Consider the following 113,975-nt stretch of genomic DNA (forward strand, 5'->3'; position numbering starts at 1 on the left):
TCCGGCGGCGCACCGACTCCCGGGGCTCCGCGTCCCGGCAACAACCCGTTCTCTTCTGCGCAGGGGATGGGTCAGCGCCCCGCCGGACCCCGTCCGGGCAATAACCCCTTCGCATCCGCTCAGGGCATGGGCCAGCGCCCGACCCCGGGCAACATCCCGCGTCCGCAGGCTCCGCGTCCCGGCGCACCGCGTCCGGGTGCCCCGCGTCCCGGTTCGCCGCGTCCCGGCGCTCCTCGTGGCGGTCAGGGCGGTCGTCCGGGTGCTCCGTTCCAGCAGCGCTCCGGCGGTCCCGGTCGTCCCGGCGGCGGCGGACCCGGCGGTGCCGGTGGTCCCGGCGCGCGTCCCGGCGGCGGTTTCGCCGGTCGTCCCGGCGGGGGCGGCGGCCGAGGCCGTGGTCCCGGTGGCGGCACCGCAGGTGCCTTCGGTAAGGGCGGCGGAAAGAGCAAGCAGCGCAAGTCGCGGCGGGCGAAGCGGCAAGAGTTCGAGATGCGGAGTGCTCCGGTCGTCGGTGGCGTCAACGTCACCCGCGGCAACGGAGAGACCATCCGCATGCGCCGCGGCGCGTCGATCGCGGACTTCGCCGACAAGATCGAGACGCTGACCGGTTACACGGTCCAGCCGGGAACCCTCGTCACCATCCTCTTCAACCTCGGCGAGATGGCCACGGCCACCGAGTCCCTGGATGAGGCGACCTTCGAGGTCCTGGGTGCCGAGCTCGGCTACAAGATCCAGATGGTCTCGCCCGAGGACGAGGACAAGGAGCTCCTCGAGGGCTTCGGTCTCGACCTCGAGGCCGAGCTGGAGGCGGAGAGCGAGGACGACCTCGAGATCCGTCCGCCGGTGGTCACCGTCATGGGTCACGTCGACCACGGTAAGACGCGACTGCTCGACGCGATCCGTCAGACCAACGTCATCGAGGGTGAAGCCGGTGGCATCACCCAGCACATCGGTGCCTACCAGGTCTGGACCGAGCACGAGAACATCGAGCGCGCCATCACCTTCATCGACACCCCGGGTCACGAGGCGTTCACCGCCATGCGTGCCCGTGGTGCGCAGGTCACCGACCTCGCGATCCTCGTGGTCGCAGCCGACGACGGCATCATGCCGCAGACGGTCGAGGCGCTGAACCACGCGCAGGCGGCGAACGTGCCGATCGTGGTCGCGGTGAACAAGGTCGACAAGCCCGACGCCAACCCCTCCAAGGTGCGTCAGCAGCTGACCGAGTACGGCCTGGTCGCCGAGGAGTTCGGTGGCGATGTCATGTTCGTCGACGTGTCCGCACGTGCCGGTACCGGTATCCAGGAACTCCTGGACGCTGTGCTGCTCACCGCAGACGCCGGTCTCGACCTGACCGCCAACCCGAACAAGGCCGCTCGTGGTGTCGCCATCGAGGCGAAGCTCGACAAGGGCCGCGGTTCGGTCGCCACGGTGCTCATCCAGTCCGGAACGCTCCGGGTCGGCGATGCGATCGTCGCAGGCACGGCGTACGGCCGTGTGCGTGCCATGGCGGACGAGAACGGCGAGCAGGTCCTCGAGGCCTACCCGTCGCGTCCGGTGCAGGTGCAGGGTCTGAACTCCGTGCCGCGTGCCGGTGATGTCTTCATCGTGACCGAGGAAGACCGCATGGCTCGCCAGATCGCTGAGAAGCGTGAAGCGGTCGAGCGCAACGCCCAGCTGGCCAAGGCCCGCAAGCGCATCTCGCTCGAAGACTTCACCCGTGCTCTCGAAGAGGGCAAGGTCGAGTCGCTCAACCTCATCATCAAGGGTGACGTCTCCGGTGCCGTCGAGGCGCTCGAGGAGTCGTTGCTCAAGATCGAGGTCGACGACTCGGTGCAGCTGCGCATCATCCACCGCGGTGTCGGTGCGATCACCGAGTCCGACGTGAACCTGGCGACGATCGACAACGCGATCATCGTGGGCTTCAACGTCCGCCCCGACACGAAGGCGCGCGAGCGTGCCTCCCGTGAGGGCGTGGACATCCGCTTCTACTCCGTCATCTACAACGCGATCGACGAGATCGAGAGCTCGCTCAAGGGCATGCTCAAGCCGGAGTTCGAAGAGGTCCAGTCGGGTGTGGCCGAGATCCGCGAGGTGTTCCGCTCCTCCAAGTTCGGTAACATCGCCGGTGTCATCGTGCGCTCGGGAACGATCACCCGCAACGCCAAGGCTCGCGTCATCCGCGACGGCGTCGTGGTCGCCGACGGCCTCGCCATCGAGTCGCTGCGCCGGTTCAAGGACGACGTCACCGAAGTCCGTACGGACTACGAGGCCGGTATCGGCCTCGGCAAGTACAACGACATCCAGATCGGTGATGAGATCGAGACGACCGAGCTCGTCGAGAAGCCTCGCGGCTGATCGATTCGAACAACCTCTCGGGCGTCCTTCGCCCCGCTCTCTTCGGGGCGCGGGGCGGGGGACGCCCTGAGGTTTCCGTACAGGGAGAGAACAATGGCAGGCGAACGACAGGCTCGGCTCGCGGATCGCATCCGCGTGATCCTCGCTGAACGACTGGAGAAGGGGCTGCGTGACCCGCGCCTCGGCTTCGTCACGATCACCGACGTCCGCGTGAGCGGAGACCTTCAGCACGCGTCGGTGTTCTACACGGTGCTCGGCACGGAGGAAGAGCGCATCTCCAGCGGTGCCGCGCTCACCTCGGCCACCGGAATGCTGCGCAGCGAGGTCGGGCGGCAGCTCAGCACCAGGCTCGTGCCGACGCTCGAGTTCATCCCCGACGCGCTTCCGGAGAACGCGGATCACATCGGTGCGCTGCTCCGCGAAGCCCAGCAGCGGGATGCGGACGTCGCGAAGCTCGCGTCCTCGGCATCGCATGCCGGCGACGCCGACCCGTACCGCACGGACGACGACGCGGAGTGATCGCCGTTTGATACGCTCAGCTTCGCGGGACCAGATCCCGCGAAGCTGGGGGGCGGCATCGTGGGTCGGAGCATGGCGCGGGGGCGATTCGTCGCGCCCGCGGTGGTGGGAATCATCCTCGAGGAGCTTCTCGAACGGGATATCGCATGCGCACCGCATGTGCTCGCCGGTCTCGCCGTCGATCTCGACGCGCATGCCCCCACGGTCCGCGAAGTCGTCGAGAGTCTGACGCCCGAGCAAAGACACGGACACCGTCCGTTGCCGTCACCGCTCCCGTTGGTCCCGTCGATCGCCCGCAGGTTCGAGACCGTGGAACTCGAATCGCGTGACCGGCAATTGCTCCTCGCACTCTCGGTGTCGCTGGAGAATGATCTCGAACCTCTGCTCGCGTTCGACGGGAGATCCGCATCAGAGGTCGCGGCCGCTCCGGTGGGCGACCGCCTCCGCGTGCATGCCGGTCGTGTTCGTTTCGTCGATGCCCGCCTGTCGATCTGGATCAGAGCCACATCCTCGGCCGCGACCACGGCGGTCGTCCACGAGCGGTTGAGCACTGTCTTCCGCGCGCGCGGCGACCAGGTGCGCGCGAACTGGCATCATGCGCGGGCGTCCCTCGAAGGCGACCCTGCGGCTGCTCCCGAGCTCATCGACATCGCCGGGCAACTCAGTGACGCGGGCCATCCCGAGCGCGCATTGCTGCTCGCGCGCGAGGCTTCGGACCACGCCACCGCAAGCGACCGAGACGACGCGCGTCTGGTCGCAGGCACGTCGGCGCTCGCAGCCGGCTTCGTGTCCGAGGCCTCGGCATGGTTGAACGCGCTGTACTCCGAGACTTCCGACCCCCGGCGTTCGCGAGGCCTCGGCGCACTCCTCGTCGCCCAGACGCTCGCGCAAGGGGCGGTGCCCGAGATCGATCCGAGTTCGCTGCGTCCGGAGACGGATGACCCGGAGGACTGGCGACATTGGACGCGCGCGAGCGCACTCGTGGCAGTGATGTGCGCTGAGCGAGGTGACCGGCGGGGGATGCGGGTGTGGCTCGATGCGCTCCGCGAGGGGGCAGCTCGCACCGGTGCGGAGCGCGAACTGCGGGATCCGGCGATCGCCCTCAGCTGGCTCATCGCCGGAGACCGTGACGTCGATGAGGTCGCGGGGTCCGGTCCGGTGAGCGGGGGGTTGCTGAGTGCCCTGCGCGCAGCGTTGCACGGTGACATCGATCGAGCGCGACGTCTCCTCGCCAAAGACGACTCAGCGATCGGCTCCGCGCCGGACCCTCTGGTTCCCGGCTACGAGCACAGCCCGATCATCCAGGCGTACCGCCGGGTCGTCGACGTCCTGCTGCTCGCGTGGCGAGGCGACATCGGCCTCGCGCGGGAACGACTGATCCAGGCCGCGCTCGTGCTGCCGGTCGCCTTGCCGTTCGCGGGATTGGGCGTTGTCCTCGCGCGCCGTCTCGATCTCGCCGTGCTCGGCGAACTCGGTCCGTTCTCGCTTTCACTCACGGCAGCCCTGCCAAACGGGGCACGGATCGATGTGCTCGTCGATCGGGGCATCCAGTCGCTTCTCGCCGGCGCTTTCCACGATGCCGCCGCCACGCTTCGACTCTGGGCCGAGCTCGGGTCACCGCGGACCGCGATGTCGGTGCCGGCGCTCGACGAACTCGCTCTCACGGTGGAGGCGCGCCCGATGACGGTCGGCTCGATCGAGCCGCCGGAGATCGCGCTCGCGCAGCGGCTGCGCGTGCGCATTGCGACGGCCGGGGACGCTCGGTGGCGTTCGGAGCGTGATGCCGTGACGGAGGCCGCACGCACGCTCGCCTCTCCGTTCACGCGAGCCAGAGTGGAGACCATGCTCGGAACTCAACACGCGATCCACGATGATCATGCCGCGGCCAGGGTGCACCTCCACCGTGCCGAGCGTCTTTTCGAGGTCTCGGGAGCGACCGCGTGGGCGCGGTCCATCCGCGACCGCATCGACCGGCTCGACGCCAGGGAGGGGAGCATCGTTCCGACGGCCGATCCGCTCTCCGCGTGTCGCGCCGCATGGTCGCTCGCGCTCACCGCACGGGAGCTCGAGGTGGCGATGCTCGCCGTCGGCGGATCCCCGAACAGGGACATCGCCGAGATGCTGAACGTGTCGGTCCGCACGGTCGAAGTGCACCTCGGGCGGATCTTCACGAAGTTCGACGTCCGCAGCCGCGTCGAGCTCACGGTGCTCGCACACCGCACCGATCATCACCTCTGAAGCGTCGTCAGCGAGGCAGGGAGAGGGCTTCGCCGTCGGCCTCGGCGAGCCCGTCGGCGATGAGCGAGTCGATCGCGCGATCGCGCTGAGGCGAGTCCGGCCAGTCGGGCAGGACGGCGACCAGCGGCACCGGGTCGGGGGCCGCCTGCCGCAGAAGGCGCAGCACGAGGCCGCGGGCCTGACGGTCCGATCCCTCGTACGATGCCTGGCGTCGTCGGTCATCCCCGGTGTCGGGGCGGCCCGCGACGAGCCAGGCGCAGGTCGCGGAGAGAGGACACTGCTCGCAGCGCGGAGCTCGAGCCGTGCAGACCGTGGCGCCCAGTTCCATCGCCGCGGCGTTGAAGACCACGGACTCGGGCACCGAAGCCGGGAGCAGGGATTCCATCAGTGCGAGGTCACGACGAGATGGCGGCGCGGGGTGGGCTCGGCCGTCGATCGCCCTCGCCAGAACGCGACGCGTGTTCGTGTCGACCACGGGGTGCCGGTCTCCGTAGGAGAACACGGCGACCGCTCGGGCGGTGTAGTCGCCGATGCCGGAGAGCGCGAGGAGCGCGTCGACATCGCGGGGAACGATGCCATCGTGCCGCTCCGTGATCTCCACCGCGGCACGCTGCAGCCAGAGCGCCCGTCGCGGATAGCCCAGGTTCGCCCACTGCTGCACGACGTCCGCCGTGGATGCCGCGGCCATCGCCTCCGGGGTCGGCCACCGCGCCAGCCACGCCTCGAGGTGGGGGATGACCCGCGAGACGGGGGTCTGCTGCAGCATGAACTCGCTCACGAGGACGCCCCAGGCGCCGAACTCGTCATGAAACGCGGATCGGCGCCACGGCAGGTCACGCGCTGCGTCCCGATACCAGTCCGACAGGCGCGACACGATGTCGGGCAGGGCCTGCGATCCGGGCATCCCCTCAGCCTACGGGAGCGCGCAGCCGTGCCCGGAACGACGCCGTCGACCGAGGCTCGCGAACGGTCGACCGCTGTGGCCTCGGTAGGCTGGGGGGATGGTCTCGCCCGGCATCCTCCTCGTCGACAAGCCCGCTGGGCTGACCAGTCACGACGTCGTCGCGCGCACCCGTCGTGCGTTCGGAACGAGGAAGGTCGGTCACGCGGGAACGCTCGATCCGATGGCGACCGGGCTGCTGGTCATCGGGATCGAGGGAGCGACCAGGCTCCTTACCTACATCCTGGGCGCGGACAAGACCTACACGGCGACGATCCGACTGGGCCAGACCACCGGCACCGATGACGCGGAAGGCGAGATCCTCACGACCGCCGCTGCGGAGGCGTGGGACGCTGTGACGGACGATGCGGTCGCCGCGGGGATCGCTGCCCTCACCGGAGAGATCTCGCAAGTGCCCAGCGCCGTCTCCGCCATCAAGGTCGACGGGCGTCGAGCCTACGATCGCGTCCGTGCCGGGGAAGAGGTCGTCCTGGCAGCCCGAGAAGTCGTCGTCTCCCGGTTCGACCTCATCGCGAGCCGGCCGAGCGACGGAGCGCTCGATCTCGATGTGATCGTCGACTGCTCGTCCGGCACCTACATCCGCTCGCTCGCTCGCGACCTCGGGGAGGCCCTCGGCGTCGGCGGGCACCTCACCGCGCTGCGGCGCACGCGGGTCGGCCCGTTCGAGGTGAGCGACGCCGTCGATGTCGACGCCCTCGAGGGGGCGTCCACTCTCACCGCGGCGCAGGCGGCCCGACGCATCCTCCCGGTTCTGGACATGACGGCCGAGGAAGCGCGCGACCTGCGGCACGGCAAGCGTCTCACCGGCCACGCCGCGCGCCTGGACGGACCGATCGCAGCCGCCATCGACGAGGACGGGGTCCTCGTCGGCATCGTCGAGAAGCGGGGAACCGACCTGAAGAGTGCGATGAACATGCCGGAGGCCGTGCGATGATCCTGTGGTTCACGATCGCCCAGGTCATCGTGGCCATCGCCGCGGGTGTCTTCTGCCTCATCGCGGGGCTCATCGGGCGCCGGCCGAGCGACTTCAGCGTCGGTGCACTCGCCTTGGTCGAGATCCTCCTGGTCGTCCAGGTGATCGTCGCGATCGTCGCACCGCTCGCCGGCAACCCGCCGACGGGAGACCTGCTCGAGTACTGGGTCTACCTCGTGTCGGCCGCACTGCTTCCCGTAGGAGCCGTGCTGTGGGCGCTCATGGAGCGCAGCCGGTGGAGCACCGTGATCCTCGGGGTCGCGGCGTTCGCCATCGCGATCATGCTGTGGCGCATGCAGGTCATCTGGTCCGTCCAGATCGCATGAGCTGAGACCTCGGGCAGAGTCCGGCCGCCTCCCGCGGCTCTAGGATGGAATGCGCTATGAGCTCCACCGCACCCCCCACTCGGATGACCGGCATCGGTCGCGTCCTCGTGATCGTCTACGCCGTGATGGCGCTGGCCGCCACCGGACGCAGCTTCGTGCAGATCGTCCGCCGCTTCGACGAGGCACCTCTCGCGTACTCGCTGTCCGCACTCGCCGCCGTCGTGTACATCCTCGCGACCCTCGCGCTCGTCCTCGCACGACGTCGCGGCTGGTACACGGTGGCCTGGATCGCGATCGTCTTCGAACTGACCGGGGTGCTCGTGGTGGGTCTGCTCAGCGTCCTGATGCCGGCGCTGTTCCAACATGAGACGGTGTGGTCGCTGTTCGGGCGCGGATACCTCTTCGTCCCGTTGGTGCTCCCGATCTTCGGCGTCTGGTGGTTGCGCACGCACCGACCTGTCGACGCCCCGCGATCGGTCGAGGTCCACGCGTGATCGTGTTCCGCAGTCCGGAGGAGATCCCGGACGGGTTCGGACCGAGTGCGGTCGCCATTGGAAAGTTCGACGGCGTCCATGCCGGTCACCGAGCGGTGATCGCCCGGCTGAACGAAGCCGCTGCAGCCCGTGGCAGCCGCGCCGTCGTGGTCACGTTCGACCGCAACCCCCTGGCGATCCTTCGTCCGGACCGATGCCCGGAGAACGTCGTCACGGTCGAGCGCAAACTCGAACTGCTCGGCGAGATGGGCATCGACGCGACTCTGGTGCTCACCTTCGACGAGGAACTCGCCGCCCGCAGCGCTCATGACTTCGTCACCGACATCCTCGTCGGTGCGCTCGAAGTCTCCACGGTCCTCGTCGGCGAGGACTTCCGGTTCGGGAACAGGGGAGCGGGCACGCCGGACCTCCTGCGCGAGCTCGGGCCTGAGCACGGCTTCTCCGTCGAGGTCGTCGACGACGTGTACCTCCCCGGCTCCGCGCGGCGCGTGTCGTCGAGCTGGATCCGAGAGCTGCTGATGGAGGGCGATGTCGCGACGGCGACGACCGTGCTCGGCCGCTACCCGGATGTGCGGGGCGAGGTCGTCCACGGCCTCAAGCGCGGGCGAGAGCTCGGGTTCCCGACCGCGAACCTCTCCACGATCGTCGATGCTTTCGTCCCGGCCGACGGCGTGTACGCGGGATGGCTCGTGGATCATGACACCGGTATCCGGCACCCCTCCGCGATCTCCGTCGGGACCAACCCCACTTTCGATGATGTCCTCGTGCGCCAGGTGGAGGCGCACGTGCTCGGCGAGACCGGGCTGGATCTCTACGGACACGATGTCAGCGTCGAGTTCGTCGAGCGACTGCGCGGAATGGTGGCGTTCGAGGGGATCGAGAAGCTCATGGAGCAGATGGCCGCCGACGTCACTGATGCCGCCCGCGCGCTCGACGTGGCTTCCTGATCGTCCGAAATATCCGCGACGCGAGCACCATGACATAGAATGGGAAACGGCTCCCGCCGATTCTCACGCTTCTCGCGTGCCTCGACGGGAAGAAGATCCACTGTTCGTACGGTCCTGGCTCACGCCACACGCGGACAACGAGAACGGCTGGCGGCTTCCTGGGGAAGCCGGAGCCTTCACGCTCAGGAGGAGCATGCCGACCACGGCAACCGCCGCCACGCGGCGAAAGAAGACGTCCCGTCGTGACGACGAGGCACCCCTCATCCCGATCCTCGCGCGCAAGGTGCGTGAGATCGAGGCCAAGTCTCAGCGGGGGAAGCTCGGTCCGACGAACCGGGTGAAGTTCCAGGTGATCGCCTTCCTCGTGCGCGAAGAACGTGCGCGGGTGAAGGCCGACGCTGAGATCGGGGATCCCGCGCGCGCCGAGCTGCTCAAACGGCTCGACGGTGTCGCCACGATCCTCGCGAAGACCGCTGCGCGCGACACGTCGCTCATCCAGTTGCTGGAAGCCGACCAGGCGACGTCGCCGGTGGCCAAGCGCATGCGCCGCGACTGGCTGCTCGAATCCGGTGCCGAGCTCGCTCCCGAAGACCTGATCATCGCCGATGCGGCCCCCGTGCAGGTCTCCGTCGTGCCCGCGGCGATCGCGGAGCGACAGGTCACCCCGCCCTCGGTGGAGGCACGTCAGCTGGCAAACCCGTTCCTCGCCCCCGACCTGACGCCGCGTGCGGCGGCGACCCCGCGTCGTCGTCTCGACGGCTGGGAGCTCATGGGCCCGCTGTACAAGGCCTTCGAGACGGGTGCGGGCGGATCCGCCGCATCGATGGATCTCCCGCCTGCGCCGGAGTTCGACCACATCTCGCCCAAGGGCCTCGAGGTCATGGTGCACCAGTCCCGATTCCTCGAGGCGGTCAAGGCGGGGCACCGCAGCTTCCTGCTCGCTGATGAGCCGGGCCTCGGCAAGACGGCGCAGTCGGTGCTCGCCGCGTCCGTCGCGGGTGCGTATCCGCTGCTGGTCGTCGTGCCCAACGTCGTGAAGATGAACTGGGCGCGCGAGGTCGAACGCTGGACGCCGCAGCGCCGTGCGACGGTGATCCAGGGAGACGGCGACGACATCGATGCGTTCGCCGACGTGTTCATCGTGAACTACGAGATCCTCGACCGGCACATGTCGTGGCTCGCCTCCATCGGTCTGCGCGGCATGGTCGTCGACGAGGCGCACTTCATCAAGAACCTGTCCTCGCAGCGGTCGCAGAACGTCCTGTCGCTGGCCGCCCAGGTGCGCGAGCGCACCCCGGGGCACGATCCGCTCATGCTGGCCCTCACCGGAACCCCGCTGATCAACGACGTCGAGGACTTCGACGCGATCTGGCGGTTCCTGGGCTGGACGACCGGCGAGAAGCCGGGCGCCGAGCTCATGGAGAAGCTGGATGCGACCGGGTTCACTCCGGCCGACAAGGCGTTCTACCCCGAGGCGCGGGACGCCGTCATCTCGATGGGCATCGTACGCCGCAAGAAGAAGGACGTCGCCGCCGATCTCCCGGACAAGCTGATCGCCGACCTGCCCGTGCAGCTCGACGACGAGTTCGGACGCGGCATCCGTCAGGCCGAGCGCGAGCTGGGGGATCGGCTCGCCGCACGCTACCGCCGCATCATCGAGGCGCGGGGCGATCGCGGACTGGTCCCCGGGGAGATCGACGAGGACATCGTGCGTCTCGTCGCTCAGAACGAACTCGAGGAGTCGAAGGCCGCCGGCACCGGGGGAGACAACGTCTTCACGATGGTCAGGCGCATCGGCCAGGCCAAGGCGCCCCTCGCAGCGGACTACGCGGCGCAGCTTCAGCGCTCGGTCGGCAAGGTGGTCTTCTTCGCCAAGCACATCGACGTGATGGATCAGGCGGAGGCGCACTTCGCCGCCGCGGGCATCCGGGCGGTGTCGATCCGGGGCGACCAGTCGTCGACCACGCGACAGCAGGCGATCGACGACTTCAACGGTGACCCCTCCGTGGGCATCGCGGTCTGCTCGCTCACTGCGGCCGGTGTCGGGCTCAACCTGCAAGCGGCCTCGAACGTCGTGCTCGCCGAGTTGTCCTGGACCGCCGCCGAGCAGACGCAGGCGATCGACCGCGTGCACCGCATCGGGCAGGACGAGCCGGTCACCGCCTGGCGAATCATCGCGGCGCACACGATCGACACCAAGATCGCGGAGCTGATCGACCAGAAGCAGGGCCTCGCTGCGCGGGCGCTCGACGGCGAGGCCGTGGAGGAGTCGGCCGCGGAGCCGGTGCAGCTGGCAGCACTCATGCACCTGCTGCGGCAGGCGCTCAGTGCGGCGTAGGCGTCAAGAACGGCTGTTCTTAACGCCACTTCGGCGCTGAATATCGGGCATCTCCGGGAAGTCCGTCGATATCCTCGATCGTCCACGTCAAGATCGGGGATTTTCGTCGACGTCGAATGGCGCGCGAGTGCGCGGGGGCACTAGTGTCGATCGAAGGCAGCGTCGCCTGTTCCCCCATCACCCGAACGTCTGAAGGCACCAGCATGAAGATCGGCATCCTGACGAGCGGCGGCGACTGCCCCGGCCTCAACGCGGTCATCCGCGGCATCGTGCTCAAGGGCACCACCACGTACGACCTGGAGTTCGTCGGCATCCGGGACGGGTGGCGTGGCCTCGTCGACGGCGACTTCATGCCGCTCACGCGCCACGAGGTGAAGGGGCTCTCGAAGGTCGGTGGGACCATCCTCGGCACCAGCCGCACGAACCCCTACGAGGGGGAGCGCGGAGGCGCCGAGAACATCGCCAAGACCCTGTACGGCCACAAGATCGACGGCATCGTGGCGATCGGCGGCGAGGGGACGCTCGCCGCTGCGGACCGTCTCGCGAAAGACGGGATCAAGGTCATCGGCGTCCCCAAGACGATCGACAACGACCTGCAGGCCACCGACTACTCCTTCGGTTTCGACACGGCGGTGAACATCGCCACCGACGCGATGGACCGCCTCCGCACGACCGGCGATTCCCACCAGCGCTGCATGGTCGCCGAGGTCATGGGCCGCCACGTCGGCTGGATCGCCCTGCACGCGGGCATGGCCGCCGGTGCGCACGTCATCTGCATCCCCGAGGTTCCGATGTCGATCGACGACATCACCGAGCTGGTGACCAGTGCCCACGATCGTGGTCGCGCACCTCTGGTGGTCGTCTCCGAGGGATTCAAGCTCCTCGGCATGGAAGAGGCCTACAGCGACAAGGGGCTCGACGCTTTCAACCGTCCCCGGCTCGGCGGCATCGGCGACATGCTCGCTCCGGAGATCGAGCGCATCACCGGCATCGAGACCCGGGCGACGATCCTCGGTCACATCCAGCGTGGTGGATCTCCGTCGGCGTTCGATCGGGTGCTCGCGACGCGACTCGGTCTGCACGCGGCGGATGCGCTCGTCGACGGCGCCTGGGGGCAGATGGTCGCCATGCAGGGTACCGACATCGTGCGGGTGCCCTTCGCCGATGCTCTCGGCGAGCTGAACACGGTGCCGCGCTACCGCTACGACGAGGCCGCTGCACTCTTCGGCTGAGGACGCGGAGCGGGGGAGCGCCCCCGTGCGGGGCGCCCCACCACGGCGGTTCAGTCCTCGGCGAGACCGAGGGTGTCGAGCAGCCAGGCGAGTTCGAACGCGCGCTCCCTCCAGGAGTTGTAGCGTCCGCTCACGCCGCCGTGTCCCGCGACCATCTCGCACTTGAGGAGGACGTCCGAGGCGCCGGCCTCTCGCAGACGTGCCACCCATTTCGCGGGTTCCACATACAGGACACGCGTGTCGTTGAGGGAGGTCACGGCGAGGATCCGCGGATACTCGACGCCGTCTCTCACGTTCTCGTAGGGCGAGTACGACTTCATGTAGTCGTAGACGTCCGCGCCGTGCAAGGGGTCGCCCCACTCGTCCCACTCGATCACGGTGAGCGGCAGGGACGGATCCAGGATCGTCGTCAGGGCGTCCACGAACGGCACACCGGCGAGGATGCCTGCAAAGAGCTCGGGAGCGAGATTGGCGACCGCTCCCATCAGCAGACCACCCGCGCTCCCGCCCTCGGCGACCAGGCGCTTCGGTGTCGTCACGCCCGTCGCGACCAGGTGCTCGGCGCAGGCGACGAAGTCCGTGAAGGTGTTGCGCTTGTGCAGGAGCTTGCCGTCCTCGTACCACTGACGGCCCATCTCCCCACCACCGCGCACGTGGGCGACGGCGAAGATCGCCCCGCGGTCGAGTTCGGACAACCGGGCGACCGAGAAGCCGGGGTCGATCGAGTGCTCGTACGATCCGTATCCGTACAGGTGCAGCGGCCGCGCGTCCGTGCCGGGTTCGCCGAACGAGCGCTTCCACACGAGCGAGATGGGCACACGCACGCCGTCGGGGGCCGTCGCCCATTCACGCCGCTGGCCGTACCCCGCGGGGTCATAGCCGCCCAGGACGGAGACCTGCTTGCGCAGGATCAGGTCGCGATTCGAGAGATCGAGGTCGTACACCGTCCCCGGGGTGACGAACGACGTGTATCCGAGGCGCAGGAACGGCGAGTGCCATTCCGGGTTGCCGCTGACGCCCGCGGAGTAGAGCGGTTCGTCGAAGGGGATCTCGTCGAGGGTGTTCGTGGGGTAGTCGAGCAGACCGACGCGCTCGAGTCCTTCGCGTCGGTACTCGACGGTGGCGAAGTCACGGAACGCGTCCATGCCGAGCAGACGTCTTCCTGCCTCGTGCGCGACGACCGGGAGCCGCTCTCCCTGGGGATCGGAGGCCGCGACGGAGACCAGCTCGAAGTCCAGGGCGCCGTCGTTGTGGAGGATGAACAGCCGGTCCTCGCCGTCCACCACCGCATGATCGATCGAATACTCCACCCCTTCGCGGCGCGGCCAGACCAATCGCGGTTCGGCGGTGAGATCGCCGGTCAGATCGACCAGGTACTCCTCGCTCGTGATGCTGGAGCCGACGCCGATCACGAGGTACCGCCGGCTTCGTGTGATCCCCGCACCGAGCCAGAACTTCTCATCGGGTTCGTGGAACAGCCGGACGTCGTCCGTGACGGGTGTGCCCAGGCGATGCAGCCACAGGGTGTCGGGCCGCCATGCGTCGTCCCGGGTCGTGTAGAGGACTCCGGTGCCGTCCGGCGTGAAGAAGGCACCGCCCGTGTTTGGGATCTCGTCGTCGAGGGTCGCTCCGGTCGTCAGATCGCGCACGTGCACCGTGTAGAGCTCGTCGCCCTCGAAATCGGTCGACCACAACAGCTTCGTGGCGTCGTCGGAGGTGTCGAACGCGCCGAGCGAGAAGAACTCATGCCCTTCGGCCTCGATGTTCCCGTCGAGAAGGACCACTTCACCCGGAACAGGGACGCCCGGCTCGAGCACGGGCGGAGTCCACTCGCCGGCGTCGGCAGCAGCGCGGCAGTGGATACCGTACTGCGCTCCCTCCTCGGTCCGGCTGTAGTACCACCAGTCGCCTCGGCGGGTGGGTACCGAGAGATCGGTCTCCTGCACGCGGGCCTTGATCTCCTCGAACAGCTTCGTCCGAAGCGCGGCGAGGTGGGCGGTCTGCGCATCCGTGTAGGCGTTCTCGGCCTCGAGGTGTGCGATGACCTCCTCGGAGTCCTTCGCCCGCATCCACTCATACGGGTCGTCGAACGTGTCGCCATGATGAGTGCGGAGGGTGGAACGGCGGGCAGCGAGCGGGGCGTCAGTCACCGTTCCACGCTATCCCAGGTCGAGTTGACCGGCGCGGGGGAGGGTGGGAGGATTTACCGGGGCCGGTTAACGGAAGTCAAACCCACGGTGAACTCTTCGTTCAGCACGTCGATACCGTCGACAACTCCTTCTTCCTCAACGACCGAAAGCGAACGGTGGAAACCGCAGCCCTCATCGTCGTGCTCGTCATCGCGCTGGCACTCTTCTTCGACTTCACCAACGGTTTTCACGACACCGCGAATGCCATGGCGACGCCGATCGCCACCGGCGCGCTGAAGCCCAAGACCGCCGTCCTCCTCGCCGCCGTCCTGAACCTCATCGGGGCGTTCCTGTCCACAGAGGTCTCGAAGACCATCTCCGGCGGCATCATCCGGGAGGACGCGATCCTCTCCGCGGGGGCTGACCTCTTCCTCTCGCTGATCTTCGCCGGCCTGATCGGCGCGATCACGTGGAACATGCTCACGTGGCTCCTCGGACTGCCCTCGAGCTCGTCCCATGCGCTCTTCGGCGGGCTCATCGGCGCGACGATCGTCGGCGCGGGCGTGGGCGGCATCGACTTCGGCATGGTGCTCTCGAAGATCGTGCTTCCGGCGCTGATCGCACCCGTCACCGCCGGCCTGATCGCTTTCGCCGCGACGAAGATCGCGTACTCGATCACCCGTCGCTACGACGGAAAGCCGGATGGCCGTGACGGGTTCCGGTGGGGGCAGATCTTCACGTCCTCCCTGGTCGCGCTCGCACACGGCACCAACGACGCGCAGAAGACCATGGGCGTCATCACTCTCGCGATGATCACGATCGGCTGGCAGTCGGGGGCGCATCACGAGCCCGAGCTCTGGGTGATCGTCGCGTGTGCCTTCACGATCGCACTCGGCACGTACCTGGGCGGTTGGCGCATCATCCGCACGCTCGGCAAGGGACTCACCGATGTGAAACCCGCGCAGGGATTCGCCGCCGAGAGCTCGACCGCGGCCACCATCCTCGCCTCCAGCGCCCTCGGCTTCGCGCTCTCCACGACGCAGGTCGCCTCGGGGTCCGTGATCGGCTCGGGACTCGGACGCCGCGGCTCCACGGTCCGCTGGCGGACCGCCGGTCGGATCGGCGTGGGCTGGATCCTCACACTGCCCGCAGCCGGCGGTGTCGGCGCGCTGGCCGCGCTCCTGGTGGTCTGGCTCGGCAACTGGGGCGTCGCGATCGACGCGGTCCTCGCACTCGCGATCATCCTCGGGCTCTTCATGCGCTCGCGCCGCAACGCCGTGACGCCCGCGAACGCCATGAGCGACGTCGCTGAGTCGGGACGCGCGGTCGAGCTCCCCGACACGCCACCGCCCACGCGACGCCAGCAGCGCATCGCCGAGGCGAAGGCGGAGGCGAAGGCTCGTGCGGAAGCGCGCGACAAGGCGAAGGCGCAGGCCAGGAAGGACGCGGCTGACAAGGCAAAGAAGAAGGCTCAGGCGAAGTCCGACGGCAAGGCGGCGAAGGCCGGGGCCGTGTCGAAGAGTGCGGATGCGACGCGGAAGGAGGAGTCCGAATGAACATCGTGATCGACTGGCTCGCGTTCCTCCAGGTGTTCCTGGCGGCGCTGATCGGTGCGGCTGCGATCGTCACCTTCTACGCGCTCGGTCTCCGGCTGCTGGTGCGCAGCGGGCGTGCTCCGGTCGTGAGCCCCGCGGAGTTCACCGACGCGATCACCGTGATCACCGAGAAGGAGCTCCGTCGCGCCGAGAAGCAGGCGGCGAAGGCGGCGAAGAAGAGCCCACTCACCGAGGGGCAGAAGACGACGGCTCTCATCGGCGCCTATGCGTGCTTCGCGCTCTGCGCTGCGGCTGTCGTCGCCGGCATCCTCATGCTCGTCATCGGACACTGATTCGCACGGCGCACCCTCAGATCACCGCAGCAGACCCTCCACCAGGTCGTCGATGATGTCATCGGTCGGTGACTCCGGGTCGATCGGTGTGGTCAGTCGGTCGAGCAGGATCCCGTCGATCGCGTAGTGGAACAGCGCGATCTCGCGCCGTCCCCCCGGGAGGCCCGCCCTCGTATTGAAGGCGACGTCCTCCTCGAGCCCTGCGCGTTGCCAGGCGCCGAGCACCGCGGCCACTTCGGGGCGGCGGCTGCTCTCGAGCCGCAGTTCGAAGAGCGCGAGCGTCACTTCCCGGTCATCGGTGAGTCGGCGGACGATGTCGCGCACGTAGTCGGCGAACAGCGCGCGGCCCGGTTCGCCCGCGGAGCGGCGCTCCAGCTCTTCCGGTGTGGGGGAGAGCCGCTCACCGATGCGTTCGACCAGTCCGGCCACCAGCGCATCGCGGCTGCGGAAGTAGTTCGACGTGGTGCCGGTCGGCACACCGGCCGCGACATCGACGGAACGGTGGGTCAGCCCACGGGAGCCCTCGCGAGCGAGCACGGTGAGCCCCGCATCCGCGATCGCCTGTCTTCTGCCTTCGTTCCGCGCCACCACCGCATCCTATCTGATCACTACACCTGCAGTACTGACCAGACGCCTAGGCTGAGGGCATGTCCGCAGCAATCGGTGACGCGTACACCTTCGGCCGGCACGCTCCGGCGTCGCATGTCCTGATCCACGTCAGCGATCCGCACTTCCTCGCCGGGGGAGCATCGCTGGGCGGGCGGTATGACGTCGAGGCGAACTTCGCGCGCACGCTGGAGGCGATCCGTGCGGTGCACCCGCACCCGACGGCGATCGTCGTGACCGGGGACCTCGCCGATCTGGGGGAGCCGGACGCCTATCGTCGTCTGCGCGCGTCCGTCGAACCGGTTGCCGAGGAGCTCGGCGCGCCGATCGTCTGGGTGGCGGGAAACCATGATGAGCGTCCCGCCCTGCGCGCAGGACTCCTGGACCTCGAGCCGACCGAAGAGCCCGTCACCGGGGTCTGGGACCTCGGCGGGCTGCGTCTCGTCGCCCTCGACACCAGCGTCCCCGGCTGGCACCACGGCGATCTCGATACCGGTCAACTGTCCTGGCTCGCGGATCAGCTCGCCCGGCCTGCGCCGCACGGCACGTTGCTCGCGATGCATCATCCGCCGCTCCCGAGCCATCTGCCGCTCTTCGACATCCTTGAACTGCGCCATCAGGACGAACTCGCCGACGTCATCCGCGGCAGCGATGTCCGTGGCATCCTCGCCGGACATCTGCACTATTCGTCACACGGGATGTTCGCCGGGGTTCCGGTCAGCGTCGCGTCGGCCACCTGCTACACGATGAACGTGGCACGTCCGGCGGCCGAGGTGAACGGCATGGACGCCGCGCAGGCATTCCAGATGGTCCACGTGTATCCCGACACGATCACCCACACCGTCGTCCCGGTGACCGACGCGGTGACCGGCGACTACTTCTCGGAGGCCTGGGTGGAGCGGATGTCGAAGCTCTCACCGGAAGGGCGACTCGAGGCCTTCTCCCGCAAACCCGGGCGCTGAGCGGCGTAGACTGGGCACATCCCCCACTCTTCTCACCCGCCACGACCCACGAGGATGTGACATGGCTTCTGCCGCGCCTACCCTGACCCGCACCGAGACCGATTCGCTCGGGAGCATGGAGATTCCCGTCGACGCGTACTGGGGGATCCACACCGCCCGCGCCGACGCGAACTTCCCGATCACGAAGCGGCCGATCTCGGTGTACCCCGATCTCGTGGTCGGCCTGGCGATGGTCAAGCAGGCGAGCGCCCGCGCGAATCGTGAGATCGGTGTGCTCGACGCCGAGCGTGCCGACCTGATCGATCGTGCTGCGCAGCGTGTGATCGACGGCGAGTTCCACGAGCAGTTCACGGTGGGCGTCATCCAGGGCGGTGCCGGCACCTCGACCAACATGAACGCGAACGAGGTCATCACCAACATCGCGCTCGAACTCGCCGGCCGGGAGAAGGGTGACTACGCGTTCCTCTCACCGATCGACCACACGAACCGCAGCCAGTCCACCAACGACGTCTACCCGACGGCCGTGAAGATCGGTCTTTCGCTGACGTTGCGGTCCCTGCTCGAGGAGCTGGATCTGCTCCGACTGTCCTTCCTTGGCAAGTCGCGGGAGTTCCACGACGTCCTGAAGGTCGGTCGTACCCAGCTGCAGGATGCCGTGCCGATGACGCTCGGCCAGGAGTTCAACGGCTTCGCCACGACGCTCGGTTACGATCACACCCGCCTGACCGAGAACGCGTCTCTGATGTTCGAGATCAACATGGGGGCGACCGCGATCGGCACCGGCATCACGACGCATCGGGGTTACGCCCCGTCCGTGCTGAAGCACCTGCGGGAGATCACCGGGCTCGACCTGCGCACCGCGGGAGACCTCGTCGAGGCCACCAGTGACACCGGTTCGTTCATGTCGTTCTCCTCGACGCTCAAGCGCAACGCGATGAAGCTCTCGAAGATCTGCAACGACCTGCGTCTCCTGTCGTCGGGACCGCAGGCCGGGCTGGGCGAGATCAACCTTCCCGCGATGCAGGCGGGGTCCAGCATCATGCCGGGCAAGGTGAACCCCGTGATCCCGGAGGTCGTGAACCAGGTGGCCTTCGCCGTCGCCGGTGCCGACATGACGGTCACGATGGCGGCGGAGGCCGGGCAGCTGCAGCTGAACGCCTTCGAGCCGGTGATCGCGCACTCGATCTTCCAGTCCATCACCTGGATGCGCCAGGCGATGTGGACCCTGCGTGTCAACTGCGTCGACGGCATCACCGCGAACCGCGACCGCCTCGGGGCGATGGTCGGCGCGTCGGTCGGCGTCATCACCGCGCTGACGCCGTTCATCGGTTACGCGGCCGCAGCGGCGCTCGCGAAGACCGCGCTGCTGACAAATCGGAATGTCGCCGATCTCGTCGTCGAGGCGGGCTTGATGTCGCGTGACGAGGTCGTCAAGCAGCTGTCGCCGGCACGCCTGTCGGGACTGGAGACGGTCACCGCTGCGATCCCGGTCGTCGCGCCGGAGGATCTGATCGAGATCTGAGAGGGCGGGAACGCACGAGGGGACGGACGCCACGGCGTCCGTCCCCTCATGTGTCCGATCCGTTTCAGTCCGTGATGCGGCAGTGGGTCGTGAGTTCGCCGATGCCGTCGATGCCCACGGTCACGGTCGAGTGATCGCGGAGGAAGATCTGCGGGTCGCGTGAGTACCCGGCGCCTCCGGGGCTGCCCGTCGAGATGAGGGTTCCGGGCAGCAGCGTGAGGGACTGCGACAGGTGGGCGATCAGCTTCGCGACGGAGCGCACCATCTGTCCGGTGCTCGCGTCCTGCACGGTGTGCCCGTCCACGACGGTCCAGATGTGGAGGTCCTGCGGATCGGGGATCTCGTCCGCGGTCACCGCGAAGGGCCCGGTCGGTGTGAACCCGTCGAAGGACTTGCATCGGGACCACTGGGCTTCGGAGAACTGGATGTTCCGCGCGGTGATGTCGTTGACCACGGTGTAACCCCAGACGTGCGTGAGGGCGTCCTGCTCGCTGACGTCTTTCGCGGGGGTGCCGATGAGGACGCCGAGCTCTGCCTCGTAGTCCACGGCCTCACTGAGGTCACGCGGCCAGGAGGTCGTCTGATCGTGGCCGGTGAGCGAGTTCGGCCACAGGGTGAACACGGTGGGCGCGGCGTCGGTCTTCAGGCCGAGCTCGCTCGAGTGGGCGGCATAGTTCAGCCCCACGGCGAGGACGGCCGGGGGTGCGAGCACCGCGGAATCGAACGACCAGTCACCGAGCGGATGACGGACGGCGGCGCCTGCGGCCAGCGCCACGCGCAGAGCCTCGAGAAGAGCATCCCCACCTTCGATGAGCTGCTGCAGCGTGGCAGGGGCGTCGGTCAGGAGATCAGAGACGAGGATGGCGTCCGAGTCCTGGACCACGGCGAGAACCGCGCGAGGGGAGTCAGGACGGCGCAGATGAGCGAACCGCATGCTCCTACGCTACCGGGTGGCGGCCGGTCCGCGGATGGAGGACACAGCCATACCGAGGCTGTCTCTCTTGTGCCCCGTAGGCTTTGGCTATGAGTTTCGGAGGACCACCCCCGCCGCAGCAGCCGTCGCCCTACACGCCTCCGCCGGCCACGGCAGCGTTTCGGCAGTCGGGCTACGCGTCGGTGCTCGCCCAGCCGACGCCGTACACGCCGCCGGCCCCGGTCGCACCCTCGCCCGCGGAGTCGCTTCCGGCGCTGCCGGTACCGACGCGCAAGGGGCGGACGATCTCGCTGTGGTTGTTCGGCTTCCTGGGCTTCCTGCTCCTGGCTCTGATCGGCTACTTCGGCTGGGCACTGGGCGCATTCGCCTCGGTGGTCGGCCTGGTCCTCGCGCTGATCCCTCTGACCATCGTGTTCCTCGGTGTGCGCATGATCGACCGCTGGGAGCCCGAACCCAAGCGACTGATCTTCTTCGCGATCGCCTGGGGAGCCGTGGCCGCGGTCGGGCTCACGCTTCTCGTCGACGTCGGCCTGACGATCCTGATCGGTCCCACCTCCGAAGCCTTCACCGCGGTGGTGCAGGCCCCGATCGTCGAGGAGTTCTGGAAGGGAGTCGGCGTCTTCCTGATCTTCCTTCTGGCCCGCCGGGCCTTCGATGGTCCGGTCGACGGCGTCGTGTACGGGGCGCTCGTGGGAGCCGGTTTCGCGTTCACCGAGAACATCCAGTACTTCGCGATCAGCCTGATCGAGGGCGGTGGCGAGCAGCTGACCGTGACGTTCGCGGTGCGCGCCATCCTCTCGCCCTTCGCGCACGCGATGTTCACCGCCGTCACGGGTTTCGCGATCGGCCTCGTGGCGCGTCGACACGGCTCGGCGGGCTCGGCGCTGGGCGCCGGACTGCTGGGAGGGCTCGGGGCCGTGCTGCTGCACGGACTGTGGAACGGCTCAGCGACGTTCGCCGACTTCTTCGGTCTCTACTTCACACTCCAGGTGCCGCTCTTCATCGGCTTCATCCTCGGGATCATCGCGCTGCGCCGCGAGGAGGCGCGCCTCACCCGGGCCCGCCTCGCCGAGTATGCGAGCGCGGGGTGGTTCACCCCGGAAGAGGTCACGATGCTCGCCACGTCGAGCGGTCGCAAGGCTGGCCTCGCCTGGGCACGCGGACTCCGAGGCGACCGGAGGCCACTCATGCGCGAATTCATCAAGGACGCGACGGCACTGGCCGCTGTCCGCCAGCGTGCGATCACCGGGCGCGATCCCCTCGCGGTGGATGACGAGCGCGCGTTGCTGATCCGTACGCGCGCAGCCAGGGCGGCGTTGCTGGCGTACTGAGTCGGACGCTGACGGACCCCGTGGCAAGACTCAGCGCCCGGTGCTGCGGCGATGCCTGCGAGTCTCCCGGGCGCTGAGTTGATCTGTAAACAGGGTGCACCGGCTCTCGCCGAGTGTCAAGAGGGTTTTGTGTCGACGCCTGGTCTCGCTGTTCGCTGTGAGCAAGTGCGATCGCGTTGACCTCGTCCACGATGCTCGGTTTGATGGAAGCATGACTGATCGCACAAAGCCAGAGTTCGACGCTCCCACCGGTCCCGCTCCTGCGGAACTCGTCATCCGCGACATCATCGAAGGAGACGGCGCGGAGGCCAAGCGCGGCGACACCGTGACCGTCCACTACGCCGGTGTCGAGTACGAGTCCGGTGAAGAGTTCGACTCCTCCTGGGGTCGTGGTGAGACCATCCAGTTCCCTCTCGCCGCGCTCGTCCAGGGGTGGCAGGAAGGAATCCCCGGCATGAAGGTCGGCGGTCGTCGAGAGCTCATCGTCCCTCCGCACCTCGCCTACGGTCCGGCCGGTGGCGGACACTTCCTCTCGGGGAAGACGTTGATCTTCATCATCGATCTGATCGCGGTCTGACCCCGTCGACGTTCCTGCGAGACGCTCCTCTTCGTCTGAAGAGGAGCGTCTCGTGCTGTGCGGGCACGAGATCTTCATTCGTGGGAATACATTCGAGTGAATGTAAGTTGTCACGAGGGTCGCGTCACTGCGGCCCCTGTCCGACGCCGCAACCGCGGCCGATGTCTCCGAAGGAGAAACCATGACCAGCATCGACATTCCCGGCTACCGTCCCGGCACCTGGGTGCTCGACCCTTCGCACAGCGAGGTGACGTTCAGCGTCCGCCACATGATGATCTCCAAGGTGAGGGGCACGTTCGGCGTCAAGAACGCGACGCTGATCGCTCCCGAGAACCCGCTCGAGGCCAAGGTCGAGGCGACCGTCGACGTGACCTCCGTCGACACGAACGACGAGGGCCGTGACGCGCACCTCCGTTCGGCAGACTTCTTCGACACCGAGAACTTCCCGACCATGGAGTTCGTCTCCACGGGGACCCGCGTCAAGGGTGACGAGCTCGTCGTCGATGGCGACCTCACGATCCGCGGCGTCACCAAGCCGGTCAGCTTCGAGCTCGACTTCGGTGGCTTCGGCACCGACCCGTACGGCAACTACAAGGCGGGTGCCTCTGCGAAGGCCGTGATCAACCGCGAGGACTTCGGCCTCACCTGGAACGCGGCACTCGAGACCGGCGGCGTGCTCGTGGGCAAGGACATCACGATCAACCTGGACCTTCAGGGCGCCCTGCAGCAGGACTGATCGCGCTGCGCGCAGCATCCAGGACCCCGGGCCCTCAGGGCTCGGGGTCTTCTGCGTCGTAGTCGAGGAAACGCCGATTCCGGCGGGAGAGCATCGCGACCAGGGCGATCACCAGGACGCCGCCCAACAGGGGAGGGAACCAGAGCGTCGTCAGGGTCGCGAGGGTTCCGGCGTAGAGGGCGCCCACCCGTGGTCCGCCGGCGACGACGACCACGAAGAGACCCTGCAGTCGGCCACGCATGGCGTCCGGGACGGCCGCCTGCATCATCGTGTTGCGGTAGATGGAGCTGACATTGTCTGATGCCCCGGAGAGGGCGAGTGCCGCGCAGGCGGCGATGATCAATCCGACGTTCGGTGCGTCCTCCGACGCGGAATCCGAGAGGGCTCCGATCAGCAGGACCAGACCGAACAGCAGGATCGATGCCCCGTATGCCTCGACCGCCCGAGCGATCCCGCGGCCGTGCCAGCGATATTGGACGACGCGTCCGGAGAAGAGGCTCGAGGCGAAGGTGCCGACGGCGACGGCCGCGGTCAGGATTCCGGTGGTGATGGCGCCTCCACCGAGGAGGACCGTGCCCAGCGCCGGGAAGAGCACGAGGGGCTGACCGAAGGTCATGGCGATGATGTCGATGATGTACTGCATCCGGATGTTGCCGGCCCTGCGGAGGAATCGCCACCCGTCGACGAGGGATGCCAAGCCTGGTCGCACGACATCCCCTTCTGGGCGCAGCACCGGGAGGGTCCACAGCCCGAGGAACATCGAGAGCATGAGCACGACGTCGATCGTGTAGGTCCAGCCGTAGCCGGTGAGCGCCACCAGGAGCCCGGCGAGTGCGGGGCCCGCCATCACGGTGAGCCCGAACGCGACGCCGTTCAATGCGGATGCCGCGGCGAGCTGCGTGCGGGGGATGAGTCGAGGGACGATGGCTGTGCGGGTGGCCATCCCGACGGAGTTCGCCGCTGAGTTGATCATGCTCAACGCATAGAGCCACCAGATGGTCTCACTGCCCGTCCAGGTGAGGGCGGCGAGGAGCGCGGTCGAGACGAACGTGATCGTGGCCGCGATCAGCGCCACCCGCCGCCGGTCGAATGCGTCCGCGAGCATCCCGCCGTACAGTCCGGCGAGGATCATCGGCACGAGTCCGGCGACCGCGATCATCGACACCGCGAAGGTGCTCCCGGTCAGTACGAACACGTGCAGCATCACCGTGACGATCGTCAGCTGCCCGCCGATACCGGCCAGGGTCGAACCGATCCACATCCGCGCGAAGGCGGGACTGGTCTTCAGCGGGGTGAGGTCGATCAGATGACCGCGGCGCGCGCTCACCGGTGGATCTTCTTCTGCACCGTTCGAGCCTAGTTGCATCGGGGTGCGCGGTATCCGCCCGTGTCACACGGGGGAGCGCTCGGCTGGTAGACTCTTCAGGTTGCCGTTCGATCGGCCGCGGATAAAGAGAGCCCACGTATCAGGCGTCGGGCGCCGCGCAACAAGCAGAGAGGGGATCGAATCTATGGCACTGGAAGCAGACGTCAAGAAGGCGATCATCGAAGAGTACGCGACGCACCCCGGTGACACCGGATCCCCCGAGGTGCAGGCGGCGATGCTGACGCAGCGCATCAAGGACCTCACCGAGCACCTGAAGGAGCACAAGCACGACCACCACTCGCGTCGTGGCCTCTTCCTGCTCGTTGGTCAGCGCCGTCGTCTGCTCGGCTACCTCCAGAGCGTCGACATCGAGCGCTACCGCTCGCTGATCGCGCGCCTGGGTCTTCGCCGATAAGGCAGATTCCGCCAGCGTTCAATCGCGCAGAACATTCTTGAGAAGGCCGCCCCACGGTGTGGGGCGGCCTTCGTCATGTGTGGTGGGTCACGCAGTCGCGGAGGCAGGCGACAGATGGGCGCTCCCGCTCAGACTCGCGCGCCGACGAGGTCGGCATGGTGGATCGCTGCGACGTCCGGGTGGGCGCGCAGGCGTGACTTCAGCGCGTTCTCGCCGTAGAGCGCGTGAATCGGGTTGTCCGGGTCGTCCGTCACCCCGTTCGCCTCCGCCGCGAGTTCCTCACTGAGCTCGATCAACGGCAGACGCTTGTCGAGCGCGGGGTTGAAGAAGAACGGGATCGAGATGCGGTCATCCGGTGCCTGCGGAGAGACGACCCGATGGTTCGTCGCCTTGAGGTATCCGCCGGTCGCATACTCGAGCAGCTCCCCGATGTTCACGACGAAGGCCCCGGACACCGGGGGAGCGTCCACCCAGACGCCGTCGCGTTCGACCTGCAGTCCCCCCTTGCCGGGTTCGACCCACAGCAGCGTGAGCACACCGGAGTCCTTGTGCGCCCCGACACCCTGCTGCGGCTCCGGCTCATGGGTGCCCGGGTAGCGCACGATCTTGATGAGGGTCGACGGCTCCCCGAAGTGCTCGTCGAAGTACGTCTCGTCGGCACCGAGCGCCAGCGCCCAGGCGCGCAACAGTGTGCGCGAGACCTCCGAGAGGGCTTCGTGCCACTCAGCCACGACCTCCTCCAACTCCGGTTGTGCAGCCGGCCAGAGGTTCGGCCCGATCAGGCGGTTGAACGCGGGGCCGTCGTCCAGAGGCTCTCGCTCGGGCCCGATGTCGATCTGCTCACGCCAATCGACCTCGCCCCGGGTGCGCTCGCCGCCGATGCGGGTGTAGCCACGGAAGTGCGGACTGTTCACGTTCTCGATCGCGAGCTTGTCCTCCTCGGGGAGGGCGAAGAAGTCGCGCGCAGCGCGGTGCAGACGTGATTCCAGCTCCGGGGAGATGCCCGTGCCGGTGAGATAGAAGAAGCCGACGTCGTGCGTCGCCGTCCGGAGGCTCTCACAGAAGCGTGCCGCGGCCTCGGGGCCTTGATCGAGCTGGGACAGGTCGAGGATCGGGAGCGAGAGTTCAGCCATGGACCGAGGGTACGTCGGCCGTCCAGGAGTGAGGGCGACTGTTGCGTCGCGTTACCGCGCACGTTCGTCCAGCCCGACGCATCCTGTTCCGATATCGCGTCGAGGGGATGCTAGAGTCCTGGAGGTAAGGGATGCCTTACCTCAGTCATCGCAAGAGAGTTCTCCCGTGCTCGCCACATTTCTCATCGGCCTCCGTGAAGGTCTGGAAGCCGCGCTGGTCGTCGGCATCCTCGTCGCCTATCTCCGTCGCCTCGGCCGCCAGGATGCGCTCCCGAAGATGTGGGCCGGAGTGGGACTCGCGATCGCCCTCGCCCTCGGCATCGGCGCCGTGCTCACTTTCGGTGCCTACGAGCTCACGTTCGAGGCGCAGGAGCTGATCGGCGGCGGGCTCTCGCTCCTGGCCGTGGGCATGGTCACGTGGATGATCTTCTGGATGCAGCGCGCCGGACGCACGATGAAGGCGACGCTGGAGGGTGGTCTCGATCGTGCGCTCACCACCGGCGGGCTCTGGGCGCTGGTCGCGATCGGTTTCGTCTCCGTCGCTCGTGAAGGTATCGAGACGACTCTCCTGCTGTGGTCGATGGTGCAGGCCTTCGGCGACGCTCCCTCCGCTCTGCTCGGTGCGCTGCTCGGCCTCGCCGCCGCCGTCATCGTCGGCTGGCTCATCTCCCGCGGAGCCGTGAAGCTCGACCTGCGCCGCTTCTTCGCGTGGACCGGTGGTTTCCTGGTCATCGTCGCGGCCGGCGTGCTCGCTTACGCGCTGATGGATCTGCAGGAGGCGGGTGCCCTCCCCGGGCCGTTCACCGCCGCTGCACCGCTCGACCCCGTGACGGGCGCGGTCACCGTCGGCGGAGCGGGGTTCCCGTTCGGCTGGGCCTTCGACGTGTCGGCCGTCATCGCGCCGAGTGGTCCGCTGGCCGCGTTGCTGCAGGCCACGGTCGGCTTCATGCCCGCGATGACGTGGGTCCAGGTCATCGCGTGGACCCTCTACATCCTGGTCGTCGGATCACTGTACGTGCGGGGCCTGCGGTCTCCGCGTCCGGTGCGGTCACACGACGCGCCGCAGCCCGAGTCCGGGCCGCCACCCACTTCTCTCACACAACAAGGAGCAGCATGACCACCTCTCACCGTGTCCTGTGGACCCTGGCGGCCGCGGGTGCCGCAGTGCTCGTCCTGAGCGGGTGCGTCGCGAAGAGCGACGTCGCCGCGGATGCCGCGTTCGCCGTATCCTCGACCGCTACCGACTGCGCCGTGTCGGCGGCCACGGCCAAGAGCGGGACGCTCACCTTCGACGTCAAGAACGACACCGATCAGGTCTCCGAGTTCTACCTCCTGGCCGAAGACGGTCTCCGCATCGTCGGCGAGGTCGAGAACATCGCCCCCGCGGCATCCCGCACCCTCACGGTCGTGGCACAGCCGGGAGAGTACTTCACTCTCTGCAAGCCGGGCATGATCGGTGACGGAGTCGGCAAGGCGGCCTTCACCGTCACGGGCGATAGGGTGGCCGTCGAAGGACCCGACGCCGAGCAGAAGCAGCAGGCGGTCGACCTCTACGCTGCGTTCGTGAAGGACCAGGTCGGCCAGCTCGTCCCGGCCGTCGAGGACTTCGTCACCGCGTACGAATCCGGCGATGACGCCGCTGCACGGGAGCTCTTCCCGCAGACCCGTGCGTTCTACGAGCGCATCGAACCGGTCGCCGAGGCACTGGGCGACCTCGACCCGCGCATCGATTACCGTGAGGTCGACGCGGTCGCCGAGGGGTTGGACTGGACAGGCTTCCACCGCATCGAGAAGGACTTGTGGGTGCCGGCGCAGGACGCCCTGAATGCCGACGGCGAGACGTCGGCCTGGCAGGACTGGGCGCCGTCGACGCCCCAGGAGCGCGCCGACTACGGTGACCTGCTTCTCGCCGACGTCCAGGAGCTGTACGAGTACGTGCACTCGGACGACTTCACGACGGCTCTCGACGACCAGGGCATCGGCGGGATCTCCAACGGCGCCATCGCGTTGCTCGACGAGGTCGCGACGGGAAAGATCTCCGGCGAGGAGGACTGGTGGTCCGGGACCGACCTCTACGACTTCGCGGCGAACGTCGAGGGGTCCAAGATGGCTTTCTCTCTCGTGAAGGACTTCGCCGTCGCGCAGGGCGAAGACGGGAAGGCGCTCGTCGGCGAGATCGAAGCGGGTTACGCGTCCCTCGATGATTCGCTCGCCGCACACGGTTCGCTGATGGACGGGTTCGTCGGATACTCCGAGCTGACGGAAGCCGACAAGCGGGAGTTCACCGATCTGATCAACGCCCTCGCCGAGCCGCTCTCGCAGCTCACCAGCACGGTTCTCGACTGATCAGCCGCGTGCCGAACCGACCGGATACCATCACGGACGTGAACGAACCTGAAGAGGGCGACGCACCCGACGAGGCGGCGACGCGCGATGCATCCGCCTCCGGTGGATTGAGCCGACGAGGGCTCCTCGGTCTGGCGATCGGCGGAAGTGTGGCGGGGCTCGCCGTCGGAGCGGGCGCCGGGCTCGCCGGAGGTGTGGCGCTGGGGCGCGCGCGAGCGGCGGAGGACGCGCACTCGGCGTACGGCTTCTTCGGCGAGCACCAGGCCGGCATCACCACCCCGGTGCAGGATCACCTCCACTTCGCGAGCTTCGACATGATGCCGCGCACGGACCGGGAGGACCTGATCTCGCTGCTGCAGGATTGGTCGTATGCGGCCTCGCGGATGGCGCAGGGCCTCGAGGTCAGCGCGACGGGTGCCGTCGGAGGGCCGGCCGAAGCGCCTCCGGACGACACGGGTGAGGCCCTGGGCCTTCCTGCCTCGGGACTCACCCTCACCTTCGGTTTCGGCCCGGGACTGTTCGAGAACGAGGAAGGCGACCGCTACGGCATAGCTGCGCAGCGGCCGTCGGGGCTGGAGCGCTTGCCGGCGTTCCTCGGGGACGACCTCGACCCGCAGGCATCCCACGGAGACCTGTGCATCCAGGCGTGTGCGGATGATCCGCAGGTGGCCGTGCACGCGATCCGCAACCTCAGCCGCATCGCGTTCGGACGCGCGCGCTTGCGCTGGTCGCAGCTGGGCTTCGGCAAGACGTCACGCACCACGACGACGCAGGCGACGCCGCGCAACCTGTTCGGTTTCAAAGACGGTACGGCGAACATCCTCGCCGATGATGCCGCCGCGCTCAGGGATCATGTCTGGGTCTCGACCCAGGATGAGCCCACGTGGCTCGCCGGCGGTTCGTACCTCGTCGCCCGCAAGATCGCGATGCTGATCGAGACCTGGGACCGGGTGCGCCTGTCCGAGCAGGATGCGATCATCGGGCGGGACAAGGGGGAGGGGGCTCCTCTCTCCGGGGGTGACGAGTTCACCGCGCCCGACTTCCAGGGCACCGCGATCGATGAGAACAGTCACGTGAGCCTCGCGCATCCCGAGCACAACGACGGCGTCCGGATCCTTCGTCGTGGATACAACTACGTCGATGGCAACAACGATCTCGGACGACTCGACGCCGGGCTGTTCTTCCTCTCCTACCAGCGCGACCCGGCGCAGTTCGTTTCCCTGCAGCGGCGACTCTCGACCGATCGGATGAACGAGTACATCCGGCACGTCGGTTCAGGGATCTGGGCGGTTCCCGCCGGGGTGGAGCCGGGGTCGTACATCGGAGCCGACCTCTTCGCCTGAACTCAGGGTATCGGGAGGGCATCCTCGAGGATCGCGACCACCGAGGCCGCCATCGCGTCGGCACCGGCATGGTCGTTCGCGCTGATCGTCACGACCGCGTCGTCGAGGAAGATCAGGAGCTGACCGTACGCTCCGTGCAGCCGCCACGCAGGGCCGGGGCCGCCCCATCCCGCGAGCCCATAGCGGTCGTATCCGGGGTTCTCGCCGGCGACGACGGCATCCTCATGCATCGCGTCGATCCACTCCGGCGACACCAGCCGTCTGCCTCGCCACTGCCCGCGGTCTCGGATCAGCAGCCCGATGCGCGCCATCTCGTTCGTACGGAGGGGGAGACCGCCGCCGGCTTCGATGCGTCCGTTCGGGCAGCGTGCCCAGGCGACGTCGGTGATGCCGAGCGGAGCGAAGAGCCGCGCATCCAGATACTCGCCCACATCGCCCACTCGCGCCGCGAGAGCCGTCATCGCGGTGTAGGTGCTCGCGTTGGAGTACTGGAAGACGCGCCCGCGTGATGGGCGTCGGAGGAACTCGCGCGCCAGGTCGGGCCAATCCGTCATCAGGGTCTCCGACCAGGGGAGATCGATCCCGCTCGACATCGTCAGGAGATGGCGCAGCGTCACCTCGTCGACCCCGTCACCGTGCGCGAAGTCGGGAAGAGAGGCGACCACCGGTTCGTCGACGTCGACCAGCCCCTCGTCGGCGGCGAGGGCAGTGCCCAGGACGCAGACGCCCTTCGCGACGGAGTGCACGTCTTCCCGGACGTCGGCGGTCCACCGGTGCTCGGCCTCGGCGTCGCCGATGCGCACGTGCAGTCCGTGTGCGCCGAAGCCGGAGAGCGTGGCTGCCTCCACGATGCTGTCGCGCACGGCGTGCGCCACGCTCATGGCCGTCACGAGGTCGGACGCGGACGCCGCGAGCCGGTGGGATCGTTGCGACGCCCTTCCCGTCGAGTGAGCTCGGGGTCGGCGAAGAGCCACCCCGGACGCGGTTCGATCAGCGGGCGGAAGACCCAGCGCACCGGCCGGGTCGCGAGCAGAAGTGCGACGAGCACCGAGAGTGCGGTGACCAGAGGCAGCCAGAGCCAGGTGGGTTCGAGGTCTCGGAGGACGCCTGTCTCGCGGAACGGATAGAGCACGAAGGAGTGCAGCAGGTAGACGTACATCGTGTACTGACCGAAGGACGTCCACCAATACGAACCGCGGGGGATCAGGAGGAAGAACGCCGCGCACAGCACGACGGCCAGCAGCATCAGGGCGATCCGGATCCCGCCCGCCCACCACTGGTCGCCGCCCAGATCGGAGTAGGCGTCCTCGTAGAACAGCCAGTGTCGAAGGTCGATGGCCTGCCAGAGGGGCAGCCAGTTCCAGGCCGCCCAGCCCGTTGCGGCGAGGACGGCGACCGCGGCAGCGCGGATCCACCACGGGCGGAAGTCGAGCAACCGCAGTCGATCGACGATGTCATGCTCGCGGAGCCACCAGCCGAGCGCGAAGAACGGGAGGAGTCCGAGCGTGCGGGACAGGGAGAAGGTGCTGTCGACGTTCGGGAGATAGCCCGAGCCGATCGAGATCAGGACGGTCCACAGCAACGGCCAGCGCAGCAGCGCGAGGTAGGGGAGGATCAGGCGGAAGATGCCGAGGGCGAGGAGGAACCAGAGCGTCCAGCTCGGCTTCGTGAAGTTGGGCGATGCCTCGCCTTCCACGGCCCACTTGGTGAGGGTCCAGAGCGTCTCGAAGATCACGTAGGGGAGGATGATGTCCGTGATCACCCGGGCCATCTGCGTCTTGGTGGGGGAGCCGGACTTGGAGAAGTACCCGGAGATGATCGCGAACGCCGGCATGTGGAACGCGTACAGCGCGAGATAGAGGGCGAACGCGATGTCGGAGTCGTAGGTGAGGCGTTGTATCGCGTGTCCGAGGACGACGAGCACGATGCACAAGTACCGTGCGTTGTCCCAGAACGGCACGCGCCGTCTTCGTCGCGGGATCGAACCTGTGGTGGGCCCTGTGAGGTCGGCGCCGGTACTGCTCATCGTCCGAGATTACAGCCCGGGAATAAAGTTGCTGTGAGCGCGTTGACACAGTTACATTCAAGTGAATAGAACCGGATGCGAGTCATCCGGTTCGGAGAACACGGAGCAATCATGAGCGAGCAGTCAGGCGCGCAGGCGATGCAGTTCGGCATCATGTCGGTCAGCGACATCACCCGCGACCCCCTCACCGGCATCACCCCCAGCGAGCAGGAGCGCATCAAGGCGACGACGGCCATCGCCGTCCACGCGGAAGAGGTCGGACTCGACGTCTTCGCCATCGGCGAGCACCACAACCCGCCGTTCTGGTCCTCCAGCCCCACGACCTTCCTGGCGGCACTGGCCGCGCAGACCGAGCGCCTCATCGTCTCCACGTCGACGACGCTCATCACCACGAACGACCCCGTGCGCATCGCCGAGGAGTACGCGATGCTCCAGCACGTGTCCGACGGCCGCATGGACCTCATGCTCGGCCGCGGCAACACCGGACCGGTGTATCCCTGGTTCGGGCAGGACATCCGTCAGGGACTCCCGCTCGCGATCGAGAACTACGCGCTGCTGCACAAGCTGTGGCGTGAGGACGTGGTCGACTGGGAGGGGAAGTTCCGCACTCCGTTGCAGGGCTTCACCTCGACGCCTCGTCCGCTCGACGGCATCCCGCCGTTCGTCTGGCACGGGTCCATCCGCACCCCGGAGATCGCGGAGCAGGCCGCCTACTACGGTGACGGCTTCTTCGCGAACAACATCTTCTGGCCGAAGGAGCACTACCAGCGCCTGATCGAGCTGTACCGGCAGCGCTTTGAGCACTACGGCCACGGGACCAGGGAGCAGGCCATCGTGGGTCTGGGCGGACAGGTGTTCATGGCTGCGAACTCGCAGGACGCGGTCAACCGGTTCCGTCCATACTTCGACAACGCGCCGGTCTACGGCCACGGGCCGAGCATGGAGGACTTCACCGAGATGACTCCGCTCACCGTCGGCTCCCCGCAACAGGTCATCGACCGCTACGCCGCCATGCGGGAGCACTACGGCGACTACCAGCGACAGCTGTTCCTGATCGATCACGCGGGCCTGCCGCTGAAGACGGTGCTGGAGCAGCTTGACATCCTCGGCTCCGAGGTCGTGCCCGTGCTCCGCAAGGAACTCGCGAACGACCGTCCTGCCGCAGTACCCGACGCGCCGACCCACGCGGCACGCGTCAAGGCCGAGTTCGGCGACGGGCCGACCCGTCAGGCCCGTCCCGGCGCCAACCGCGGCGACAACCTGACCGGCGACTCGCCGTATCAGGACTCTCCTGCCCCCGCCGGCGCGGCATTCGGGCTCGGCCGGAAGGAGGCGTGAGATGACCACGCGTCGTATCGCCGTCGTCTCCGCCGGCCTGTCGAACCCGTCCTCCACGCGGATGCTCGCCGACCGGCTCGCGACCGAGACCGTCAAGGCGCTCGCCGAGCAGGACATCCAGGCGAGTGTCGACGTCATCGAGCTTCGTGACTACGCACACGACATCACCAACAACATGCTGACCGGCTTCGCGCCGCCTGCGCTCGAGACCGCGATCAACACCGTGGTCTCGGCCGACGCTCTCATCGCGGTGACGCCGATCTTCTCGACGAGCTACTCGGGGCTCTTCAAGTCGTTCATCGATGTGCTCGACCCGGATTCCCTCCGGGGCAAGCCCGTGCTGATCGGTGCGAACGCCGGCACCGCGCGACACTCTCTCGCGATCGACTACGCCATCCGGCCGCTGTTCGCCTACCTCCACGCCGATGCCGTCTCGACCGGGGTGTTCGCCGCGTCGAGCGATTGGGGTGGTTCCGGCGACGATGTGGCTCCGCTCGGCAAGCGTGTGGAGCGAGGAGCCAGAGAGCTCGCAGAGGCGATCGTCCGTCGGGAGGAGACGACGGTCGAGGACCCGTACGACCCCGCCACGTACCTGGGCGAGGGGCGCTCGTTCGGGCACATGCTGGGCGGGCTGGCCGGCGAGTGAGCCGGATCACGACTCGCCCCTGACGGGTGACGGTCAGGCGGTCGGTCCGGTCCGCCGCTTCCAGTCGTACTCGGTCTCCGGGCGTCCGCGCGTCCCGTAGCGCGCCGCCCGCGTGAGCACGCCCTCCGCCACGAGGTGCTCGAGGTACCGACGCGCGGCGACCCGGGACATCCCGAGCCGTTCGGCGGCCTCCCGTGCCGACAGCGGGCCGGAGGTCCGCAGCACGGCGCTGATCTTCTCGAGCGACGCGACGGACAGGCCCTTCGGCACGGCGACCGCGCCCGTGGCACGGCCGAGGAGGGCGTCGATCTCCGCCTGGGTCGCTTCGCCTGCGGTCGTCGTGGCCTGCTCCCGATGGGCGCGGTACCCGTCCATCCGCTCCTGGAACACGGCGAACGGGAACGGCTTGATCAGGTAGTGGTAGACGCCGAGGGCCGCCATCTGACGGACGGTCTCGGCGTCGCGCACCCCGGTGATCGCGATGACGTCGGTGGCTTCCGCCCGAGCACGCAGCGTCCGCAGCACATCGATCCCCGACCCGTCCGGCATGGTGATGTCGAGCAGGACGAGGTCGAAGGCAGCGGCGCCGGGCCGATCGAGCACCGCGTTCAAGGCTGCGCGGGCGCTGCTGCACTCTCCGGCGACGATGAACCCGTCGAGGCGGGCCAGGTAGTCGCGGTGGAGTTCGAGCGTGAGGGCATCGTCGTCGACGAGCAGCGTGCGGATCATGGGCGTGACCTCCGCGGCCCGGTCGCTGCGGGCAGGACGACGCGGAACGTCGTCGGTCCGTCACTGATCGAGACCGTGCCGCCTGCTCCAGTGACCACGGACCGCACGAGTGCCAAGCCGACGCCGCGTCCCTGGGCGTCCGCGGGCTTGGTCGAGTAGCCCTGTTCGAAGATCCGGTCCTGCTGGGCTCGCGGGATACCCGGGCCGCTGTCGGAGACCTCGAGCACCACCTCACCTTCCTCCCCGGAGCGCAGGGACACCCGCACCCAGCGATCCTCGGACTCTGCGGCCGCATCCATCGCGTTGTCCACGAGGTTGCCGAGCACGGAGACGGCGTCGACCGGCGAGAGCGGGGTACGCGGAGTCTCCGGCTCGATGTGCACGCGCCAGTCGATGCCACGCTCTTTGGCCTGCGATGCTTTCCCGAGGAGCAGCGCACCGACGGCCGGGTCACCGTGACGCCGCGCCGTGACCTGATCGACGAGAGATTGACTCTGGCGAGACGTCTCGGTCAGGATCTCGATGGCTTCGGCGCTGCGACCCAGCTCGAGCAAGGCGACGGCGGCATGCATCCGGTTCCCGTGTTCATGGGTCTGGGCGCGGAGGGCATCGCCGAGCGTACGGATCGACTCGTACGAAGAGACCGCATCGCGCAACTGCCCCGGCGGAAGGTCTCCCGTGATGCGCCGCGTCGCCCGCCGCGCGATCACGGCCCCGGCCGCGCCGAGTGCGATCAGCCCGGCGGTGATGCCGAGGGTGAGGGGCAGCCGGCGGATCAGGGTATCGCTGATGGTCTCGGTCGTGACGCCGGCCGAGACCCACCCGATCACCTCTCCGTCTGCGGCGGTCACGGGCACGATCGTCCGCACGGACGGTCCGAGCGTGCCGGTGAAGACCTCTGTGAGGCTGCGGGCGGCGGTGGGGATCGTTCCGAGGTAGCGTTTGCCGATCTGTGCCGGATCGGGGTGCGTGATCCGGATGCCGTCGGGCGTCATGATCGTGATGAAGTCGAGGTCCGCGCGCGCGATCACGTCCAGCGTGTAGGGCTCGAGCACGTCGGTGGCTGCCTCGGCGTCCGTGCCGGCGAGCCCGGCAACGACCACCGGCGAGACCGCCAGAGCCTCCGCGGTGGCAGCCGTGACCCGCTCCGCCTCGGTCCGGAGCGCCCGTTGGGCCTCCACGACGAGGAAACCGGCCACCAGCACGCCGATCACGACGGTCGCGCCGAGCAGCACGAAGAACACGCGAGAGGCGGTGCTGCGCCCGGGGGAGGTGCGCGTCATCGCGTGCCTCCGATCGTCGATGGTCCGTGCCGAGACCAATACGACCACAAATCGTGCTGCGCCGCGAAGTCGGCGACTCTGGGACCCGATCGGCGGCACCGCAGCCGCCACCGGACGACGACGTCGACGATCAAGGAGGACGCATGGCGCTCACGACAGGATTCGCACTCCCGAAGTTCAACTGGCGACGGGGGAAGCACGCGTGGGACAGGCATACGTGGCTCTACGTGTCCGTCCTGATCGCCGTGGTGCTCGGTGCCGTGGTGGGTCTGGTCTGGCCGGAGATCGGCCAGGGGTTCGAAGCTCTCGGCAAGGGCTTCGTCGCGCTGATCAAGATGATGATCGCGCCGATCATCTTCTGCACGATCGTCGTCGGGGTCGGCTCCATCGCCAAGGCCGCGACCGTGGGCAAGATCGGCGGGCTGGCACTGCTCTACTTCATGGTGATGTCGACGTTCGCACTCGCGATCGGACTGCTCGTGGGCAACATCATCCACCCCGGCGCCGGACTGGACATGGCCTCCGCGACCTATGACGCGGCCGACACGGAGGCGAAGACGACGCAGGAGTTCATCCTGGGTATCATCCCGACCACGTTCTTCTCGGCCTTCACCGGTGAGAGTGTGCTGCAGGTGCTGTTCATCGCGCTCCTCGTCGGCTTCGCGCTGCAGGGGCTCGGTGAGCGCGGGGCACCCATCATGGAGGCGGTCAAGCAACTCCAGAAGCTCGTGTTCCGCATTCTCGGGATGATCCTGTGGCTGGCCCCGATCGGGGCGTTCGGTGCGATCGCGGCGGTGGTGGGCAAGACCGGGATCGCAGCGATCTGGAGCTTGGGCATCCTGATGGGTGCGTTCTACATCACGTGCATCCTGTTCATCGTCGTGGTCTTGGGAGCGCTGCTCTGGACGGTGGCTCGGGTGAACATCTTCTCGCTCATGAAGTACCTGGGACGGGAGTACCTCCTGATCGTCGGTACCTCTTCCTCGGAGTCCGCGCTCCCGCGTCTGATCGCGAAGATGGAGTTCGTCGGCGTCTCCAAGCCGGTGGTCGGCATCACGGTTCCGACGGGATACTCGTTCAATCTCGACGGCACGGCGATCTACCTGACCATGGCATCGCTGTTCATCGCCACCGGGATGGGGCAGCCGATGTCGATCGGCGAGCAGATCGGACTGCTGGTGTTCATGATCATCGCGAGCAAGGGCGCAGCCGGGGTCACCGGCGCGGGGCTCGCGACGCTCGCCGGTGGTCTGCAGGCCTATCGTCCCGATCTCGTCGACGGTGTCGGGGTGATCGTCGGCATCGACCGGTTCATGTCCGAGGGCCGTGCCCTCACGAACTTCACCGGCAACGCCGTGGCTACGCTCCTGATCGGCACCTGGACGAAGCAGATCGACCGGGCGCGCGTGCGCCGGGTCCTCGGCGGCGAGCTGCCGTTCGACGAGTCGCTGCTCGATGGGGTGGACGCGCACGCGACATCGGGCGGGTCGCAAGGGGCCGATGTCCAGGACCTGCGCGAGGCGGCTCTCACGGAGATGGCGGCGAAGGAGGAGCGGGCTCGGATGCGGGCCGGAAGCGCCTGACCGAAAGAAAGAGAGAGGGATGCGGGAGTCCGAGGAACGGACTCCCGCATCCGCGCGGTCAACCGCTCTTGCGTCGGAACTCGCGCCGGGTCTGCGGGGCGTGCGCGCTGTGGACGGCGGAATCGCCGTCGAGGTGTGCCTCGCCCTGCCGCTGGTGCGCGTTCTTCTTCTCGAGCGCTTCCTTGAACTTGCGCTTCATCTCCTCAGACGAGGAGGCGCCTTCTTCGGTGCTCATGACCTGAGCCTAGAGCACCCGGTGCAACGGGTCACCCTCTCTCGATCGCGCACCCGGCGAGCAGCGGGCCCGAGTCGGTCGCCGGATCGACCGACTCGGGAACCGGAGATCGGATAGCCGGTGACCCGTCGACCAGCATCCGGTGAACATCCGGTGCCGAGTGCCGTCTTCCGACGATGCGGCCTTCGAGTGCCGTCATTCTGGGGATGTGAGAGTAGCGATCGTCACAGAATCCTTCCTTCCGCACATGAACGGCGTCACCGGCTCCGTCCTCCAGATCCTGCGCCACCTCGAGCAGAGAGGTCACCAAGCACATGTCGTGGCTCCGGCCGCCGTCGGCGTCCCCGAACAGGTCGACGGCGCCCCGATCGAGGCGATCCCGAGTCTCGGACTGCCCGGCTACCCCGACGTCAGGGTGGGAACGTCGGGTGCGCAACGCATCGCTTCCTCCTTGCGACGCTTCGCGCCCGACGTCGTCCATCTCGCCTCCCCGTTCGCTCTCGGCTGGCGGGGCGTGCTCGCCGCCGAGCGGCTCGACGTCGCGAGCGTCGCCGCGTATCAGACGGACGTGGCCGCCTACACCGAGAGGTACCGGATGGCGGCGACCACGGGGATCGCTCAGACGCACATCGCACGACTGCACCGGCGGGCGACGATGACCCTCGCGCCCTCCGCCGATGCGGCGCAGCAGCTCGCCGCACTCGGTGTGGACCGTGTCCGCGGCTGGGGGAGAGGGGTCGATGCCGAGCGCTTCCAACCCACGCGACGCGACCCCGCGCTCCGTGCGACTTGGGGCGCCGACGTCGTGATCGGCTACGTCGGTCGGCTCGCCCCCGAGAAACAGGTCGAGGACCTCGTCGTCCTCCGCGACATCCCGGGCGCCCGGCTCGTGATCGTCGGGGACGGGCCCAGCAGAGCGCAGCTCGAGACCGTGCTCCCGGATGCCCTTTTCCTCGGACACCTCGACGGTGACGCGCTCGCCGCAGCGATCGCGTCGTTCGACCTGTTCGTGCACCCGGGGGAGAGCGAGACCTTCGGACAGACACTCCAAGAGGCCCATGCCAGCGGTGTCCCCGTCATCGCCACCGGGCGTGGCGGACCCCTGGACCTGGTGCGCATGGGCATCGACGGGTGGCTGTACCGCCCGGGGGACCTCGACGACCTCCGTGCGCGCGTGGCCGATCTCGCCGGCGACACCCGCAAACGCCGGGCCTTCGGGGAAGCCGGACGCGACGCCGTGCAGAGCCGCAGCTGGACCGGCGTGTGCGACCGGCTCCTCGAGTACTTCGACGAGGCGCAGGCGCTGCACCACGCGGATTCCCGCGCCCGCGCGCGCAGGCGCGTGCGACCGGAGCCGCCCGCGCCGGTCACCGATCGGAAGTGGCACCGCTATGTCGCGCTCGGCGACTCACTCACGGAGGGACTGTGCGATCCGGCCCCCGACGGGACCCTCCGTGGCTGGGCCGATCGCCTCGCCCTGCTGCTCGCCGCCCGGGGCGACCTGCACTACGCGAACCTCGCCGTCCGCTCCCAGCGAGTGCACGACGTCGCCGGCGTCCAGCTGACCAGGGCCCTCGAGCTTCGCCCGGACCTCGTGTCGATCTTGATCGGAGCCAACGACCTCGTGAAGCGCCGTGTCGATGTCTCCGCGCTCGCCGCAGAGCTCGAGGTCGCGGTGCGGCGGTTGCGGGCGATCGGTGCCGACGTGCTCCTCGTGACGCCGTTCCTCCCCGGTCGCCGTGCGGCGTGGATCTACACCCGCAGGTTCTCCGCCTACGCGACGGCTCTGACCGGGATCGCTGCGCGCACCGGGGCCATGCTGATCGACACGGATCTGCACCCTCAGCTGGCCGAACACCCGAACTGGGGCGAAGACCTGGTTCATCTGAGCAGCCGGGGGCATCGCTTCCTCGCGTATCGGGCGGGTGAGCTCCTCGGGGTGCCGGACGCCGACGCTCTCGGAGCGCTCGATGCCGCACTGCACGAGCACGAGCCCCTCGGCGTGGGGGCGTGGTGGCGGCGTCACGCACTGCCCTGGGTCTGGCGTCGTCTGCACGGTCGCGTTGCGGGCGACGGGCGGACGGCGAAGCACGATGACTACGTCCGCCTCGGAGGATCGTCGGCTCCCCGATCCGCGTTCGTCGGCTGAGTCCCCTCAGGACGGGGGGGTCAGCGTCGACCCATGCCGTGATATTGCCAGCCGGCGGCGCGCCACGCCGCCGCGTCGAGACAGTTGCGTCCATCGATGACGATCCGCCCGCGGACCAGTCCGCCCGCGTGCTCGGGCGAGAGCTCACGCCGGTACTCGTCCCATTCGGTCACGATCACCACGGCATCGGCGTCGCGCAGCGCGTCGTCGCGCTCGCGGGCATATCCCAGTTGCGGGTGCGCGGCGATGGCGTTGTCGATCGCCGCAGGGTCGGTCACGACGACGTCTGCGCCGAGACCTCGCAGGCGCACGGCGACATCCAGAGCCGGAGAATCACGGATGTCATCGCTGAATGGTTTGAACGCCGCTCCGAGGACCGCGATCCGGCGCCCGAACACGAGTCCGCCGAGTGCATCCACCACCAGGCGCACGGCCCGGTCGCGGCGTCGCAGGTTGATCATGTCCACTTCGCGCAGGAAGCCGACCGCTTCGCCGCGACCGAGCTCATCTGCGCGCGCGGCGAAGGCGCGGATGTCCTTGGGCAGGCACCCGCCACCGAAGCCGATACCTGCGCCGAGGTAGCGTCGCCCGATACGGCTGTCCAGCCCGAGGGCATCGGCGAGCAGCGTTATGTCCGCCTCGGAGGCTTCGGCGATCTCCGCCATCGCGTTGATGAAGGAGATCTTGGTGGCGAGGAAGGCGTTCGACGCCCCCTTGACCAGCTCGGCCGTGGCGAGGTCGGTGACCAGGAAGGGTGTTCCGGCGTCGACGGCCGCGGCGTACGCCTCGCGCAGGGTGGCGACGGCGCGCGTCCCGTCACCATCCTGTTCCGCACCGACCACGAGACGATCCGGGGTCAGGGTGTCGTGCACCGCCCACCCTTCGCGGAGGAATTCAGGGTTCCAGACCAGGGTCGCTCCCGACGCGGCGATGAGCGGTGCCAGTCGCCCGGCGGTCCCGACGGGCACGGTCGACTTGCCCGCGACGACGTCCCCGCGGCGCAAGTGGGGGAGCAGCGCGTCGATCGCCGCATCGACGTAGCGGAGATCCGCGGCGTGACCTCCGGGAATCTGAGGCGTTCCGACCGCGAGGAAGTGGACGTCCGCGCCCGCGGCATCCGCCATCCGGCTGCTGAATCGCAGGTGTCCGGAAGCGAGGCCTTCTTCGAGCATCTCCGGGAGTCGAGGCTCGAAGAACGGTGCCTTCCCCGCGATGAGGGCGGCGATCTTCTCCTCGTCGACGTCGATACCCGTGACATCGTGTCCGAGGGAGGCCATCGCTGCGGCATGCACGGCACCGAGGTACCCGCAGCCGATCACTGACATGCGCATGATCTCAGCAGAGCGGATCCTCGTCGCGCCGCGGGATCCTGCGGATGAACAGCATCTGACCGTCACGTGTCGGATCCGCGAAGCTCGGAGCGACACCAGCATTCGAGGTGTGCGCTGGTAGGGTGGATGAGGTTGACGTGTGTCAACTGCACAACTTCACACCGACTCATGGAGCGATCGGCGGAGAAGCTGGTCCCCTGTGGTGGGTTCCTCGGCACGTGTCGGGTGGCTTTCTACTGGTGGCCAGCGCAGGCGAGATTCGCGGGAGTGCCCGCGCGCCCGAACCCTTCCGTTCCGCTCCTTTGAACACGCTCGCGCGTCACATGGACTCGCGAGTCTAAACAAAGAAGGAGAGACCTCTTGGAAGGTCCTGAAATCACCGCCACCGAGGCCGTTCTCGACAACGGCCGCTTCGGCACCCGCACCATCCGCTTCGAGACCGGCCGCCTCGCGCAGCAGGCTCAGGGCGCAGTCGCCGCGTACCTCGACGGCGAGACCATGCTCCTCTCGGCCACCAGCGCAGGCAAGCACCCGCGCGAGGGCTTCGACTTCTTCCCGTTGACGGTCGACGTCGAGGAGCGCTCCTACGCCGCAGGCAAGATCCCCGGCTCGTTCTTCCGTCGTGAGGGTCGTCCCTCCACCGAGGCGATCCTCGTCTGCCGTCTGATCGACCGTCCGCTGCGTCCGTCGTTCGTCGACGGCCTGCGCAACGAGGTCCAGATCGTCATCACCGTCCTTTCGATCGCACCGGGCGAGTTCTACGACGCTCTCGCGATCAACGCGGCATCGGCGTCGACCCAGATCTCGGGTCTGCCGTTCTCGGGCCCCGTCGCCGGTGTGCGCCTCGCGTTCATCCCCGGCAACGGCCAGCGCGCGGACCAGTGGGTCGCGTTCCCGACTGCCGAGCAGGTCTCGGAGGCCGTGTTCGACCTGATCGTCGCCGGCCGCGTGGTCACCAAGGCCGATGGCACGGAAGACGTCGCCATCATGATGGTCGAGGCCGAGGCCACCGAGGACAGCTGGAACCTGATCAAGGCCGGCGCCACGAAGCCGAACGAGGAGATCGTCGCCCAGGGCCTCGAGGCTTCGAAGCCCTTCATCGCCCAGCTCGTCAAGGCTCAGGCCGAGCTCGCCGCCACCGCGTCGAAGGAGCCGGGCGTGTACCCGGTCTTCCCCGCGTACAGCGACGAGGTCTACAGCTTCGTCTCCGAGCGCGTTTTCGCCGAGCTCAGCGACGTCTACCAGATCGCCGACAAGGTCGAGCGTCAGACCGCTGACGACGCGATCAAGGACCGCGTCAAGGCCGAGCTCATCGAGGCCACCGAGGCGGGTTCGCTGCCGGCCGCGGCTCCGCTGGAGTTCTCCGCCGCGTACAAGTCCGTCACGAAGAAGATCGTCCGTGGACGCATCCTCACCGAGGGCGCTCGCATCGACGGCCGTGGCCTGGCGGACATCCGTCCGCTCGACGCCGAGGTGCAGGTCATCCCGCGCGTGCACGGCTCCGCGATCTTCCAGCGCGGCGAGACCCAGATCATGGGTGTCACCACGCTGAACATGCTCAAGATGGAGCAGCAGATCGACTCGCTGTCGCCCACGACGAGCAAGCGGTACATGCACCACTACAACTTCCCGCCCTACTCGACCGGTGAGACCGGCCGTGTCGGTTCGCCGAAGCGTCGCGAGATCGGGCACGGCTTCCTGGCCGAGCGCGCCCTCGTGCCGGTGCTGCCGAGCCGCGAGGAGTTCCCGTACGCGATCCGTCAGGTGTCCGAGGCGCTGAGCTCCAACGGCTCCACCTCGATGGGCTCCGTGTGCGCGTCGACCCTGTCGCTGCTGAACGCGGGTGTGCCGCTGCGCGCCCCCGTCGCCGGTATCGCGATGGGTCTCGTCTCCGATGAGGTCGACGGCGAGACCCGCTACGCGGCACTGACCGACATCCTCGGCGCCGAAGACGCTCTCGGCGACATGGACTTCAAGGTCGCCGGTACCAGCGAGTTCGTCACGGCGATCCAGCTCGACACGAAGCTCGACGGCATCCCGTCGTCGGTGCTCGCCGGTGCGCTCACCCAGGCCCGCGAGGCTCGTCTGACGATCCTCAACGTCCTGAACGCGGCGATCGACGCTCCGGACGAGATGGCGCCCACGGCTCCGCGCGTCATCAGCGTGCAGATCCCTGTCGACAAGATCGGTGAGCTGATCGGCCCGAAGGGCAAGACGATCAACGCGATCCAGGACGAGACGGGCGCGCAGATCTCCATCGAGGAGGACGGCACCGTCTACATCGGCGCGACCGACGGCCCCTCGGCCGAGGCCGCCCGTGCTCAGGTCAACGCGATCGCGAACCCCACCAACCCGGAGGTCGGAGAGCAGTTCCTCGGCACCGTCGTGAAGATCGCCACGTTCGGTGCGTTCATCTCGCTGCTGCCGGGCAAGGACGGCCTCCTGCACGTCACCGAGGTGCGCAAGCTCGCCGGTGGCAAGCGGGTCGAGAACGTCGATGACGTCCTGTCGGTCGGTCAGAAGATCCTCGTGAAGATCACGAAGATCGATGACCGCGGCAAGCTCTCGCTCGAGCCCGTGCTCGACGACGCTCCGGCCGCCGAGGCAGCTCCTGTCGAGGCCGCTGCCGCGGAGTAGGCCCAGAGCTCGAACAGGAACCCGGGTCCGTCCGCGCTGGACGGGCGCGGGTTCCGTCGTCTCCGGTGTGACCAAATCGTTATCGGGCGTTTCCCCGACGTTCCCCGGATTGGTCAGGACGTTGTGTGAATTCGCCTACCCTCGGAAGTACGCACCGGGGGGTGCAGATCCAGCAGGTACGCAGGTCGGGACGCACCGATCGACGCGGGGGTGAGAGAGTATGCGGTTGTTCGGCGTAGGCGCAGGAGCGTCAGCGGAACGCGACCACGCGGCCGCAGCCGAGCATCCCTCCGCGCCCATTCCCATCGTCGGTCCGGGGATAGGGGAATCCATCCGGGTGCCACTCGGCGAGACCGGCTTCGAGACCTTCCCGCTGATGCTCGGCGCTGCAGAGTTTGGCTGGAACGTCGACCTCGAGACCAGCCACGGCATCCTCGATCGCTACGTCGAGTTCGGTGGCAATGCGATCCACACCGCGGACGGATTCTCCGGTGGTCGGAGCGAGCACATCATCGGCCAGTGGCTGCGTTCGCGCGGACAGAGCGAGCGTGCCGTCCTGAGTGTGCGCGTCGGCGCTCATGCCGACAACCCCGGGCTCGGCTCCGTGAACCTCGTGCGCGCGGTCGAGGGCTCGCTCACCAGACTCGGTGTCGAGCGGATCGACGTGCTGTACCTCGACGCCACGCTCGACGCGACGACCAACCTCGAAGACACCCTGGCGACCGTCGAATGGCTGTCGGACGCGGGCAAGGTCGGCGCGCTCGGCGCCTACGGGCTCGCGCCGGAGCGGCTGGTCGAGGCGCGCATCCTCGCCTCTGCCGGCTACCCGCGGGTGCAGGTCATCGACGCACCGTACAACCTGGTCCGGCGTCTGCCGTTCGAAGGCGATCTGCGCCTCGTGGCCGGCGCGCAGAACCTGGCGGTCACGCCGTCCCATGCGCTCGAGCACGGGTTCTTGTCCGGTCGGCACCGCAACAAGGCGCTCACCTCGCGCGGCGTGCGCGGCGAGCAGTTGCGTGGGCACCTGAATCGACGAGGCATCAAGGTGTTGCGCGCGCTCGATCAGGTCGCCGAAGAGCTCGGCGTGCCCGTGGCGGCGGTGTCGATCGCCTGGCTTCTCGCGCAGCGCACCGTCGCTGCGCCGATCGTGAACGCTTTCGCGACGGATCATGTCGATGAGCTCATGCAGGGCGCCGGCGTCTCGCTGTCACGGAGCCACCTCGCCGAGCTCACGCGGGCCGGCAACTGAGTATCGTCCGCCGTTGACATAGGGTGGAATGAACGCCCGGCGGATGCTGGCAATGAAGCGAGCGAGTTGTGACGCACTACATATATCTGGTTAGACACGGTGAACATCAGGACGCAGAACATGGTCTCGCCGACGGACCCCTCTCCCCGCGGGGGCAGCGTCAGGCGGAGCTGATCGCCGACCGGTTGTCCGGCCTTCCGCTCGATGCTGTGTGGCATTCCCCGCTCTTGCGGGCCAACGAGACGGCGCGGGCGATCGCCGCGCGACTGCCCTCGGTCGACCCCGCACCGACGGCACTGCTCTTCGACTGCGTGCCGACCGGGATGACCGAGGACACTCCGTCTGCGTTCGAACCGTTCTTCGGGTCGGTGACCGAGGCGGAGATCGAGGCGGGGCGCGCACAGATGTCGGATGCCGTCAACGAGTTCCTCGTTCGCAAGACCGGCGATGTCCACGAGGTGCTCATCACCCACAACTTCGTGATCTCCTGGTTCGTCCGCGAGGTGCTCGCGGCACCGGAGTGGCGCTGGATGACCTTGAACCAGTCGCACTGCGGCCTGACGGTGATCGCGCAGAAACAGGGACGGCCGTGGACGCTGCTCACGCACAACGACACCGGTCACCTGCCGGTGGAGCTGCGCACCGGAATTCCCGACGCACTGCTCGTGTGAGGTCGAGCGCTCCCCGAATCGGGTGCGATGCGGTCCCGCGCGCCCCGCGAGGCGGGCGATGTCCGCGAAATAGACTGGACGCATGACCACGCAGGTAGCACTCGTCGGCGGCACCGGGAAGCTCGGACAGATCATCCATGCGGTGGTCGACGAGCTCGAGGGGTTCGAGGTGAGCCGTGTGCTGACCTCGACGAGTGAACTCTCCGAGCTGGACGGCGCCGGCCTCGTCATCGATGCATCGACGCCGCAGGTGAGCGTCGACGTCGTCCGCGCCGCCGTCGAGCGAGGGATCAATGTGCTCGTCGCGACCTCGGGGTGGTCGGCCGAGCGGATCGCGCTGGTGCGCCCCCTTGTCGAGGCGGCCGGGACCGGTGCGGTCTTCATCCCCAACTTCTCGCTCGGATCGGTGCTCGGGTCAGCTCTCGCGGCGGCGGCGGCCCCGTTCTTCGGCTCCGCGGAGATCATCGAGGCGCATCGCGAGACCAAGATCGATTCGCCCAGCGGCACGGCCGTGCGTACCGCGGAGCTCATCGCGGCCGCGCGCGCGGAGCAGGGGCCGGTGAGTGCGCCGCACGCCGATCAGCGCGCCCGGGGGCAGCAGGTCGGAAGCGTGCCCATTCACTCCTTGCGTCGCCCCGGTGTCGTCGCCAAGCAGGAGGTCATCCTGTCCGGGCCGGGGGAATCGCTGACGTTCACCCATGACACCACGGACTCGGCGCTCGCCTACGCACCCGGGATCCGCATCGCGGTCCCCTTCGCGCGAAGCGCCGCCGGTGTGGTCGTCGGCCTCGAGCACATGATCGACATCGGCATCCGCTCGTGATGTCGCGGATCGGCGTCGCGCTGATGGCGGCGGCGCTGCTCGTCTACCTTGCGGTCGCGGTCTGGCTCGCCGTGATGTTCATCTCGGTCGGCACTCCGATTTCGATCGGCATGGGCATCACGCTCCTCGTGCTGGCTCCGATCGGTGCCTGGGCGCTCGTCCGGGAGATGATGTTCGGCTTCGGCGCGGACCGCTTGGGGCGACTGCTGGACGCGGAGGGAGGAATGCCTCCGGTGGAGACCGAGCTGACACCGAGCGGGCGTATCGCGCGCGCCGACGCAGACCCCCTCATCGCGCGGTACGCAGCGGAAGCGGACGCCGCGCATGACGACTGGCGTGCACGGTACCGCCTGGGCGTCGTGCAAGACGCCGCCGGACGCCGGAAAGACGCCAGAGCCAGCATCCGCGAGGCGATCCGCCTCTTCCGTCGACCCTGACGTCGGGTTCGACGATCAGGCGAGCGTCGCCTCGAGCGTGATCTCGATGCCCGCGAGCGCCTGAGACACCGGGCACCCGGTCTTCGCTCCGTTCGCGATCTCCTGGAACGCCTCCGGAGTGAGGTTCGGGACGGTCGCGTTGACGTTGAGGTGGCTGCCGGTGATGCCGACACCGGGCTTGAAGGTGACGGACGCGCTCGCGTCGACTCGCTCGGGAGGCGTGCCGTTCTCGGCCAGGGCGTGGGAGAGCGCCATGCTGAAGCACGAGGCGTGAGCGGCAGCGATGAGCTCTTCCGGCGTGGTCGTGGTGTCGCTGCCTTCGCTGCGGGCCTTCCAGTTGATCGGGAAGGTGCCGAGCTTCGACGAAGAGAACGCCACGGTGCCCGACCCCTCCATGAGCGATCCTGTCCAGGTGCTGGCGGCTTCGCTGGTGACGGGCATGGTTCCTCCGGTTCTCGTGCCCCGAGGGATGAGGGGTCACGTCGCGGCCAGCCTATCGACGGTTCGGTTCGGAGGGAACCGGAATCACGCTGCGGGGGCTGTCCGGCCGATCACGCCGACCCGCTGGAGCAGCAGGTACATCTGGCATCCGAGGCAGAAGCCGAACGCCGCGTTGAGGAAGGCGGCGATGAAGGCGGCAGCGGTGGCGATCGGCAACGCCCAGGGGACCCCGACGAGGTGCAGAACGAGACCGACGCCGACCACGAAGAGGCCGACCCCCTGAGAGAACCGAGGCGGTCGCGGATCTTCAAGCTCCGCAGGTGGCGCGAGCCGAGGGCGCACCAGCGCGCGGAACAGGGCACCCCAGGGGGCCGTCCTCGGCGAGACGAGGGCCCATAGGAACAGCAGGGCGATGATCACCGTGAGCAGGAATCCCGGGTCCAGGGCACGGTGAACGAGGGGCGTTCCAGCCACGGCCCATCCGCCGGGGACGAAGGTCGCGCCGGTCGACGGCTGATAGGCGTACCAGCCGAACGTCGCCGCGCCCGCCTGGGCGGTGGATATCCCCGTCAACGCCAGGAACGTGGCCACGAGCAGCAGTGCCGCGGTGATCGTGGCCGCGAATCGCGGACCGCGGGGGTCTATGCGTGCGGGCGTGGTCATGTGTGCTCCAGTCTTCGCGCCTCAGACGGCCGCGACCGCTTCGGTGAGTGCATGACGGTGGGGGACACCGTGGAATCGTGCGTGGACGGTGCCGGAGCCGTCGATGAGGAAGGTCGTCGGCGTCTGCAGCACCTTGTACCGTGCCGAAAGGTCGGGGCGGTGCGTCAGATCGACCTCGATGTGCGCGAGCCCGTCGTCACCCGAAGCGTAGGAGTGCAGCAACCGGCGCACCTGCGGGCAACGCGCACAGGTCTCGGTGCTGAACTGCACCAGTGTCGCGCGGGAGCCGAGTGCTGCCGAGGGGATGTCCGTGGCATCGAACCGGAGCCTGCCGCCGTCGCGCCGCCGCCCGTCGCGCCGACGAAGCGCGACCCCGACCGCCGTGGCGAGCACGAGGAGACCGAGGACGATCACGAGGGCGAGCGCGGGCGACATGCGTCGAGAGTACGCCGCGCTCGTGGGATCGGGAGTCGATGTTTCCGATGATGACGAACGGCGCTTTCCAAGGCGGAGGATCCACCCCGCGACGGGGGCGGGAAGGTATCGTGGCTGTCATGAGCGCCGCCGTTCCGACCCCCTATGAAGATCTGCTCCGCGATGTCGTGGAGACCGGCACGCACAAGTCGGATCGGACGGGTACCGGCACGACGAGCGTCTTCGGGCGGCAGATCCGCTTCGACCTCGCGAAGGGCTTCCCGCTCATCACGACGAAGCGCGTGCACTTCAAGTCGATCGCGTACGAGCTGCTCTGGTTCCTCCGAGGGGATTCCAACGTCGGATGGCTGCGCGACAACGGCGTGACGATCTGGGACGAGTGGGCGGACGAGTCGGGCGATCTCGGCCCGGTGTACGGGGTGCAGTGGCGCTCCTGGCCGACTCCCGACGGCGGCAGCATCGACCAGCTCTCCGAGGTCATCGAGCAGATCCGGCGCTCGCCCGATTCCCGTCGTCTGATCGTCTCGGCGTGGAATCCTGCAGATATCCCCGACATGGCCCTCGCGCCGTGTCATGCGCTCTTCCAGTTCTACGTCGCGGATGGAAAGCTCTCCTGTCAGCTGTATCAGCGCAGCGCCGACATGTTCCTCGGTGTGCCGTTCAACATCGCCTCCTATGCGCTGCTCACCCTGATGATCGCGCAGCAGGTCGGCCTGGAGCCCGGGGACTTCGTGTGGACCGGCGGTGACTGCCACGTCTACGACAATCACGTGGAGCAGGTGCGCGAGCAGCTCAGCCGCGAGCCCTACGCGTACCCGACCCTGCGACTGGCGAGGAAGCCGGAGTCGATCTTCGACTACCGGTACGAGGACTTCATCGTCGAGGACTACCAGCATCACGCGCCGATCCGGGCGGCGGTGGCCGTATGACGTGGGTCGGGCTGATCTGGGCTGAGGCGCGCGGCGGCGTGATCGGAGCGGAGGGCGGGATGCCCTGGCACGTTCCGGAGGATCTCGCTCACTTCAAGGACGTCACGCTCGGGGCACCGGTGGTGATGGGCCGGAAGACGTGGGACTCCCTTCCGGAGCGATTCCGCCCGCTCTCCGGGCGCGACAACATCGTGATCACGCGCCAACAGGACTGGCGTCACGAGGGCGCGCGACGGGCGGCGACCGTCGCCGAAGCAGTCCGCGGGCTGGACAAGGCGTGGATCATCGGAGGCGCGGAGATCTTCCGTCAGGTCATCGGCGACGCCGATCGCCTCGAGGTCACCGAGCTCGACATCGACGTCGCCGGAGACGCCTATGCGCCCGCCACGACCGGCTGGCGACTCGTCGACGAAGGCGAGTGGCAGACATCGCGCACCGGCGTCCGCTACCGCTTCCTCGGGTACGAGCGCTGATGCCCACCGCATTGATCACCGGAGCCAGCGCAGGGCTGGGAGCCGAGTTCGCGCGCCAGCTGGCACGGCGTCGAGCTGACCTCATCCTGGTGGCGCGGACACCCGAGACGCTGGAGGCGCTGGGCACGGAGCTGCGCACGGAGTACGGTGTCGCGGTCGAGATCCTCGTCGCCGACCTCGCGGCGGAGAGCGAGGTCGAGCGCGTCGCCGCCCGATTGCGCGACACCTCCGACCCGGTCGACCTCCTGATCAACAACGCCGGGTTCGGTCTGCCGCTGCAGTTCGCGGACAACGACATCGACGACGAGGTGCGACACCTCCGCGTGCACGTCGAGGCGTCGATGCGCCTGATGCACGCGGCGCTGCAGACGATGCGCGGGCGCGGTGGTCGCATCATCAACGTCGCGTCCGTCGCCGGGTTCATCTCCCGGTCGACCTATTCGGCATGCAAGTCCTGGCTGATCGGATTCAGCGGCTGGGCGAATGCGGAGTACGCACGAGACGGAGTGAGTGTCACCGCGCTCTGCCCCGGATTCACGCACACGTCCTTCCATGAGCGGATGGGGCTGGCCGTGGGGGAGGAGGGTGTGCCCGCGATCATGTGGCTGAATGCGCGCGATGTCGTCCGTACCGGTCTGCGCGATGCGGCGCGCGGCAGAGCAGTATCCGTTCCGTCACTTCGGTACAAGGCGATCGTGGCGCTGACGCGTGTCCTGCCCCGCTCGTTCACGTCCGGCGTCGCTCGGCGCGGTCGCGTCTGAGGCTGACAGGAGTCGACGAGAGACGTGCGCAGGCCCGGGGGACGCGCTCGGACCCGTGCGCCCCGAGGAGAGGTGCATCTGCGTCACCGCGTCCGCGGGACCACCGGTCGAACCTATACGCTGGGCTTATGACGCACTCGGGCAACCCTTTCGGACAGGTTCTCGTCGCGCTCGTCACTCCGATGACGGCCGACGGTGAAGTCGATTGGCCCGCTGTCGAGAAGCACATCGATGACGTGATCACCGCAGGCGCGGACGGCATCGTCGTGACGGGAACGACCGGCGAGACCTCGACCCTGACGGACCCGGAGAAGCTCAAGCTCGTCGAGGTCGGCAAGTCCGTTTCGGCGGGGCGCGCGAAGATCATCACCGGCGGTGGCTCCAACGAGACGGCCCACGCGATCGAGCTCTACAAGGCCAGCGAGAAGGCCGGCGCCGACGGCATCATGATCGTCACGCCGTACTACAACAAGCCGACGCAGGCCGGAGTCCTCACGCACTTCCGGCTGGTCGCCGACGCGACCGATCTGCCGGTGATCCTCTACGACATTCCGGGGCGCACGGGTGTGCCGATCAAGTACGAGACGATTCTGCGGCTCGCGAAGCACCCGAACATCCTCGCCGTGAAGGACGCCAAGGGCGACTTCTCCGAGGTGAGCCGCGTGCTCAACCAGACCGACCTGATGTACTTCTCCGGCGACGACGCGAACGTGCTGCCGCACCTCGCGATCGGTGCCACGGGCCTCATCGGCGTGACGGCCAACGTCGCGGCGGCCCCGTACCGCACGATCATCGACGCGGTGAACGCGGGTGACCTCGCCACGGCGACCGCGGAGCACAAGCGCCTGGAGCCGCTCGTGCGTGCCGTGATGACCCACGTGCCGGGAACGGTCGCGGCGAAGTACATCCTGCACGGACTCGGTCGCATCTCGAGCCCGCGCGTCCGCCTTCCCCTGGTCGGCCCCGAGGAATGGGAGGCCGCGCTCATCGAGGATGAGCTCGACCTCGTGCAGAACGTTCCCGGTGCGGACTTCTCGAACTTCCGACCCGACCGCAATGCGGCTGCGGGTGGTGCCCTGCCGAAGGTGCACGGCACGACGCGCTGAGTCGCGTCGCCACGAACGAACGGACGCGCGGAGTGTCCGACTGAGGAGACAGCATGTCCATTCCCCTGGTAGAACCGACCGCTCTCGACGAAGGAACGCTTCGGGTCATCCCGGTCGGCGGACTCGGCGAGATCGGTCGCAACATGACCATGTTCGAGTACGACGGCAAGATCCTGATCGTCGATTGCGGTGTGCTCTTCCCCGAGGAGCACCAGCCCGGCGTCGACCTGATCCTTCCGGACTTCGAGCCCATCCGTGACCGCCTGGACGACATCGTGGGTGTGGTGCTCACGCACGGCCACGAAGACCACATCGGCGCCGTTCCCTATCTGCTCCGGCTCAAGAGCGACATCCCCCTGATCGGTTCGGGCCTCACCCTTGCACTGGTCGAGGCGAAGCTCAAGGAGCACCGCATCAAGGCCTTCACGCTCACGGTGAAGGAAGGTCAGCAGGAGCGGGTCGGCCCGTTCGACCTCGAGTTCGTCGCCGTGAATCACTCGATTCCCGACGCGCTGGCCGTGGCGATCCGTACCCCGGCGGGAATGGTGCTCGCCACCGGTGACTTCAAGATGGATCAGCTGCCGCTGGACGGTCGCATCACCGACCTCCGGGCTTTCGCGCGCCTCGGCGAAGAGGGTGTCGACCTGTTCCTCGTCGACTCGACCAACGCCGACGTCCCCGGGTTCACGCCGACGGAGCGCTCGATCGGCCCCGTGCTCGACCAGGTGATCGCGAAGGCACCTCGTCGCGTCATCGTCGCGAGCTTCTCCAGCCACGTCCATCGCGTGCAGCAGGTGATCGACGCGGCGTACGCCAACGGCCGCCGTGTCGCTTTCCTCGGCCGCAGCATGGTTCGCAACATGACGATCGCCGAGCAGCTCGGCTATCTGAAGGTGCCGGACGGGGTGCTCATCGATTTCAAGAAGGCGCGCGACCTACCCGACGAGCAGATCGTCTACATGTCCACCGGCTCCCAGGGGGAGCCCATGGCGGTGCTGAGCCGGATGGCGAATCTGGACCACGCGATCGAGATCAGCGAGGGCGACACCGTCATCCTCGCCTCCAGCCTCATTCCGGGCAACGAGAACGCCGTCTACCGTGTGATCGACGGACTCACCAAGCTCGGTGCGAACGTCGTCCACAAGGCGAATGCGAAGGTGCATGTCTCCGGACACGCCGCCGCCGGCGAACTGATCTATTGCTACAACATCCTCAAGCCGAAGAACGTCCTCCCCGTGCACGGGGAGTATCGGCACCTGATCGCGAACGCCAAGCTCGCGCAGGACACCGGCATCTCCGAGGAGAACACGATCATCGCCTCGAACGGCACCGTGATCGACCTGAAGGACGGCGTCGCGAAGGTCGCCGGCCAGCTCGACCTCGGATTCGTGTACGTCGACGGCTCCACCGTCGGCGAGATCACCGATGCCGACCTCAAGGATCGTCGGATCCTCGGCGAGGAGGGCTTCATCTCCGTCATCGTCGTCGTGGACGCCGGCACGGGGCGCATCATCTCCGGTCCGGAGATCCACGCGCGCGGTGTCGCCGAGGATGACTCGGTGTTCGACGACGTCACGCCGAAGATCGTCGCGGCGCTCAAGGAAGCGTCAGGCAACGGCGTCCGTGACACCCACGCGTTGTCGCAGGTCGTGCGACGCACGATCGGTCGTTGGGTGAACCAGCGGTTGCGTCGTCGTCCGATGATCGTGCCGCTCGTCATCGAAGCGTGAGTGCAGGGGGTCGTCTCCCCACTCACGGCTGACCGTCATCCCGATGTAACACCGGCGCCCTAGGCTCACGTCATGTACAGGGGTTTCTCCCTCCGCAGGGCGGCGCAGACGGATGCGATGTTCCTCGGCGACATGCTCGTCGAGGCCGCCAACTGGCGTGCCGGGGGAGTGCGTCCGCGGCACGAGGTCTTGACGTCGGCTGAGCACCGGCGCTATCTCGCAGGGTGGAAGAGGTCGGCCGACGACGGACTGGTGGCCACCGGTGAGGACGACGTGCCCGTGGGCGCAGCCTGGTATCGCGTGCTTCCGCAGAATGCGCCCGGATTCGGTTTCGTGGGTGTCGCCGTCCCGGAGCTGATCATCGGGGTGCATCCGCTGTGGCGGGCACGCGGTGTCGGGCGCACCTTGTTGCGCGGTGTCGTGGAACTCGCGGGGTCCCAAGGTCACTCGCGGATCAGCTTGAGCGTGGAACGGGACAACTTCGCACGCAACCTCTATCGCGCGGAGGGCTTCGTCGTGGTCGGGCAGGGCTCCGCGCGCGACACGATGGTCCGTGCCACCACCTAGTCGATGCCCTCTCGGATCCGCGGAAAGCCGCGTCATTACGCGGTGATGTCGGCTGTTGGACGTAACGTGAGAGCATGGCCAGGAGTTCCACGAAGACAGAGCGCGCGTCGACCAGCGCACCGTCGCGCCCCAAGCGGCAGACGGCTCCCAAGGCCCAGCCCGCTCCGAAGAAGTACATCGACGAGGCCGAGAAGCCTCCGATCGTCGTCCGTGCCTGGGTCGGATTGGCACACGGTGTCGGCGGACTCTTCCGCGCGTTCGGGCCGGAGACGCTCGAGAAAGACGATCGCCGCGACGGATTCCCGTTCTTCCTGGTCGTGCTCGCCGTCCTCGGAGCGGTCAACGAGTGGTTCTTCATCGGCAACGAGGTCGCCGCGAACATCAGCGCGTACTCCGTCGGCGGGCTGATCGGACGCGTCGCCTTCGTGATGCCCGTGCTTCTGCTTCTGCTGGCCGGATGGCTGTTCCGCCACCCGTCGTCCGTGCATGACAACGGTCGCATCGGTATCGGGTTCGGGCTCTTCATCCTGACGCTGGCCGGCTTCTGCCACGTGGCCGGCGACGGTCCTCAGCCCAGGGAGGGAATGCTCGCCCTGAGCGAATCCGGCGGTCTCTTCGGCTGGATGCTCGGTCAGCCGCTCAGCTACCTCACCGACATTCCCGCCTACATCGTCCTGTCGCTGCTCGCGGCGCTGAGCATCCTGATCCTCACCAAGACCCCTCCCAACCGCATCGGCTCCCGACTCGGCGACCTCTACGCGTGGATGTTCGACGCCGAGCGCCCGGAGAAGCCGGCGAAGGATGCGGCGATCGACGACGCCGACAAGGTCGACGACCCCGACGTGCTGCCCTGGTGGCGGCGGAACAAGTCCGGGCGCGAAGAAGACCCCGACGAGGGGACCCTCGGTTCCGACGACATCACCGCTCTGCTGACGACGTCCGAGCCGACCCCGGCGTACGACCAGGCGGTCGTCGTCGAGAATCCTTATGACGCCGCCACCGAGGTTCTCTCGGACGTGCGCTCCGTTGCGGATTCGCTCGCCGAGCAGCAGAACACAGCGCTGCTGGATGATGCGTCCGACACCGGAGAGGTCCCCGAGCTCCCCGGCCTGGACGGATTCGGGACCGCGGGCCCGGGGGATCGTGGTCCCCAGGCTCCCGTCACCCCGTACGTCCTGCCGTCGCCGGGACTGCTGGTCGAAGGGCCGCCGCCCGTGATGCGCTCCGAGGCGACCGACAAGGTGATCGAGCAGATCACGAGCGTGCTGTCGCAGTTCAAGGTCGACGCGAAGGTCACCGGATTCTCGCGCGGCCCGACGGTCACGCAGTACGAGGTCGAGGTCGGGCACGGCGTCAAGGTCGAGAAGATCCTGCAGCTGAGCAACAACTTCGCCTATGCGGTCGCCTCGAACGACGTCCGCATCCTCTCGCCGATCCCGGGCAAGAGCGCGATCGGGATCGAGATCCCGAACGCCGACAAGGAGATGGTCGCGCTCGGCGACGTTCTGCGCTCGCCCGCCGCGCAGAAGAGCACGCACCCGATGACGATCGGCGTCGGCAAGGACGTCGGCGGCAACATCGTGATCGCGAATCTCGCCAAGATGCCGCACCTCTTGGTCGCCGGCTCGACCGGCTCCGGTAAGTCCAGCTTCGTGAACTCCATGATCACCAGTCTGCTCATGCGGGCGCGTCCCGCCGACGTGCGCATGGTCCTGATCGACCCGAAGCGTGTGGAGCTCACCAGCTATGCCGGCGTTCCGCATCTGATCACGCCCATCATCACGAACCCGAAGAAGGCGGCCGAAGCGCTGCAGTGGGTCGTGAAGGAGATGGACATGCGGTACGACGACCTCGCGTCGTTCGGCTTCCGCCACATCGATGACTTCAACCGTGCCGTCAGGGCCGGTGAGGTCGAGCTGCCGGTGGGCAGTGAACGCGTTCTCAAGCCGTACCCGTACCTCCTGGTTGTGGTGGATGAGCTCGCAGACCTCATGATGGTCGCCCCGCGCGACGTGGAGGACTCGATCGTCCGCATCACTCAGCTCGCGCGCGCTTCCGGTATCCACCTCGTCCTCGCGACCCAGCGTCCGAGCGTCGACGTCGTCACCGGTCTGATCAAGGCCAACGTGCCGTCGCGTCTCGCGTTCGCGGTCACCAGCGTCACCGACAGCCGGGTCATCCTCGACAGCCCGGGAGCCGACAAACTCATCGGTCAGGGTGACGCGCTGTTCTCGCCGATGGGTTCTTCCAAGCCGTTCCGACTGCAGGGCGCGTGGGTCGACGAGAAGGAGATCGACGCCGTCGTCAAGCACGTCACCCGCCAAGCGCGCCCGGACTATCGTGCCGACGTGCAGGAGGCGATGGAGCCGACCAAGAAGAAAGAGGTCGACGAGGACATCGGCGACGATCTGGAGCTGTTGCTCGCCGCGGCCGAGCTCATCGTTTCGTCGCAGTTCGGGTCGACGTCGATGCTCCAGCGCAAGTTGCGTGTCGGTTTCGCGAAGGCCGGTCGCCTGATGGACCTGCTGGAATCCCGCGAGATCGTCGGGCCTTCGGAGGGTTCGAAGGCGCGGGACGTGCTGGTCACGGCTGAGCAGCTGCCGCAGGTGATGGCGAAGCTGCGCGGCGAGGACGTTCCTGCCGCCTCCGCCGCGCCGACGGCACCTGCCGCCCCGCCGGTCCCACCGATGCCTCCGGCCCATGATCCGATCGCGGCCCAGTACGAGGGTCTTCCCGAGGTGGAGGCCGAGGGCGACGAAGACGCCTGGGGCCTGACGGGGCGTGACTGATGGCCATCCCGCGGCAGCTGCCCAATGCCATCACGGTCGCGCGGATCCCGCTCGCCGTCGTGTTCTTCGTCCTGCTGCTGCTCGGAGGAACCTACGGCCTGGCTGAGCCCGGACTGCGCTGGGCCGCTGCGATCATCTTCATCGTCGGCATCTCCACCGACTGGGTCGACGGCTACCTCGCTCGCAAGTACGACATCGTCAGCGATTTCGGGAAGCTCTGGGACCCGATCGCCGACAAGCTCCTCACCGGGGCGGGATTCATCGGTCTCGCGATCCTCGACGAGGTCAGCTGGTGGATCGTCGCGATCATTCTCGTGCGCGAGTGGGGGATCACCATCCATCGCCTGATGGTCGCGAGCGAGCATGTGGTCGCGGCCGCGTGGATGGGCAAGATCAAGACGGCGTTCCAGGGTGTGGCCCTGGGATGGGCGTTGCTTCCCCTGCACGTCCTCATCGGTCTCGAAGCATGGACACTGGTGACGTTCATCCTGATGATCATCGTCTTGCTGCTGACCGTGGCGAGTGGGATCGACTACATCGTGGCGCAGGTGCGCGGATCGCGGCAGAAGAGGGCATGAGCGAGACGAGCGCCGCCGCCGTTCTGTCGGCGCTCGACGAACGCGGGTGGACACTGGGAGTGGCGGAGTCCCTCACCGGCGGGGCGCTGTGCGCAGAGGTCGTCTCCGTCCCCGGAGCCTCCGCCGTTCTCCTCGGCGGTGTCGTGGCCTATGCGACCTCCGTGAAGGCGACGGTGCTCGGCGTCGACGCCGAGCTTCTCGCCCGGCGCGGTCCGGTGCACCCCCAGGTCGCGCTGGAGATGGCCGGGGGTGTGCGGCGAGTGGTGAGCGTAGACGATCGGCCCGCGGATGTCGGCGTGTCCACCACCGGCATCGCGGGACCGGATTCGCCGGACGGACAGCCCGTCGGTACCGTGCACATCGGTATCGTGACGCCGAACGGAGCGCAGGCGAGAGAATTCCGCTTCCGCGGCGACCGGGATTCGATCCGGGCGCAGACGGTGGCTGCGGCGCTCGAAGCACTGCTCGACCTGGTCGCGGAATAGTGTCCGGCCCGGTCGGGTTATCAATGATGTGCTCACATTCAAACCACAGAGTGCAGGGGTAGATTTCGTGCAGGCCAGGCGTACTAGACTGGCTGTCCTATCGGGGGAGACCCCGAACGATCACACGGGGAGGAGGTTCCGATGATTCTTGTACGACAGGAAATCGGCGATGTGCTGAGGGACTTCCGCCTGCAGAAGGGGCGCACGCTCCGGCAGGTTGCAAGCAAGGCGTCGGTTGCGCTCGGCTACCTCAGTGAGGTTGAGCGTGGGCAGAAGGAAGCCTCGAGCGAGATCCTCGCATCCGTCGCCGATGCTCTCGATGTGCCCATCTCGACGATCATGCGCGAGGTCGGAGACCGCATCTCGGTTCTCGAGGGTATCCAGGTCTTCCCGGATGTCGTTCCGGACGACCTCGTGGCGTCGATCGAGCCTCAGCTCTCGTTGCACTGAGCAGGGTGCTGGAGTGACGATGCGTCGTAGCGAGTTTCTGCGCGCGGTCGACACCGAATTCCAGGCGCGAGCATCGTCATTGGTGAACGATCTTGGACTCTCGGCTCTTCGTGGTCGCACGGCGCTCGAGGCGTTGGCCGACGGGACGCCGCCCCGTGAGATCTGGCTCGCACTGTGCGTGGAGATGGACGTCCCGGAGAACCGGCGTCACGGTGTCGGCCGTCTGGAGCCGCGCGGGCACTGATTCCGTCGGAGATGTCCGCGGGTTACGGCACACGGTGTGCGATCGGCGGCGTGTCGTCGAATATTCGTTCGAAGAGAGCGTAGTCTTCTGCACAGGTGGTTCAGAGCTGTGATTGTCCACCGAACGTGAGTTTGCCGAGACGATGTCGGTGGCCCCTCGTACGGTGGAGAACAAGCCGAAGAGCCATACGCCTTGTCGGAGAGTCACTCCCAACCGGGAGGGCCGCGACAGCCTACAGGCGGCACCACGCGCGCAGAAGGAGCACATCATGCCATCACCCGCAGACCGCGAGAAGTCCCTCGAGACCGCCCTCGCCCAGATCGACCGTCAGTTCGGAAAGGGCTCGGTCATGCGGCTGGGCAGTGATGAGCGCGCCCCCGTTGCGGTCATCCCGACCGGCTCCATCGCGCTCGACGTCGCCCTCGGCGTCGGCGGACTCCCGCGTGGTCGAATCGTCGAGATCTACGGACCGGAGTCCTCGGGTAAGACCACGCTGACGCTGCATGCGATCGCGAACGCACAGCGCGCCGGCGGTATCGCGGCCTTCATCGACGCGGAGCACGCTCTCGACCCCGACTACGCAGCGAAGCTCGGTGTCGACATCGACGCGCTCCTGGTGTCGCAGCCCGACACCGGTGAGCAGGCGCTCGAGATCGCCGACATGCTCGTTCGATCCGGGGCGATCGACCTGATCGTCATCGACTCCGTCGCCGCGCTCGTGCCGCGCGCCGAGATCGAGGGAGAGATGGGTGACTCGCATGTGGGGCTGCAGGCTCGACTCATGTCGCAGGCGCTTCGCAAGCTGACCGGTGGCCTGAACCAGACGAACACCACGATGATCTTCATCAACCAGCTCCGCGAGAAGATCGGTGTCTTCTTCGGCTCGCCCGAGACCACGGCCGGTGGTAAGGCATTGAAGTTCTACGCGTCCGTCCGGATGGACATCCGTCGTATCGAGACGTTGAAGGACGGGACCGACGCTGTCGGTAACCGCACCAGGGTCAAGGTCGTGAAGAACAAGATGGCTCCGCCTTTCAAGCAGGCGGAGTTCGACATCCTCTACGGCGTCGGCATCTCACGCGAAGGCAGCCTGATCGATTTCGGCGTCGAGCATGCCATCGTCAAGAAGTCGGGCTCGTGGTACACCTACGACGGCGACCAGCTCGGGCAGGGCAAGGAGAACGCCCGTACGTTCCTGCTGAACAACCCCGATATCGCTCTCGCGATCGAGACGCAGATCAAGCAGAAGCTCGGTATCGGTGCGCAGCTCGTCGCTCCTGACGCCGCTGACGAGCTCGCCGAGCGTCGTCCGGCCTGATGAATGACACACGTGGGGGCGATTCCGAGCGGATCGCCCCCATCATTCCTCTCTTCGGCGGTGCTCGCCCTCAGGGGGACCCCGGCCGGAGCGCTGTGGCAGGAAGCGACGTCGTCTCGGAAGCCGAGCCCGGTCACACGAACGACGCCGGAGCGTGGCGATCGACGTGGGACACTCCGCCTCGCGGATCCGCGCTCGGTACGACGTCCGATGCGCGCACGCCCAGTGACCGCCATCCCGCCCGAGGAGCATCTGCGAGACCGGGAGCCGGGCGAGCAGGCGAGGCGAGCTCCGGCCCCCGTCTCCATGCGCTCGACACATCCAACGAGGTGTCGGGTGGCGACGAGGTTGATCCGGACGAGGCCCGTACCGCGGCCGAGGAGTCGCTCGTACGGAAGCTGCGATCCCGCTCGCTGTCGGTTTCCGAAGCGCGTCAGATGTTGCGGGGACACGAGCTCGACAGCGCCTCGATCGACGAGGTGATCGAAGACTTCGGACGCAGAGGCTACCTCGACGATGCCGCTCTCGCCGAGGTTCTGGTGACGTCGGGAGTAGAGCGGAAGGGGCAGGGGCGCGTCGCACTCTCCCGGGCGCTGGCCCAGCGGGGCATCCCGCGCGAGGTTATCGACGTCGCGCTCGATGAGCTACCCGACGATGACGACGAACGCGCTCTCGAGTTCGCTCGGAGCAAGGCTCGTTCGCTCGCCCGGTTGGACCACGACACGGCGCTTCGGCGTCTGATGGGGCAGCTCTCGCGTCGCGGCTACAACGGATCGACAGCGATGAAGGCGGCGAAGACGGCATTGCAGGAGGCGACGTTCGGCAGGGCGACCTCGGGCGTCCGATTCGTCGACTCGGACTGAGATCCCGACGCGGCACACGCGTGGAATCGGCTCGTACAATGGGTTGATCATGACTATTCCGCGCAGTGAACCGACGATCATCAGTGCGTCGTCGGCGGCCGTCGACGACGACGGGCGACAGCGATCCTACGAAGTCCGCACCTTCGGGTGTCAGATGAACGTGCATGACTCCGAACGGCTCTCCGGCTCGTTGGAGAGCGCCGGCTATGTGCGTGCGCTCGACGGCGCCGAAGCCGATGTGGTGATCATCAACACCTGTGCCGTGCGAGACAACGCCGCCGGCAAGCTGTATGGCACGCTGGGGCACCTCGCCTCGGTGAAGCGACGCAAGCACGGCATGCAGATCGCGGTGGGCGGGTGTCTGGCACAGATGGACAAGCAGGCCGTCCTCGACAAGGCTCCGTGGGTCGACGTCGTGTTCGGAACCCACAACATGGGCTCATTGCCCGGCCTCCTCGAGCGCGCACGCCACAACGGTGATGCCGAGCTCGAGATCCTCGAGTCGCTCGAGGTCTTCCCGTCCACGCTGCCGACGAAGCGCGACTCCGCGCACAGCGGCTGGGTATCCATCTCCGTGGGCTGCAACAACACCTGCACCTTCTGCATCGTCCCCAGCCTGCGCGGCAAGGAGAAGGATCGTCGTCCTGGCGACATCTTGAACGAGATCCGTCTCCTCGTGGATGACGGCGCGATCGAGGTCACTCTGCTCGGGCAGAACGTGAACTCCTACGGGGTCGAGTTCGGCGATCGTCAGGCGTTCGGCAAGCTTCTCCGCGCGGCGGGCGAGATCGACGGACTCGAGCGGATCCGGTTCACCAGTCCGCACCCCGCGGCATTCACCGACGACGTGATCGATGCGATGGCCGAGACGCCGAACGTGATGCCGCAGCTGCACATGCCGCTCCAGTCCGGAAGCGATCGCATCCTCAAAGCCATGCGTCGTTCGTACCGCAGCGAGCGTTTCCTCGGAATCCTCGATCGGGTCCGCGAACGAATCCCGAACGCGGCGATCACCACCGACATCATCGTCGGATTCCCGGGCGAGACGGACGAGGACTTCGAAGACACCCTGCGCGTCGTCGAACAGGCACGATTCTCCGCCGCGTTCACCTTCCAGTATTCGATCCGCGAGGGCACTCCTGCCGCCACGATGGAGGACCAGGTGCCCAAGGAGATCGTGCAGGAGCGGTACAACCGACTGATCGCCCTGCAGGAGCGTATCTCCCTGGAAGAGAACCAGAAGCAGGTCGGTCGCGAGGTCGAGGTGCTGGTCTCGACCGGCGAAGGAAAGAAGGACGCGGAGACCCACCGGCTCACTGGCCGCGCCGAAGACAACCGGCTGGTGCATTTCGAGGTGACCGACGGCTCGGCTCTCCCGCGGCCGGGCGACGTCGTGACGGTCACGGTGACCCATGCCGCACCGTTCCACCTGCTCGCGGATAACCCGACCAGCGCTCCGCTGCGCATCCGTCGGACCCGCGGCGGCGACGCGTGGGATCGCGGGCAGGCCGAGTCCTGCGCGGTCCCGACGCCCGCGGCAGAGGGCGGCCCGCGACCGGTCTCGCTCGGCCTTCCCACGCTGCGCGTCGGAGTGTGAGCGACCCGCGCCTCTGGGCGATCGTCGGGGCGACCGGCACCGGGAAGAGCGAGCTTGCGCTCGATCTCGCGGAGGCGTTGCGTGCTCGGGGCAACCCGGCCGAGATCGTGAACGCCGACGCCATGCAGCTTTACCGTGGCATGGACATCGGAACCGCGAAGCTGCCCGTGGCAGCGCGGCGCGGCATCCCGCACCACCTGTTCGACGTGCGTGAGGTCGCCGACGAAGCGGCGGTGGCCTGGTATCAGCCGGTGGCGCGAGAGGCGATCGGTGCGATCCACCGGCGCGGCGGGGACGCGATCCTCGTGGGTGGATCCGGCTTGTACGTGTCGAGCGTCGTCTACGAGTTCCACTTCCCGCCACGAGACCCTGCGATCCGTGAGCGCCTCGAGCGCGAGTTGGAGTCCGCAGGCCTCGCCGGACTGCTCGAGCGTCTGCGTTCCCAGGATCCTGCGGCGGCGGCGAAGGTCGACCCGCGAAACAGCCGCCGCGTCATCCGAGCCCTCGAAGTCCTCGAGCAGGGGAGCAGTACACACGGCGCCGCCTTGCCGGAAAGCCCCGTGCTGTGGCACCCGCGAACCCGGGTGATCGGCCTGCACGTCGATCGAGCCGACCTGGTTTCTCGCCTCGATGCCCGCGTCGAGCGGATGTGGGAGGCCGGTCTCGTCGCAGAGGTCGCAGGCCTGCGGGAGCACGGCCTCGAGCGTGGTGTCACTGCTCCGCGAGCCATCGGCTATGCGCAGGCTCTCGCCCAGCTCGACGGGAGTCTGAATGAAGCCGCCGCCATCGCTCAGACGCAAGCCCTGACCCGCCGTTACGCACGTCGGCAGGTCTCGTGGTTCAAGCGGTACCCGGAGCTGGAGTGGTGGACCGCACCCGCGGACGCGGAGGCGCTCCTCGGAGCCGAGACCGCGTCGTCGTGACCGACCGCCTTCGATGTCGGTGAGTGGTGGGAGGCTGAGGGCATGGTCACCCATTTCTTCACCGCTTCCAGCCTCGACGGGTTCATCGCGACAGACGAGCATTCGCTCGATTGGTTGCTGACGCAGGATGTCGATCCCGATGGTCCGATGGGGTACAACGCGTTCGAGAAGAACATCGGCGCCCTGGCCATGGGGTCATCGACCTACGAGTGGGTCATGCGACATGAAGAGGGTCGATGGGGATACAGCCAGCCGACCTGGGTGTTCTCCCACCGTGAGCTCGAACTCCCGGAGAACGCCGATGTGCGGCTGACCCAGCAGGACGTGCAGAGCATTCATGCCGAGATGTCGGCGGCGGCGGGCGATCAGGACATCTGGATCGTCGGCGGGGGAGACCTCGCGGGTCAGTTCGCCGATGCGGGGCTGCTGGACGAGGTCTGGGTGCAGTATGCGCCCGTGACGCTGGGCTCCGGCGCACCTTTGCTCCCGCGCAGGCTCGACCTCGAGCTCCTGGAGGTCGCGCGCAATCGGAACTTCCTGTGTGGACGCTATTCCGTGGTGTCGACGTGAGCGTGTCGAACGAGTCGCCGACCGACGGTGCGGCGGACTGGGCCGTCCGTCGGTTCGAACGCGTTGATACGGACGCCGTCGTCGCTCTCTGGGAAGAAGCCGGGCTCACGCGGCCGTGGAATGATCCTCGTGTCGACATCGAGCGCAAGCTCGCCGTGCAGCCCGAAGGGTTCCTCGTCGCGGTGACGAAGGACGACGAGGTGATCGGATCGGTGATGGCCGGGTATGACGGTCATCGAGGGTGGCTCTACTACCTCGCGACGGCAGCGTCTCACCGTGGCCTCGGAATCGCGCGAGCACTGGTGGCGGAGGCCGAGCGCGTGCTCGAAGCGATGGGATGCCCGAAGGTGCAACTGATGGTCCGAGAGGGCAATGAACACGTCCTCGGCTTCTACGATGCCCTCGGGTACGAGCGGTTCACCGTGGCCAACACGGGAAAGCGTCTCGTCTCCGACGCCTAGCCCCGCTCTCTAGACTGGGGGCATGGTCGCATTCACCAAAGGGCACGGCACGGGCAACGACTTCATCATCATCGCTGACCCTGACGGGGCACTCGATCTGACGGTGGAACAGGTCACCGTCCTCTGCGACCGCCACTTCGGAATCGGTGCGGACGGCATCCTCCGCGTTGTCCGATCCGAGGCGATCCCCGATGGCGAGGCCGCGCTGGCGGAGGAACCTGCTGCCGAGTGGTTCATGGACTACCGGAACGCCGACGGTTCGCTCGCCGAGATGTGCGGCAACGGCATCCGGGTGTTCGCGCACTACCTGGTTCGCTCCGGTCTCGCGACCATCGAGCCCGGATCCACCCTGCCCATCGGTACGCGGGCCGGTGTGCGCGACGTGACTCGAAGCGCGACCGGATACCAGGTCGACCTCGGCCGCTGGAAGCTCTCGGGCGACGACCCGCTCGTGCGTGTCGACGGGCTCCCCGTCACGCGTCCCGGCCTCGGGATCGATGTCGGCAATCCGCACGTCGTCGTGGCGCTCGCCTCGGAAGCCGAGCTCGCCGGCCTCGAGCTGCACCGCGCACCTGATCTCGATCCTTCGCTTCCCGAGGGGGCGAACGTCGAGTTCGTCGTGCCAGGGGAGCCGCTCGTGCGCGATGGCGTCGGGCACGTGAGCATGCGCGTCCATGAGCGGGGTGTGGGCGAGACCCTCAGCTGCGGTACCGGCGTCGCCGCGACAGCGCTGGCCGTGCGCTACTGGGCGGGGGAGAAGGCGCCGAACAACTGGCAGGTGGAAGTGCCGGGCGGCACCCTCGGCGTACGCATGTTCCCGGCCGAGGACGGGGAGCACGTCGCGCTCTCAGGCCCGGCCCAGCTGGTGTTCCAGGGCGAGGTCGACCTCGTCTGACCGTCGTCCAAGACGACGGCGACGGTCACAACTCGGAGAGTGCGATCGGCTCCGTCGGGGGCGTGCCGTGCTTACGGACCTTCAGGATCCGGTACCCCTTGCCGGTGGCGGTCCGGAAGACGCTGTAGCCCGGATGGAACGTCGCGCCGATCCAGCGTTGCAGCGAGTCGGCCCCGAGGTTCCGCTGCACCACGAGCCACGCGTCGCTGCGCTCGTCGAGTCGCGGGATCCACCGTTCCAACAGCCCGTGGAGCTCGTTCTTGCCGACGCGGATGGGCGGGTTCGAGCGGATCGTGCGGAACGACACGTGCGCGGGAACATCGTCGGGCAGAGATGCGTTGACATTGGTGAGCCCGAGAGCAGCCGCGTTGCGGCGGACGAGATCCAGGGCGCGCTCATTCACGTCGACGGCCCACACTGTCGCATGGGGAGAGGCGAGGGCCATCGAGATCGTGACAGGACCCCAACCGCTCCCGAGGTCGAGAAGGTCGCCGCCCGGAGGAACCGGAGGCGTGTTGGCGAGGAGCACTGCAGTGCCGGCGTCGAGACGATCCGGGCTGAAGACACCACCGGCGGTGGTGAGTTCGAGCTCTCGACCTGCGAGCGATACGCGGATCTTACGAAGGTTCTCGGGGCTTGCCGGGGCCGCAGTGAAGTAGTGATCGGACCCCATAGGGCGAGCGTACCGGACAGCGCGGGCTAAGGTTAAGGCTCGCTACGAACCCAGAGACAAGGAACGGATGACGGAGACCACCACCCCCTCCACCGACGACCACACCGTCGATCGCGTACTCGCGAGCGCAGAGAAGCGTTCCGACGTGCACGTGTTCGGCGCAGCACAGGCGCTGCAGGATGAATCGACGGCCTCCCACGGCAGCACCGATGGTGCGCAGTGGGACCTCGAAGACCGTCACGCGCTTCGTCGCGTCGGCGGGCTTTCGACAGAACTCGAGGACGTCACCGAGGTCGAGTACCGGCAGCTGCGTCTGGAGAACGTCGTCCTCGTCGGTGTGTACCCGCAGGGCGCGCAGGAGGACGCGGAGAACTCTCTCCGTGAACTCGCGGCGTTGGCGGAGACCGCCGGTGCCGTGGTGCTCGATGGCGTGCTTCAGCGCCGGCCGCATCCCGATGCCGCCACGTATCTCGGTCGCGGCAAGGCGCAGGAACTCAAAGACATCGTCGCCGCCGTGGGCGCTGACACCGTGATCGCCGACACGGAGCTCGCGCCGAGCCAGCGTCGTGCACTCGAAGACGTCGTCAAGGTCAAGGTCATCGACCGCACCACGGTGATCCTCGACATCTTCAGCCAGCACGCGAAGAGCCGTGAGGGCAAGGCCCAGGTCGAGCTCGCGCAGCTGGAATACCTGCTTCCGCGTCTGCGCGGATGGGGTGACTCGATGAGTCGTCAGGCCGGTGGGCAGGTGGGTGCCGGCGGCGCGGGCATGGGCTCGCGCGGTCCCGGTGAGACCAAGATCGAACTCGACCGTCGGCGGATCCGGACCAAGATGGCTCTGCTGCGGCGCCAGATCCGAGACTTCGGCCCGGCTCGTGAGGCGAAGCGCGCCGAGCGCAAGCGCAACACGATTCCGTCGGTCGCGATCGCGGGGTACACGAACGCCGGCAAGTCGAGTCTGCTCAATGCGCTCACGAGCGCCGGGGTGCTGGTCGAGAACGCGCTGTTCGCGACGCTCGATGCCACGGTGCGCCGATCCGAGACGGAGGACGGACGCGTGTACACGTTGACCGACACCGTCGGATTCGTCCGTGACCTGCCGCATCAGCTCGTCGAGGCCTTCCGTTCGACGCTGGAAGAGGTCGGCGAAGCCGACGTCGTGCTCCACGTCGTCGACGGCTCGCACCCCGACCCGGCAGGTCAGCTTCAGACCGTGCGCGACGTGCTCGGTGATGTCGGGGTACGGGATCTGCCCGAGATCGTGGTCTTCAACAAGGCGGATCTGATCGACGAGGACGAGCGTCTGGTGCTTCGCGGACTTCAGCCGCACGCGCACTTCGTGTCGTCACGGTCCGGCGAGGGAATCGCGGAGCTGCGTGCCGCCATCGAGGACGCACTCCCGAAGCCGGCAGTCGAGGTCCACGCGGTGATCCCCTACGATCGCGGCGACCTGGTAGCCGCGATCCACGAGTCCGGGATGTTGCTCGCCGTGGATCATCGGGAGGAGGGAACCGCCGTTCATGCTCGGGTGTCCGAGCGTCTCGCGGCGGAGCTCGCTCCCTTCGCGACGCCGGAGTGATCCGGGTCAGCGGGCGAGGAAGCGGGCCTCGACGGTCGCCGAGATGACGATCTCGTCCGGTTCGTACTCCATCACGGGGCCGGCGTCGGCAGCGAAAGCGATACCTCCGCGCGCCTTCATCAGCGGCGCCTCTGCGGAGCCCTGAGCCTTCGAGATCAAGCCCGCGTCGGCGATCTCGATGGGGGTGACCTGCTCCAGTCCGAGCGCCCCGGCGTACGCCTGAGCCCGTGTGACGGCGACGCCGACAGCTTCCGCAGCGACCTCTTGTTCGACCTGCGTCCGGGTTTCGGGGGTCAGATGCCACTCGACCCCGCCCACCTCGACGCCGTCCCACGGCGAGATGTCGGAGGTCCAGATCGAAAGCTCGGGAGCTTCCGCGAAGGTCGCGGTGAAGTCGACGCTGGCGTAGAACACGGGTGCGAGGCGCTTGCCGTCGTTGCTCCACGGCCGCTCCGCACGCACCGAGAGACGAGTGCTGGTCCAGTCCACGATGCTGCCCGCGTCGGCTCGCTCGGTGATGCTGGTTCGCACAGGGTCGGCCAGTCGCATCACATGTTCGAGGACGACCGTCCGCTCCGGCCCCTCGCTGCGGACGCTCACGCGGATGGTTGCTCTCTCCGGTGCGACGCGCCTCTCGTGCTCGCCGCGGACGGTGACGGTGACTTCACTCATGGGCCGACTCTACGCCAGCTCATCACGCCCGGCGGAATGGCGGAGAGCCGTCGAACGTTGTAGTCTGAGATGCTCGGGTGTTCGTCATCCGGGTTGGCAATTCCATAGTGTGACAACGGCTCCTTCGAGAGAAGGACCACGGGGCTGATCGGTTTCGACAGCGCCTGTGAATCCACGAGAAGCGGGCCGAGGATGCAGAGTTATCTCGTAAACGCTCTCTGCAAAAAAATAGTTGCCGAAACCAAGCGCAACGACTTCGCCCTCGCTGCATAAGCGAGCCCGATAGTCCGTCAGGCCGTATGTGATTCCGATACGGATCCTGGCGTCATCTAGGAATCTTGCTGCGTGATGGCGTCTGGACGTCACGTGGGACTCTTCCCAGGCTGGGCTCGTCGACTTAGGTGTCTGTGACAAAGGTCGGAGCCGAGCAGAACGTCTTCACAGACTGCGCCCGGAGAAGGCGTGGAGACTCAGCGTTGGACGGGGGTTCGATTCCCCCCAGCTCCACCACGTCGTTGTCACAGGAATTGAAGCCCGCCTCCCTCGTAGCCACGAGGGAGGCGGGCTTCGCTGTGTGTCCGGCTTCTCATCCGCCAGCGCGGTCGGGGCCGGGGAGAACAAAAGCCATCCGACGGGCCCCCTTTACAGGGGCCTATATTGAGGTCTGTGGAGTCGACGACCGAAACCGACACGAACGGTCTGACGCGCACGGAGGTCGCAGAGCGTGTCGCGTCCGGGAAGACGAACGCGTTCTCGGCGGACACGAGCCGAAGCGCGTGGAGCATCGTGCGGGCGAATGTGTTCACGCTCTTCAACGGCATCGTCTTCGCCTGTTTCCTCGTGCTGTTCCTCGTGGGGCGCTGGCAGGATGCGCTGTTCGGACTCGCTGCCTTCGCGAACGCGATCATCGGATGCGTGCAGGAGTTCCGCGCGAAGTCCGCGCTCGACCGCCTCGCGCTGATGAATGCGCCACGAGCGTTGGTGCTCCGAGAGGGCGTGCAAGCCGAGGTCGCACCCGGCGAAGTGGTCCTGGACGATGTGCTCATCCTGCGCGCCGGCGAACAGGTGCCGGCTGATGCCCGCATCCTCACGTCGCATGGACTCCAGATCGACGAGTCGATGCTCACGGGCGAGTCGGATCCGGTGGAGAAGCAACCGGGCGACGATGCTCTCTCGGGTGCTGTCGTCGTCGGCGGCGAAGGGACTGCTCAGGCGACCCGAGTGGGGGCGGACTCGTACGCGAACCGCTTCGCCGGCGAGGCCAAGCGCTTCTCCCTCGTCTCGAGCGAGCTCCGCGCTTCGGTCGACCGCGTTCTGAAATGGGTGAGCTGGGTGATCGGCCCGGTCGGGCTGCTGGTGCTGAACGCTCAGATCATCGTGGGTGGAGGATACGCCACGGTGTTCTCGAGCGGCGCATGGGTGCAGGCGGTCGTGAACACCATCGCGGCGCTGACCGCCATGATCCCGCTCGGCCTGGTGCTGATGACGAGCATCGCCTTCGCCGTCGGGGCATCGAGACTCGCGCGTCGACAGGTGCTGGTCAATGAGCTCCCCGCCGTCGAGGGCCTCGCGCGCGTCGATGTCGTGTGCCTCGACAAGACCGGCACCCTGACCGTCGGGGAGATCGGTTTCGACGTGGCGCATCCCCTCGCCGGAAGCACGACGGAGCTCTCCGGCACCGCCGCGGCGGTGCTGTCCTGGTTCGCCGCCTCGCCGGATGCGAACGCGACGGCGCGATCGATGGCCACGGCGTATCCGGTCACGCAGCCCCTCGTCGTGCGCGGATACATTCCGTTCTCCTCGGCGCGCAAGTGGAGCGCGGTGACGTTCTCGGAGATCCCCGGGGCCTGGGTGATGGGGGCACCCGAGATGGTCTTCGGAGACGCGGCGACGTCGGACGCGACCGAACTCGGACGCATGGTCACCACCCTCGCCGAGACCGGTCGGCGCACTCTGGTCCTCGGTCGTTCGGAGGCGCCGCTGTCCGAGGCGGACATCGAGTCCGAGCAGCTTCCGCGAGAGCTGACGGCCGTCCTCGTCCTCACCTTCCGCGAGCAGGTCAGGCCCGACGCGGCGCAGACCCTCGAGTACTTCACGCGGCAGGAGGTCGGCATCCGGATCATCTCCGGCGACAACCCGCGCACGGTGGCTGCGATCGCCCGGGAAGTCGGCCTCGACGTCGCGGAGGGCTACGACGCACGGCGGCTGCCGGAAGGCGATGCCGAACTCGCCGACGTCCTCGATCAGCACTCGGTCTTCGGGCGCGTCACCCCCGAGCAGAAGAAGCGCATGGTCACGGCGTTGCAGAGCCACGGGCACACGGTCGCGATGACGGGCGACGGCGTCAACGACGCCCTGGCGATCAAGGCTGCGGACATCGGCATCGCCATGAACTCCGGATCGCCCGCCACCAAGGCGGTCGCCAGGCTCGTCCTCCTCGACGGACAGTTCTCGCACCTGCCCGATGTCGTCGCGGAAGGGCGTCAGGTGATCGCGAACATCGAACGCGTGTCGATGCTCTTCCTGAACAAGACCGTGTACGCGACACTGCTCGCGATCATGTTCGGAGTGCTCGTGCTCGAGTTCCCCTTCCTGCCGCGCCAACTGTCGATCACCGATGGCCTGACGATCGGCATTCCCGCCTTCTTCCTCGCGCTCATGCCCAACGCGGCCCGGTACGTGCCGGGGTTCCTACGACGTTCGCTGAGCTTCGCGATCCCTTCGGGAGTCGTGGTCGCCCTGGGCCTGACCTGGTACACCTTCGTCGCGCGAGGCCTCGGAGTCCACGAGGAACAGCTGCGGACGGGGGCCACCGTGATCCTCGCTGTGGTCGGGATCTGGATCTTGGCGGTGCTCGCACGTCCGCTCAACCGGTTCAAGGTGATCGTCGTGGGGGCGATGTTCGTCCTGCTGATCGCGGTCTTCACCATCCCGCTCGCCCGAGAGTTCTTCGTGCTGGTCGACCCGGGAGAAGACCTCGCCATCGCGCTCACGGGGATCACGATCGTGATGGTCGCCGCGATAGAGGTGGTGCGTCTGCTTCACCGCCGCCTCGTCCTGAGCCCGAAGACGGCCGCGACCACGCGGGTCATCGCGCGGCCGTCGACGGCGACGACCCCTCCGGCTCGCGTCGTTGCGGGCATCATCACGACGGTGGTCGTGGTGCTCGCGTATGCGTTCGGTGTCCTCGCGACGGGCTTCGGCATCCTCGTCTTCCTCGGTCGCTACGACCCGGATGTGAGCACGTCGGCGTTCTCCCTCGCCGGTGCGGCGATCGCCTTGTTCGGCCTTCTGGTGCTCGCGGTCGCTGCCGGAATACGTCGTGGCAGTGGACTCTCGCGGCTCATGCTCACGATCTTCCTCGGGGTCGCCATCGCGCTCAACGCCGTCGTCATCGTCTTCGGCGAGCGGTGGGACTGGGGTGCGGCGGTGACGGTGCTGGTGGCTGCGACCCTCATCACGCTGATGTGGTCACCCCCGGTCGCGCGGGGATTCGGACGCATCAGAGAGAGCTCGATGGGCGCCGCGCGGCCGTAGCGACGTCTTCAGCCCGTCCACTCGACGAGGATCAGGCCCTGCCTGGTGTCGGCGAACTTCACCCATCCGTCGCCGAACAGGTAGGTCATCCCATACCCGTCCGCATCGGTTCCCATCGAGTACTGAGGGTCCTCGGTGAAGTAGACGCCCGCGGCGTCGTCCTCACGCTTCCACCCTTCGGCGAGGAGACCGGCCTGCGCGTCGGCGGCTTCTTCCGATGTCGTCGGCGACCAGCCGTAGAGCTGACCGTGATCGGAACCGACGCTGTAGTCGGCCCAGAAGCACAGCAGGCCGTCGGTGAGTTCGACGCCGCCCACGACGAACTCCTTGGACTGTGCGGTCCATCCGGCGTCCGTGAGAGCGGTGACCGTCCCCGCCGAGATCATGGACTCGCACGTGAGCTCCTCGGCAGGAGGCTCGGGCGCCGTCGATGCTGCCGGCTCGGGAGTCGCCACGGGACTCGGGGTCACTCGATCCGGAGTAGGCGTGGCCGGCGAGGCCTCCGGTGCCGCACACGCGGTCAGGGCAGCGATGAGCAGCACGACGCCCGCGGTGGCGGACATGATGCGCGTCTTCATCGCGGGCCCCTTTCGTCCGGATCAGTCGTTGATGAGTGTCAGGAAGTCGTCGTGGAGACGGCCGTTGGTTGCGAGTGTCGAGCGCGCCGAGATCGTCTCGTCTCCGTCGACGGCGGTCATCCGGCCACCTGCTTCTCGGACGATCGGCACGGCGGCGGCGATGTCGTACTCCTTGACGCCGAATTCCGCGACCATGTCGATGCGGCCCTCGGCGAGGAGCATGTACGCGTAGACGTCACCGTAGGCGCGGTCACGCCAGACCCGTGCGCCGATGCTCAGCAGGGTGTCGAGACGACCGGCGTCCGCCCACTGCGCGATGCTCTGGAAACTGACGCTGGCGTCGTCGAGGGAGTCCACCGCCGAGGTCTGCAGCCGTCGGGGCTCGCCTTCGGTGGCAGTCCAGGCTCCGCCACCCATGGCCGCCCACCAGCGGCGACCGAGAGCGGGCATGCTCACGACACCGACCTGCGGCACTCCGTCGATCGCGAGCGCGATCATCGTGCCCCAGAGCGGAACGCCACGGAGGAAATTCGCTGTGCCGTCGATCGGATCGATGATCCACTGGCGGTGGGTGCTTCCCTGTGCGCCGAACTCCTCACCGAAGATGCCGTCTTCGGGGCGCTCGGCTTCCAGGACGCGGCGGATGGCGCGCTCGGTGGCAAGGTCGGCATCCGTCACGTGGGAGTTGTCAGCCTTGGTCGAGATCTCCAGATCGGCGGCGTCGAAGCGGGGGAGCGACTGGGCGTCGGCGGCATCGGCGAGGCGGAGTGCGAGTTCGAGATCGCTGCGAAGGGAGTCGGTGAGGGGGGAGTCGGTCACGGTCTCAGAATAGTCGTCACGAAGACGTGGCCAGAGTGTCGAACGGCCAGGTTTCCGCGTGAGTCGGCGGCGGCGCGCCCGAGTCCACCTCGATTTCACATGGGGTCCGTCGGCTGGTAATGTAATTCCTCGGTCGGGGTTCTCCCGGGCCACGCACCTCTAGCTCAATCGGCAGAGCAACTGACTCTTAATCAGTGGGTTCTGGGTTCAAGTCCCAGGGGGTGCACCAGAAAGGTCTTGAAACTCTCGCCAGTTTCAGGACCTTTCGTCGTTCATGGAGATCTCCCGACGGATTTCCGGGAACTCGCGTAACGGAATCGGCAGGACGTCGTCTCTCCCCGTGGGGATACGCCGCACCTCGTACGGATGCGCTGCTGTATGACAGCAGGATCCGGGTGTGGCGTGTCAAGAGAACTGGGGAGAAACGTGAACACATATCCTGGACGTGCACGCGCACGCCGAACGACCATCACGGCCATCGCCGCGACAGCGCTCACCGCTGTCATGACGTTCGTGGGCGCCGGAGCGGCGACAGCCGCGGAGTACGACTATCCCGCGGCCATCGACGCGGCATCGGTCACCGTCACGACGATGAACGGTGGATCATCCGTCACGCAGTACCAGCAGATCCGTGTCGATGCCGAGTGGGCGGTGCCGGACGGCGCCGTCGGCGGGCAGACGTTCGGATTCACGCTCCCGAGCCAGCTCGGACGCGCCGGAATGACGTTCTCGGTGCCGTCCGTCGAGGATCCGAGTCAGACCGTCGCCGAATGCACCGTGAGCGCTGACGCCGCTCCCGTCGTCACCTGCACGCTCACAGACTTCGTGGACGGACGCACGGGAGTCAACGGATCGCTGTGGTTCGCAGCCAGCGCTGACGAACAGACGACCGAGAGCACGGTGGAGTTCGTCGTCGACGGCAAGATCACGCCCGTCGAGGTCCCCGGTGGCGGGATCGGTCCGGCGTCGCCCTTGCCCACGGAACCGCAGAAGTGGTCATGGCAGACGGCCGACGGCAGGATCGCGTGGCAGCTGGTCCTTCCCGGCGCACAGTTCCAGAACGTCGATTCCCTCGTCATCCACGACATGCTGACCACGGCTGACGACCAGTTCGCGGAGCATCACAACGAAGATGGGGCGCTCGTCGTCTGGAGCACGGACGGACTCGACCAGGACGCCAAGGACGTGTCGAACTGGACCGGCGGCTGGAACGCGGAGGGAACGGGGTTCGATCTCGTGATCCCCGGGCCGATCGACCCGACGCGCACCTACTTCGTCAAGTACTTCACCGTGCCGAGTTCGCAGGCCGCCGGCGCCACCTACGGGAACGTGGCCGACGTGAACGGTCTCACGCTGCGGAATGACCTGGCCTGGCGCGTCACGGGCGGGGGCACAGGCGACGGCAGCGCGTCGGGTGACTTCACGCTGACCAAGGTGCTCGAAGGATCGGGTTCGTCGGAGGTTCCGGCCGACGCGGTCTACACGGTCCGCTACAGCTACGGCGAACCGGCGGTGGAGCGGACGCTCACGGTGGCTGCCGGAGAGGCGACGTCTCGAATTTCGTTGCCTGCGGGTACCGTCGTCACCCTCGTGGAACTCACGCCTCCGGCCGTCGAGGGGGTCGAGTGGGGTACGCCCGTGTTCTCCGGCAGCGGCGTCAGCGGGCGTGCTGACGGGTCAGCCCAGTTCACGATCGGCGGGGGTGCGACCATCGCGATCACGCTCACGAACACCGCCACGGTGACGCCGCCGGTGGTTCCGCCGAACACGCCCGACACGGTCACCCCGCCCGACGCGGTCACTCCGCCGAACGAGCTTCCGCTGACGGGGCAGGGATCACTGGCCACAACCGGTGGAGACGTGCCGGCGGGATACCTCTGGGGCGGGGGAGCAGTGCTCCTGCTCGGCATCGCTCTGACGGTGTTCGCTGGGGCACGCGCCCGCCGACGTCAGGAGTGAGACGCAGCTCGGTCGACCCGTGCTACGCGACGGGGATGCAGGCCCCGTTCGTGATCACCCGAAGCTGCTCGAAGGTGAGGGGCATCACGGTGTGCGGGTGGCCGGCCGCAGCCCAGAGCTCATCGTGATCCTGGAGCGCCTCGTCGAGGAAGGTGCGCAGCGGCGCGGGGTGTCCGACGGGCGCCACGCCGCCGATCGCCTGGCCGGTGGCGGCGCGGACCACGGACGCCGGTGCCATCGAGATCTCCACCGCCCCGATGCTCTCGGTCAGGACGGCGAAGTCTGCGCGGTGTCCGCCGCTGGTCATGATGAGGACGGGTTCGCCATCGGCGAGGAACACCAGGCTGTTCGCGATCGCCGCGACGTCACATCCGATCGCGGCCGCCGCTTCGGCCGCCGTGCGCGCCGAGTCGGGAAGGACGCGGATCGTGGTGTCGACGCCCGCATCGACCAGGTGCTGCTGCACGAGCCTGCTGCGTTCCGGGAGGAGGGTGCCTTCGCTCATCGCCCCACGATATCCAATGCTGCTCCGCCGCCTGTCCTCCTGGTCAGCCGGCGTCGCCGACGAGGATCGCGGCCGCATCCTCGGTGGCGGTGTCCTGCGGCTGGTCGTCGATGTGTGCGAGAACGCGTCGACCGAGGAACACGGTCAGCGCGGCGAGCAACACGGACACCGCCGCGAAGAGGTACGGCACCGTCGCGTTGAACGCGTGCCACAGCAGGGCGGCGATCGGAGGCGCCATCGCACCTCCGAGGAAGCGCACGGCCGAGTACGCGGAGGACGCGACCGAGCGCGGGAGATCGGTGGCCTCCATCACAGCCTCGGTGAGCACGGTGTTCATCACACCGAGCAGCAGGCCGCCGATGACGATGCACGCCACCAGGGCCGGTGCGCTCCCGACGACGAGCCCGGCGACGACCAGATCGGCCGCGAGCAAGGGGAGGACGAGAAGGATGATGCGGGTGCGCGGTATCCGACGCATCAGCACGGGAGCCACCCACACACTCGTGACGGCGAGGGCGACTCCCCATCCGAAGAAAGTGAGACCGATGCCGAGCGCGCCGAAGCCGAGGGGGAACGGTGAGAAGGCCAGCAGCACGAAGAAGCCGATGTTGTAGAACAGCGCAGCGATCGCGAGGGTCGCGAGTGCCGGGCGACGCAGTGCGGTGAACGGAGCGGAGAACGGCACCGGCACCCTCTTCTCACCCGGACCGCGGAGCAACACGAGCACGGCGACGAAGGCGATCGCCATCAGCACGACGACGCCGAAGAACGGTCCCCTCCAGCTCTGCTCGCCGAGGATGCCGCCGAGCAGAGGGCCCACGGCGATGCCGAGGCCGAGCGCCGCTTCGTACAGGATGATCGCCGCGCTGCTCCCGCCGGACGCCGCGCCCACGATGGTCGCGAGCGCCGTCGAGATGAACAGCGCGTTTCCGAGCCCCCATCCGGCACGGAAGCCGATGACCGCGTCGACGCTGCCGCTCACGGCGCAGAGGAGCGCGAAGATCACGATCAGCGCGAGCCCGATCAGCAGGGTCGCTTTTGCGCCGATCCGGCTGGAGATCCAGCTGGTGACGAGCATCGCGAGCCCGGTGACGAGGAGATAGCTGGTGAACAGCAGTTCCGTCTCGACCGGAGACGCCTGGAGCGAATCGGCGATCGCGGGAAGGATGGGATCGACGAGGCCGATGCCCATGAAAGCGACCACGCACGCGAACGCGACCGCCCAGACCTGCGCGGGCTGCTTCCACACCGATGAGGTGGTGGGGGTGTTCACCGAGATTCTCCTGTTCGTTCTGTGGCGGTGTGTGCGGCGAGGATCTCCGCCGCACGAGTGAGAGCCGACCAGTCCTCCTCGCTCAACGCCGCGAATCGAGGCGCCAGCGTCTCCCGGAACTCCGCACGCCACGCATCGATGGCGGCGGCGCCCTGCGGCGTGATGTCGACGACGGTCGCGCGGGAATCGTCGGCGTCGGGGGAGCGGAGGACGAGTCCCTCGCGTTCCAGGCCCCCGATGAGCCGGGTCATCCCGGGCTGGGTCGTGCGGGCGGCAGCGGCGAGCTCTCCCACACGTCGCGATCCTGACTGCTCCAGAAGGCTGAGTACTCGCCACTGTGCAGCGGGTGCCTCGTTGCCGGCATCCTGAGCGGCGATGCGTCCGAGGGCATATCCCGAGAGCACCAGTGAGGGGATGACATCCGAGCGATTCATACCAGAGAGTATATACCCGGTGGTATGTAACTGGATCTAGCGTCGAGCGCCGGCGATCCGGGCGGAGAGCTGGTGGGCGTGCGCGAGAAGGGTTCGTCCGAGCTCGGCCAGACGATCGGGGCCGAATCGGAACTCCACGCCCGTCAGACTCAATGCCCACTCCGGTCGCCCGCTGCGATCGAAGACGGCCGCGCCGATGCCCCAGCTGCCCTCGACGATCAGGCCGGGGTTCACCGAGTATCCGCGCTCCTTCGTCTCGGTCAGGCGGGTGCGCAGAGCGGAGGGGCCGTGTGCCCGCCCCCACCCGCTCTCGAGCTCGGGGTGCCGGCCGAGATACGCGTCCACATCGTGGTCAGGAAGGAAAGCCAGGATCGCGAGCCCTGCACTCGCCACACCGAGGGGGAACCGCACTCCTTCGCTCAGGACGAAGGAGCGGATCGGGAACGAGCCTTCCTCGCGCAGCAGGCACACCGTCTCGTCCGCACGGCGCACCGAGAAGAACGCGCTCTCCTCGGTCTTGACGGCCAGTGAGCGCACGATGTCCCGTGCGAGCGCGGTCACGTCGTAGCGCGCCGCCGCCACGGACCCCATGAGGAACAGCTCAGGGCCGGGCATCCAGAGCGTGCTGTCCTCGTCTCGATCGACGAGCCCCTCGGCCCGCAGTGCGCTCAGGAGACGGTGCGCGGTCGAGCGGGACAGGTCGGCGGCGCGGGCGAGGTCGTGCAGGCTCGCGCCGTCCACGCCGGAAGACGTCACGAGGCGGAGGAGGCGTGCCGCTCGGGCGATCGCCTGTGCGCCGGGGACGGAACGGTCGGGGGATTCCATATTGTGGACGCTACCTCCGGATGTGACCACATCACAAGAACGGACTGCCCCCAGGCGCCGGGAGAGGGGGAAGCTGGAGACACGCACGCTTTCGAAGGAGCAGACGTGATCGACAAACAATGGGCGTCACCGGCCGAAGCCGTCTCCGACATCCCGGACGGCGCCTCGCTGGCCGTCGGCGGCTTCGGCCTGTCCGGCAATCCGATCGCCTTGATCGAGGCACTGCTGGCACAGGGGACGAAGGACCTCAGCGTCGTGAGCAACAACTGCGGCGTCGACGACTGGGGGCTCGGGGTCCTGCTGGCCGCGCAGCGCATCCGGAAGATGACGTCGTCCTATGTGGGGGAGAACAAGGAGTTCGAGCGCCAGTTCTTGAGCGGCGAGCTCGAACTCGAGCTCACGCCTCAAGGGACCCTGGCCGAGAAGCTGCGGGCAGGCGGCTCGGGCATCGCGGCCTTCTACACGCAGACCGGTGTGGGCACCCAGGTCGCGGAGGGCGGTCTGCCTCGTCGATACAACTCGGACGGCTCGATCGCCGTCGCCTCTCCCGTCAAGGACGTCCGCGCGTTCGACGTGGACGGCGTGCCCCAGGAGTTCGTCCTGGAAGAGGCCATCGTCACCGACTTCGCGCTCGTGCACGCGGCGCAAGGCGATCGCCACGGCAACCTCGTCTTCAACAAGGCCGCACGCAACTTCAATCCCCTCGCCGCGATGGCGGGCCGGATCTGCATCGCGCAGGTCGAACGACTCGTGGAGCCGGGCGAGCTCGACCCCGACAGCATCCACCTCCCCGGAGTCTTCGTGCATCGCATCGTCGAGGTCGGCACCGATATCCCCAAGCGCATCGAACGGCGGACCGTCGCCGTGGAAGGAGCCTGAGATGGCACTGTCGCGAGACAAGATGGCTGCCCGAGCCGCAGCCGAGCTCACGGACGGTGCCTACGTGAACCTCGGGATCGGTCTCCCCACGCTCGTGCCCAACCATGTGCCTGCCGGGACCACGGTCGTGCTGCAGTCGGAGAACGGCATCCTCGGCGTCGGGCCCTACCCCCGGGAAGAGGCCGCCGACCCCGACCTGATCAACGCCGGCAAGGAGACCGTCACGACCCTCCCGGGCGCCGCCTTCTTCGACTCGGCCACGAGCTTCGGCATGATCCGCGGCGGGAAGATCGACGCCGCCGTCCTCGGCGCCATGCAGGTGTCTGCCGCCGGTGATCTCGCGAACTGGATGATCCCGGGCAAGATGGTCAAGGGGCCGGGTGGCGCCATGGATCTCGTTCACGGCGCAGCGCGCGTCATCGTGCTCATGGAGCACGTCGCGAAGGACGGCTCGGCCAAGATCGTCGACGAATGCACGCTCCCGTTGACCGGTCGTGCGGTGGTCGATCGGATCATCACCGACCTGGCCGTGATCGACGTCACGGAGGAGGGGCTCGTCCTCGTCGAGACGGCGCCCGGCATCACCGTCGACGAGGTCGTCGACGCGACACAGCCCCCGCTCACCATCCACCCGGATCTCCTCGAGGGAAGGACCCCTGCACCATGAACGACACCGAGAACGACATCGTCATCGTCTCCGCGGCCCGTACGCCGCAGGGGCGGCTGAAGGGACAACTGGCCGCCTTCACGGCGCCGCAGCTCGGATCCTTCGCGATCCGTGGCGCGCTCGCGCAGGCTTCGGTCGATCCGGCCGACATCGACGCGGTGATCGTGGGGCAGGTGCTGGCCGCGGGCTCGGGGCAGAACGCGGCGCGCCAGGCGGCGATCGGCGCGGGCATCGGCTGGGATGTGCCGGCCCACTCGGTCAACAAGGTGTGTCTGTCCGGATTGACGGCCATCATCGACGCGGCGCGGATGATCGCCACGGGCGACGCGGACGTGGTCGTGGCAGCGGGGATGGAATCGATGACGCGGGCGCCGCACATGCTCATGGGCTCGCGCGACGGCTGGACGTACGGGAGCGTCGAGGTCCTCGACCACATGGCCTACGACGGTCTCACCGATGCGTACGACCGCGAGAGCATGGGCGCGTCCACGGAACGCCACAACGCCCGTTTCGAGCTCACCCGGGAGGCGCAGGATCGCGTCGCCGCGCTGTCGCACCAGCGCGCGGCCGCCGCGCAGGAAGCGGGAGTCTTCGATGCGGAGATCGTGACGGTGGAGGTGCCGCAGCGCCGGGGAGAGCCGCTGCGGGTCACGAAAGACGAGGGGGTCCGTCCCGACACCACGGTCGACACCCTGGCCGGACTGCGTGCCGCCTTCGCCGAGGGCGGTTCGATCACCGCGGGGAACTCGTCCCAGATCTCCGACGGCGCATCGGCCGTGATCGTCACCACGCGGCGCACGGCAGAGGCGAAGGGCTGGCCCGTCCTGGCCCGGGTGGGGGCGAGCGGTCAGACCGCCGGACCGGACAACTCGCTGCAGGCGCAGCCGGCGCGCGCGATCGAGCGCGCCTGTCAGAAGCAGGGCATCACGCCCGCGGATCTCGATGTCGTGGAGATCAATGAGGCCTTCGGCGCTGTCGTGGCACGCTCGCAGACCGAGCTCGGACTGGATGAGGGCATCGTGAACATCCACGGAGGGGGCATCGCGATCGGCCACCCGATCGGGGCCTCCGGTAACCGTCTCGTGGTCCATGCGGTGCACGAACTCGTGCGTCGAGGCGGAGGAACTGCTGCCGTCGGACTCTGCGGGGGAGGCGGTCAGGGCGAAGCGCTGATCCTCACACGCTGATGTGTCCGTCCAGGGCGCTCGGACTCAGCGCCGTGCGTCCTGGGCGTGGTCCTGCGTGTCGGCGAGCGCCTTCTGCGAACGGAACTGGAGCCGCTGGGCCTTCTTCGCCTTCTTGACCGACTGCGGCGAGTCGGCATCGACGAGCACACCGCGACGTTCACGGTTCATGTCGACGACGGCTCCGATCGCCAGAGCCATCGTGATGCCCCAGCTCAGCCACGACAGAAGGGCGCGCCAGGTGATGGGCTGTTCGCGGGTGCCGCGCAGCAGGGAGACACCCGCGGAGATCGCAGCGACGAGTCCGGTGCTGAAGAGGTAGCGCATCCCTTTACGCTACCCGTCCGCACCCCATGTCGCACCGAGCCTTGACAAGCCCTCCCGGATCCTGGCAGGGGAGTAGGTCGTGAAGGACAGGCGCAACGTCCGTGGATCCGGGGTGCCGGAGGAGAACGACGTGCCGGGGACGAACGCGACGTCCCGAGCCAGTGCTCTCCTGAGCGCTGTCGTGGCGTCGAAGCCCTCCGGGAGGCGGACCCAGACGAACATGCCGCCGTCCGGGCGAGTCCACGTGCTGCCCTCGGGCAGCACGGTCGGCAGCGCCTCGAGCATTGCGTCGCGTCGGGCGGCGTACGCGCCGCGGATCCGGTCGAGCGCGGGCTCACTGCGACCGGAGACGAGGTAGTGGGCGGCCGCCGCTTGATCGATGGTCGAGGTGTGCAGATCGGCTGCCTGCTTGGCGATCGTCACGGTCGAGCGGATGTCGGCCGTCGTGCGGATCCACCCGATTCGCAGGCCGGGAGCGATCACCTTCGAGAAGCTGCCGAGGCTGACGACGTGCTCGGGTGCGAGCTCGGCCAGCGAGGGGAGGGGCTCACCCGAATACCTCAGTTGGCGGTACGGCTCGTCTTCGATGATGCGGAATCCTCGGCTCCTCGCGATCTCCGCGATGCGTCTGCGGGCCTCGAGCCCGTGTGTTCGGCCCGTCGGATTCTGGAACGTGGGCACCGTGTAGAAGAACTTCGGGCCGTGCGTCGACGCCAGTCGTTCCAGCGCCTCGAGATCCAGGTCATCACCGTTCGCGGGAACGCCCACCACGTGCGCCCCCGCCAGCGCGAACGTCTGCAGGGCGGCGAGATAGCAGGGCTCCTCCACGAGGATCGTGTCTCCGGGGTCGAGCAGTGTCGTCGCGAGCAGTCCGAGTCCCTGCTGCGAACCCGTCGTGATGATCAGATCGGATGCGGCGGTGGGCAGTCCGTCGATCGAATAGCGCCGCGCGACCTCTTCCCGCAACCGCGGGTCGCCTTCCGACGTGGAGTACTGCAGCACACGGGGAGAGGCCAGGACGGCGTCGAACGCAGCACGGATGCCGTCCACGTCGAAGAGCTCGGGGGCGGGGAGACCCCCGGCGAACGAGATGACCTCCGGCCGCTCGGTGAGTGCGAGCAGGTCACGCACCGGGGAAGTCTTGGCCGTTCCGGCCCGCTGCGAGCGTGAGGGAAGCGGGACGGTCGCCGCGGCGACAGGGGCGGTGGTGGGCAACGGCATCCTCCTCGGGAGCGGCAGCGTGAGACGGGTGCCGCCCAGGATAGACCCTCCCTGCGCTGGCGGATTCCCGGGCTTTCCTCGTCCACATCCGCTATCCTGGGTGCGTCGCGGCTCGCCCGCGGCCGCACACACCGTGTATCTACCGGCCGCCGGCAATCCGGCGGACAGCGGCGGCACCCGACATCGCGTCATCGACGCGCGAGAGCCATGACACACGCACCCGCATCACCGAAATCCGCCCCGCAGAGCCCGAGCCTCCTCCGCATCGCGGGCCTCCCGTACTTCCTCATCGCCTTCATCGCACGTCTGCCCTTCGCGATGATGGTCGTCGGCGTGCTGACGGTCGTCGTCTCCGCGCGCGGATCCCTCTCGCTCGGAGGCCTGACGTCGGCTGCCGTCGGATTGGGCACAGCGTGCTTCGGGCCTCTGCTCGGCGCTGCCGCCGACCGATTCGGCCAGCGTGCGGTGCTGGTCATCCTCGCGCTGGCGAACGGCGCGATGCTCCTGCTCTTCACGTTCGTGGTCTACGGCACGGCCGCGGACGGCTTCGTACTGCTCGCCGCGGTCGGCATCGGTGCGACGGCGCCGCAGGTCGCTCCGCTCTCGCGCTCACGACTGGTCACGATCATCCGGGACCGGATGCCGGAGGCCCGACGTGATCGCACGGTGTCCGGCACGATGGCGTACGAGTCCGCCGCCGACGAGACCGTCTTCGTGTTCGGCCCGTTCCTGGTCGGCATCCTGGCGTCGGCGATCTCGCCGTGGGCGCCGCTGGTCGGTGCCGCCGTTCTCACCGTCGTGTTCGTCGGGGCGTTCGCCCTCCACCCGAGCGGCCGCCATGTCTCGCAGGACCGTGACGCCGACGGGAGAGCGCCCTCGGCCGTTTCGGAGCTGTTCCGCCCGCGGCTGCTGATCGTCGTCGTCGGTATCCTCGGCGTCGGGATGTTCTTCGGAGCCATGCTCACCTCGCTCACCTCGTTCATGGCGGATCGGGGTGCTCCGGAGCAGGCCGGCCTTCTCTACGGCGTGATGGGGATCGGCTCCGCCCTGCTCGCCCTGGGCGTGGCCTGGCTGCCGCCCGCGTTCTCGCTGCGCGCGCGCTGGCTGGTCTTCTCCGGAATCCTGTTCGTCGGCACGCTCCTGCTGAGCGTCGTCGATTCGCCGGGCGCGATGGTCCTGGCTCTCGCGATCATGGGCATCGGCATCGGCCCGACCCTCGTGACCCAGTACAGCTTCGGTGCCGCCCGCAGCCCGCTCGGTCGCTCCGCGACCGTCATGACGATGCTGGGCTCCGGCGTCGTCGTGGGGCAGTCCATCGGCGCAGCCGTCACCGGAGAGATCGCCGAGAGCATCGGCACCTCCGCCGCTCTCCTCCTGCCGATGGTCGCCGCTTTCATCACGCTCGCGGCCGGGGCCGCCAACTGGGTTCTCAGCGGTGAGCGGCGTCGTCTGTCCGTGACGGTCTGACACCGCGCGGCAGAGTCACGCCAACCTGGGTAAGTTGGACTCAACCCCCTGGTGTGAGGAGCCCCCTTGGCAGCTGCAGATTTCGTCGTCGTCGCCAACCGGCTGCCCGTCGATCGGGTGGAGGGGCCTGACGGCGAGGAGGTCTGGCGGACGTCGCCGGGAGGACTCGTTGCCGCTCTCGAGCCGATGATGCGCAACGTGCACGGTGCCTGGGTCGGCTGGGCCGGTCAGGCCGATGTCGAGTTGGCCCCGTTCGAAGCCGGTGGCATCGAACTGGTCCCGGTCCCGCTGAGCGCGCAGGAGGTCGCGGAGTACTACGAGGGCTTCGCGAACGACACGATCTGGCCGCTCTACCATGACGTGATCGCGCCCCCGCAGTATCACCGTGAATGGTGGGAGGCCTACGTCACCGTCAACCGTCGATTCGCGCAGGCGGCGGCGTCCGCGGTGGCCGAGGGCGGCACGGTCTGGGTGCACGACTACCAGCTGCAGCTCGTCCCGCAGATGGTGCGCGAGATCCGGCCCGACGTGACGATCGGGTACTTCCACCACATCCCCTTCCCCGCTCACGGGCTGTACGCGCAGCTGCCGTGGCGTGACCAGGTGCTCCGTGGGCTGCTCGGTGCCGACGTGATCGGGTTCCAACGCGCTCAGGACGCCACGTACTTCCTGACGGCCGTCCGCCGCCGGCTCCGCTACGAGGTGAAGGGGCCCAACGTCTCCGTCCCCGAAGGCGACGGCGTGCGGCCGGCTCTGGCCAAGGCCTTCCCGATCTCGATCGACACCGCGCCCTACCTCGAACTCGCGGGACGCGCGGACATCCGTGCCCGTGCAGCGGAGATCCGCGCCAGCCTCGGCAACCCGAAGCGCATCCTGCTCGGCGTCGACCGCCTCGATTACACCAAGGGCATTCGCCACCGCATCAAGGCCTACGGGGAGCTGCTCGCGGAAGGGCGTCTCAAGATCGAGGACGTGACGCTGGTCCAGGTCGCGAGCCCCAGCAGGGAGCGCGTGGACGCGTACGTGCACCTGCGAGACGAGATCGAGCTCGCGGTCAGCCGCATCAACGGCGACACCGATACGGTCGGGCACTCCGCGATCCGCTATCTGCACCAGGGATACCCGCGCGAAGAGATGGTCGCGCTCTACCTCGCGGCTGACGTGATGCTGGTCACCGCTCTCCGTGACGGCATGAACCTCGTGGCGAAGGAGTACGTCGCGACCCGTGTGGACGACCGCGGTGTGCTGGTGCTGAGCGAGTTCACCGGTGCGGCGGACGAGCTCCGACAGGCCGTGCGGGTCAATCCGCACGACATCGAGGGCCTCAAGGACGCGATCATGACCGCGGTGGAGATGTCTCCTGCCGACCAGGGACGGCGCATGAGATCGCTTCGCCGGCGTGTCCTGGACAACGACGTCAACGCCTGGTCCTCCTCGTTCCTGGCCGCGCTCGCCGAAGTGCGTGCGCGCTGATCGACCTCGCAATGGAGACACGGGGTACGCCCCGCGGATTGGAGAAGCTGTGACGCGCCCTTGGACCCCCGGAACCGCCGACGAAGACCTGAGCGCGCTGGCGGCGACGCCTCGGCTGGTCGTCGCCCTCGACTTCGACGGCACCGCATCACCCCTGGTGCCCGACCCGATGGCCGCGCGTGCGCTCCCCGAAGTCGCCGTCCAGGTCGAGCGACTCGCGGCGCTGCCCGACACGGTCGTCGCCTACGTCTCCGGACGCAGCATGCACGATCTGCGCGTGATCACCGAGCACACGGATGACTCCGCGATCGCACTGGCAGGCTCGCACGGTGCCCAGTACTGGTTCCCCGGCGATGACCCCGACGCCGTCCATGACGCCTTCGACGAGGACGGCACCCGGGAAGAGCTCTGGGCCGCCGCGAAGCCGATCATCGCGCGCTACGAGGGTGCCGAGTTCGAGCCGAAGACGTTCGGTATGGGTGTGCACACCCGACGCGCCGATCGCGAGACGGAGGAGCGCGTCTTCGCCGAGATCGATGCGCTGGTCGCCGAGCGCTTCCCGCACTGGCGCCGTCGGGCAGGACACCGTGTGCTGGAGTTCTCCTCGCGCACGGAGGGCAAGGACGCCGCGATGACCGCTTTGCGGGAGCGCTTCGACGCCACCGGCATCCTGTTCGCGGGCGACGACGTGACCGATGAGGACGCGATGCGTGTGCTGGGACCGGACGATCTCGGTGTGCGGGTGGGCCCGGGGGAGAGCGCTGCGACCCTGCGTGTGGACACTCCACAACAGATCGCCGAGCTTCTGGAGGCGTTGGCGGACGAACGCACCGCCGCGCGGCAATAGACTTCCGTCATGTCCTCGCATGATCCTGCAAGCAGCGCGCCCATCGACATCAAGCCCCGCAGCCGCGTCGTCACCGACGGCATCGAGGCCACGACCTCCCGCGGCATGCTCCGTGCCGTCGGCATGGGGGACGCGGACTGGGACAAGCCGCAGATCGGCATCGCCTCGAGCTGGAACGAGATCACACCCTGCAACCTGAGCCTCGACAGGCTCGCACAGGGAGCGAAGGAAGGCGTGCACTCCGGCGGCGGGTACCCGCTGCAGTTCGGCACGATCTCCGTCTCGGACGGCATCTCGATGGGCCACGAGGGCATGCACTTCTCGCTCGTGTCCCGCGAGGTCATCGCCGACTCGGTCGAGACGGTCATGATGGCGGAGCGTCTGGACGGCTCCGTCCTGCTCGCCGGCTGCGACAAGTCGATCCCGGGCATGCTCATGGCCAGTGCACGCCTCGACCTCTCCAGTGTCTTCCTCTATGCCGGTTCGATCGCCCCGGGGTGGGTCAAGCTCTCCGACGGCACCGAGAAGGACGTCACGATCATCGACTCGTTCGAAGCAGTCGGTGCGTGCCGTGCCGGTCTCATGAGCGAAGAGGACCTCAAGCGCATCGAGTGCGCGATCGCTCCCGGTGAAGGAGCCTGCGGTGGCATGTACACCGCGAACACGATGGCCTCGGTCGCCGAAGCCCTCGGTCTCAGCCTGCCCGGATCCGCCGCGCCGCCCGCCGCGGACCGCCGTCGCGATTACTTCGCGCACCGCTCGGGCGAGGCCGTCGTCAACCTGCTCCGCCAGGGCATCACGACCCGCGACATCCTGACCAAGGAGTCGTTCGAGAACGCGATCGCGCTGGCGATGGCTCTCGGCGGTTCCACCAACGTCGTGCTCCACCTCCTCGCGATCGCCCGCGAGGCCGACGTCGAGCTGAGCCTGCACGACTTCAACCGCATCGGGGACAAGGTCCCGCACGTCGCCGACATGAAGCCGTTCGGCAAGTACGTCATGAACGACGTCGACCGTCACGGCGGCATTCCGGTGATCATGAAGGCGATGCTCGATGAGGGGCTGCTGCACGGCGACGCTCTCACCGTCACCGGCAAGACGCTGGCCGAGAACCTCGCGGACCTCGACCCCATGCCGATCGACGGCGAGGTCATCCACACGTTCGACAACCCGATCCACGCGACCGGCGGCCTGACGATCCTGCACGGCTCGCTCGCACCGGAGGGCGCTGTCGTGAAGACCGCGGGCTTCGACGCCGCGGTGTTCGAGGGGCCCGCCCGTGTGTTCGAGCGCGAGCGCGCCGCCATGGATGCGGTCGCCGACGGGGAGATCGAGCCCGGCACCGTCATCGTCATCCGCTACGAAGGCCCCAAGGGCGGACCGGGGATGCGGGAGATGCTCGCCATCACGGCGGCCATCAAGGGCGCGGGGCTCGGAAAAGATGTACTACTCTTGACGGACGGACGATTCTCAGGCGGCACAACCGGCCTGTGCATCGGCCACATAGCACCCGAAGCGGTGGACGCAGGTCCTATCGCCTTCGTGCGCGATGGTGATCTGATACGGGTCGATATCGCAGCTCGCACTCTCGATCTACTCGTCGATGACGCAGAGCTCGCCTCCCGCCGTTCCGGCTGGGAGCCGCTTCCCCCGCGCTACACCCGAGGCGTTCTTGCCAAGTACTCGCGCCTCGTGCGGTCCGCCGCCGAGGGAGCGACGACCGGCTGACCCGGACGCTCCGGCATCCGGCGTCCTCCAGAGATCATCAGAAGGAAACTCATGACTGCTGATTCCGCCCCGGCCGTGCCGAGGCCGCCCGCTCGTCCAACGTCTGCGCCGGAGATCACCGGTGCCGAGGCCGTGGTGCGCTCGCTCGAGCTGCTCGGTGTCACCGACGTGTTCGGGCTTCCGGGAGGAGCGATCCTCCCGGTCTACGACCCGCTCATGGACGCCTCCGAGCTCCGCCACATCCTGGTGCGGCATGAGCAGGGCGCCGGTCACGCCGCCGAGGGCTATGCCTCGGCCTCCGGGAAGGTGGGCGTGTGCATCGCGACGTCCGGTCCCGGAGCGACGAACCTGGTCACGGCGATCGCCGACGCCTACATGGACTCGGTGCCGCTGCTGGCCATCACCGGTCAGGTGTTCTCGACCTTGATGGGAACCGACGCGTTCCAGGAGGCCGACATCGTGGGCATCACGATGCCGATCACGAAGCACTCCTTCCTGGTGAAGGACGCCGCCGACATCCCGGGTGCGATCGCCGCGGCCTACGAGATCGCGGGCACCGGTCGTCCCGGACCCGTCCTCGTCGACATCACGAAGGATGCGCAGCAGGCCACGGCACCGTTCGTGTGGCCGCCCAAGATCGACCTCCCCGGCTACCGCCCGGTCACCAAGGCGCACGGCAAGCAGATCCAAGCGGCTGCGAGCCTCCTCGCCGAGGCCAAGAAGCCCGTCCTGTACGTCGGCGGCGGCGTGATCCGCGGCCGGGCGGCAGCCGAGCTGCTCGAGCTCGCGGAGTCCACGGGCGCTCCGGTCGTCACCACGCTGATGGCGCGCGGCGCGTTCCCCGACTCGCACCCGCAGCACCTCGGGATGCCGGGCATGCACGGCACGGTTCCCGCTGTGCTGGCGCTGCAGGAGGCCGATCTCCTGGTGTCCCTCGGTGCACGGTTCGACGATCGCGTGACGGGCAAGGCTGCGCTCTTCGCCCCCAACGCCAAGGTCGTGCACGTCGACATCGATCCCGCGGAGATCTCCAAGATCCGAACCGCCGACGTGCCGATCGTCGGTGATGTGCGCGATGTGCTCACCGATCTCGACACAGCTTTCCGCGGAGCGACCGCGGGCGTGAAGCCCGACATCGCGGAGTGGTGGTCATACCTCGACGGCCTGCGCACCGAGTTCCCGCTCGGCTACGCTCCGACGACCGACGGGCTCCTGGCCCCGCAGCACATCATCCAGCGGATCGGTGAGCTCACGGGACCCGAGGGCATCTACGCGTCCGGCGTCGGACAGCACCAGATGTGGGCCGCGCAGTTCATCAAGTACGAGCGCCCGAACGCCTGGCTGAATTCCGGCGGTGCCGGGACGATGGGCTACTCGGTCCCCGCGGCGATGGGCGCGAAGGTCGCCGAACCCGACCGCGCCGTCTGGGCGATCGACGGTGACGGCTGCTTCCAGATGACCAACCAGGAACTCGCGACCTGCGCGATCAACAACATCCCGATCAAGGTCGCGATCATCAACAACTCCTCGCTGGGCATGGTCCGCCAGTGGCAGACGCTGTTCTACGACGGTCGCCACTCCAACACCGACCTCAACACCGGGCACGGCACGATCCGCATCCCCGACTTCGTGAAGCTCGCCGAGGCCTACGGCTGCCTCGCGATCCGCGTGGAGAAGGAAGAAGAGGTGGATGCCGCCATCCAGCTCGCGCTCGAGACGAACGACCGCCCCGTGGTGATCGACTTCGTCGTGAGCGCCGACTCGATGGTGTGGCCAATGGTCCCCCAGGGAGTCAGCAACAGCTATGTCCAGTACGCCCGCGAGCACGCGCCCGCATTCGACGAGGAGGACTGAGCCATGTCGACCCACGTGCTGAGCCTGCTGGTGGAGAACACCCCCGGTCTTCTCACCCGTGTCGCGGGGCTCTTCGCCCGCCGCGGCTTCAACATCGACTCCCTCGCCGTCGGCGTGACCGAGGTCCCCGGGATCTCGCGCATCACGGTGGTCGTCGACGTCGATGAGCTCCCGCTCGAACAGGTCACGAAGCAGCTCAACAAGCTGATCAACGTGATCAAGATCGTCGAGCTCGACTTCGCCACGTCCGTGCAGCGCGAGCACATGCTCGTGAAGGTGCGCACCGACAACGCCACCCGGTCGAACGTGATCGAGGTCGTGAACCTCTTCCGTGCGTCCGTCGTCGACTACGCTTCCGATGCCCTCGTGATCGAGGTCACCGGCGACAAGGGCAAGGTCGACGCGATGCTTCGCGCGCTCGAGCCCTTCGGGATCAAGGAGATCGCCCAGTCCGGTCTTCTCGCCATCGGCCGAGGCGGCAAGAGCATCACCGAACGCGTCCTGCGCGGCTGACCTTCCAGACCATCACACCTACCTGCCCCGCCGTCCTCGGACGTGCAGGGCGTGCACCACTGTCACGAACAAGGAGAAACACAAAGTGAGCACCGAGATCTTCTACGACGCCGACGCCGACCTGTCCCTGATCCAGGGTAAGAAGGTCGCCATCGTCGGCTATGGCTCGCAGGGCCACGCGCATGCGCAGAACCTGCGCGACTCGGGCGTCGAGGTCGCCATCGCTCTCAAGGAGGGCTCCAAGTCCGCTGCGAAGGCCGAAGAGGCGGGCTTCCCGGTCAAGACCGTCGCGGAGGCCACCGAGTGGGCCGACGTCATCATGATCCTCGCGCCGGACCAGCACCAGCGCATCATCTACAGCGAGTCGATCGCGCCGAACCTCACCGCCGGCAAGACGCTCGCCTTCGCCCACGGCTTCAACATCCGCTTCGGCTACATCGACGCGCCCGAGGGCGTCGACGTGATCCTCGTGGCGCCGAAGGCTCCGGGCCACACGGTTCGTCGCGAGTTCGTCGCCGGCCGGGGCATCCCGGACATCATCGCGGTCGAGCGCGACGCATCGGGTCACGCCTGGGACCTCGCCCTCTCCTACGCGAAGGCCATCGGTGGCACCCGCGCCGGCGTCATCAAGACGACCTTCACCGAAGAGACCGAGACCGACCTGTTCGGCGAGCAGGCCGTGCTCTGCGGTGGCGTGAGCCACCTCGTGCAGGCGGGCTTCGAAACGCTCACCGAGGCGGGCTACCAGCCGCAGATCGCGTACTTCGAGGTGTTGCACGAGCTCAAGCTCATCGTGGACCTGATGTGGGAGGGCGGCATCGCCAAGCAGCGCTGGTCGATCTCCGACACCGCCGAGTTCGGTGACTACGTCTCGGGCCCGCGTGTGATCGACGAGCGCGTCAAGGAGAGCATGAAGGGCGTCCTCGCGGACATCCAGTCCGGCGCCTTCGCGAAGCGCTTCATCGATGACCAGGACAACGGGGCGGAGGAGTTCCTGGCACTGCGTGCCAAGGAGGAGCAGCACCCGATCGAGGTCACCGGCAAGGAACTGCGTTCGCTCTTCGCCTGGAAGCAGCAGGACGAGGACTACGTCGACGGCAGCGCGGCACGCTGATTCGATTCTCGAAAGAACGGGCGTCCCTCCGGGGGCGCCCGTTCTTTGTGTGGTCTGCGCCAAATCACGCCAGACATCGGATGTCTGTGTCAGGATGGGAGCCATGCGACAGGAATGGTTTGACCGGGCCCGGTTCGGGATGTTCGTCCACTTCGGCCTCTACAGCGGGGCAGCCCGTCATGAATGGGTGCAGAACTACGAGCGTTTGACGGACGAGGACTACCGTCCGTACTTCGAGCACTTCGATCCGGATCTCTTCGACGCCGCAGCCCTCGCACGCACCGCGAAGGAGGCGGGCATGGGCTATGTCGTCCTCACGACGAAGCACCATGACGGCTTCTGCCTGTGGGATTCGAAGCTCACCGACTTCACTTCCGTGGTGAACGTCGGACGCGACCTCGTGCGTGAGTACGTCGAAGCGTTGCGCGCGGAGGGGATCAAGGTCGGCCTGTACCACTCGGTCATCGACTGGCATCACCCCGACTTCACCGTCGACTGGAACCATCCGCGCCGCGACGACGAGAACGCCCACGAACTCAACGTCGGGCGTGACATGGCCCGATACCGCGCCTACCTCCACGGTCAGGTGCGAGAGCTCCTGACGGAGTACGGGGAGATCGATTACCTCTTCTTCGACTTCACCTACCCCGAGAGCAAGGAGGGGTGGGCGGGCAAAGGGCCCGAGGACTGGGATGCGACCACCCTGCTCGCGCTGTGCCGGGAGCTCCAGCCCGACATGCTGGTCAACGATCGGCTCGGGATCCCCGCCGACTTCGTCACGCCGGAGCAGTATCAGCCCACCGCACCGATCGTGCGCGACGGTGTACCGCTGACCTGGGAGGCATGTCAGACGCTCAACGGCTCCTGGGGTTATCACCGGGACAACATGGACCAGAAGTCCGCCACGCTGCTCGTGCAGATGCTCGTCGACTCGGTGTCGATGGGCGGGAACATGCTGCTCAACATCGGCCCTGACGGTCGTGGTGCGATCGCGCCCCGGGATGCCCGCACCCTGGCGGAGATCGGCGAGTGGATGCGTCTGCACCGTGATGCCGTGATCGGGGCCGGGCATGCGCCGCTCACCCCGCCACGCGAGGGCGTCTACACCCGGCGCGGGAACAAGCTCTACCTGAGCCTGTTCAGCTGGCCGATGGGCTTCGTGCACCTTCCGGAGCTCGCCGGAAAGGTCTCCTACGCGCGGCTGCTGAACGACGGATCCTGGCTGCAGACCAGTGTGTCCGACCCGGACCGTCAGGCTGATCTGATGACGCCCGCGGGGGAGGCGGAGGGGACGCTCACCGTGCATCTGCCGGTGCGGCGTCCCGAGGTGCTGGTGCCGGTCGTCGAGCTGACGCTCATCGACGAATGATCCACACGGTGGCGACGGCTCAGGCCGTCGTCACCGGTATCTCCATGCCTTCGAGCGCAAGGCGTGCGGCGCCGTGGAGGATCGCGTCGGCGCCGGTCGTCGCCGCCTCGATGCGCAGTCGCTGGGTCGCGAGGGGGTGGCATGCCTCGTAGACGCGGCTGCGGACGGCGGCGATGAACGGTTCCGAGGCGCTCATGCTGCCGGTCAGGAACACCGCGTGCGGGTTGAAGAAGTTCACCACGCCTGACAGCGCCTGGCCGAGATGGGTTCCCGCCGTGCGGACCAGGGTGGTCGCGAGGGGGTCGGCGTCGCGCGCCAGGCTCAGCACGTCGGTCGTGGTGCGGACCACCTCGTTGCCGCGCTCGCGCATCTGGCGCACGAGGCTCGCCCCACTGGCCACCGTCTCGAGGCAGCCGGTGTTGCCGCAGGAGCACGGGATGTCGCCGCTGCCGTCGATCCGCGTGTGGGTGATGTCTCCTGCCGCGGCCGTCGCCCCGCGGTGCACGTGTCCATCGACGATGATGCCGCTTCCGATGGCGGTGCCGGCCTTCACCGTGATGCTGTGCCCGGTGTGCCCGAAGCGTTCGCGATGCTCGCCGAGTGCGGCGAGGTTGGCGTCGTTGTCGACCGCGACCGGCACGCCGTAGCGCGTCGCGAGATGGGTGCCGACACGGAAGCCCGGCCATCCCGGCATGCGCGACGGCTGGTCGACCGTGCCGGTGGCGATGTCGACGGGACCGGGCAGGCTGATGCCGATCGCGTGGACCCGCGACTCGGAGGCGAGTTGGTCGAAGACCTCGCCGATGCGGTCGAGCGTGGCTTCCGGCCCCTCGGTCACATCGACTGTGATCGAGCGACTGTCCAGGAGAGCACCGCTGAGGGAGTGCCTGCCGATACGCGCGTGGCCGCCGCCGAGGTCGGCGGTGAGCACGACACCGTCCGCGGAGATCTGCAGCACCCGCGGGCGGCGTCCACCTCGTGACGTGCCGTCGCCGGCCTCGCGCAGCACGCCGGCGTCGAGCAGGGACTGCACGCGGAGGCCCACGGTCGAGGCGGCCACGCCGAGTGCGGCGGCGAGCTCGGTGCGGGAGCGTGCCTCGCCGCGGGCGACGAGGTCGAGGATGCGGCGGGTGTGCGGGTCGTCGACGGCGGTGTCAGCGGGGTTTGGCATGGGAGCACTTTCCTGGTCGGAGCATTCGTCAGCGTAGTAGGGGATGGTCATGTTTCCCGGGAGTTACGAATTATCAAGCTCCGATAAACATCGGATGTTCAGCTTGCGGCCTCTTGCGAAGTGTGAAACGGTAACTTCATACGAAATCCTACTAGGTTGTTTCGACCCGCGAAGCAACTAGTTCCCTTCCAGGAGGCATTCAATGAAGAAGTTGCGTGTAGGGGCTGTCGTCGCCGTCACCGGCGTCGCAGTCGCGATGACCGGCTGCGCGAGCAGCAGCGGCAACGGTGGTTCCGCCGACGGCGACACGATCGTCGTCGACATGTGGGCAGGCAGCGAGTCCGACGTGGATGCCCTCGAGGCGCAGGTCGCATTCGCCCAGGAGCAGAACCCCGACATCAAGATCAAGCTGCAGACCTCGCCGTGGAGCGACTTCTTCACGAAGCTGACCACGAACATGGCCAGCGGCAACATGGCCTGCGTCACCGGTATGAGCGGCGCGCAGCTCGGTGGCTACACCGGTGCCTTCCGTGAGCTGAGCGACGCGGACCTCAAGACGGCCGGCATCGATTGGGCGGACTTCAACCCGAGCGCCGACGGCATCCTCAGCTTCGAAGGCAAGGTCTACGGCGTGCCGTTCGACGTGGCCACGATGCTCGTCTACTACAACCAGGACATGCTCACCGCTGCCGGCGCAGCGACGCCGGAGATCGGGTGGACGTTCGACGACTTCGACGCCATCGCCGCCGACGCGACGAAGGACGGCAAGTACGGCTTCGGCATGGGCATGGGCGGATACCAGTGGATGTCGATGCCGATCGCGTACTCCGCGACGCAGCCGGCCTCCGAGGACGGCACCCTGCACATCGACGACGAGGCGTTCGTCGACGCGTCCACGTGGTACGCCGAGCTCGTGACGGAGAAGAAGGTCGCCGCCCCCGTGGCATCCGCCTCCGACACCGGCTGGGGCGAGAACCAGTACACGGGTGGCAACGCCGCCATGGCGGTCGACGGCACGTGGAACGCCGTCAGCTACCTGAACAACGAGTCCGGCTTCGCGGCCGGTATGGTCCCGCTGCCCGCTGGTGTCGACGGCAACCCCGGCCCGATCCTCGGCTCCGGCTACGGCATCTCGGCGAACTGCGAGAACCCGGAGGCGGCGCTCAAGGTCATGGGCTCGCTGCTCGGCGAGGACGCTCAGGACTACATCGCGTCGTCCGGCCGCTCGTACCCGGCACGCACGTCGTCGCAGCCGCTGTACTTCGAGTCCATCGATGAGGAGTACCGCGAGCAGGTGCAGTCGGTCTTCGAGGCGGCCTTCGGTGACACCGTCCCGCTGTACATGACCAAGAACTGGCAGAAGCTCGACAGCTACATCCAGCCCAACCTCGTCAGCGTCTACAACGGCCAGATGACGATGGACGAGCTGCTGTCGAACGCCCAGGCCCAGTTCGGCGAGTGATCCGGCTTCGGCCGTCAGTGGTGACAAAGAAAGAAATATGAGATGACGATCACGACGAGACGTCGACGATCGCTCGCCAAGGTCGAGGCCGGTCAGGCGCTGGGGTTCGCAAGCCCCGCCCTGATCGGGCTCGCCCTGTTCACGATCGTGCCCGTGGGCCTTTCGATCGTGATGAGCGTCTTCGACTGGCCGACCTTCGGCGAGCGGAACTTCAACGGGGTGGACAACTACGTCAAGCTGTTCACCAGCAGCCCGGACTTCTGGCCTGCGCTGCGCAACTCGGCGGTGTACACGCTGCTGTACGTGCCGTTGAGTGTCGCTCTCTCGCTCGTGCTCGCTCTCGGCCTCGGGTCGCGGATCCGCGGGCGAGGTGCCCTGCGCGTCCTCTTCTTCATCCCGGTCGTGACCCCGATGGTCGCGAACGTGCTGGTGTGGAAGATGATGCTGCAGCCACAGGGGCTCTTCAACGGCCTCTCGCAGACGTGGTTCGGCATCGAGCTGCCGAACTTCCTGGCCGACCCGTCGTGGGCGATGATCATGGTCGTCGTGATGAGCGTCTGGCAGGGGCTCGGCTACAACATGCTGATCTTCTCGGCCGCACTCGAGCAGCTCCCCGAGAGCGTGCTGGAGGCGGCGAGCATCGACGGCGCCCGAGGACTCCGACGGGTGTGGAGCATCATCATCCCGATGATCTCGCCCTCGATCTTCTTCGCCACCATCATGACGATGATCACGTCCCTGCAGGTGTTCGTACAGCCGCAGATGCTCACCGGCGGCGGCCCCGGCAACGCCACCAAGCCGCTCGTCATGTACATCTGGGAGCAGGGATTCACCTTCGGCGACCTCGGCCTCGCCGCCGCGGCAGCCTGGATCCTCTTCGCGATCATCATCGCGATCACCGGTCTCCAGTTCGCCGCGCAGAAGAAGTGGGTGCACTATGAGCACTGAGACCCTCGTCCGCCCGACAAGCCGCGCCGGCCGCTCGGACCGCGAGCGCGCACGGGGTGCCGCGACCACACCGGCGTCGCGTGTGCGGCTGATCCTCGCGCACGTCGCGATCTACGTCGCAGCGCTGATCTTCATCTCCCCGCTCGTCTACGCGTTCTTCTCGGCGCTCAAGCCGAATTCGGAGATGTTCTCCATGCCGCCGACCCTGGTCGGGTCGGAGCTTCGCTGGAGCAACTTCGTCGACGTCTTCGCCTACGGCCCGTTCCTCACCTACATCATGAACTCGTTCATCGTCGCGATCCTCGGCACGCTCGTCGTGCTGATCGTGTCGACCACGGCCGGGTACGCCTTCGGGCGGTTGCGCTGGAAGGGACGGGACGCCGTCTTCGTGCTGTTCCTCGCGACGCTCATGGTGCCCGCCGAGGTGCTCGTGATCCCGATGTTCCAGGTGATGCAGTGGTTCAACTGGGTCGACACCTATCAGGCGCTCGTGCTCCCGTTCGCGTTCGGTGCGTTCGGCACGTTCCTGATGCGGCAGTTCTTCCGCGGCATCCCGTATGAGCTGGAGGAGGCCGCGCGCGTCGACGGCGCCGGGCCCGTGCGCTCGTTCCTGCAGATCATCCTGCCGCTGTCGAAGTCGGCGGTCGCGGTGCTCGCCGTGTTCACCTTCCTGTCCTTCTGGAACAGTTACCTGTGGCCGCTCATCGTGACGGTCGACTACAACGCGCACGGCACCCTCCCCGTGGGTCTCGCGAGCTTCGCCGGACTCACCGGGACGCGCTGGGACCTGCAGATGGCTGCGGCGATCATCTCGATGGTGCCGACGACGATTCTCGTGATCGTGCTGCAGAAGCACCTGGTCAAGGGCATCGCGATGGCAGGACTGGGCGGCCGCTGAGCATGATCGGTCAGGAACAGGGGACCACCATGCCCGTCACGCGTTCGAGCCCATCCGGCTCGGGAGTCGTCGGTATCGACATCGGAGGCACCAAGATCGCTGCGCTCCTCGTGAGCAGCGAGGGGACGGTGCTGGCACGGGGGAGCGTCGGCGCCCCCGCAGCGCAGGGCGGTGCGGCGATGGCCGATGCAGCCGCGGGTCTCGCCGCCTCTCTCGCCGCCGAGGCCGGTGTCTCGCTCGCGGCGGCCGGTGTCGGCGCTGCCGGCGTCATCGACCACGAGAGCGGCACGATCCGCGCAGCCTCGGCGACCTTCGTCGGGTGGGCGGGCTTCCCGCTCGCCGAGGAGCTGGAAAAGCGACTGGGGGTGCCGGTGCGTGTGGAGAACGACGTCAACGCGTTCCTCCTGGGCGAAGCCGCCGCCGCCGGCCGCGAGGACCGCGACGTGCTGGGCGTGATGCTCGGCACCGGGGTCGGAGGCGCGCTCCTCATCGACGGTGAGCTCCACCACGGACCGCACGGTGCCGCGGGGGAGATCGGGCACACACCCGGCTACAGCGAGCTGGTCTGCACCTGCGGGCAGGTCGGGCACCTCGAGACACTGGCGTCCGGTACGTCGATCGCGATGCGGTACCAGGAGCGCACCGGCGACATCGTCCGCGACGCGAGAGTCGTCGCGGATCGCGCACGAGCGGGTGATGTGCAGGCGATCGCGGTGTTCGACGCCGCCGGCCGCGCACTCGCCCTCGCCTGCGCCAGCGCAGCGACGATCCTCGACCTGCCGTGCGCCATCGTCGGAGGAGGCGTGACGTCGGCCTGGGATCTTCTGGAGCCCGCGATCACGCGTACTCTGCACACGGATTCCCCGGTGTCCGGGATCCCTCTGCGCATCGTCCCCGCCGTCCTCGGTTCCGATGCCGTCGCTCTCGGCGCCATCGAGACCGCCCGCCGGGCTCTGGTCCCGGCGGGAGCACACTGAGCCCGACCTCCCGCACCGACAAGGAGCACATCACGTGACCGTACGTCCCGAAGCCCACGAGATCTGGATGGGTCCGCTTCCGACCGTCGCCGACGGGGGGCTCGCGCAGCCCCGGATCGGTATCGCCGGGATCTCCATCGAGTCGAGCACGTTCTCCCCGCACATCTCGGGCGACGAAGCCTTCACGGTTCGCACCGGTGAGGCTCTGCGCAGCTACTACCCGTTCCTCGACGACGGGCGCGAGCTCGCTGCGGCCGCCGAGTGGGTGCCCCTCACTCATGGTCGCTCGCTGCCCGGTGGTGCCGTCGCGCCCGAGACCTACCGTCGGATGAAGGACGCCATCGTCGAGGGCATCCGCGAGCAGGGCCCCTTCGACGGCTTCTTCTTCGACATCCACGGAGCGATGAGCGTCGTCGGGCTCGACGACGCCGAAGGCGACCTCGCGCTCGCGGTGCGGGCGGCACTGGGGCCGGACACGCTGGTCTCGACATCGATGGATCTGCACGGCAACGTCTCCGAGGTGCTGCGCGACGCGGTCGACCTGCTCACGTGCTACCGGATGGCACCGCACGAGGACTGGATGAACACCAAGGAACGGGCGGTGTGGAACCTCCTCGCCCGGCTGCGGGGGCCGCACGGCGCCGACCCGCTGGGCCGTCGGCCGTTCGTGGCGTGGGTGCCGGTCCCGGTCCTGCTCCCCGGCGAGAAGACCAGCACCCGGCTCGAGCCCGCACGCAGCATCTACGCCGAGCTGCCCGAGATCGAGGCGCTTCCGGGCGTCGTCGATGCCTCGGTCTGGATCGGTTACGCCTGGGCCGACGAATCCCGTTGTCAGGCGTACGTCGTGGTCACCGGCGACGATCGGGAGCTGATCGCGCGTGAGGCTGAGCGGGTGGCCCGCATGTTCTGGGAGGCTCGCGAGGACTTCGTGTTCGTCGCTGAGACGGGCACGCTCGATGAGGCGCTCGAGAAGGCGCTCGCGCCGGGCGCGCCCCACCCCTACCTGATCTCGGACTCGGGTGACAATCCGACGGCGGGCGGGGCGGGCGATGTGACGTGGACCCTTGCACACCTGCTCGCGCATTCCGAACTCACCGGAACCGACCGCACGACCCTGGTGGCGTCGATCTTCGATCCCGAGGCGGTCGCGCAGGCGGTCGACGCGGGCGTCGGGGCGACGATCACGATCGTGGCGGGTGCCCGGGTCGACGATGGCCCGCACGGCCCCGTGACGATCACCGGGACCGTCTTCTCGATCACCGACGGAGATCCGGACGCAGGCACGCAGGTCGTGATCGCGGCGGGTGGACTCCACGCCATCATCACGGAGCGTCGCAAGCCGTTCCATCACCTCTCCGACTTCCGGGTGCTGGGCCTCGAGCCGACGACCGCGGACATCGTGGTGGTGAAGATCGGCTATCTCGAACCCGAGCTGTACGAACTCGCCGCGGGCTGGACTCTCGCGTTGACCCCCGGGGGTGTCGACCAGGACCTCCTCCGTCTCGGTCACCACCGTCTACGCCCCGGTGTCTACCCCTTCGACCCCGAGGGAAACCCCGACCTGAAAGCCGTGGTCGTCCGCCGCGGCGCCGCAGAGGAGCCGACCGCATGATGAACTTCGAGAAGCGCACCGGGCCGGACCTCGGCGCGGATGCTCCGACGTACCCGACGCAGAGCGTGCCCGACTGGTACCGCGACGCCAAGCTCGGCTTCTTCGTGCACTGGGGGCTCTACTCGGTGCCGGCGTGGGCCGTGCAGCACGGCGAGGGCGTGAACATCCCGACCGAGGACGCGTACGCCTGGCATCAGTACGCCGAGTGGTACGGCAACACCGTGCGGATCGCGGGGAGCCCGACCTGGGAGCGTCATCAGCAGCTGTTCGGGCCGGGGACCTCCTACGAGGACCTCGCCGATCGGTGGGACGCCGAGGCGTTCGACGCGGATGCCTTCGTCGGCGAGCTTGTCGGCGCCGGGGCCAGGTACATCATCCCGACCACGAAGCACCACGAGGGCTTCTGTCTGTGGGGCACCGAGACCACCGGCTTCAACGCGGTCGCGCGCGGGCCGCGCCGTGACCTGATCTCCGAGTTCCACGATGCCACCCGGCGCGCGGGCGCGAAGTTCGGCGTGTACTACTCGGGCGCGCTCGACTGGCATGTGAGCGACTTCCCGCCGATCGAGTCCGACACCGATCTGTTCCGTTTCCGCCGCAACGACGCCCATTTCGCGCGGTACTCGGCAGCTCAGCTCGACGAGTTGGTCACGCGCTTCTCGCCCGACGTGCTGTGGAACGACATCGAGTGGCCCGACGGCGGCAAGGGGCGCGACGAGTATGCGGTCGCCGCGCTGCTGGAGCGATACTTCGAGGCCGTCCCGGACGGCGTCGTCAACGACCGGTGGGGCGTGCCGTATCACGGCTTCCTCACGCGGGAGTACACGGACATCCCGGAGATCATCCCGGAGCCGTGGGAGTCGACTCGAGGCCTGGGCTACTCCTTCGGGTTCAACCAGGCCGAGGATGAGCGTCATTCGCTGTCGGGAGCCGCCTTGATCCGGCTGCTCGTCGACGTCGTCGCCAAGAACGGCAACCTGCTGATCAACGTGGGTCCCGCGGCCGACGGATCGATCCCGGAACTTCAGCGGCGCGCGATGCGCGAGCTGGGCGCGTGGCTCGAGACGAACGGCGAGGCGATCTACGGCACCCGTCCGTGGGTTCGAATGGGCGAGCGGACCGGAGCGCCGCGGCGGTACACGACCACGGGCGCGACCGTGCATGTGCATGCGCTCGATCCGAGCGTCGGCACGCTGGAGCTGCCCGCGGAGCTCCTGGGCTCCGACCTGCGTTGGGCGGACGGTTCCGTCGCCGAGCGATCCACGGACGACCGCACGGTCGCTGTGATCCCGGCCGGTCTGCGCGAGGAAGCTGTCGCCGTCCTGTCCGCTGGCTGAGACGGACCGGATCGCGACCACGCGAGGGCCCTCCCGGTATCGATCCGGGAGTGCCCTCGCTGTGTGCACCGGGTGTCAGGGCCGGGTGAGCTCCTCGAGGACTTCGATCACGTGGCGGTACGGTCGGCCGGTGGCGCGCGTCATCCCGATCTCGCAGGTGCGGTTCGCCGACACGAACGCGTCGAAGTCGCCGCGGGTGCTCTCGGCTTCGGCGATCTCCGCGGACTCCTGGGCGGTCGCACTGGCCGTGAGCTCCGGGTGCAGCATGCCGCGGTCGCCCGCGAAGGCGCAGCAGCCCCATCCCTCGGGGACGAACACGTCGTCAGCGACGGCCGCGGCGATCGCGGTCAATGCTCCGGTCGCGCCGAGCGCGGTCGTGGAACAAGTCGGATGCACGGCCACCGTGGGGAGCTTGGCCGGCACGGAGATCTTCGGCAGCACCTCGCGTGCCACGAACGTCGTGGCGTCCTCGATCCGCAGGCCTGCGTAGCGCGGGTTCTTCGCGACCGACTGCGCGAGCATCACGTCCAGGCCCTCTGTGCACGACGCCGCGTCGCACACCACCGGAAGCTCCCCGTGCCTGCTGGCTTCCCACAGCGACTCCAGCACCCGGTCCGACATCAGGGCGTAACCGTCCAGGTGACCCTTCGACTTCCACGGCGTGCCGCAGCACAGGCCTCCGTTCTCCTCGGGGATCACGACGGCGATACCCGCACGGTCCAGCAGGGTCCGGAGTGCGTCTCGAGAGCCCTCGCCGTCGCCTTCCGCGCCGAACATCGTCCCGATGCAGGCACCGAAGAAGACGGCCTGCGCATCGGCCGGGAACTCCGGGCGCGGCGGCTTCGAACCGCCGTGCGGGAGCCCGCCGTCGTACAGAGGCACGGTGTCGGCACCGAAGACGGCGCGGCCGAGATGCGTCACCCCGCGCACGAGCGGCGAAGGGAGGGCATCGGCGACGGTGAGCGCGACTCCGCCGGCGCGCGTGACCGTGCCCCAGTGCTTGGCTGCGGTGCCCCATACCGCGCCTTCGACGGAGTTCGACTGCTCCGCTCGAAGCCGACGTACGAGATCACCGGTGTTGATGTCGACCGGGCAGGCCACGCCGCACATGCCGTCGACCGCGCAGGTCTGGACGCCGTCGTAGTCGTAGTCCTTCTGCAGGTCGCGCAGCAGCTCGGTGTCGCCCTGCTCCTCGGCCCATGCCATGTCGCGGCGGATCACGATGCGCTGGCGTGGGGTGAGCGTGATGCTCTTGCTCGGGCAGGTCGGTTCGCAGTAGCCGCACTCGACGCAGCGGTCGACCTCGTTCTCGACCGTCGGCACCCGCTTGAGGTCGTGCAGGTACGAGTCAGGGTCATCGGAGAGGACGACTCCGGGATTCAGGATGCCGTCGGGGTCGAACAGCGCCTTGATCTCCCACATCATGTCGGTGAGCTCATCGCCGTATTGGCGACGCACGAACGGCGCCATGATGCGGCCGGTGCCGTGTTCGGCCTTGAGCGATCCCTGCTGCGCGAGGACGAGTTCGACCAGGTCGTCCGTGAACCGCCGATAGCGCGCGACGCTGTCGGGGTCGTCGAACCGTTCGTTGAGGAGGAAGTGGACGTTGCCGTCCTTGGCGTGCCCGAAGATGACCGAGCCTTCGTAGCCGTGCTCGGCGAACAGCTCGATCAGGCGTTCGCAGGTGGCGAGGAGCCGGGGGACGGGTACCACGATGTCTTCCAGCAGCGCCGTCGTACCGGACGGGCGCGCACCGGCGACCGCGGTGTAGAGCCCCTTGCGCACATGCCACAGAGCGGCGCGCTCACTCGCATCCGTGGTGAGGCGCGGGGGCACGGCCAGCGGGAGCTGCTCGAAGTGCGACTGCGCCTTCGTGCTCGACGCGGTGAGAGCGTCCGCGTCGGCGGCATGGACCTCGACCAGGAGAGCGGCGTGACCCTGGACCTCGATCTCGGCGATCGCAGAGGGGACATCGCTCAGTCCCTGAGCGACCCGCAGGGATGCGGCGTCCAGGAGCTCGATGGTGGCCAGACCGAGCCGGGTCAGGTGGGGGAGCGCCGTCATCGCCGCCGAGAGCGTCTCGAACACGAGAAGTCCCGTCGCGATCGACGGTCGCACTTCGATCGTGCGGAATCGAGCCTCCGCGACGAACGCGAGCGTGCCTTCGGACCCGATGATGAGATGCTCCAGGATGCGCACCGGGTCGTCGAAGTCCAGCAGCGCGTTGAGCCCGTAGCCCATGGTGTTCTTCATCGAGAACTGCTGGCGGAGGAAGGCGACGTGCTCGGGGGCGGCGAGCAGGCGTGCTCTCAGGTCGAGCAGGCCCGCGACGATCTCGGGTTCCGCCGCGCGCAGCACCTCGCCCGCATCCGGGCGGCCGGTGTCGAGGATCGTCCCGCTCGGGAGCACGACGGTCATCGACTCGATCGTCTGATACGAGTTCTCGGTGATCCCGCAGGCCATTCCGCTGGAGTTGTTCGCGACGACGCCACCGATCGTGCACGCGATCTCGCTCGCGGGGTCGGGGCCGAGCTTGCGGCGGTAGCGCGACAGGCGTGTGTTGACCTGACGTACGGTCGCACCGGGTCCCACCCGCACCGAGGCCCCGTCGTCCTCCACCCGGATGTCTCGGAAGTTGCTGCGCGTGTCGACGAGGATGTCGCCGCTCACGCTCTGCCCCGAGAGGCTGGTGCCTCCGGACCGGAACGTCATCGTGCGCCCGGCGGCGCGGACTGCGCCGAAGGCGCGCGCCACGCCCTCGGCGTCTGCGGGGGAGAGGACGGCATCCGGGATGAGCAGATAGTGGGACGCGTCGTGGGCCCGTGCGAAGCGGTCGATGGAGCGGGAATGGACCTGCGTCCTGGTACCCAGCAATGCGGTGTCCAGGGGTTCGGCGAGGGTGGTCGGCACGGTGCTCCTCTGCTCCGTCGAAAGATTGTCAGACAAGTGTACCGATACCTGGATGCTTCGATAGGCTGACCCGCATGACCACCGCTTCGGACGCAACGCTGGGGATCGTCGGCGTCGTGGATGCTGTCACCGCTCAGTTGCGCGGCCGTATCCTCCGTGCCGAGATCCGTTCCGGGGATCCGATCACGGAAGCGGCTGTGTCGCAGTCCTTCGGAGTGGCCCGTCCCAGCGCGAAGGCGGCGATCGAGCAGCTCGTCGCGAGCGGACTCCTGGTGCGAACGGCGCATCGCAGCGCGCGCGTGGTCGGGATCGATTCTGCGACGGTGCGGGATGTCTATCGCACCAGGACGCGGCTCGAGAGCGCCGCCCTTCGCGACCTCGCGGTGACGCGGACGGTGCCACGCGCGGCCGTCGAGGCGAACGCGGAGCTCCTCGCGATGCCGTCGGGGCCGGACCCGGCGACCGTCGCGCCCGACCTGCGATTCCACACCGCTCTCATCGAGGCGCTCGACAGTGAACGCACCGCTCGGATGTACCGCAGCGTCCTCGACGAAGTGCGCTTGTGCATGGCGCAGGTGCAGGGTCGACGATTGCTCGACGCGGCGGCGATCGCGGCGCAGCACAGCGACATCCTGGCTGCGGTCGCCTCGGGAGACGGGGAGCGAGCAGCAGTCCTCCTCGACGCTCACCTGTCATCGGCCGAGGAGCGGCTGGTGGAGGCGCTCGACGCGGACTAGCGTCGCGCCCGTCGTCACTCCGCCGGCGCTTCCTCCACGACGATCGGTGCCTCGGAGGGATCTGTCCATTCCGGGGCGGGGAGCACGGTGTCGGTCTGGCCGGCCTGGATCGCGCGCAGTGCCTCGGTGATCTCCTCGTCGTTCTCGGGAACGGGGAGCCCGCACGCCCGGAGCTCGGACGTGAACTGGAGCGTCAGCCGGATCTTCCCCGCTTCGACCGCCTGCGCCGTCGTGCCCGTGCGGATCTCGCTCCCGGTCTGGATCGCCGACACCTCATCGCACACGTGGTACACCTTGCCGCCATCGACCCAGACGACCTCGTCCTTGCCGAGGAGCAGGATCACGGCGGACTGGTCGGCCGTGTACTGCTCGACGGACGGCGGATCGAAGTCGACGCCGATGAACACAGCCAGGGCCGCGAGAGCCACGCCGACGATGCCGGCCGTGGTCTTCTGTCCCTTGTCCATGTCCTTGTTCAGGAAGATCAGGATGACCAAGGGCAGGAACGCGACCACCGCGATGATCGCGCCGAGCTGGTTCTGCACGAAGAAACGCGTCTTGTCGGACTTGCGTGCGGGGTCGAGGCGGTTCGCCTTCTTCCACAGCACCGATCCGGTGATGGACAGCGCCGCGATGACGACCAGCAGCACCAGCAGGGCGACGAATGCCCACTGCGGGAACGTCGCGGTGACGCCCTGTTCCTCCAACAGGCCGGTGTCGGGATCGCGGAGCAGAGTGCCGTCCTCGCCGACGAACTCGCGCTGGCGGAGGAGCCAGAAGATGCCGACACCCTCGCCGATGATCGCGACCGCCCAGAGGACCGCGGCGATCCACCGGAAGCGTGTGGCCCTGGCCTTTGCTTCCGCAGTGGGAGTCCAGCCGGAGGGCGGCTCCGGAGTCGCATTCGTCGCGGACGGTTCGATCCGCGCGTCGGTGTCGTCACTCTCGGCCACGGTGCTCCCTTTCCCCTCCGATGCCCGCCGTTCCAGCTCAAGGCAACCCTGAGCATAGTGGACCGGGTGTCCTACGCTAGAGGGCATGACTTCCGACTCCGACGACGCCCTCACCTGGGATGGCGACGAGGCTTCCGCGCCGAAGGATCCCGCGTTGCCCCCTGGCTGGAACGCCGTCGGGAAAGGCAGTCGCGACGTCGGCACGATCGAGGGGGACGGAACGATCACTCCCGCCCGGTCGGATGAACAGGCCGGCCTGAGCACGCCGATGCTGCTGATCCTCGGCATCGTTGGCGGCGTGTATCTCCTCTACACGGTCGGATGGATCGTCGGCGGACTGCGTCTGCGGCCACTGGCGTCGTTCCTGGTCGCCGATGCGATGTTCCTGCCCTGGTTCGTCCTGGCGATCGCTGCGCCGGCGCTCTGGTTCCTCGCGAGCTGGGTCCTGACCAGGGGGAGGGCTTCGTGGATCCGCGTCGCCGTGCTGCTCGCAGGAGTCGTCCTGCTGGTTCCCTGGCCCTTCGTCACCGTGGGGGTGGTCGGATCATGAGCGCATCCCCGACCACGGAGCCGGTGTCCGCCGGTTCGCCGCGCTGGCTCGTCGGCCTGGTCGTCGGCCTGGCCGGACTGTTCTACGCATACGCGGTGTGGAACGCCGTCGCGCATCTGATCACGATGGCGCAGACGGGACTGACCGCCGGCGGGTGGGCGACCTTGCTCTTCGGCGTCGCGTTCCCCGCGATCGTCTTCGTCTTCGCGTACCTGATCGGCCGTCGTCGGCGAGTGGGGGAGCTCCTCCTCGTCTTCCTGGCCGGACTCGGTGTCGTCGCGGTGTTCTGGATGAGCCTGATCGCGCTCAGCCTGACGATGCCGAGCGCCTGAGTCGCGGGCGTCACACGGCGCGGAGCGCCCCGAGCCCTCGGGTAGAGTTGACGCGATCGCGCCCCCATGGTGTGCGGCGCATCGGCCCCTCCCGCCTGCCGCGCTGCCCCGAAGGATCCACTGTGCCGAAGCCCGTCGTGCTCATCGCCGAAGTTCTCTCTCCCGCCACGATCGAGGCACTCGGCCCCGACTTCGACGTCCGCGACGTCGACGGTACCGATCGCGAGGCGCTCTTCGCGGCACTCGCCGACGCTGACGCCGTGCTGGTGCGTTCGGCGACGCGCATCGACGAGGAGGCGCTGGCGCACGCGCCGAAGCTCAAGGTCGTGGCCCGTGCGGGCGTCGGTCTCGACAACGTCGACATCAAGGCAGCCACCGCAGCGGGCGTCATGGTCGTGAACGCGCCGACGTCCAACATCGTCTCCGCGGCGGAACTCACGGTCGGCCACATCCTGAGCCTCGCCCGCCGTATCCCCGCCGCACATGCCTCGCTCTCCGGTGGCGCGTGGAAGCGCAGCTCCTTCACCGGCGCCGAGCTGTTCGAGAAGACGGTCGGCATCGTCGGCCTCGGCCGGATCGGCGCCCTCGTCGCCGCGCGCCTCGCGGCCTTCGACATGCGTGTCGTCGCCTACGACCCCTACGTCACGTCCGCCCGCGCGCAGCAGCTCGGTGTGCAGCTCCTCTCCCTCGACGAGCTCGTGGCCGAGTCGGACTTCCTGACGATCCACATGCCGAAGACGCCGGAGACCACCGGCATGATCGGTGCCGCGCAGTTCCAGGCCATGAAGCCGACGGCGTTCGTGGTCAACGTCGCCCGCGGCGGACTGATCGATGAGGAAGCGCTCCACGCGGCGCTCGTCGCCGGCGAGATCGCCGGCGCCGGGCTCGATGTCTTCACGACCGAGCCTCCCGTGGAAGGCGGGACCGCGCGCCCGCTGCTCGACCTGCCCAACGTGGTCGTCACGCCGCACCTCGGCGCGAGCACCGAGGAGGCGCAGGAGAAGGCAGGCGTCTCGGTCGCCCGCTCGGTGCGTCTCGCCCTCGGCGGAGACCTGGTGCCGGACGCGGTGAACGTCGCGGGTGGCGTGATCGACCCGTACGTGCGCCCCGGCATCTCCTTGGTCGAGAAGCTCGGCCAGATCTTCGCCTCGCTGGCGACCTCGCCTCTCACGAGTCTCGACGTCGAGGTGCACGGCGAGCTCAACGACTACGACGTGAGCGTTCTCAAGCTCGCCGCGCTCAAGGGCGTGTTCACGAACATCGTGAGTGAGACCGTCTCGTACGTGAACGCCCCGCTCCTCGCCGAACAGCGCGGGATCGCCGTGCGTCTGATCAAGGACGACGTGAGTGACGAGTACCGCAACGTCATCACGCTCACGGGCGCACTGTCCGACGGGACCCAGCTGTCGGTCTCGGGAACCCTGACGGGGCCGAAGCAGACGGAGAAGCTGGTCGGGATCAACGATCACGCGCTCGAACTGCCGATCGAGCAGCACCACGTCGTGATGCTCTACACCGACCGCCCCGGCATCGTCGCGGTGTACGGGCAGAAGTTCGGCGAAGCAGGCATCAACATCGCCGGCATGCAGATCGCGCGTCAGGCGGCGGGCGCGCAGGCGCTCAGCGTGCTGACGCTCGACTCGCCGGTGTCGGAGGAGCTGCTCGAGGACGTGAGCGCCGCGATCGACGCCGACCTCTTCCGGCAGATCGAGATCACCGAGGTCTGATCACTCGACGCGACAGACGGGAGAGGGCGGGAGCGAGATGCTCCCGCCCTCTCGCGTCTCTCTGACCGTCAGGCCGTGGCTCGGAGCACCAGCGCGATCAGGTCCTTGAGCTCGTCGCTTCGGGGAACCAGGCGTTCGGGGCCGTGCACGTCGAGGGAGTTGTTGAAGTACAGGCCGTCGCTGACGAGCATCACGAGGTCGAGGCTCGCGTTGTCGCGCACGTGCGGACGGATCGTCTCAGCCCAACGTCGCCGTGTTTCGCGCAGCATGTCGGCCGCAGCGATCGAGCCGCCCTGTGCGAGCCTCGTCGTCGCGATCAGGACACGGTCGAGGGCGTCGTCTTCCATCACCGAGGTGCGCACGTAGTAAGCGACGGGCCCTTCCTCGGCTGCCGTCATCCGCTCGAGGTCCGCTGTCGTGAGGTGGTCGAGGCGCTCGACCAGGCCGATCTCCAACTCTTCCTTCGAGCCGAAGTGGTACAGCAGACCACCCTTGGAGACCCCTGCTGCCTTGGCGGTCGCGTCGAGGGTCGCGGCACGCTCGCCGTCTTCGATGAGGATCGCTTCGAAGGCGTCGAGCACCTTCTCGCGAGCGAGGGGAGGTCGGGGCATCGTGGGTCCTCTGCACAGGGGGAGCGGTCGGGATTCTGTTACTATACCAGCCGGACGGTTCACTAACCGTCGATCACGATCCTGAGAGGTGTTCCATGACCCGTACTGCGTCGATCCCGACGACAGAGACGGATGCTCCCCGTGTCGGAGCCCGTGGCTGGGCGGCGCTCGTCGTCCTCATGCTGCCGGTGCTTCTGGTGTCGGTGGACAACACGGTGCTGAGCTTCGCGCTCCCTGAGATCTCCATCGCGCTCGCGCCCACCGGTGCGGAGCAGCTGTGGATCATCGATGTGTACCCGCTGGTGCTCGCGGGACTCCTCGTCACGATGGGTACCCTGGGTGACCGGTTCGGACGTCGGAAGATGCTGCTGATCGGGGCGACCGGCTTCGCCGCCGTATCCGCACTCGCCGCCTTCGCGCCCACGGCCGGCTTGCTGATCGCCGCCCGTGCGCTCCTGGGTCTCTTCGGCGCCATGCTGATGCCGTCGACGCTCTCCCTCCTCCGGTCGATCTTCCGCAACCGTGATCAGCGCCGCATGGCGATCGCGGTCTGGGCATCGGCGTTCTCCGCCGGGTCGGCGTTGGGTCCGATCGTGGGCGGCATCCTGCTCGAGCACTTCGCCTGGGGATCGGTCTTCCTGATCGCCGTTCCGGTGCTCATCCCCCTGCTCATCGCCGCACCGCTGCTGGTGCCGGAGAGTCGTGATCCGAACCCGGGTCGCATCGATCTGATCAGCATCGCGCTGTCGATGGCGACTATGATCCCGGTGGTCTACGCGATCAAGTCCCTCGCGGTGGACGGCCCGAGCCTCACCGCCGGCGCCTGGGCTCTGCTCGGCTTCGGCATGGGCTACCTGTTCGTCCGTCGTCAGCTGCGGGCCAAGAGCCCGATGCTCGACATGGCGCTGTTCCGGCGCGGTTCCTTCTCCGGCGCGATCCTGGTGAACCTGCTCAGCGTGGTCGCGCTGGTGGGCTTCCTGTACTTCGTGTCGCAGCACCTGCAGCTGGTCCTCGGCCTGTCGCCGATGATGGCCGGCATCGCACTGGTCCCCGGCATGCTCGCGATGATCGTGGCGGGGCTCTCCGTCGTGCCGGTCTCGCGCCGCGTGCCGCCGCACATCGTGGTCCCCGCCGGGCTCGCGTTCTCGGTGGCCGGCTACCTCATCGTGGCGTTCACGACGCATGAGCACGGCGTCCTCCCCCTCGTGGTGGCGTTCGTGGTGCTGGGCATCGGCATCGGCGCGGCGGAGACGATCTCCAACGAGCTGATCCTCTCGAGCGCTCCCGCGGCCAAGGCAGGCGCGGCGAGTGCGGTCTCGGAGACGGCGTACGAGCTCGGGGCGGTGCTCGGCACCGCGGTGCTCGGTGGCATCATCACGGCGTTCTACCGCGGCGCTCTCGTGCTTCCGGCAGGTCTGCCCGCCGATGTCGCCCACGCGGCGGAGGAGACCCTCGCCGGTGCCTACACCGCCGCGCAGGAGCTCCCGGCGCAGCTGGGGACGGCCCTGTGGGACGCGGCGGCCGACGCATTCGGTTCCGGTGTGACGGTGACGTCGCTGATCGGGGCCGGGCTCGTCGTGGTCGCCGGGGTGATCGCCGCCGTCACACTGCGCAAAGCCCCCTCGCACTGACCAGTACGCTGGGAGGATCGGCCCGCCCCGCCCTGCGGCAGGTCTGGGCCGGTCCATCCCCGTGCAGTGCGCAAGGAGTGTCATGTCGCGTGTCGTGAAGCTGGCCGTCATCCCCGGTGACGGCATCGGTCCCGAGGTCATCGCCGAGGCGGAGAGGGTGCTCGACGCCGTGACCGCGGCGAGCGACGTCGTGTTCGAGAAGACCCGCTTCTCGCTCGGCACCGGCCGCTTCCTGGAGACCGGCGACACGCTCACCGATGACGACCTCGCCGCCATCGCCGCCCACGACGCGATCCTGCTCGGCGCCGTCGGCGGAACGCCGGGGGACCCGCGACTGAAAGACGCGAACATCGAGCGGGGACTCCTGCTCCGGTTGCGCTTCTCGCTCGACCACTACGTGAACCTGCGTCCCTCCAAGCTCTTCGTCGGAGCTCCCGGACCACTGGCCGCGCCGGGGGAGATCGACTTCGTCGTGGTCCGCGAGGGGACCGAGGGGCCGTACGTCGGCAACGGCGGGGCGATCCGCAAGGGCACCCCGCAGGAGGTCGCGAACGAGACCTCCGTGAACACCGCATTCGGTGTCGAGCGGGTCGTGCGCTACGCCTTCGAGCTCGCGGAGCGTCGCCGCAAGAAGCTCACGCTCGTTCACAAGACCAATGTGCTCGTCCACGCCGGAGCCATCTGGCAGCGCATCGTGAACGAGATCGCGGCCGAGCACCCCGAGGTCACGGTCGACTACCTGCACGTCGACGCGGCCACGATCTTCCTGGTGACCGACCCCTCGCGCTTCGACGTCATCGTCACCGACAACCTGTTCGGCGACATCCTGACCGACCTCGCCGGAGCGGTCACGGGCGGCATCGGCCTCGCCGCCTCGGGCAACATCAATCCCGATGGCGCTTTCCCCTCGATGTTCGAGCCCGTGCACGGCTCCGCCCCCGACATCGCCGGTCAGCAGAAGGCCGACCCGACGGCGGCGATCCTCTCGATCGCGCTGCTGCTCGACCACCTCGGCCTCTCCATCGAATCCGCGCGGGTGAGCGCTGCGGTGGAGGCCGACATCGCCGCCCGCAGCGGGGCGCGCGCGACCGCGGAGATCGGCTCTGCGATCACCGCACGACTCTGACCGCAGGCGTAGGCTGAACGGGCGCGAGGATGCGCCCACCCACGAGGAATGGATGATGAGATGACGACCATCGATGCCGAGGCGACCGTGGCTCCCCTGGAGTTCGCCGTCACGAAGAACCTGACCGCCGCGTCGCCCGCGCGGCTGGCCGAGGTGCTGGAGAATCCGGGCTTCGGTGTGGTCTTCACCGACCACATGGTCGACATCTGCTGGTCGGTCAAGGGCGGCTGGCACCGGCCCCGCGTGCAGCCGTACGGACCGATCCCGCTCGACCCCGCGGCGTCCGTCCTGCACTACGCACAGGAGATCTTCGAGGGCATCAAGGCCTACCGCCACGCCGACGGCTCGATCCACACCTTCCGCCCCGACCGCAATGCCGCGCGCCTGCAGGCCAGCGCCCGCCGCCTCGCGCTGCCCGAGCTTCCGACCGAGTACTTCATCCAGTCGCTGCGCGAGCTGATCGCGGTCGACGGTCGCTGGGTACCCAGCGGGGCCGACCAGAGCCTCTACCTGCGTCCGTTCATGTTCGCCAAGGAGGCCTTCCTCGGCGTCCGCGCCGCGCAGAAGGTCGCCTACTACGTCATCGCCAGCCCCGCGGGCGCCTATTTCTCCGGCGGTGTGAAGCCGGTGCGCATCTGGCTCTCCGAGGAATACGCCCGTGCGGGCAAGGGCGGCACCGGCAAGGCCAAGACCGGCGGCAACTACGCGTCGAGCCTGCTCGCACAGAGCGAGGCGAGTGCTCAGGGCTGCGACCAGGTCGTGTTCCTGAACGAGAAGCGCGACGTCGAGGAGCTCGGTGGCATGAACGTGGTCTTCGTGTTCAAGGACGGCCGCGTCGTCACCCCCGAGTCGGACAGCATCCTCGAGGGCATCACCCGTGACTCGCTGCTGCAGCTCGCGGAGGACCGCGGGTACACGGTCGAGAAGCGTCCGATCTCGATCGACGAGTGGCGTGAAGGCGTGGCATCGGGCGACATCGTCGAGGTGTTCGCGTGCGGCACGGCCGCCGTCGTCACCCCGATCGGCGCGCTCGTGGGCGACGGCTTCGACGAGCCGCAGCCGCTGGGAGAACTCGCTCTCTCGTTGCGCGAAGAGCTGACCGACATCCAGTACGGACGCCGTAAGGACAAGCACGGCTGGCTCCTGCGCCTCGACGCCTGACGCCGGACCCCCGACGCCGAGACCCCGTCCTCTCGCCGAGACCCCGTCGTCTCGGCGCACGCAGGACGGGGTCTCGGCGGCGTTGGGGGGTCTCGGTGCAGGGTGCCGTGCTCGCTAGGCTGGACACCATGAAGATCGCCCGGTTCAGCCACGACGAAGCCATCATGTACGGGATCATCGACGAGCGCGAACTCGTCGTCCTCGCGGGGGATCCGATGTTCACCGGGTACGAGACGACCGGCGCTCGTGTGCCCCTCGCCGACGCCGCGCTGCTCGCTCCGGTGATCCCGCGGTCGAAGGTCGTCTGCGTCGGGAAGAACTATCACGATCACGCCGCCGAGATGGGGGGAGTGGCCCCGGAGGAACCGCTGCTGTTCCTGAAGCCGAACACGTCCGTGATCGGACCGGGTGATGCGATCGTGCGTCCCTCGCTCTCGGAGCGCACCGAGTATGAGGGTGAGCTCGTCGTGGTGATCGGGAAGATCGCGAAGAACGTGAAGGCCGAGAACGCGCTCGACTACGTGCTCGGCTACACGATCGGCAACGACGTGACCGCGCGGGACCTGCAGCGCAAGGACGGCCAGTGGTCGCGGGCCAAGGGATTCGACACCTTCTGCCCGCTGGGACCGGTGATCGAGACGGACTTCGATCCGGCCAACGCGACGATCGAGACGCGGGTGAACGGCGAGGTGCGCCAGCACGCCCCACTCACCGACATGATCCACTCGGTGCCGGCGATCATCGAGTACGCCTCCGCCGTCTTCACCCTTCTCCCCGGCGATGTGATCATGACGGGCACGCCGGCCGGGGTCGGCACGTTCGAGGCGGGTGACGTCGTCGAGGTCGAGATCTCCGGACTCGGCATCCTTCGCAACACCGCGCGCAACGCCGTTCCCGTGCCATGACGACCGTCGCCCTGACGGCGGCGCAGCAGACGGCGGTCCAGCGGCGAACCGTCCTGGTGCTGTCGCTCGGACAGGTCCTCGGCGGCATCGCATTCGGTGCGACGGTCTCCCTCGGCGCGCTCCTGGCCGCGGACATCTCGGGCAACGATGCGCTTTCCGGGCTGGCCACGGCTTCCGTGACGCTCGGAGCGGCCGCGTGCGCGATCCCGCTCGCCCGCCTCGCTGCGCACGTCGGACGGCGTCGGGCGCTCACCCTCGGCAACCTCTTCGCGCTCGTCGGTATCGCGGTCGTCATCGTCGCCGCCTCCCTGCGCGTCTTCCCTCTGCTTCTCGTCGGGATCCTG

105 protein-coding genes, 1 tRNA gene and 1 other RNA gene (1 of these 107 running past the window's edge) are annotated in these 113,975 nt (G+C 67.9%); 78 read left to right on the forward strand and 29 right to left on the reverse strand.

Annotated features, from left to right (window positions below; translation table 11 throughout):
- From infB to E0W80_RS00015, 3 genes are all read left to right on the forward strand, one after another.
- Positions 1–2,355: translation initiation factor IF-2 (infB, locus tag E0W80_RS00005; protein ID WP_131490836.1), on the forward strand; the 2,355-nt coding region annotated here is incomplete at its 5' end.
- Positions 2,356–2,448: 93 nt separating this feature from the next.
- A complete protein-coding gene (gene rbfA, locus E0W80_RS00010; RefSeq protein ID WP_021199404.1) occupies positions 2,449–2,874 on the forward strand; it encodes a 30S ribosome-binding factor RbfA in 426 nt (141 codons plus the stop codon).
- A gap of 72 nt (positions 2,875–2,946) precedes the next feature.
- The gene (locus tag E0W80_RS00015) at positions 2,947–5,112 is read left to right on the forward strand and encodes a helix-turn-helix transcriptional regulator (RefSeq protein WP_131490837.1); all 2,166 of its coding nucleotides are present in this window, start codon (positions 2,947–2,949) and stop codon (positions 5,110–5,112) included.
- A 7-nt stretch (positions 5,113–5,119) separates the two neighbouring features.
- Here E0W80_RS00015 and E0W80_RS00020 read toward each other — a convergent pair whose 3' ends face one another.
- Positions 5,120–5,998, reverse strand: a complete 879-nt coding sequence (locus E0W80_RS00020) for an A/G-specific adenine glycosylase (protein WP_131491091.1) — start codon at positions 5,996–5,998, stop codon at positions 5,120–5,122.
- A 115-nt stretch (positions 5,999–6,113) separates the two neighbouring features.
- Here E0W80_RS00020 and truB point away from each other — a divergent pair, with 115 nt between their 5' ends.
- The 6 genes from truB (at position 6,114) to E0W80_RS00050 (ending at position 12,383) form a co-directional block, all read left to right on the forward strand.
- Positions 6,114–7,007, forward strand: coding sequence for a tRNA pseudouridine(55) synthase TruB (gene truB / locus E0W80_RS00025; RefSeq protein WP_131490838.1), 894 nt, complete (start codon positions 6,114–6,116; stop codon positions 7,005–7,007).
- Positions 7,004–7,372 carry a hypothetical protein gene (locus E0W80_RS00030; protein ID WP_131490839.1) on the forward strand — a complete coding sequence of 123 codons (369 nt, stop codon included), beginning with the start codon at positions 7,004–7,006 and terminating at the stop codon, positions 7,370–7,372. Before truB ends, E0W80_RS00030 begins: the two co-directional genes overlap by 4 nt.
- A 56-nt stretch (positions 7,373–7,428) precedes the next feature.
- Entirely contained in the window at positions 7,429–7,866 is a 438-nt protein-coding gene (locus E0W80_RS00035; RefSeq protein WP_227991603.1) for a hypothetical protein, read from the forward strand.
- Complete coding sequence (locus E0W80_RS00040) at positions 7,863–8,813, forward strand: bifunctional riboflavin kinase/FAD synthetase (protein WP_131490840.1); 951 nt, start codon at positions 7,863–7,865, stop codon at positions 8,811–8,813. Before E0W80_RS00035 ends, E0W80_RS00040 begins: the two co-directional genes overlap by 4 nt.
- A gap of 193 nt (positions 8,814–9,006) precedes the next feature.
- Complete coding sequence (locus tag E0W80_RS00045; protein WP_131490841.1) at positions 9,007–11,151, forward strand: DEAD/DEAH box helicase; 2,145 nt, start codon at positions 9,007–9,009, stop codon at positions 11,149–11,151.
- A 203-nt stretch (positions 11,152–11,354) separates the two neighbouring features.
- Positions 11,355–12,383, forward strand: a complete 1,029-nt coding sequence (locus tag E0W80_RS00050; RefSeq protein WP_047519389.1) for a 6-phosphofructokinase — start codon at positions 11,355–11,357, stop codon at positions 12,381–12,383.
- 50 nt (positions 12,384–12,433) lie between these two features.
- Here E0W80_RS00050 and E0W80_RS00055 read toward each other — a convergent pair whose 3' ends face one another.
- A complete protein-coding gene (locus E0W80_RS00055) occupies positions 12,434–14,533 on the reverse strand; it encodes a S9 family peptidase (RefSeq protein WP_131490842.1) in 2,100 nt (699 codons plus the stop codon).
- A 155-nt stretch (positions 14,534–14,688) separates the two neighbouring features.
- Here E0W80_RS00055 and E0W80_RS00060 point away from each other — a divergent pair, with 155 nt between their 5' ends.
- Together E0W80_RS00060 and E0W80_RS00065 are read left to right on the forward strand one after the other, a co-directional pair.
- Positions 14,689–16,068, forward strand: coding sequence for an inorganic phosphate transporter (locus E0W80_RS00060; RefSeq protein WP_131490843.1), 1,380 nt, complete (start codon positions 14,689–14,691; stop codon positions 16,066–16,068).
- Positions 16,065–16,400 carry a peptidase gene (locus tag E0W80_RS00065; protein WP_131490844.1) on the forward strand — a complete coding sequence of 112 codons (336 nt, stop codon included), beginning with the start codon at positions 16,065–16,067 and terminating at the stop codon, positions 16,398–16,400. The genes E0W80_RS00060 and E0W80_RS00065 overlap by 4 nt, the downstream gene beginning before the upstream one ends.
- 21 nt (positions 16,401–16,421) lie before the next feature.
- Here E0W80_RS00065 and E0W80_RS00070 read toward each other — a convergent pair whose 3' ends face one another.
- On the reverse strand, positions 16,422–16,988 hold the full coding sequence (locus E0W80_RS00070) for a TetR/AcrR family transcriptional regulator (RefSeq protein ID WP_131490845.1): 567 nt from the start codon (positions 16,986–16,988) through the stop codon (positions 16,422–16,424).
- A gap of 59 nt (positions 16,989–17,047) precedes the next feature.
- On the opposite strand from E0W80_RS00070, the gene E0W80_RS00075 reads away from it, so the two are divergent.
- Positions 17,048–17,968, forward strand: coding sequence for a phosphodiesterase (locus E0W80_RS00075; RefSeq protein ID WP_131490846.1), 921 nt, complete (start codon positions 17,048–17,050; stop codon positions 17,966–17,968).
- Positions 17,969–18,029: 61 nt separating this feature from the next.
- The gene (locus E0W80_RS00080; RefSeq protein WP_131490847.1) at positions 18,030–19,490 is read left to right on the forward strand and encodes an aspartate ammonia-lyase; all 1,461 of its coding nucleotides are present in this window, start codon (positions 18,030–18,032) and stop codon (positions 19,488–19,490) included.
- A 64-nt stretch (positions 19,491–19,554) separates the two neighbouring features.
- Here E0W80_RS00080 and E0W80_RS00085 read toward each other — a convergent pair whose 3' ends face one another.
- On the reverse strand, positions 19,555–20,424 hold the full coding sequence (locus E0W80_RS00085; protein ID WP_047519345.1) for a fumarylacetoacetate hydrolase family protein: 870 nt from the start codon (positions 20,422–20,424) through the stop codon (positions 19,555–19,557).
- Positions 20,425–20,513: 89 nt separating this feature from the next.
- On the opposite strand from E0W80_RS00085, the gene E0W80_RS00090 reads away from it, so the two are divergent.
- From E0W80_RS00090 to E0W80_RS00100, 3 genes are all read left to right on the forward strand, one after another.
- A complete protein-coding gene (locus E0W80_RS00090; protein WP_131490848.1) occupies positions 20,514–21,755 on the forward strand; it encodes a PrsW family intramembrane metalloprotease in 1,242 nt (413 codons plus the stop codon).
- Between the two features lie 211 nt (positions 21,756–21,966).
- On the forward strand, positions 21,967–22,332 hold the full coding sequence (locus E0W80_RS00095; RefSeq protein ID WP_047519341.1) for an FKBP-type peptidyl-prolyl cis-trans isomerase: 366 nt from the start codon (positions 21,967–21,969) through the stop codon (positions 22,330–22,332).
- 181 nt (positions 22,333–22,513) lie between these two features.
- Positions 22,514–23,068: a YceI family protein gene (locus E0W80_RS00100; protein WP_047519339.1), complete on the forward strand. Its 555-nt coding sequence runs from the start codon at positions 22,514–22,516 to the stop codon at positions 23,066–23,068.
- A 34-nt stretch (positions 23,069–23,102) separates the two neighbouring features.
- On the opposite strand, the gene E0W80_RS00105 is transcribed toward E0W80_RS00100, so the two are convergent.
- A complete protein-coding gene (locus tag E0W80_RS00105; RefSeq protein ID WP_047519338.1) occupies positions 23,103–24,395 on the reverse strand; it encodes an MFS transporter in 1,293 nt (430 codons plus the stop codon).
- Between the two features lie 184 nt (positions 24,396–24,579).
- On the opposite strand from E0W80_RS00105, the gene rpsO reads away from it, so the two are divergent.
- Complete coding sequence (rpsO, locus tag E0W80_RS00110) at positions 24,580–24,849, forward strand: 30S ribosomal protein S15 (protein ID WP_017203073.1); 270 nt, start codon at positions 24,580–24,582, stop codon at positions 24,847–24,849.
- 128 nt (positions 24,850–24,977) lie between these two features.
- On the opposite strand, the gene E0W80_RS00115 is transcribed toward rpsO, so the two are convergent.
- Positions 24,978–25,982 (reverse strand): 2-oxoglutarate and iron-dependent oxygenase domain-containing protein, encoded by a 1,005-nt coding sequence (locus E0W80_RS00115; protein WP_131490849.1) that lies wholly within the window; start codon positions 25,980–25,982, stop codon positions 24,978–24,980.
- A gap of 166 nt (positions 25,983–26,148) precedes the next feature.
- On the opposite strand from E0W80_RS00115, the gene efeU reads away from it, so the two are divergent.
- The 3 genes from efeU to efeB are packed head-to-tail and all read left to right on the forward strand — an operon-like array spanning position 26,149 to position 29,671.
- A complete protein-coding gene (efeU, locus tag E0W80_RS00120) occupies positions 26,149–27,099 on the forward strand; it encodes an iron uptake transporter permease EfeU (protein WP_131490850.1) in 951 nt (316 codons plus the stop codon).
- Entirely contained in the window at positions 27,096–28,328 is a 1,233-nt protein-coding gene (efeO, locus tag E0W80_RS00125; protein ID WP_131490851.1) for an iron uptake system protein EfeO, read from the forward strand. The genes efeU and efeO overlap by 4 nt, the downstream gene beginning before the upstream one ends.
- 38 nt (positions 28,329–28,366) lie before the next feature.
- Complete coding sequence (efeB, locus tag E0W80_RS00130) at positions 28,367–29,671, forward strand: iron uptake transporter deferrochelatase/peroxidase subunit (protein ID WP_194239214.1); 1,305 nt, start codon at positions 28,367–28,369, stop codon at positions 29,669–29,671.
- Between the two features lie 2 nt (positions 29,672–29,673).
- Here efeB and E0W80_RS00135 read toward each other — a convergent pair whose 3' ends face one another.
- The gene (locus tag E0W80_RS00135; RefSeq protein WP_131490852.1) at positions 29,674–30,552 is read right to left on the reverse strand and encodes a serine hydrolase; all 879 of its coding nucleotides are present in this window, start codon (positions 30,550–30,552) and stop codon (positions 29,674–29,676) included.
- Between the two features lie 5 nt (positions 30,553–30,557).
- Positions 30,558–31,697, reverse strand: a complete 1,140-nt coding sequence (locus tag E0W80_RS00140) for an acyltransferase family protein (RefSeq protein WP_131490853.1) — start codon at positions 31,695–31,697, stop codon at positions 30,558–30,560.
- Positions 31,698–31,808: 111 nt separating this feature from the next.
- Between E0W80_RS00140 and E0W80_RS00145 the strand changes: the two genes are divergently transcribed.
- Together E0W80_RS00145 and E0W80_RS00150 are read left to right on the forward strand one after the other, a co-directional pair.
- Positions 31,809–33,035: an LLM class flavin-dependent oxidoreductase gene (locus E0W80_RS00145; RefSeq protein ID WP_131490854.1), complete on the forward strand. Its 1,227-nt coding sequence runs from the start codon at positions 31,809–31,811 to the stop codon at positions 33,033–33,035.
- Between the two features lies 1 nt (position 33,036).
- Positions 33,037–33,681 (forward strand): FMN reductase, encoded by a 645-nt coding sequence (locus tag E0W80_RS00150; RefSeq protein ID WP_131490855.1) that lies wholly within the window; start codon positions 33,037–33,039, stop codon positions 33,679–33,681.
- 33 nt (positions 33,682–33,714) lie between these two features.
- On the opposite strand, the gene E0W80_RS00155 is transcribed toward E0W80_RS00150, so the two are convergent.
- On the reverse strand, positions 33,715–34,410 hold the full coding sequence (locus E0W80_RS00155; protein WP_131490856.1) for a response regulator: 696 nt from the start codon (positions 34,408–34,410) through the stop codon (positions 33,715–33,717).
- On the reverse strand, positions 34,407–35,693 hold the full coding sequence (locus E0W80_RS00160) for an ATP-binding protein (protein WP_131490857.1): 1,287 nt from the start codon (positions 35,691–35,693) through the stop codon (positions 34,407–34,409). Before E0W80_RS00160 ends, E0W80_RS00155 begins: the two co-directional genes overlap by 4 nt.
- 143 nt (positions 35,694–35,836) lie before the next feature.
- Between E0W80_RS00160 and E0W80_RS00165 the strand changes: the two genes are divergently transcribed.
- The gene (locus tag E0W80_RS00165) at positions 35,837–37,276 is read left to right on the forward strand and encodes a cation:dicarboxylase symporter family transporter (RefSeq protein ID WP_131490858.1); all 1,440 of its coding nucleotides are present in this window, start codon (positions 35,837–35,839) and stop codon (positions 37,274–37,276) included.
- Positions 37,277–37,334: 58 nt separating this feature from the next.
- Here E0W80_RS00165 and E0W80_RS19065 read toward each other — a convergent pair whose 3' ends face one another.
- Positions 37,335–37,511, reverse strand: coding sequence for a DUF5302 domain-containing protein (locus E0W80_RS19065; protein ID WP_165875365.1), 177 nt, complete (start codon positions 37,509–37,511; stop codon positions 37,335–37,337).
- 247 nt (positions 37,512–37,758) lie between these two features.
- Here E0W80_RS19065 and E0W80_RS00170 point away from each other — a divergent pair, with 247 nt between their 5' ends.
- On the forward strand, positions 37,759–39,660 hold the full coding sequence (locus E0W80_RS00170; RefSeq protein ID WP_240740420.1) for a GDSL-type esterase/lipase family protein: 1,902 nt from the start codon (positions 37,759–37,761) through the stop codon (positions 39,658–39,660).
- A 20-nt stretch (positions 39,661–39,680) separates the two neighbouring features.
- Here E0W80_RS00170 and E0W80_RS00175 read toward each other — a convergent pair whose 3' ends face one another.
- Positions 39,681–40,991, reverse strand: a complete 1,311-nt coding sequence (locus E0W80_RS00175; RefSeq protein ID WP_131490860.1) for a UDP-glucose/GDP-mannose dehydrogenase family protein — start codon at positions 40,989–40,991, stop codon at positions 39,681–39,683.
- A 360-nt stretch (positions 40,992–41,351) separates the two neighbouring features.
- Here E0W80_RS00175 and E0W80_RS00180 point away from each other — a divergent pair, with 360 nt between their 5' ends.
- From E0W80_RS00180 to E0W80_RS00200, 5 genes are all read left to right on the forward strand, one after another.
- A complete protein-coding gene (locus tag E0W80_RS00180; RefSeq protein ID WP_131490861.1) occupies positions 41,352–43,628 on the forward strand; it encodes a polyribonucleotide nucleotidyltransferase in 2,277 nt (758 codons plus the stop codon).
- Positions 43,629–43,848: 220 nt separating this feature from the next.
- Entirely contained in the window at positions 43,849–44,877 is a 1,029-nt protein-coding gene (locus tag E0W80_RS00185) for an aldo/keto reductase (protein WP_047519313.1), read from the forward strand.
- Between the two features lie 68 nt (positions 44,878–44,945).
- Entirely contained in the window at positions 44,946–45,548 is a 603-nt protein-coding gene (locus E0W80_RS00190; RefSeq protein WP_047519311.1) for a histidine phosphatase family protein, read from the forward strand.
- Between the two features lie 82 nt (positions 45,549–45,630).
- Positions 45,631–46,371, forward strand: a complete 741-nt coding sequence (gene dapB / locus E0W80_RS00195; RefSeq protein ID WP_131490862.1) for a 4-hydroxy-tetrahydrodipicolinate reductase — start codon at positions 45,631–45,633, stop codon at positions 46,369–46,371.
- Complete coding sequence (locus E0W80_RS00200) at positions 46,371–46,808, forward strand: hypothetical protein (RefSeq protein WP_131490863.1); 438 nt, start codon at positions 46,371–46,373, stop codon at positions 46,806–46,808. Before dapB ends, E0W80_RS00200 begins: the two co-directional genes overlap by 1 nt.
- Before the next feature lie 15 nt (positions 46,809–46,823).
- Here E0W80_RS00200 and E0W80_RS00205 read toward each other — a convergent pair whose 3' ends face one another.
- The 3 genes from E0W80_RS00205 to E0W80_RS00215 all read right to left on the reverse strand — a co-directional run bounded on the left by E0W80_RS00205 (position 46,824) and on the right by E0W80_RS00215 (position 48,347).
- The gene (locus E0W80_RS00205; RefSeq protein WP_047519305.1) at positions 46,824–47,249 is read right to left on the reverse strand and encodes an OsmC family peroxiredoxin; all 426 of its coding nucleotides are present in this window, start codon (positions 47,247–47,249) and stop codon (positions 46,824–46,826) included.
- 84 nt (positions 47,250–47,333) lie between these two features.
- Complete coding sequence (locus E0W80_RS00210; RefSeq protein ID WP_131490864.1) at positions 47,334–47,912, reverse strand: DUF4395 domain-containing protein; 579 nt, start codon at positions 47,910–47,912, stop codon at positions 47,334–47,336.
- A gap of 21 nt (positions 47,913–47,933) precedes the next feature.
- Positions 47,934–48,347: a thioredoxin family protein gene (locus E0W80_RS00215; RefSeq protein ID WP_047519301.1), complete on the reverse strand. Its 414-nt coding sequence runs from the start codon at positions 48,345–48,347 to the stop codon at positions 47,934–47,936.
- 119 nt (positions 48,348–48,466) lie between these two features.
- Between E0W80_RS00215 and E0W80_RS00220 the strand changes: the two genes are divergently transcribed.
- The 18 genes from E0W80_RS00220 (at position 48,467) to dapF (ending at position 65,086) form a co-directional block, all read left to right on the forward strand.
- Entirely contained in the window at positions 48,467–49,276 is an 810-nt protein-coding gene (locus tag E0W80_RS00220; protein WP_131490865.1) for a thymidylate synthase, read from the forward strand.
- Positions 49,273–49,749 (forward strand): dihydrofolate reductase, encoded by a 477-nt coding sequence (locus E0W80_RS00225; protein WP_131490866.1) that lies wholly within the window; start codon positions 49,273–49,275, stop codon positions 49,747–49,749. Before E0W80_RS00220 ends, E0W80_RS00225 begins: the two co-directional genes overlap by 4 nt.
- The gene (locus tag E0W80_RS00230; RefSeq protein ID WP_131490867.1) at positions 49,749–50,510 is read left to right on the forward strand and encodes an SDR family oxidoreductase; all 762 of its coding nucleotides are present in this window, start codon (positions 49,749–49,751) and stop codon (positions 50,508–50,510) included. Before E0W80_RS00225 ends, E0W80_RS00230 begins: the two co-directional genes overlap by 1 nt.
- A gap of 128 nt (positions 50,511–50,638) precedes the next feature.
- Entirely contained in the window at positions 50,639–51,616 is a 978-nt protein-coding gene (dapA, locus tag E0W80_RS00235) for a 4-hydroxy-tetrahydrodipicolinate synthase (RefSeq protein ID WP_131490868.1), read from the forward strand.
- A gap of 53 nt (positions 51,617–51,669) precedes the next feature.
- A complete protein-coding gene (locus E0W80_RS00240) occupies positions 51,670–53,346 on the forward strand; it encodes a ribonuclease J (RefSeq protein WP_131490869.1) in 1,677 nt (558 codons plus the stop codon).
- 72 nt (positions 53,347–53,418) lie between these two features.
- Positions 53,419–53,913, forward strand: coding sequence for a GNAT family N-acetyltransferase (locus E0W80_RS00245; RefSeq protein WP_131490870.1), 495 nt, complete (start codon positions 53,419–53,421; stop codon positions 53,911–53,913).
- Between the two features lie 74 nt (positions 53,914–53,987).
- On the forward strand, positions 53,988–56,702 hold the full coding sequence (locus E0W80_RS00250) for a DNA translocase FtsK (protein ID WP_131490871.1): 2,715 nt from the start codon (positions 53,988–53,990) through the stop codon (positions 56,700–56,702).
- Positions 56,702–57,280: a CDP-diacylglycerol--glycerol-3-phosphate 3-phosphatidyltransferase gene (pgsA, locus tag E0W80_RS00255; RefSeq protein WP_047519289.1), complete on the forward strand. Its 579-nt coding sequence runs from the start codon at positions 56,702–56,704 to the stop codon at positions 57,278–57,280. The genes E0W80_RS00250 and pgsA overlap by 1 nt, the downstream gene beginning before the upstream one ends.
- Positions 57,277–57,765: a CinA family protein gene (locus E0W80_RS00260; protein WP_131490872.1), complete on the forward strand. Its 489-nt coding sequence runs from the start codon at positions 57,277–57,279 to the stop codon at positions 57,763–57,765. Before pgsA ends, E0W80_RS00260 begins: the two co-directional genes overlap by 4 nt.
- Before the next feature lie 141 nt (positions 57,766–57,906).
- Positions 57,907–58,215: a helix-turn-helix transcriptional regulator gene (locus tag E0W80_RS00265; protein ID WP_017830901.1), complete on the forward strand. Its 309-nt coding sequence runs from the start codon at positions 57,907–57,909 to the stop codon at positions 58,213–58,215.
- 19 nt (positions 58,216–58,234) lie between these two features.
- A complete protein-coding gene (locus E0W80_RS00270; RefSeq protein ID WP_047519286.1) occupies positions 58,235–58,459 on the forward strand; it encodes a DUF3046 domain-containing protein in 225 nt (74 codons plus the stop codon).
- Between the two features lie 268 nt (positions 58,460–58,727).
- Entirely contained in the window at positions 58,728–59,777 is a 1,050-nt protein-coding gene (recA, locus tag E0W80_RS00275) for a recombinase RecA (protein WP_047519284.1), read from the forward strand.
- A gap of 95 nt (positions 59,778–59,872) precedes the next feature.
- Complete coding sequence (locus E0W80_RS00280; RefSeq protein WP_240740421.1) at positions 59,873–60,640, forward strand: regulatory protein RecX; 768 nt, start codon at positions 59,873–59,875, stop codon at positions 60,638–60,640.
- 49 nt (positions 60,641–60,689) lie between these two features.
- A complete protein-coding gene (gene miaB / locus E0W80_RS00285; RefSeq protein WP_131490874.1) occupies positions 60,690–62,237 on the forward strand; it encodes a tRNA (N6-isopentenyl adenosine(37)-C2)-methylthiotransferase MiaB in 1,548 nt (515 codons plus the stop codon).
- Complete coding sequence (gene miaA, locus E0W80_RS00290; protein WP_131490875.1) at positions 62,234–63,160, forward strand: tRNA (adenosine(37)-N6)-dimethylallyltransferase MiaA; 927 nt, start codon at positions 62,234–62,236, stop codon at positions 63,158–63,160. The genes miaB and miaA overlap by 4 nt, the downstream gene beginning before the upstream one ends.
- Before the next feature lie 42 nt (positions 63,161–63,202).
- The gene (locus E0W80_RS00295) at positions 63,203–63,730 is read left to right on the forward strand and encodes a dihydrofolate reductase family protein (RefSeq protein ID WP_131490876.1); all 528 of its coding nucleotides are present in this window, start codon (positions 63,203–63,205) and stop codon (positions 63,728–63,730) included.
- The gene (locus E0W80_RS00300) at positions 63,727–64,191 is read left to right on the forward strand and encodes a GNAT family acetyltransferase (RefSeq protein WP_240740422.1); all 465 of its coding nucleotides are present in this window, start codon (positions 63,727–63,729) and stop codon (positions 64,189–64,191) included. Before E0W80_RS00295 ends, E0W80_RS00300 begins: the two co-directional genes overlap by 4 nt.
- A gap of 22 nt (positions 64,192–64,213) precedes the next feature.
- Complete coding sequence (dapF, locus tag E0W80_RS00305) at positions 64,214–65,086, forward strand: diaminopimelate epimerase (protein WP_131490877.1); 873 nt, start codon at positions 64,214–64,216, stop codon at positions 65,084–65,086.
- Positions 65,087–65,111: 25 nt separating this feature from the next.
- Here the strand turns inward: dapF and E0W80_RS00310 are convergent, their stop codons facing one another.
- Positions 65,112–65,759 (reverse strand): methyltransferase, encoded by a 648-nt coding sequence (locus E0W80_RS00310; RefSeq protein WP_047519272.1) that lies wholly within the window; start codon positions 65,757–65,759, stop codon positions 65,112–65,114.
- Between the two features lie 67 nt (positions 65,760–65,826).
- On the opposite strand from E0W80_RS00310, the gene hflX reads away from it, so the two are divergent.
- Complete coding sequence (hflX, locus tag E0W80_RS00315; protein WP_047519270.1) at positions 65,827–67,338, forward strand: GTPase HflX; 1,512 nt, start codon at positions 65,827–65,829, stop codon at positions 67,336–67,338.
- 6 nt (positions 67,339–67,344) lie between these two features.
- Here hflX and E0W80_RS00320 read toward each other — a convergent pair whose 3' ends face one another.
- Positions 67,345–68,010 (reverse strand): SIMPL domain-containing protein, encoded by a 666-nt coding sequence (locus tag E0W80_RS00320; RefSeq protein ID WP_131490878.1) that lies wholly within the window; start codon positions 68,008–68,010, stop codon positions 67,345–67,347.
- Between the two features lie 140 nt (positions 68,011–68,150).
- On the opposite strand from E0W80_RS00320, the gene ssrA reads away from it, so the two are divergent.
- Positions 68,151–68,520, forward strand: a transfer-messenger RNA (tmRNA) gene (gene ssrA / locus E0W80_RS00325).
- Positions 68,521–68,676: 156 nt separating this feature from the next.
- Entirely contained in the window at positions 68,677–71,547 is a 2,871-nt protein-coding gene (locus E0W80_RS00330; protein ID WP_131490879.1) for an HAD-IC family P-type ATPase, read from the forward strand.
- Positions 71,548–71,555: 8 nt separating this feature from the next.
- Here E0W80_RS00330 and E0W80_RS00335 read toward each other — a convergent pair whose 3' ends face one another.
- Positions 71,556–72,125 (reverse strand): hypothetical protein, encoded by a 570-nt coding sequence (locus E0W80_RS00335; RefSeq protein WP_131490880.1) that lies wholly within the window; start codon positions 72,123–72,125, stop codon positions 71,556–71,558.
- A gap of 21 nt (positions 72,126–72,146) precedes the next feature.
- Positions 72,147–72,944, reverse strand: coding sequence for an inositol monophosphatase family protein (locus E0W80_RS00340; protein ID WP_131490881.1), 798 nt, complete (start codon positions 72,942–72,944; stop codon positions 72,147–72,149).
- Between the two features lie 153 nt (positions 72,945–73,097).
- On the opposite strand from E0W80_RS00340, the gene E0W80_RS00345 reads away from it, so the two are divergent.
- Both E0W80_RS00345 and E0W80_RS00350 read left to right on the forward strand, forming a co-directional pair.
- A tRNA-Lys gene (locus tag E0W80_RS00345) sits at positions 73,098–73,173 on the forward strand.
- A gap of 197 nt (positions 73,174–73,370) precedes the next feature.
- A complete protein-coding gene (locus E0W80_RS00350) occupies positions 73,371–74,903 on the forward strand; it encodes an Ig-like domain-containing protein (RefSeq protein WP_131490882.1) in 1,533 nt (510 codons plus the stop codon).
- A gap of 22 nt (positions 74,904–74,925) precedes the next feature.
- Here E0W80_RS00350 and E0W80_RS00355 read toward each other — a convergent pair whose 3' ends face one another.
- Genes E0W80_RS00355 through E0W80_RS00370 form a run of 4 tightly spaced genes read right to left on the reverse strand, consistent with a single transcriptional unit; the run spans position 74,926 to position 77,940 of the window.
- On the reverse strand, positions 74,926–75,408 hold the full coding sequence (locus tag E0W80_RS00355; RefSeq protein WP_131490883.1) for a YbaK/EbsC family protein: 483 nt from the start codon (positions 75,406–75,408) through the stop codon (positions 74,926–74,928).
- A 43-nt stretch (positions 75,409–75,451) separates the two neighbouring features.
- The gene (locus E0W80_RS00360; protein WP_205802281.1) at positions 75,452–76,681 is read right to left on the reverse strand and encodes an MFS transporter; all 1,230 of its coding nucleotides are present in this window, start codon (positions 76,679–76,681) and stop codon (positions 75,452–75,454) included.
- Positions 76,678–77,115, reverse strand: a complete 438-nt coding sequence (locus tag E0W80_RS00365) for a MarR family transcriptional regulator (RefSeq protein WP_047519251.1) — start codon at positions 77,113–77,115, stop codon at positions 76,678–76,680. The genes E0W80_RS00360 and E0W80_RS00365 overlap by 4 nt, the downstream gene beginning before the upstream one ends.
- A 36-nt stretch (positions 77,116–77,151) precedes the next feature.
- Positions 77,152–77,940, reverse strand: coding sequence for an IclR family transcriptional regulator (locus E0W80_RS00370; RefSeq protein ID WP_047519248.1), 789 nt, complete (start codon positions 77,938–77,940; stop codon positions 77,152–77,154).
- Positions 77,941–78,045: 105 nt separating this feature from the next.
- Here E0W80_RS00370 and E0W80_RS00375 point away from each other — a divergent pair, with 105 nt between their 5' ends.
- Genes E0W80_RS00375 through E0W80_RS00385 form a run of 3 tightly spaced genes read left to right on the forward strand, consistent with a single transcriptional unit; the run spans position 78,046 to position 80,673 of the window.
- On the forward strand, positions 78,046–78,819 hold the full coding sequence (locus E0W80_RS00375; protein ID WP_131490884.1) for a CoA transferase subunit A: 774 nt from the start codon (positions 78,046–78,048) through the stop codon (positions 78,817–78,819).
- Position 78,820: 1 nt separating this feature from the next.
- Complete coding sequence (locus tag E0W80_RS00380; protein ID WP_205802282.1) at positions 78,821–79,486, forward strand: 3-oxoacid CoA-transferase subunit B; 666 nt, start codon at positions 78,821–78,823, stop codon at positions 79,484–79,486.
- Positions 79,483–80,673, forward strand: coding sequence for an acetyl-CoA C-acetyltransferase (locus E0W80_RS00385; protein ID WP_131490885.1), 1,191 nt, complete (start codon positions 79,483–79,485; stop codon positions 80,671–80,673). Before E0W80_RS00380 ends, E0W80_RS00385 begins: the two co-directional genes overlap by 4 nt.
- A 24-nt stretch (positions 80,674–80,697) precedes the next feature.
- Here the strand turns inward: E0W80_RS00385 and E0W80_RS00390 are convergent, their stop codons facing one another.
- Both E0W80_RS00390 and E0W80_RS00395 read right to left on the reverse strand, forming a co-directional pair.
- Complete coding sequence (locus tag E0W80_RS00390; protein ID WP_047519243.1) at positions 80,698–80,997, reverse strand: hypothetical protein; 300 nt, start codon at positions 80,995–80,997, stop codon at positions 80,698–80,700.
- Between the two features lie 9 nt (positions 80,998–81,006).
- Complete coding sequence (locus tag E0W80_RS00395; protein WP_240740423.1) at positions 81,007–82,212, reverse strand: PLP-dependent aminotransferase family protein; 1,206 nt, start codon at positions 82,210–82,212, stop codon at positions 81,007–81,009.
- 213 nt (positions 82,213–82,425) lie between these two features.
- Between E0W80_RS00395 and E0W80_RS00400 the strand changes: the two genes are divergently transcribed.
- The 8 genes from E0W80_RS00400 to E0W80_RS00435 all read left to right on the forward strand — a co-directional run bounded on the left by E0W80_RS00400 (position 82,426) and on the right by E0W80_RS00435 (position 92,583).
- Entirely contained in the window at positions 82,426–83,685 is a 1,260-nt protein-coding gene (locus E0W80_RS00400) for an MFS transporter (protein WP_131490886.1), read from the forward strand.
- Positions 83,686–83,751: 66 nt separating this feature from the next.
- Positions 83,752–85,158 carry a trehalose-6-phosphate synthase gene (locus tag E0W80_RS00405; RefSeq protein WP_047519238.1) on the forward strand — a complete coding sequence of 469 codons (1,407 nt, stop codon included), beginning with the start codon at positions 83,752–83,754 and terminating at the stop codon, positions 85,156–85,158.
- A gap of 49 nt (positions 85,159–85,207) precedes the next feature.
- Positions 85,208–86,005 (forward strand): trehalose-phosphatase, encoded by a 798-nt coding sequence (gene otsB / locus E0W80_RS00410; RefSeq protein ID WP_131490887.1) that lies wholly within the window; start codon positions 85,208–85,210, stop codon positions 86,003–86,005.
- Positions 86,006–86,014: 9 nt separating this feature from the next.
- Positions 86,015–87,733, forward strand: a complete 1,719-nt coding sequence (ilvD, locus tag E0W80_RS00415) for a dihydroxy-acid dehydratase (protein WP_047519236.1) — start codon at positions 86,015–86,017, stop codon at positions 87,731–87,733.
- Positions 87,734–87,784: 51 nt separating this feature from the next.
- Positions 87,785–89,587 (forward strand): acetolactate synthase large subunit, encoded by a 1,803-nt coding sequence (locus E0W80_RS00420; protein ID WP_047519234.1) that lies wholly within the window; start codon positions 87,785–87,787, stop codon positions 89,585–89,587.
- 3 nt (positions 89,588–89,590) lie between these two features.
- Positions 89,591–90,100 (forward strand): acetolactate synthase small subunit, encoded by a 510-nt coding sequence (ilvN, locus tag E0W80_RS00425; RefSeq protein WP_017830816.1) that lies wholly within the window; start codon positions 89,591–89,593, stop codon positions 90,098–90,100.
- Positions 90,101–90,185: 85 nt separating this feature from the next.
- A complete protein-coding gene (gene ilvC, locus E0W80_RS00430) occupies positions 90,186–91,214 on the forward strand; it encodes a ketol-acid reductoisomerase (RefSeq protein ID WP_047519233.1) in 1,029 nt (342 codons plus the stop codon).
- A 103-nt stretch (positions 91,215–91,317) separates the two neighbouring features.
- A complete protein-coding gene (locus tag E0W80_RS00435) occupies positions 91,318–92,583 on the forward strand; it encodes an alpha-L-fucosidase (RefSeq protein WP_131490888.1) in 1,266 nt (421 codons plus the stop codon).
- 19 nt (positions 92,584–92,602) lie between these two features.
- Here the strand turns inward: E0W80_RS00435 and E0W80_RS00440 are convergent, their stop codons facing one another.
- On the reverse strand, positions 92,603–93,754 hold the full coding sequence (locus tag E0W80_RS00440; protein WP_131490889.1) for an ROK family transcriptional regulator: 1,152 nt from the start codon (positions 93,752–93,754) through the stop codon (positions 92,603–92,605).
- A 202-nt stretch (positions 93,755–93,956) separates the two neighbouring features.
- On the opposite strand from E0W80_RS00440, the gene E0W80_RS00445 reads away from it, so the two are divergent.
- The 6 genes from E0W80_RS00445 to E0W80_RS00470 all read left to right on the forward strand — a co-directional run bounded on the left by E0W80_RS00445 (position 93,957) and on the right by E0W80_RS00470 (position 100,988).
- Positions 93,957–95,216, forward strand: a complete 1,260-nt coding sequence (locus E0W80_RS00445; RefSeq protein WP_131490890.1) for an extracellular solute-binding protein — start codon at positions 93,957–93,959, stop codon at positions 95,214–95,216.
- Positions 95,217–95,258: 42 nt separating this feature from the next.
- Positions 95,259–96,164 (forward strand): sugar ABC transporter permease, encoded by a 906-nt coding sequence (locus E0W80_RS00450; RefSeq protein WP_047519224.1) that lies wholly within the window; start codon positions 95,259–95,261, stop codon positions 96,162–96,164.
- Complete coding sequence (locus tag E0W80_RS00455) at positions 96,154–97,062, forward strand: carbohydrate ABC transporter permease (protein ID WP_131490891.1); 909 nt, start codon at positions 96,154–96,156, stop codon at positions 97,060–97,062. Before E0W80_RS00450 ends, E0W80_RS00455 begins: the two co-directional genes overlap by 11 nt.
- 29 nt (positions 97,063–97,091) lie before the next feature.
- Positions 97,092–98,039: an ROK family protein gene (locus E0W80_RS00460; protein ID WP_240740424.1), complete on the forward strand. Its 948-nt coding sequence runs from the start codon at positions 97,092–97,094 to the stop codon at positions 98,037–98,039.
- 67 nt (positions 98,040–98,106) lie between these two features.
- Positions 98,107–99,651 (forward strand): M81 family metallopeptidase, encoded by a 1,545-nt coding sequence (locus E0W80_RS00465; protein WP_282579212.1) that lies wholly within the window; start codon positions 98,107–98,109, stop codon positions 99,649–99,651.
- Positions 99,648–100,988, forward strand: coding sequence for an alpha-L-fucosidase (locus E0W80_RS00470; RefSeq protein ID WP_131490894.1), 1,341 nt, complete (start codon positions 99,648–99,650; stop codon positions 100,986–100,988). The genes E0W80_RS00465 and E0W80_RS00470 overlap by 4 nt, the downstream gene beginning before the upstream one ends.
- Before the next feature lie 75 nt (positions 100,989–101,063).
- Here the strand turns inward: E0W80_RS00470 and E0W80_RS00475 are convergent, their stop codons facing one another.
- On the reverse strand, positions 101,064–103,898 hold the full coding sequence (locus E0W80_RS00475) for an FAD-binding and (Fe-S)-binding domain-containing protein (RefSeq protein WP_131490895.1): 2,835 nt from the start codon (positions 103,896–103,898) through the stop codon (positions 101,064–101,066).
- A 74-nt stretch (positions 103,899–103,972) separates the two neighbouring features.
- Between E0W80_RS00475 and E0W80_RS00480 the strand changes: the two genes are divergently transcribed.
- A complete protein-coding gene (locus tag E0W80_RS00480; protein WP_131490896.1) occupies positions 103,973–104,635 on the forward strand; it encodes a GntR family transcriptional regulator in 663 nt (220 codons plus the stop codon).
- A gap of 14 nt (positions 104,636–104,649) precedes the next feature.
- On the opposite strand, the gene E0W80_RS00485 is transcribed toward E0W80_RS00480, so the two are convergent.
- On the reverse strand, positions 104,650–105,588 hold the full coding sequence (locus tag E0W80_RS00485; RefSeq protein ID WP_131490897.1) for a hypothetical protein: 939 nt from the start codon (positions 105,586–105,588) through the stop codon (positions 104,650–104,652).
- An 85-nt stretch (positions 105,589–105,673) separates the two neighbouring features.
- On the opposite strand from E0W80_RS00485, the gene E0W80_RS00490 reads away from it, so the two are divergent.
- From E0W80_RS00490 to serA, 3 genes are all read left to right on the forward strand, one after another.
- Positions 105,674–106,138, forward strand: a complete 465-nt coding sequence (locus E0W80_RS00490; protein WP_131490898.1) for a hypothetical protein — start codon at positions 105,674–105,676, stop codon at positions 106,136–106,138.
- Entirely contained in the window at positions 106,135–106,470 is a 336-nt protein-coding gene (locus E0W80_RS00495) for a hypothetical protein (RefSeq protein WP_047523921.1), read from the forward strand. The genes E0W80_RS00490 and E0W80_RS00495 overlap by 4 nt, the downstream gene beginning before the upstream one ends.
- Positions 106,471–106,592: 122 nt before the next feature.
- Positions 106,593–108,197 (forward strand): phosphoglycerate dehydrogenase, encoded by a 1,605-nt coding sequence (gene serA, locus E0W80_RS00500; RefSeq protein WP_131490899.1) that lies wholly within the window; start codon positions 106,593–106,595, stop codon positions 108,195–108,197.
- Between the two features lie 68 nt (positions 108,198–108,265).
- On the opposite strand, the gene E0W80_RS00505 is transcribed toward serA, so the two are convergent.
- Positions 108,266–108,808, reverse strand: a complete 543-nt coding sequence (locus E0W80_RS00505) for a TetR/AcrR family transcriptional regulator (protein WP_131490900.1) — start codon at positions 108,806–108,808, stop codon at positions 108,266–108,268.
- A gap of 95 nt (positions 108,809–108,903) precedes the next feature.
- Between E0W80_RS00505 and E0W80_RS00510 the strand changes: the two genes are divergently transcribed.
- The 5 genes from E0W80_RS00510 to E0W80_RS00530 all read left to right on the forward strand — a co-directional run.
- The gene (locus E0W80_RS00510) at positions 108,904–110,439 is read left to right on the forward strand and encodes an MFS transporter (RefSeq protein ID WP_131490901.1); all 1,536 of its coding nucleotides are present in this window, start codon (positions 108,904–108,906) and stop codon (positions 110,437–110,439) included.
- Between the two features lie 82 nt (positions 110,440–110,521).
- Entirely contained in the window at positions 110,522–111,565 is a 1,044-nt protein-coding gene (locus E0W80_RS00515) for a 3-isopropylmalate dehydrogenase (protein ID WP_131490902.1), read from the forward strand.
- A gap of 60 nt (positions 111,566–111,625) precedes the next feature.
- Positions 111,626–112,726, forward strand: a complete 1,101-nt coding sequence (locus E0W80_RS00520; protein ID WP_131490903.1) for a branched-chain amino acid aminotransferase — start codon at positions 111,626–111,628, stop codon at positions 112,724–112,726.
- Positions 112,727–112,854: 128 nt separating this feature from the next.
- Entirely contained in the window at positions 112,855–113,631 is a 777-nt protein-coding gene (locus E0W80_RS00525) for a fumarylacetoacetate hydrolase family protein (RefSeq protein WP_047523926.1), read from the forward strand.
- Positions 113,628–113,975, forward strand: partial view of an MFS transporter gene (locus E0W80_RS00530; RefSeq protein ID WP_131490904.1) — the 5' end (the start) only. The gene runs 912 nt beyond the window's last position; only the first 348 of its 1,260 coding nucleotides appear in the window; it begins with the start codon at positions 113,628–113,630; the stop codon falls past the right edge of the window. The genes E0W80_RS00525 and E0W80_RS00530 overlap by 4 nt, the downstream gene beginning before the upstream one ends.

The organism is Microbacterium sp. PI-1 (assembly GCF_004337555.1).
GTDB classification, from domain to species: domain Bacteria; phylum Actinomycetota; class Actinomycetes; order Actinomycetales; family Microbacteriaceae; genus Microbacterium; species Microbacterium aurugineum.

Coding starts and splice junctions, on each gene's coding strand:
- rbfA (WP_021199404.1), top strand. CDS start 2,449: ATGGCAGGCGAACGACAGGCTCGGCTCGCGGATCGCATCCGCGTGATC.
- E0W80_RS00015 (WP_131490837.1), top strand. CDS start 2,947: ATGGCGCGGGGGCGATTCGTCGCGCCCGCGGTGGTGGGAATCATCCTC.
- truB (WP_131490838.1), top strand. CDS start 6,114: ATGGTCTCGCCCGGCATCCTCCTCGTCGACAAGCCCGCTGGGCTGACC.
- E0W80_RS00030 (WP_131490839.1), top strand. CDS start 7,004: ATGATCCTGTGGTTCACGATCGCCCAGGTCATCGTGGCCATCGCCGCG.
- E0W80_RS00035 (WP_227991603.1), top strand. CDS start 7,429: ATGAGCTCCACCGCACCCCCCACTCGGATGACCGGCATCGGTCGCGTC.
- E0W80_RS00045 (WP_131490841.1), top strand. CDS start 9,007: ATGCCGACCACGGCAACCGCCGCCACGCGGCGAAAGAAGACGTCCCGT.
- E0W80_RS00050 (WP_047519389.1), top strand. CDS start 11,355: ATGAAGATCGGCATCCTGACGAGCGGCGGCGACTGCCCCGGCCTCAAC.
- E0W80_RS00065 (WP_131490844.1), top strand. CDS start 16,065: ATGAACATCGTGATCGACTGGCTCGCGTTCCTCCAGGTGTTCCTGGCG.
- E0W80_RS00075 (WP_131490846.1), top strand. CDS start 17,048: ATGTCCGCAGCAATCGGTGACGCGTACACCTTCGGCCGGCACGCTCCG.
- E0W80_RS00080 (WP_131490847.1), top strand. CDS start 18,030: ATGGCTTCTGCCGCGCCTACCCTGACCCGCACCGAGACCGATTCGCTC.
- E0W80_RS00085 (WP_047519345.1), bottom strand. CDS start 20,424: ATGCGGTTCGCTCATCTGCGCCGTCCTGACTCCCCTCGCGCGGTTCTC.
- E0W80_RS00090 (WP_131490848.1), top strand. CDS start 20,514: ATGAGTTTCGGAGGACCACCCCCGCCGCAGCAGCCGTCGCCCTACACG.
- E0W80_RS00095 (WP_047519341.1), top strand. CDS start 21,967: ATGACTGATCGCACAAAGCCAGAGTTCGACGCTCCCACCGGTCCCGCT.
- E0W80_RS00100 (WP_047519339.1), top strand. CDS start 22,514: ATGACCAGCATCGACATTCCCGGCTACCGTCCCGGCACCTGGGTGCTC.
- rpsO (WP_017203073.1), top strand. CDS start 24,580: ATGGCACTGGAAGCAGACGTCAAGAAGGCGATCATCGAAGAGTACGCG.
- E0W80_RS00115 (WP_131490849.1), bottom strand. CDS start 25,982: ATGGCTGAACTCTCGCTCCCGATCCTCGACCTGTCCCAGCTCGATCAA.
- efeO (WP_131490851.1), top strand. CDS start 27,096: ATGACCACCTCTCACCGTGTCCTGTGGACCCTGGCGGCCGCGGGTGCC.
- E0W80_RS00135 (WP_131490852.1), bottom strand. CDS start 30,552: ATGAGCGTGGCGCACGCCGTGCGCGACAGCATCGTGGAGGCAGCCACG.
- E0W80_RS00140 (WP_131490853.1), bottom strand. CDS start 31,697: ATGAGCAGTACCGGCGCCGACCTCACAGGGCCCACCACAGGTTCGATC.
- E0W80_RS00145 (WP_131490854.1), top strand. CDS start 31,809: ATGAGCGAGCAGTCAGGCGCGCAGGCGATGCAGTTCGGCATCATGTCG.
- E0W80_RS00150 (WP_131490855.1), top strand. CDS start 33,037: ATGACCACGCGTCGTATCGCCGTCGTCTCCGCCGGCCTGTCGAACCCG.
- E0W80_RS00155 (WP_131490856.1), bottom strand. CDS start 34,410: ATGATCCGCACGCTGCTCGTCGACGACGATGCCCTCACGCTCGAACTC.
- E0W80_RS00160 (WP_131490857.1), bottom strand. CDS start 35,693: ATGACGCGCACCTCCCCCGGGCGCAGCACCGCCTCTCGCGTGTTCTTC.
- E0W80_RS00165 (WP_131490858.1), top strand. CDS start 35,837: ATGGCGCTCACGACAGGATTCGCACTCCCGAAGTTCAACTGGCGACGG.
- E0W80_RS19065 (WP_165875365.1), bottom strand. CDS start 37,511: ATGAGCACCGAAGAAGGCGCCTCCTCGTCTGAGGAGATGAAGCGCAAG.
- E0W80_RS00170 (WP_240740420.1), top strand. CDS start 37,759: ATGAACGGCGTCACCGGCTCCGTCCTCCAGATCCTGCGCCACCTCGAG.
- E0W80_RS00175 (WP_131490860.1), bottom strand. CDS start 40,991: ATGCGCATGTCAGTGATCGGCTGCGGGTACCTCGGTGCCGTGCATGCC.
- E0W80_RS00185 (WP_047519313.1), top strand. CDS start 43,849: ATGCGGTTGTTCGGCGTAGGCGCAGGAGCGTCAGCGGAACGCGACCAC.
- dapB (WP_131490862.1), top strand. CDS start 45,631: ATGACCACGCAGGTAGCACTCGTCGGCGGCACCGGGAAGCTCGGACAG.
- E0W80_RS00200 (WP_131490863.1), top strand. CDS start 46,371: ATGTCGCGGATCGGCGTCGCGCTGATGGCGGCGGCGCTGCTCGTCTAC.
- E0W80_RS00205 (WP_047519305.1), bottom strand. CDS start 47,249: ATGCCCGTCACCAGCGAAGCCGCCAGCACCTGGACAGGATCGCTCATG.
- E0W80_RS00210 (WP_131490864.1), bottom strand. CDS start 47,912: ATGACCACGCCCGCACGCATAGACCCCCGCGGTCCGCGATTCGCGGCC.
- E0W80_RS00215 (WP_047519301.1), bottom strand. CDS start 48,347: ATGTCGCCCGCGCTCGCCCTCGTGATCGTCCTCGGTCTCCTCGTGCTC.
- E0W80_RS00220 (WP_131490865.1), top strand. CDS start 48,467: ATGAGCGCCGCCGTTCCGACCCCCTATGAAGATCTGCTCCGCGATGTC.
- E0W80_RS00225 (WP_131490866.1), top strand. CDS start 49,273: ATGACGTGGGTCGGGCTGATCTGGGCTGAGGCGCGCGGCGGCGTGATC.
- E0W80_RS00230 (WP_131490867.1), top strand. CDS start 49,749: ATGCCCACCGCATTGATCACCGGAGCCAGCGCAGGGCTGGGAGCCGAG.
- dapA (WP_131490868.1), top strand. CDS start 50,639: ATGACGCACTCGGGCAACCCTTTCGGACAGGTTCTCGTCGCGCTCGTC.
- E0W80_RS00240 (WP_131490869.1), top strand. CDS start 51,670: ATGTCCATTCCCCTGGTAGAACCGACCGCTCTCGACGAAGGAACGCTT.
- E0W80_RS00245 (WP_131490870.1), top strand. CDS start 53,419: ATGTACAGGGGTTTCTCCCTCCGCAGGGCGGCGCAGACGGATGCGATG.
- E0W80_RS00250 (WP_131490871.1), top strand. CDS start 53,988: ATGGCCAGGAGTTCCACGAAGACAGAGCGCGCGTCGACCAGCGCACCG.
- pgsA (WP_047519289.1), top strand. CDS start 56,702: ATGGCCATCCCGCGGCAGCTGCCCAATGCCATCACGGTCGCGCGGATC.
- E0W80_RS00260 (WP_131490872.1), top strand. CDS start 57,277: ATGAGCGAGACGAGCGCCGCCGCCGTTCTGTCGGCGCTCGACGAACGC.
- E0W80_RS00265 (WP_017830901.1), top strand. CDS start 57,907: ATGATTCTTGTACGACAGGAAATCGGCGATGTGCTGAGGGACTTCCGC.
- E0W80_RS00270 (WP_047519286.1), top strand. CDS start 58,235: ATGCGTCGTAGCGAGTTTCTGCGCGCGGTCGACACCGAATTCCAGGCG.
- recA (WP_047519284.1), top strand. CDS start 58,728: ATGCCATCACCCGCAGACCGCGAGAAGTCCCTCGAGACCGCCCTCGCC.
- miaB (WP_131490874.1), top strand. CDS start 60,690: ATGACTATTCCGCGCAGTGAACCGACGATCATCAGTGCGTCGTCGGCG.
- E0W80_RS00295 (WP_131490876.1), top strand. CDS start 63,203: ATGGTCACCCATTTCTTCACCGCTTCCAGCCTCGACGGGTTCATCGCG.
- dapF (WP_131490877.1), top strand. CDS start 64,214: ATGGTCGCATTCACCAAAGGGCACGGCACGGGCAACGACTTCATCATC.
- E0W80_RS00310 (WP_047519272.1), bottom strand. CDS start 65,759: ATGGGGTCCGATCACTACTTCACTGCGGCCCCGGCAAGCCCCGAGAAC.
- hflX (WP_047519270.1), top strand. CDS start 65,827: ATGACGGAGACCACCACCCCCTCCACCGACGACCACACCGTCGATCGC.
- E0W80_RS00320 (WP_131490878.1), bottom strand. CDS start 68,010: ATGAGTGAAGTCACCGTCACCGTCCGCGGCGAGCACGAGAGGCGCGTC.
- E0W80_RS00335 (WP_131490880.1), bottom strand. CDS start 72,125: ATGAAGACGCGCATCATGTCCGCCACCGCGGGCGTCGTGCTGCTCATC.
- E0W80_RS00355 (WP_131490883.1), bottom strand. CDS start 75,408: ATGAGCGAAGGCACCCTCCTCCCGGAACGCAGCAGGCTCGTGCAGCAG.
- E0W80_RS00365 (WP_047519251.1), bottom strand. CDS start 77,115: ATGAATCGCTCGGATGTCATCCCCTCACTGGTGCTCTCGGGATATGCC.
- E0W80_RS00370 (WP_047519248.1), bottom strand. CDS start 77,940: ATGGAATCCCCCGACCGTTCCGTCCCCGGCGCACAGGCGATCGCCCGA.
- E0W80_RS00380 (WP_205802282.1), top strand. CDS start 78,821: ATGGCACTGTCGCGAGACAAGATGGCTGCCCGAGCCGCAGCCGAGCTC.
- E0W80_RS00385 (WP_131490885.1), top strand. CDS start 79,483: ATGAACGACACCGAGAACGACATCGTCATCGTCTCCGCGGCCCGTACG.
- E0W80_RS00390 (WP_047519243.1), bottom strand. CDS start 80,997: ATGCGCTACCTCTTCAGCACCGGACTCGTCGCTGCGATCTCCGCGGGT.
- E0W80_RS00400 (WP_131490886.1), top strand. CDS start 82,426: ATGACACACGCACCCGCATCACCGAAATCCGCCCCGCAGAGCCCGAGC.
- ilvD (WP_047519236.1), top strand. CDS start 86,015: ATGTCCTCGCATGATCCTGCAAGCAGCGCGCCCATCGACATCAAGCCC.
- E0W80_RS00420 (WP_047519234.1), top strand. CDS start 87,785: ATGACTGCTGATTCCGCCCCGGCCGTGCCGAGGCCGCCCGCTCGTCCA.
- ilvN (WP_017830816.1), top strand. CDS start 89,591: ATGTCGACCCACGTGCTGAGCCTGCTGGTGGAGAACACCCCCGGTCTT.
- E0W80_RS00435 (WP_131490888.1), top strand. CDS start 91,318: ATGCGACAGGAATGGTTTGACCGGGCCCGGTTCGGGATGTTCGTCCAC.
- E0W80_RS00440 (WP_131490889.1), bottom strand. CDS start 93,754: ATGCCAAACCCCGCTGACACCGCCGTCGACGACCCGCACACCCGCCGC.
- E0W80_RS00445 (WP_131490890.1), top strand. CDS start 93,957: ATGAAGAAGTTGCGTGTAGGGGCTGTCGTCGCCGTCACCGGCGTCGCA.
- E0W80_RS00450 (WP_047519224.1), top strand. CDS start 95,259: ATGACGATCACGACGAGACGTCGACGATCGCTCGCCAAGGTCGAGGCC.
- E0W80_RS00455 (WP_131490891.1), top strand. CDS start 96,154: ATGAGCACTGAGACCCTCGTCCGCCCGACAAGCCGCGCCGGCCGCTCG.
- E0W80_RS00460 (WP_240740424.1), top strand. CDS start 97,092: ATGCCCGTCACGCGTTCGAGCCCATCCGGCTCGGGAGTCGTCGGTATC.
- E0W80_RS00465 (WP_282579212.1), top strand. CDS start 98,107: ATGGGTCCGCTTCCGACCGTCGCCGACGGGGGGCTCGCGCAGCCCCGG.
- E0W80_RS00470 (WP_131490894.1), top strand. CDS start 99,648: ATGATGAACTTCGAGAAGCGCACCGGGCCGGACCTCGGCGCGGATGCT.
- E0W80_RS00480 (WP_131490896.1), top strand. CDS start 103,973: ATGACCACCGCTTCGGACGCAACGCTGGGGATCGTCGGCGTCGTGGAT.
- E0W80_RS00490 (WP_131490898.1), top strand. CDS start 105,674: ATGACTTCCGACTCCGACGACGCCCTCACCTGGGATGGCGACGAGGCT.
- E0W80_RS00495 (WP_047523921.1), top strand. CDS start 106,135: ATGAGCGCATCCCCGACCACGGAGCCGGTGTCCGCCGGTTCGCCGCGC.
- E0W80_RS00505 (WP_131490900.1), bottom strand. CDS start 108,808: ATGCCCCGACCTCCCCTCGCTCGCGAGAAGGTGCTCGACGCCTTCGAA.
- E0W80_RS00510 (WP_131490901.1), top strand. CDS start 108,904: ATGACCCGTACTGCGTCGATCCCGACGACAGAGACGGATGCTCCCCGT.
- E0W80_RS00515 (WP_131490902.1), top strand. CDS start 110,522: ATGTCGCGTGTCGTGAAGCTGGCCGTCATCCCCGGTGACGGCATCGGT.
- E0W80_RS00520 (WP_131490903.1), top strand. CDS start 111,626: ATGACGACCATCGATGCCGAGGCGACCGTGGCTCCCCTGGAGTTCGCC.
- E0W80_RS00525 (WP_047523926.1), top strand. CDS start 112,855: ATGAAGATCGCCCGGTTCAGCCACGACGAAGCCATCATGTACGGGATC.